A 115,343-nucleotide genomic window follows, 5' to 3' on the forward strand; every position below is an offset into this window, starting at 1 on the left:
GGCGTGAACCGTCGCATGCGGTGTCTCGCCGTGAGCCGCGGTGATACTGCTCAGGGCTGATCGAGTGCGTCGGTAGGGTCCTCGTTGCGCTCGGCGTCGATTTCGAGAATCGTGCGCGCGTTCTCCTCGGGGAAGGCAAATCGCCGCAGTGCCCAGAACCGGAACGCCATCTGAAGAAGATTGCCGATGATGTAGTTCAGGACGAAGTCGATGATGACGACCATCGTCAGGGACTCGCTGGTGTCGCGGATGTCGAAGATGTTGTTCGCGATCCACAGTGGACCGGCAGCGATGAGTACGCCGACGCCACTGATGGCGAAGAAGAGCAAGGCCTCGTGGTGTCGCTCGCGTCCACCGCGGTGTTTGAACGCCCATTCGCGATTGAGGAAATAACTCAGCAGGGTTGCCAGGACACCCGAGATGATTTTGGCGATCACCGGCTTCTGCTCGAGCACGGTCAGGCTCAGGGAGTAGAAGATGACGAGGTCGAAGACCATCGTCGTGCCACCCACGATGGCGAACTTGATCAGCTCGCTGTGCCGGATCGCAAGGTCCCTGATGGGCTTGGGTAGGCGTCGAAGCGCGCTTTCGATCGTCGGCACAACGGTGAAGTCTACGAAACGCACCCCCGATCCGACGAACCGACGCTCTGATCATCAGCGTTTCCACAGGTCCTCCTCGGGTCGGCAGACTCGGGTACGGCTGCCGGTTCGGACCGAAACCGCACGACATGACACCATGGTGAGCCGTGACAGGTACCGAACCTCGCCCCACAGCTGCGCGCCCGTCGTCGACCGGAATGCCCGTGGTCACGATGATCGGCGGCGGTCAGCTCGCACGAATGACCCACCAATCGGCCATCGAGCTGGGGCAGACGCTCCGAGTCCTGGCCGCGGGCTCGGACGAGCCGGCAGCCCAGGTGACTCCCGACGTCGTTTTCGGTCACCACGACGACCTCGACGCGCTCCGCACTGCCGCGACCGGATCTCATGCGCTCACCTTCGACCACGAGCACGTGCCCACCGAGCACCTCGAGACTCTGGTCGCCGAAGGTGTCAACGTGCAGCCGCCACCGAGCGCATTGATCTTCGCGCAGGACAAGCTACGGATGCGTCGCAAGCTCGACGAGCTGGGTGCACCCGGCCCCGCATACGCAGAGGTCTCGTGGGCGCAGGACGCCATCGCGTTCGGAGACGAGCACGGCTGGCCGGTGGTCCTCAAAGCGGTCCGCGGCGGCTACGACGGCCGCGGTGTCTGGATGCCCGAGGACGCCGAGGAAGCCGAGGCGATCGTCGCTGCTCAACTCGACCTGGGTGTACCCCTCATGGTGGAGGAGAAGGTCGCGATGCGCCGCGAGTTGTCGGCCATGGTGGCGCGATCGCCGTTCGGTCAGGGTGCGGCGTGGCCCATCGTGCAGACCGTGCAGCGCAACGGCCAGTGTGCCGTCGTGCTGGCACCGGCTCCGGATCTCGACGAGGACGTGGCTACTTTCGCCGGTCGGCTCGCACTCGACATCGCAGGCGCGCTCGGCGTCGTGGGGGATCTGGCGGTCGAGCTGTTCGAGACCACCTCGGGCAAGCTGCTGGTGAACGAACTCGCCATGAGACCGCACAATTCCGGGCACTGGACCATGGACGGGTGCCGCACCTCGCAGTTCGAGCAGCACTTGCGTGCAGTACTGGACTACCCACTCGGCGACACCGACCCGCTGGCTCCACTGACCGTGATGGCCAACATCCTGGGTGCACCTCAGGCAACGGAGATGACGATGGACGAGCGGCTCCACCACCTGTTCGCTCGCATGCCCGACGCGAAGGTGCACCTGTACGGAAAAGGTGAGCGCAAAGACCGCAAGATCGGCCACGTGAACATCCTGGGTTCGTCGTCCGGTTCGCTCGCAGACCCTGCCTACGTGGCGGACGTGCGCGATCGGGCCGAACGCGCAGCGCACTGGATGTCGCACGCCGAATGGACCGACGGATGGGATCCACACGATGACTGACAACTCCACCAGCGCAGCCGTGGGCCTGATCATGGGTAGCGACTCCGACTGGCCGACCATGCAGGCTGCCGCAGAAGCGTTGGCAGAGTTCGGGATTCGGTTCGAGGTAGGCGTCGTCTCCGCGCACCGCACCCCGCAACGAATGCTCGATTACGCGCGCGATGCCGCCGGCCGGGGCATTCGGGTGATCATCGCCGGTGCCGGGGGAGCGGCGCATCTGCCGGGGATGGTGGCGTCGGCGACGCCATTGCCGGTCATCGGGGTACCGGTGCCCCTGAAGTACCTCGACGGTATGGATTCGCTGCTCTCGATCGCGCAGATGCCTGCAGGCGTTCCCGTGGCCACGGTCTCCATCGGCGGTGCCCGCAACGCGGGACTGCTCGCGGTGCGCATTCTGGGTGCGTCCGACCCCGCGCTGCAAGAACGGATGTCGGCATTCCAGGCGTCGCTCGAGGCCATGGTGTTGGAGAAGGACCGAGCTCTGCGCACCACCCTGTTGGGCTGAGGGCGTCGATGCCACGAGACGAGCAGATTCGCCGAGCCGGACGGGGTCGTCGGCAGTCCATGCTCGTGACGCGGCTGGCGTTGATCTACGCGCGGGTGTGGCGCGGAACCGCGCACTTCGACGACGAGTTCTCGCTCTTCGTCTGTACCGGCCTGCGCGGTGGCTTCGGCCGCGGCGGAACCACTTTCGGCGGTGCTTATCTGACCCGGGGCAACACTGCTCGTCGTGTTCTGCGGCACGAAGCCGTGCATGCGGATCAGTGGGCGCGGTTCGGACTGACGTTCCCTTTCCGATACCTCGCCGAGGAGGCGAGACACCGCGGTGCTGCGAACAGATACGAAATAGAGGCGGGTCTCGAAGACGGGGGCTACCGACTGCCCGGGTGAGCGCCGCGCCTCGAGACCATGGAGCTCAGGTCAGGGTGGCGGTGACCTTCTCGGTCTCGGACCGACGCTCGGCCTTCGCCTCGTCCGGGTTGGCCACCTGTACCAGCGAGGCACCGGAGACGAGCACCGACAGCAGGCCGTCGATCAGTTCGTCGGCCGTGTTCCAGGATGCACTCGACAGCACGCGATCTGCGGCCGTCCACGAACGGGTGTTGGCTCTCTCACGTGCGGCAGCAAGGACCTCGTCCACCGAACGGCCGTTCAGCGCCGCTGCCTGGTCGTCTCCCGCGATCCGGAACTGGTCGCCGTGCACCCGCACCGAGGTTGCGTAATCGGTCATTCCGATCGGCAGGTCGGGAACAGGCTTGCCGAACGCATCGAGTGAGAAGGCCAGCACCTCGTCGACATCCGGTGCCTCGTCGAGACGATCTGCCGAGACCATGGCCACGTCGGCGGAATCGTCGGGCCCCAACACCACTTCGGCACCGGCCCACCACGCCCCTAGCAATACCGCGGCCGTTTGCCAGTGCGCAGGTAACAGCACACTGACCTTTCCGCCGGCCTCGAACGCCAACTCGTCGCGTAACAGGTTTGCGGTCTTGGCAGCCCAATTCGCGAGCGTCACCGTCGAGACCTCCACCCGTTCACCGGTCGCATCGTCGTAGAACGTGATGCGTGGACCGGCGGGATCAGCCGCGAGGATCGGGTCGAGCAGGGTCTGAGTCAAGTTCGAGGCCACATACGAACCCTAGATGACGGCAATCGGTGTCGTTTAACACGCTGCGCGGCACCGCTCAGTTGACACACATCGGGCCGGTGGAGCCGGCGTCGATCGGAGCCGCGGGTGCTTCCGGGATCGCTGTACCGGCTTCCGGTGCAATGGTCTCGGCGGTTGCTGCCTGCCCGGAACCGGGGCCGGCGTAGTCGTCGGCAAGCACCACCCGAACCGTCTCGGACGCCAGCGTGTCGTCGGCGACGATCTGTACGCCACCGAGAGCGGCCGAGACGGCGCGCGCGGCGGCACTGTCGACGTCGGCGGCCTGGATGCGACTCGCCGAAATGGACGTGCCCTCGTAATTTCCGATGTTCCCGCCGACGTACCCCAATGCGGTCAGCGAACCGGCCACACCGTTGGCGAGGCCCTCGATTCCGCTGTCGTTCGCGACGTCCACGGTCACCATCGACGGATCGACCTGCGGGGCGTCCGAATTCTCGGCATTGGTCTCTGCCGAATTGCCGTCACCGAGCAGCCCTGCGACGTATTTCTTCACTGCAGCGGGATCGACCTGGACGATCGATTCGCCGTAGTCCGTCGTGGCATTGATGTCGACGGCGGGGATGGTCTCGAACTTGACCTTGCCGCCGGCGAGATCCTGCAGACGCGTAGCGAATTGCAGTATGTCCCAGTCCGAATCGAGGGTCACCGAGCGCTGCACCGCAGTGCTGAGTTGACCCAGTTTGCTCGGGTTGCTCAGCGTCTTGGCGCTCAGCACACTCCGGACGAGCGAGGCCATGAACACCTGTTGGCGGACGATGCGGTCCAGGTCGCCGCGGGGGAGGTCGTGCCGTTGTCGGACGAAGCTCAGCGCTTGCGAACCGGCCAGGTTCTGCTCGCCGGCGGGAAAATTGGCACCCGAAAGTGGTTCTTGCACAGGGTTGTTCAGGCATACCTCGACGCCACCGACGGCATCGGTCAACAGTACGAAGCCGAGCAATCCCACCTCGGCGTAGTGATCGACAGTGATTCCGGTCAAGTTCGCGACCGACTCGATCAGAGCCTCGCGACCTGCCTCGATGGCCTGCGACTCCGCGTCGGCGTCCGCAGTACCTTGCTCCACCAATTCCAGTCGCTTGTTCTCTTTGGTCGCACCGTACGCGGCGTTGATCTTCGACATTCCGATGCCGGGTACCTCGACGTACGAATCGCGGGGGATGGAAATGGCAGTGGCCGAGGATCCGTCGTTCGGAACGCGGATCAACACGATCGTGTCGGTGTTCGACGCCACTTCTTCACCCGCGTTGAGGGATGCGAGCTCCTCGGGCGACAACGCATTGCCGTGGGCGTCGGTGCGGCTGTCCGTGCCGACCATGAGTATGTCGACTGCGCCGTCCGCTGCTCCGCCGAGGCCGAGACCACCTGCGGTGGCGATGTTCGACCGCAGACTGTCGACGCTGCGCCACGCGAAACCCGTCACGAGAAGAACGAGGATCGACAGGACGGCGATCGCGACGTGCGTCGCGGGCCACCGGCGACCGGCGTGCGCGGTCGGGATTGCGGGCTCGGATTCGGGTTGTCCGAGTGGAGTGCGTGCATCCCCGTGTCTCGGCCGGCGCGATCTCGCGGTCGATTCGCGGGCGCTGCGTTCGCGCGATCGCCTGGGGCCACGCTCTTCTTCACCCGCGTATCGACGTGCGGTTCGCGCGTCGGAATCGTCGGGGCGGTACGCGCCACGTGCGTCGGAACCGTCGGGTCGCCGGGGAGTGCGCCGCCGCGGCGGGGGAGTGCGCTCACCTCCGGGCGTGCCTGAATCTCGTGGCACCGTTCACGACCCTCTCTCGTTTCGGCTGACCTCGGCAGCCGACTGCTTCGTTCTCCCCCCGCCGTTCGAAGGTTACTTGCCGGTGGTCGCTGCCTCGCCCAACCGAACCCGGCGTGCCACACTTGGCAACCGTGAATGCGATCGTGGTGACCGGTGCACACGGCCAGTTGGGCCGCCGAGTGGTGGCCCTGGCGGCGGAGCGAGGTGACGGTGCCGAGGTGCTCGCCTATTCGTCCGCCGACCTGGACATCACCGATCCCGACGCGGTGGCTGCCGCGGTCGGTACGGGGGCCACGGTGATCAACTGCGCTGCCTACACCGCGGTCGACGCTGCCGAGACCGACGAGGCCAGGGCAATGGCCGTCAACGCGGACGGCCCTCGAAATCTCGCGCGCACGTGCGGGCGTGTCGGGGCGCGGCTGATCCACGTCTCCACCGATTATGTGTTCGACGGCACAGCGACCGAACCGTACGAGGTGGACTCGAAGACCGCGCCGCAGTCGGCGTACGGTCGCACCAAGCTGGCCGGCGAGCGCGCGGTGCGAGAGGAACTGCCCGAGGCCGTCGTCGTGCGGACCGCGTGGGTGTACGACAACACCGGCAAGAACTTCGTGACCACGATGCGACGACTCGAAGGTGAGCGGGAGACGCTGTCGGTGGTGAACGACCAGATCGGGTCGCCTACGTTCGCCTTGGATCTGGCGTCGGGCCTGCTCGAGATCGAAGCGGACCCCACCACAGCGGGACGAACCCTGCACTACACCAACGCAGGGCAGGCCAGCTGGTTCGACCTCGCCCGCGCGGTGTTCACGCACATCGGTGCCGATGCCGATCGGGTGCAGCCGTGTTCGAGCGCCGAATACGTCGTCCCGGCCCCCAGGCCGGCCTACTCGGTACTCTCTTCCGCCGCGTGGATCGACGCAGGCTTGACGCCCGCACGCCCGTGGTCGGACGCCCTGACAGCGGCCCTGACGCACTCGACGTGAGGGTTGCACCGGTGCTCCGGCTAGTCTTGCCCGCGTGAGTTCCGAGCTGGCCGTAGTGACGGTGACCTATTCGCCCGGCGAATACCTGGATCAATTCCTGACGTCTCTACGTGAGGCCACGGCCCGGCCCTATCGGGTGATCATGGCTGACAACGGCTCGGTCGACGGCAGTCCCGAAGCGGCCGAGGCAGCATTCGACGAGGCGGAGTTGCTGCGAACCGGTGCGAACATCGGGTACGGAGCAGCTGTGAATCGCGCGGTCGCTGCGGTCGACCCGGCCGTCGAATTCGTCGTCGTCGCAAATCCCGACGTGCGGTGGCATCCCGGTTCACTCGACGGCCTCCTCGATGCTGCAGCTCGGTGGCCGCGTGCGGGCTCCCTCGGTCCGCTCATCCGTGAGCCCGACGGCTCGCGTTACCCGTCGGCGCGGTCGGTGCCCGATCTGACGTCCGGCGCGGGCCACGCGGTGCTGGGAAAGATCTGGCCGACCAACCCGTGGACTCGGCGGTACCGCCAGGAGAACGAGTCGGTCACCGAGCGTCCCGTGGGATGGCTGTCGGGATCGTGCTTGTTGCTGCGCCGCTCGGCGTTCGATTCGATCGACGGATTCGACTCGCGCTACTTCATGTACATGGAGGACGTCGATCTCGGTGACCGGCTCGGCAGAGCGGGCTGGCACAACGTCTACGTTCCCGGTGTCGAAGTGACCCACTCGAAAGGCCATGCAGCAGGACGGCATCCGGAAGTGATGTTGCCCGCTCATCACACCAGTGCCTACCGCTTCCAGGCCGACAGGCACGCGCGGACGTGGCAGGCTCCCTTACGATTGGCTCTGCGCGGCGGTCTCGGTCTTCGCTCGAAGATCGTTGTGACCTCGGCGCTTCGGGCCCGCGCAGTTGACGAACGACTCATGGACGAGAGAACAGAGGCTGGACATGTCGAATAGTTCCCCATCGGTCGCCGCACGTACCGATGCAGTGATTCTGGTCGGCGGCAAGGGAACTCGGCTCAGGCCGCTCACGCTCTCGGCACCCAAGCCGATGCTGCCCACCGCCGGACTGCCGTTTCTGACCCATCTGTTGGCACGGATCAAAGCTGCGGGTATCGAGCACGTCGTCCTCGGCACATCGTTCAAAGCCGAAGTGTTCGAGCAGCATTTCGGAGACGGGTCCGCACTCGGCATCGATCTCGAATACGTCTTCGAGACCGAGCCGCTCGGCACCGGCGGAGGCATCAGGAACGTGCTACCCCGACTGCGCGCCGAGAACGTCATGGTCTTCAACGGCGACGTGCTGGGCGGCACCGATCTGACGGCGGTTCTCGATACGCACCGAACCACCGACGCCGATGTGACGATGCACCTGGTGCGTGTCGGTGACCCGCGTGCATTCGGCTGTGTGCCCACCGACGAATCCGGTCGCGTGACAGCGTTTCTCGAAAAGACACAGGATCCGCCGACCGACCAGATCAATGCCGGTTGCTACGTCTTCAAGCGCGAGATCATCGAGTCCATTCCGGCCGGCCGGCCGGTGTCGGTGGAACGTGAGGTGTTCCCCGCCTTGCTCGCCGAGGACAAGAAGGTCTACGGACACGTCGACAGTGCGTACTGGCGCGACATGGGCACACCCGAGGACTTCGTCAAGGGCTCGGCCGATCTGGTTCGCGGCATCGCACCGTCGCCCGCGCTGCAGGGAGATCGCGGCGAATCCTTGGTTCACCCGAGTGCCGGAGTGGCACCGGGCGCTCTGCTGATCGGCGGAACCGTCGTCGGCCGGGGTGCCGAGATCGGCGCGGGGGCTCGTCTCGACGGTGCCGTCGTGTTCGACGGTGCCGTGGTCGAAGCAGGGGCCGTGGTCGAGCGGTCCATTCTCGGCTTCGGTTCCCGCATCGGGCCGCGGGCCCTGGTGCGCGACGCGGTCATCGGCGACGGTGCCGACATCGGTGCTCGCTGTGAACTGCTTCGCGGAGCGCGGGTGTGGCCGGGAGTCAAGCTGCCCGACGGCGGAGTGCGTTTCTCCACCGACGTCTGACCCCTTCGGCGGGTCACCGATTCTGTGCGGTCGGTTTCAGCGGCGGGCGGCAAGTGCGACGAGGTGGTCGATCGTCTCGTGTTCGGCGGCGTCCGGCAGGGCGTTCACCGGCCACCAACGAAGATCGGTCGACTCCTCGCTGCGCACCGCTCTGGCACCGTCCGGGGCGCGCACCAGAAATCTCAGATCGAGGTGCCTGGTGGCCTTTCCGAGCGAGCACGTGATCGGGTGTGTGTGCGCCGACAACAACTCCGGATCGAGGGTCAGGTCAGCGATCCCCGATTCTTCCCGAGCTTCACGTAAGGCCGCGTCGGTCACCGTGTGGTCCGTCGGTTCGCAATGGCCGCCCAGTTGAATCCATCGGCCGACTTTCGGGTGCAGGGTCAGCAACACATGGGTGCCCGATTCGTTCAGCACCAACGAGGACGCCGTGAAGTGGCCGGCCTCGTTCGCGCGTAGACATGCATCGGGATTGCTGTGCAGAAATGCCAGCATTGTGTGCCGGAGCGATTCGTCGTTGGAATCGGACGGTGACCATCGATCGAGCGTCGCCCCGACCGAGTGCCACAGGGTGGAACGAGACGAGGTGGGCGTCGACACGTCAGAGCTCCAGCAGCGACGAGCCCGGCAGCACCGGGTCGCGCGCCGTCGAGGGCTCGCTGGGGTGCCCGATCGCGATGGCACCCATGGCTTTCCAATCCGCGCGCAGTCCGAGTTCGGCGCGGACGGTATCGGCGGCGAAAATGGTCGAACCGATCCAGCAGCTGCCCAGTTCCCGTACCGCGAGGGCGACGAGCAGGCCTTGGACGGCGGCACCGACCGCCACGGTGAACATCGTCTCCTCCGCGGCTCGACGCCTCTCGTCCGGGTAGGAGTGCGCGCCGTCCGGCACACAGAACGGAATCACGATCTCCGGTGCGTCGAACAGAATATCGCCGCGGCGCAGTCTCGCGGCGATTCGTTCCTCGCTCAGACCGTCCTCGGTCAGGTCGGCGCGCCACTGCTCACGCATCGTCTCGAGCAGCCGACGCCGCAGCGCGGGAGTCCGAACCCATACGAATCGGACGGGGCGAGTGTGGTGCGGGGCGGGTGCGGTGAGGGCATCGGCGACGGACGCCCGAATCAGGTCGGGATCGACCGCGTCGGACGAGAACGAGCGCACCGACCGGCGCAACAGCAGAGCCTCGCGACGGCCACGATCGAGTGCCTCGGCGGTTCCGAGCCAGAACAGGTCGTCCTCGCCGCCGCGCAGCAGTGCCGCCGCCGTGGACCCGTCGTCGACCGGAGTCAAGCCGCGCACCACGGCGATAGGAACACCGCCCAGCTTGCCCTTGACCAGATCGCCTGCGGCAGCGAGCTCGTCGGCGATCGCGACCTCGGTGACGACGAGCTCGTTGCCCTGGCCGTCCTCGGCTCCTGCATAGGCGTGCAGGACCGGTAGCCCCGCAGCGCCGATGGCGGCGTCGGTCTGACCGATCCGCCAGGCGCGTCCCATGGTGTCGGTGACGACCACGGCCACCGTGACCCCCAACAGTTCGCCGAGGGCGGCGCGCAGGGCTGCGGCGCTGGCGTCGGGGTTCTCCGGCAGCAGAGCCAGTTCGCCACCGTCGACGTTGGAACCGTCGATGCCCGACGCGGCCTGCACGATGCCCAGCCGGTTCTCGGTGATCAGAGTTCGGCCCTTGCGTGCGACGATCCGCACCGCTTCCTGCTCCACCAGGACTCTGCGGGCTGCGTCCCGCTCGTCGGCATCGCGAGGTGCCTGCACCAATCGGCCCTCGACCTTGGAGACGATCTTGCTGGTGACGATCAGGATGTCGCCGTCGCGCAACCACGGCGCGTGCTCGGCGATTGCGGAGGCCAAGTTGTCGCCGGGTCTGAATTCCGGGAGGCCGGTGATCGGCAGCATTTCGATCGAGCCACCCGGTGAGTGATCGCCCGGCACGGGTGGGATCGAGTCGGGTTCGCGGATGTCGCTCACAGGTCGAGTCCGGCCGCGCGAAGCGCGGTGCGCGCCATCACCGCGGTGGTCTCGGGGTCGGTCATCAGCAACGGAACCGACTGCACGTCGACTCCGTCGACGACTGCGGTGTCGGTGGTGTGCACCAGCCATGCGTCGAGAATGCCGGTGCCGCTTCGGCTTCCGTAATGACGTCCCACCGCCTGTGCGGTGGTGTCGACGCCGATGACGGACAGGCACTCGTCGGCCATGCCGCGCAACGGCTTACCGTCGACGACGGGGGAGAGGCCGACCACCTTTGCTGCCGACGTACGCAGCGCCCCGCGGATGCCCGGTACCGCGAGAATCGCGCCGACGCTCACCACTGGATTGGACGGTGCCAGAATGACCGCGTCGGCTTCTGCGATCGCGTCCACCACTCCCGGTGCCGGGCTTGCCTGTTCGGCACCGATGTTTGCGAAACTGTGGGTCGGAATCTGTGCGCGGTAGCGAACCCACCACTCCTGGAAGTGAATTGCGCGTTGCTGCTCGCCGCTTGGATCGTCGGGATCGGTCACGACGACGTGGGTTTCCGAGCGATCGTCGGTGACGGGCAGCAACCGGACGCCCGGTTGCCATCGGTTGCAGAGAGCTTCGGTGACGGCCGACAGCGGAAATCCGGTGCGCAACATCCGACTGCGAATCAGGTGCGTGGCGATATCGCGGTCGCCGAGTCCGAACCAGTCGGGATCGGCACCGTAGGCAGCCAGCTCGTCGCGTGCGTTCCAGGTCTCGGCGATCCGGCCCCACCCGCGCTCGGTGTCGATCCCACCGCCGAGGGTGTACATGCAGGTGTCGAGATCTGGGCAGATGCGTAGACCGTGCATCCAGACGTCGTCGCCGACATTGACCACCGCGGTTATCTCGTGTTCGGGGTTGTCGCCGAACAAGGATTTGAGACCCTGGAGAAACCGTGCACCACCGACGCCGCCGACCAGAACAGTAACTTTCACAACACACGAGCGTAGTGGGGTTGCGGCAGTGCGGGGCGAGCGCCCACCCGGATCTGCACCGTACGTGCGGACGGTGAGCAGGCGTGAGAACTGCCGCGACACGCGCAGGACAGGCTCCGATTCGGGGAGAGCACCGATTTCGGGCATGTGATGGTATTGGATTTGTGCGATCGGCTTGACCGCGACACACCTGGGCGTGTCTAATCACAGGTATGTCATTCAGTGTTCGCAGCACGAGTTCGATTGCAGCGAACCTGGTTTCGAACACTCGTTCCCTTCCTGTTCGACCCCGGTCGAACGTCCAGTAGAGGTCGAGAGTTCGAAGAACGCGGGAGCGTTCGGATATGCCAGTTCGATCGAATACCTGCGCGGCGCAACGTATTCGAGTACACAAAGGTCGAAAGTATCTGCGCTACCACAGGTGAGGAGGCGGAAGCGATGTATGACGAGCACGTGACACGTGATCAGCGGGGCGGACCCACTGCACACCTCAGCGCTGTCGACGACGCGCCGCGAACCGAGTCCGACAACGGCGCAGATTCGAGCGTCCCGACAGACGCGGGTGCTGCGTACGTAGCTCGAACGATCGACACCGAGGCGGACATCGACGCGGAGACCGATTCCGACGCCGACCTCATGCCCTTCGTTGCCGAGTCGGTTCCGCCGGCCAAGCCGTTCCTCAGTCTCGTCGCCGGCTTCGACGAGATGTTCGAGGAGATCGAGGATCAGTGGCAGGAGCGCGCACTGTGCGCCCAGACCGATCCCGAGGCCTTCTTCCCGGAAAAGGGCGGCTCGACTCGCGAGGCGAAGCGAATCTGTCTCGGCTGCGAGGTCAAGGACGAGTGCCTCGAGTACGCACTCGCCAACGACGAGCGGTTCGGTATCTGGGGCGGACTGTCCGAGCGGGAACGACGCCGGCTCAAGCGCGGGATCGGCTGAGCGCTCCACCGACCTCCGGTCGAGCTCGGCTCTTCATTTTGCGGCCCGGTCGCTCCGCGGCCCCGCCAATCAGCTGCACCGTCATTCCGGAGCACTATTGGGATCCACCTCGTCCGGGTCGATGCCCAGGTATGTCGCAACCTGCTCCACCAGAACCTCGAACAACAGGTCTTCCAGATCTTCCGGGTGCTTTGCGCGACGCTCCAGCGGTCGTCGGAACAGCACCACTCTGGCGCGTGTCGTTTCTCCGCGCTTGTCTATCCCGGCCGGTACCAGTCTCGACAGTGGCACCGGCCCCTCTGCTACCACCTCGGGCGGCCATGTCACCGACTCGGGATCGAGCGCCCTGATCTTGGGCACCTCGTCGACGGCGATATCCAACTTCGAAAGCTTGTCGTGCCATCGATGGTCGATTCGCGCGAACGCGTCGAGTACCAGCCGATCGAACTTCTCGGCCCGCGAGCGCCTGGCCGGGAGGTCCTCGGGCATCACCGGTCCGCGGATGCCGCGGCCGTGCCGTGCCACGGACCGAGAAGTGATCCTGCGCGCGGAGGAGAATCGAGGCATGGGGGCAGGTTATCGCGCCCGTCCGGTGTGTCGGTCGTTCGGTCGGTTGGACCTACCGGATAGTCTGCATTCGTGAGATCACTGCGTGGCTGCTGCAGGCCTGGTTGCAACCGTTCTGCCGTTGCAACGCTCACATATGTCTACTCCGACTCCACCGCGGTCGTCGGGCCGCTGGCCACTGTCGACGAGCCGCACTCGTGGGATCTGTGCGAGATCCACGCGTCGACCACGACCGCACCGAAGGGCTGGGAGCTCGTCCGGTATGAGGGCGGCTACTCGACGTCGACGCCCGACGAGGACGATCTGACAGCTCTGGCAGAGGCAGTGCGCGAGGCGGGCCGTGGCGATCGCGTCCGCTCCGAGGACCGTGACAGCGATCGCGCCGCTTCCCGCCCGTCCGATGGTGAACGTCGATCCGCCCCGGCCGTCCGAACCGGCCGTCGCGGCCATCTTCGAGTCCTTCCCGATCCCACCTCCTGAGCCGTCGCGCACTGTGGTGGCGTTGCGGGTCGACTGGCCGGTCCGACCGGTGTCTGGCAAGGTTTTCGAGCAGTACCGAAACGATCCGCGCCGCCTCGCCGATACCGGTGTGAGTCGCCCGGCCCACACGCTCGACGATGCCGATGTGCGGCGTCGCAAGAACGATCACCAGGAGAGCCTTCGTGTCCCGTACCGCAGAGTCCGTCAATGCCGTCATCAAGGCCTACGACGTCCGGGGCGTCGTAGGTGAGCAGATCGACGAGGCTTTCGTGCGAGACGTCGGAGCCGCGTTCGCGCGTCTGGTGCGAGACGAGGCGGGCGCTGCGCGGTCGGTCGTGATCGGACACGATATGCGTGATTCGTCGCCGGGTCTGTCTCGTGCCTTCGCCGACGGCGTCACCGCGCAGGGACTCGACGTGGTGCACATCGGTCTGGCGTCCACCGATCAGCTGTACTTCGCTTCGGGTCTGCTCGAATGCCCCGGGGCCATGTTCACTGCCAGTCACAATCCGGCGAAGTACAACGGGATCAAGCTCTGCCGCGCCGGGGCCAAGCCGGTGGGGCAGGACACCGGTCTGGCCACCGTCAAGGCCGAATTGGTCGACGGGGTACCGGAATTCGACGGCCCGGCCGGGTCGGTGACATCGCGTGACGTTCTCGACGAGTATGCGCAGTTCCTGCGGGATCTGGTCGATCTGTCGGGAATCGGTTCCATGAAGGTCGCCGTGGACGCGGGCAACGGAATGGGCGGGCACACCGTGCCTGCGGTGTTCGCACCGCTACCGGTGACGATCGAGCCGTTGTTCTTCGAGCTCGACGGCAGCTTCCCCAACCACGAGGCGAATCCGCTCGATCCGGCGAACCTGGTGGATCTGCAGCGTTTCGTCGTCGAGACCGGTGCCGCGATCGGCCTTGCGTTCGACGGCGATGCCGATCGTTGCTTCGTCGTCGACGAGAAGGGCGACCCGGTTTCGCCCTCTGCGGTGACTTGCCTGGTGGCGCAGCGCGAACTGGCCAAGGAGCCGGGTGCGGTGATCATCCACAATCTCATCACCTCTCGCTCGGTGCCGGAGTTGGTCACCGAGCTCGGCGGCACGCCGGTACGCACGCGCGTCGGTCACTCGTTCATCAAGCAGCAGATGGCCGACACCGGGGCGATCTTCGGCGGAGAGCACTCTGCCCACTACTACTTCCGGGATTTCTGGGGTGCCGACTCCGGCATGCTCGCCGCGTTGCACGTACTTGCTGCGTTCGGGGCACAGGATCGGCCCCTGTCGGAAATGATGGCCGCCTACGAGACCTACAGCGCGTCGGGCGAGATCAACTCGACCGTGGGCGACGCAGCCGAACGCACCGAGGCCGTGCTCGAGGCGTTTGCCGACCGAACCGCAGGCATCGACCGGCTCGACGGCGTGACTGTCGATCTCGCCGACGGCTCCTGGTTCAACCTGAGGGCCTCGAACACCGAACCGCTGCTGCGACTGAACGTGGAAGCGCGAACCGCCGCGGCTGTGGATGCACTTTCGGCCGAGATATTGGGCATCGTTCGCGCCGGACTGGAATAGTGGTTACCAACGGTTCATGAGTGGGTATGAGTCCATTTCCGGTCGGTGACGAAGGGGAGGTGTCGCAGCCATGACGGCAGTGTCGTCTCTGGTCGATCTCGACGATGTCGATGCTCTCATCGCGGCCGATCGCGAGGGTGCGTTGCGCAGCGCTGCGCTGGCGGGCGCGCAGGTTCGCGCCGTCGCCGCGGCTGTGGACGAAGAAGTACTGGCTCGCTTGGCGGATCTGCGCCCCAGAAGTGTGGTGATCGTGACCGGAGACGGCCGCAGTAGTCGGGCGGCGTCACTCCTGGTCGCGGCGCTCGGAGATCGACTCGGGGTCCCGCTGGTTCGCAGCACCGGAACCCCGCCGTGGATCGGCCCGCTCGATGTTGTGGTGGTGGCCGGGGACGACGCCGGAGACCCGCGCCTGGCCGAGTCGGTGGACGCCGCGTCGCGTCGCGGCGCGGAAGTGGTGGTGGTGGCACCCGAGGAGGGGCCGTTGCGTGCCGTCCGAGGGGCCCGGGTCATGTGGTTGCCCCCGCGAATCGCGGTCCGAGACCACAACGCCTTGATGCGTTACCTCGCCGCATTCGTCGCGGTTCTCGGTGCCGTTGCCGGTGGATCGTGGAAGTCGTTGTTACCCAATCTATCTCGACTGGCCGACCTGCTCGACACCGAGGCGGTGCGGAACAGCCCCTCCAACGAGGTGTTCCACAACCCGGCCAAGGCTCTTGCCAGCGGAATGAACGGTCGACGAGTAGTGCTGTCCGGTAGCGGTCCCGCCGCAGTCGAGGTGGCTCGGCACGGCAGTGAAGTGCTGCTCCGGGTTGCGGGGGTGCTCGTCGGTGCGGGAGAGCTCGGCGATGTCATCGCGGCGTCCGTTCGTGCCTCGAGCGTCGAATCTGCCGGAACGGCACAGACATTGGATTCGTTCTTCCACGACGAGCAACTCGACGGTCCGCTACCGGTATTGCCGATGCGCATCATCGTCGTTGCATCGGAGGTCGATCGCGCTCTGACCGAACGACGAGTGGCCGGCGTGCCCGAGTCGGAACTGTTGCTCGCGGAGCCGCACGAGGCACTGTTCGGAAGTTCCAGGCCGGGATCCGAACTCGATGTCGCTGTCGCGTCGGCCGATCCGGCTACACTCTCGGTGCTCGACACCATGTCCGTATTGGCCACGCGGTTGGACACGACCGCCGCGTATCTGCTGTTGATGGGCGGTAGCTAGTGCATCTCTTGCGTGGCGCGGTTCGGTCCTACGCATGGGGGTCGCGAACCGCCCTGGCCCGGATCCAGGGTCGCCCGGTCCCGTCCGATCATCCCGAGGCCGAGATCTGGCTCGGTGCTCACCCGGCCGATTCGGCGCACGTGGTGCACGAGAGTGGCAGTACGCCGCTGCTCACGCTGATCGACGGGGATCCGGCCACGCATCTCGGGGGCTCGGCGCAGCAGTACGAGTCGCGACTGCCCTACTTGCTGAAACTGCTTGCTGCAGAAGAGCCTCTGTCGTTGCAGGCCCACCCCAGTAGTACCCAGGCGCGCGAGGGCTTCGCCCGCGAGAACGCGGCCGGCATCCCCATCGATTCTCCGGTACGGAACTACCGGGACCCCAATCACAAGCCGGAACTGATCGTGGCGCTCAGTGAGTTCGAGGCATTGGCGGGCTTCAGGAGTCCGACGGAGACCGTCGAGTTGCTGGACGCGTTGGCCGTGTCCGCGCTCGGTGGGTACCGCACACTGCTTGCCGCACAGCCCGATGCATCCGGGCTGCGCACGGTATTCACCTCGTGGATCACACTCCCCGGGCAGGCGTTGGACGACATCCTCCCGGCCGTCGCCCAGGGATGTATCGACTATTTGTCCGGTCCGGCGCGTACGGACGGTGGTCGATTCGCAGCGGAGGCCAGAACCCTGCTCGAGCTGGGGGAGTCCTATCCCGGTGACGCCGGAGTGCTGGCGGCTCTGCTCCTCAATCGGGTGACACTGACTCCCGGTCAAGGCCTGTACCTCGACGCGGGCAACCTGCATGCGTACTTACGCGGGACCGGCGTGGAAATCATGGCGAACTCCGACAACGTGCTGCGCGGGGGACTGACTCCCAAGCATGTCGATGTGCCCGAACTGTTGCGTGTACTGGACTTCGAACCGTCCGACATCGCGCCCATCACGCCGGCCGACGGCGATTCCTCGACGTACCTCTACCCCACGCCGGCACCCGAATTCGCTTTGAGCCGAACGGCGTTGGCACCGGGGGAGACAGTCGACATCGACGGGTCCGGTCCCAGGATTCTGCTGTGCACCGACGGGTCCGTCACGGCGAGCACCAGCGGCGGGCAAGCCGGTCTGACAGTGCCGCAGGGCAGTTCGGCCTGGATTCCGGCTGCGGATCGAGCGGTCACCGTGACTGCCGATTCGCGTGGTGCCGAGGTATTCGTGGCCTCGGTCGGACGCTCGTAGATTCCCGCGACCCATTTCCCGCCGGTCTCCGCAGTGCAGAGTCGTTTTCGAATTGCGGAAGTGCGCGAGCAACGGGTCCGAAGGCAATAGTGTTGATGTCACAGTGAACTCTGCGACGGATGTGATCCGTCTGCAGAGGCGAGCACGCACAACGGAGGCCCGATGAGCACAGCAGACCGGCCGGCCAAGGCACCCCGTACGACGGGGTGGTTCCGGACCAAATCGATCGAGCAGTCGATCGAGGACACCGACGAGCCGGACACCAAACTCCGGAAGGAACTCGGCTCCTGGGACCTCACCGTGTTCGGTGTCGCTGTCGCCGTCGGAGCGGGCATCTTCACTCTCACCGCGCGTACCGCTGGAAACGTGGCAGGACCCGCGGTGTCGGTGGCGTTCGTGCTCGCCGCGATCGCCTGTGGTCTGGCCGCTCTGTGTTACGCCGAATTCGCGTCGACGGTTCCCGTCGCGGGCAGCGCATACACGTTCTCGTATGCCGCGTTCGGCGAGTTCATCGCCTGGATCATCGGCTGGGATCTGATCCTCGAATTCGGCCTCGCGGCGGCCGTGGTGGCGAAGGCATGGTCGCTGTATCTGGGAGACCTGCTCGGTACCGCGGCACCGGTACTGCAGATCGGTTCGCTGAACTTCGACTGGGGCGCATTGCTCATCGTCGTGGTTTTGACGGTACTGATCGCGTCGGGCACCAAATTGTCCTCGCGCGTCTCGCTCGTCATCACCGCGATCAAGGTGATCGTCGTTCTGTTCGTCGTCGTGCTCGGTGCCTTCTACATCAAGGTGTCCAACTACGACCCGTACATCCCACCGTCGCAGCCCGGCTCCACGGGCGAGGGACTCCATCAGTCCCTGTTCTCGTTCGTCACTGGCGCGGGCGGTAGCACGTTCGGTTGGTACGGCCTTCTTGCCGCGGCATCCCTGGTGTTCTTCGCATTCATCGGCTTCGACGTTGTCGCGACGACGGCGGAGGAGACGAAGGAGCCGCAGAAGGCGCTGCCGCGCGGCATCCTCGGATCCCTCGCGATCGTGACCGTGCTCTACGTCGCGGTCACCCTGGTGCTGACCGGAATGGTCAAGTACACCGACCTGGCGGGTGACAGTGCCACGCTGGCAACGGCATTCGAGCTGAACGGCCTGACCTGGGCCAAGAACATCATCTCGTTCGGTGCCCTTGCCGGTTTGACGACCGTGGTGATGGTGTTGATGCTGGGTCAGACCCGAGTGCTCTTCGCAATGTCTCGGGACGGGTTGGTGCCGCGTGGATTGGCCCACACCGGCAAGAAGGGCACACCGGTTCGGACGACGATCCTGGTCGGCGTCATCGTCGGACTGCTCGCGGCCTTCGTTCCGCTGGGCACTCTCGAAGAGATGGTGAACATCGGAACGCTGTTCGCATTCGTACTCGTGTCGGCAGGTGTTCTCGTTCTGCGCAAGACTCGACCCGATCTCGAGCGCGGCTTCCGGGTGCCGTGGGTTCCGCTCGTGCCGATCCTCGCAGTACTCGCCTGCCTGTGGTTGATGCTGAACCTGTCGGTCGAGACGTGGCTGCGGTTCCTGGTCTGGATGGCCGCGGGTGTAGTGATCTACGTGCTCTACAGCAGGCGTCATTCGGTCATGGGACTCCGCGAAGCAGGGAAGACCACGACCGAGAAGTAACCGTGCCGTCTTTGTAGCTCGTCCTAGGAAGCACGGCCGAATTCGGTCGAGGTCACATCGAACCGCGAGAATGTTATACCCTCGAAAACAGACTTCAGGGACTCGTACGGTTCGATGAGAGGGTGTTGAAACAGTGAGTGTGGACGGCCGGGTCACTTCCTCGAAGGATTCGGGTGTCGCTGTCGGGGGGCGGGATTCGAAGGCCGACGGACGATCGGTTCGCTGGCACACCAACAAGCGCTATCTGTGGATGCTGGGGCTGTTGGCCCCGGCTTCGGCGCTGTTGCCGTCGCAGTTGGTGCTCTGGACCGGTATGCCGATCTTCTGGTGGAGTGGTGTTCTGGTGTTCTTCGTCATCATCCCGGTGATCGACCTGATCGCCGGTGAGGACGGGCACAACCCGGACGAATCGGCCAGTGAGAAACTGCAGAACGATCGTTACTACCGCTGGTGTACCTATCTTTTCCTTCCCATCCAATTCATCGGGCTGATCATTGCGTGTTGGATGTGGGCGTACGGCAACCTGACGGTGGTGGACAAGATCGGGCTCGCGGTGACGGTGGGCCTGGTGGCAGGCACCGGCATCAACGCCGCTCACGAGTTGGGTCACCGCATCGAGCAGCACGAGCGGTGGCTGGCCAAGATCGCGCTGTCGCAGACGCTCTACGGGCACTTCTTCGTAGAACACAACCGTGGCCATCACGTTCGGGTTGCGACCCCGGACGATCCCGCGAGTGCGCGACTCGGCGAGAGCGTGTGGACGTTCGTGCCGCGCAGCACTGTCCTGGGGTTCGTCTCCGCATGGAAGCTCGAGGCGCAGCGTCTACGTCGCAAGGGCCGCTCGGTCGCGAGCCCCACCAATGCGCTGCTGCACACCTGGCTGCTGAGCGCCGTGCTCTTCGTCGGGTTGATGGCCGTGTTCGGGTGGGGCATCGCGCCGTACCTTCTGCTGCAGGCAGTCGTCGGATTCGTGCTGCTCGAAATGGTGAACTACGTGGAGCACTATGCGCTGCTGCGCGAGACGAACGAACGCGGAAAGTACGTTCGGTGCTCGCCCCGCCACAGTTGGAACAGCGACAGAATCTGCACGAACATTTTTCTCTACCACCTGCAGCGGCACAGTGATCACCACGCAAATCCCGGCAAGCGTTATCAGACGCTGCTCTCGTGCGACGAGGCTCCACAGCTGCCGGCCGGCTACGCGTCGATGGTGATCCTCGCCGCAATCCCGCCGCTGTGGCGTCGAGTGATGGACCCCCGGGTATTGGCGCACTACCGAGGCGACGTCACCCGCGCCAACATCCTTCCCCGCAAGCGTGCCCGAATACTGGCGCGAGCCGGACGAAACGGATAGCGCGGGTACTCGCCGCGGACTTGTCGCACTGGGCAGTCGATACTTCCGCCGCGCGGACCCGATAGCCTGGTGGACGGATACTCAGTCAACAGGAGAGGCAAGATGACGACCTCAGTTACATCAGGATCGGCACTCACCGTGGAGCACCGCGGTGGAATCGACTTCAAGGTCGCAGACCTGTCGCTCGCAGAATTCGGCCGCAAAGAGATCAGGCTGGCCGAGCACGAGATGCCCGGTCTGATCGCGCTGCGTCGCGAATACGCAGACGTTCAGCCGCTCAAGGGAGCGCGCGTGTCGGGATCGCTACACATGACCGTGCAGACCGCCGTATTGATCGAGACCCTGGTGGCCCTCGGTGCGGAGGTTCGTTGGGCGTCGTGCAACATCTTCTCCACCCAGGATCACGCGGCTGCTGCCGTGGTCGTCGGACCGTACGGAACCGTCGAAGAGCCCAAGGGTGTTCCGGTGTTCGCCTGGAAGGGCGAGAGCCTCGAGGAGTACTGGTGGGCGGCCGAGCAGATGCTCACGTGGCCCGAGCAGCCTGCCAACATGATCCTCGACGACGGCGGTGACGCCACGATGCTGGTGCTTCGCGGCGCTCAGTTCGAGAAGGCCGGCGTAGTTCCGCCGACCGACGACGACCACGATTCCGACGAGTACAAGGTGTTTCTCGGCCTTCTGCGCCGTTCGCTCGAGGCGTCGACGACCAAGTGGACCGAGGTTGCAGCGTCCGTCCAGGGCGTCACCGAGGAGACCACCACCGGTGTGTTGCGGCTGTACCAGTTCGCCGCCGCGGGAGAGCTCACGTTCCCTGCCATCAACGTCAACGACTCGGTCACCAAAAGCAAGTTCGACAACAAGTACGGCACCCGCCACTCGTTGATCGACGGCATCAACCGCGGCACCGACGTCCTCATCGGCGGCAAGGCCGTGCTGGTGTGTGGCTACGGCGATGTGGGCAAGGGCTGCGCCGAGGCACTCAAGGGCCAGGGCGCCCGCGTGACCGTCACCGAGGCCGACCCGATCAACGCGTTGCAGGCGCTCATGGACGGTTTCGACGTGCGCACGGTCGAAGAATTCATCGAGCAGGCAGACATCGTGATCACCTCGACGGGCAACCTGTCGATCATCACGTTCGAGCACATGCGCAAGATGAAGCACCAGGCGATTCTGGGCAACATCGGCCACTTCGACAACGAGATCGACATGGCCGGGCTGGAGAAGGCCCCGGACGTCACGCGCATCAACATCAAGCCGCAGGTCGACGAGTACCAGTTCAAGGACGGCCACTCGATCATCGTGCTGTCCGAGGGCCGTTTGCTGAACCTCGGCAACGCCACCGGTCACCCGTCCTTCGTCATGAGCAACAGCTTCTCCAATCAGGTCATCGCTCAGATCGAGCTGTGGACCAAGCCGGACGAGTACGACAACGAGGTCTACCGCCTGCCCAAGCACCTGGACGAGAAGGTCGCGCGCATTCACGTCGAAGCACTCGGCGGCTCGATCACCAAGCTCACCAAGGAGCAGGCCGAGTACATCGGCGTCGACGTCGAGGGCCCGTACAAGCCCGAGCACTACCGCTACTGACCTGTAGTGGGTGTGCTCTTCGTTATCGAAGGAGTCGACGGTGCGGGCAAGAACACGCTCGCCCGTCGGCTCGTTTCGGCGTGGGAACGCGGCGGTCTCGACGTCGCGCGCATCGGGTTTCCGAGGTACGGCCGATCGGTGCATGCCGATCTGGCGGCGGAAGCGCTGCACGGCGAACACGGCGACACCGCAGGCAGTGTGCACGCGATGGCACTGTTGTTCGCGCTCGATCGCAGGGACGCGGCAACCGAAATTCGAGAGTTGTTGTCTCTCAACGACGTAGTGCTCCTGGACCGTTACGTCGCCTCCAATGCGGCCTACACCGCTGCTCGGTTGGAACAGGCCGCGGGCGGTGAGGCTGCCGAGTGGGTCAGGGCGCTCGAATTCGACCGCTTCGACGTGCCGGTTCCGGACGTGCAGATTCTGCTCGACGTGCCTGTCGCGCTCGCCGCGCAGCGGGCTGCGGCCCGCGAAAGTACGGACGTCGCCCGAACTCGTGATGCCTACGAACGCGACGGCTCTCTGCAGAGCAGGACCTCGGCCGTGTACGGCGCTCTCGCGGAGAGGAACTGGGTGTCGCCGTGGCAGGTCGTCACCGCCGACGTAGATCCCGATCGACTCGCCGCCGAGTTGTCCAATCAGCCATCAGGCGAGCCGAAAGTGACACCATAGGACCATGAAGCCTCGGATTCTGGTTGTGGACGACGATTCGGCTCTCGCGGAGATGCTCACCATCGTGCTGCGCGGTGAGGGATTCGAGCCCTTCGTGGTCGGTGACGGCACCCAAGCGTTGGCGGCCGTACGCGAGAACCGACCGGATCTGGTGTTGCTGGATCTGATGCTCCCGGGGATGAACGGCATCGACGTCTGCCGCGTACTGCGAGCGGATTCGGGCGTCCCGATCGTGATGCTGACAGCCAAGACCGACACCGTCGACGTCGTGCTCGGCCTCGAATCCGGTGCGGACGACTACATCATGAAGCCGTTCAAGCCCAAGGAACTCGTCGCCCGCGTACGAGCGCGTCTGCGCAGGACCGAGGACGAACCGGCCGAGCTGCTCTCCATCGCGGACATCGTCATCGACGTGCCCGCGCACAAGGTCAGCCGCGGCGACGAACTGGTGTCGCTGACACCTCTCGAATTCGATCTGTTGGTGGCGTTGGCGCGCAAGCCCCGTCAGGTGTTCACCCGTGAGGTGCTGCTCGAACAGGTCTGGGGCTACCGCCACGCCGCGGATACCCGGCTGGTCAACGTGCACGTGCAGCGTCTCCGTGCCAAGGTCGAGAAGGATCCGGAGAACCCTGAGGTGGTGTTGACCGTGAGGGGTGTCGGCTACAAGGCCGGACCGCCGTGATCGGTTTCTCCCATTCTCGGCGGCGAATCAACGGCAAATTTTCCCCTCTGCTGCGCTGGTTTCGCTCGCTGAGTACGTTGCTGGGCCACGCCTGGCGACGGTCGCTGCAGCTCCGCGTTGTCGTGTCGACGTTGACGCTGTCCCTGGTCGTCATCCTCATCCTCGGTGTGGTCCTGACTTCTCAGATCACCGATCGGCTGCTCGAGGCCAAGTTGTCGGCGGCCACCGAGGAGCTCGACAGGTCGCGAACCACCGTCGAGGGCAACCTCGCCGGGGCCGACGACTCGAGCGGGCTCGCGACGCGTCTCGAACGCGCACGGGCAGCACTGACCAACCAGGACCTGGACGCGGCATCGACCACCGGGTCGGCGGGGTCGTTCGATCCCGTTCTGATCGTCGAAGGTGACGCGACCCGCGCAGAAGCGTCGGTCGGCCCGGTCGACCAGATTCCGGCCAGCCTGCGCGATTTCGTGAAGAAGGGCCTGATCAGCTCGCAGTACGCCACCGTGACCGACAGCGACGGCGGGTATTCCGGATCGGCGCTCATCATGGGATCACCCACCGGATCCGACATCTCGGCGCTACAGCTGTATCTCATCTTCCCGCTCGCCAGCGAAGACCGGACGCTCTCTCTGGTACGCGGCACGCTGTTCATCGGTGCCGTGGTGCTACTGGTACTCCTTGCCGCGATCGCGATGCTCGTCGCGCGCCAGGTGGTTCTTCCCATCCGATCCGCGTCGAGGATCGCGGTGCGCTTCGCCGACGGCAGGCTCAAGGAGCGGATGCCGGTTCGTGGTGAAGATGACATGGCCAGACTCGCGATGTCGTTCAACGAGATGGCCGAAAGTCTCTCGAAGCAGATCACGCAACTCGAGGAATTCGGTAACCTGCAGCGCCGGTTCACCTCCGATGTGAGCCATGAGCTTCGAACCCCACTCACTACCGTGCGCATGGCCGCGGATCTCATCCACGACGCCAGCGACGACCTCGAGCCGGCACTCAAGAGGTCGTCGGAGCTACTGGTCAACGAGCTGGATCGCTTCGAGACACTGCTCGGTGATCTGCTCGAGATCAGTCGCCACGACGCGGGTGTGGCCGAACTGGCCGCCGAACAACTCGACCTTCGGATGTGCGCCCGCGCGGCCGTGTCCACCGTTCGGCACCTGGCGCGTGAAACCGGCACCGAGGTGATCGTGGACATGCCCGATACAGCGGTGATCGCCGAGGTGGACCCGAGGAGAGTGGAGCGGATACTGCGCAACCTGCTCGCCAACGCACTCGATCACGGCGAAGGCAAGCCGGTTCTGCTGCGACTGCGCTCGGATGCCGATGCGGCCGCGTTCGTGGTGCGCGACCAAGGAATCGGCCTGCGCCCCGGCGAGGAGAAGTTGGTGTTCAACCGGTTCTGGCGCTCGGATCCCTCTCGCGTCAGGCGTTCCGGCGGCACCGGACTGGGGCTGGCGATCAGCGTCGAGGACGCCCGACTGCACGACGGTAAGCTCGAGGCGTGGGGTGCTGTGGGGGAGGGCGCGTGCTTCCGGCTCACGCTGCCACTCGTGCGCGGGCACAAGGTGATCGGATCCCCGCTGCCACTCAAGCCCAGCACCAAGAAATACGCACAGGGACAGCCCATTCCGGCCATCACCGCACAGAAGACGTCCGCGCAGAAGTCGTCCGCACAGACGACGTCGGCACCGGAGTCCGTCACGTGATCCGATCGGCTCGTCGGGGTAGTCGGGTACTGGCGATCTGCGCACTCGTGACGGCGCTCGTCGGCGGCTGCGCCAGCCTGCCCGAATCCTCAAGCCCCCAAGCCATCGGAACCCTGACCGCCGGTGCCGTACCCACGAGTGCCCCGGCCCCCGAGCCCGGACGCGAACCGGATCGCTTGTTGGACGACTTCTTCGAGGCCAGCGCAGTATCGGCCAACAGGCATCAGGCCGCTCGGCAGTTCCTCACCGAGGAGGCGTCGGGCACCTGGGACGACGGAGCGCGCACCGTCGTCGCGGACCGGATCGACACGCTGTCCGGACCACGTACCGCCGACTCCGCGCAGTTCACTATCCGGTCGACGACGTCCGGGATGCTGGCCTCGGGCGGGGAGTATCAGGCGGGTTCGGACACCTTCGACGTCGCGATCGAGATGACGCGGGTGGACGGCCAATGGCGCATCTCGAAGCTCCCGCCCGGTGTCGTCATCGATCGATCCGCATTTCTCAACACCTATCAGCAGCGATCGCTCTACTTCGTGGATCCTCTGGGCGGCGTGCTCGTGCCCGATGTGCGCTGGACGAGCGGTTCGCAGGACCAGCTGGCCAATCAACTGGTGCAGCTGCTCATCGACGGCCCCAAGTCGGCGCTGTCCGCAGCGGTGAGCAACGAACTGTCCGACGACGTGAGCATTCGCGGCCCCATCACCAAGGCCGACGGTCAGACCTCTCAGGTGGGGGTGGGGCTCGGCGGCATCAAGATCGACTTCGGCGGCCTCCAGAACAAGGGAGACCGCGACCGCGAACTCCTTGCCGCCCAAGTGATCTGGACGCTCGCTTCGGCCGAGGTCGCCGGCCCGTACGTGCTGCTGGCCGACGGTCAACCCATCGATACGACCAAACCCGACGGGTGGACGACTGCGGGCGTCGACTCCTTCGATCCACTCGGTGGCACCGACGACAGCATCGGTCTGCACGCGCTGGCATCGGGAGGATTACTACGCGTCGACGAGGCGGAGACCACCCCCGCCCCCGGATATTTCGGACAGGCTCGCAACCTGCGCTCGGTGGCGTTGTCCAACGACGGCACCCTCGTGGCGGGAGTCGCGGACACCGGACGGCCGGCACCCGCCCCGTCGAGCACCCTCATGGTGGGCAGCTACGACGGAGGCGCGTTCCCGGTTGCCGAGGGGCAGTCGATCACGCGGCCCACCTGGGGCTCGGACGACAATGCGGCTTGGGCAGTGATCGATGGGACCAACGTCATTCGAGCCGCTCGTGACCCCTCCACCGGTCAGGTGTCCGTGATACCCGTCGACGCCGCCGCCGTCACCACCCTGGGAACCCGAATCACCGAACTGCGATTGGCGCGCGACGGCGTCCGGGCAGCGCTCATCGTCGATGGCGTCGTGTACGTGGCGACGGTGGTGCGTGATCCCTCGGGCGTGTACTCGCTGACCTCGCCTCGCGCGGTGGCCATCGGACTCGGCAGTGACGCCACCAGCTTGGACTGGTCCACCGGAGACACCATCGTCATCGCGAGGGTCGCCACGGACACCCCGGTGGTGCAGGTGACGGTCGACGGATCGAGGATGGACGCCCTTCCCTCGCGCAACCTGACGACGCCGGTCCTGGCGGTCGATGCGTCGCCGGAAACGGAGTACGTAGCCGACGCGCGTGCAGTGTTCGCGCTCAACAACGCCGATCCCGTCGGCGATCGTTACTGGCGCGAGGTCACCGGTCTGGCCGGTGTGAAGGCGACGCCGATACTGCCCGGCTGACGCAGGCACCTCTCGTGTCGGTGGTTGCGGGCAGACTCCGCGCTCATGCGAACACTCCTCGATCTGGTTCTCCCGCTCGAATGTGCTGGTTGTGGGATGCCGGGGGAGGACTGGTGCCGAGTGTGTCGAGAGGCGCTGTCGGTACCGCCCGTTCTCGTTCGTCCCCGGGTGGATCCCGGTATGCCGTGTTGGGCTCTCGGCACGTACAGCGGACCGCGTCGCGGTGCAGTCATCGCCGTGAAGGAACGGGGTCGCCGGTCGGTGGCCCGGCCATTGGGACATGCGTTGGCGGCGGCCGTCGGACATCTACGTGAGGCCGGTGAGATCGATCCCCCGGAGCTCGGGTCGCTGATTCTGGTCTGCGCCCCTTCTCGCGCCCGCGCGGCCCGGGCACGCGGGGGTGATCCCGTCCTGCGATGCGCTCGGATCGCGGCCGAAGAATTGGCGCCGGAGCGAGTGCTCGTGCCCGAGTTGCTGCGAATGTCCGGTGGGGCCAGAGATTCGGTCGGGTTGTCGGCCGGACAACGTCAGCACAACGTGGCGGGACGGATCGAAGCTGTCGGGGTCCGTCGTTCACGACTTCACGCAGGTGCATCCCAAGCTGCGGCTTTCACGGTTCTGCTGATCGACGACGTCGTGACCACCGGTGCCACGCTGGCCGAGTCGGCAAGAGTGCTAGGCGATTTCGGAGTACCCATTGCCGGTGCACTCGTCGTGGCGAGTGCCTGAGCATCATCGACGGAGACACGCCCACAACCAATTCGGGGTGAACGGTGGCACACGAGTCGATGACCGACTAACGTCGCGGACACGCACCCACTGGACAAGATGCGAGGTGATGCCCCGGACTCTGATGCCGGAAGGTTCCCCATTCGGCATGCACACTTGCCACGTCCAACAGTGGGCGCGGCCGATATCGGGAGGTACGCGTGACGACCCCTTCACAAGCCTCGGTTTTCTTCGACGAGAAGCCTTCGGAAGAACCCGCCAAGAGCAATGCGGACGTTGTGGTCAAGGGCCGCAACGTCGAGATACCGGACCATTTCCGGATATACGTCTCCGAAAAACTGGCTCGCCTGGAGCGCTTCGACCCCTCCATCTACTTGTTCGATGTCGAACTGCAGCACGAACGAAATCGCCGTCAGGCCAAAGCATGTCAACGCGTGGAGATCACCGCGAAGGGCAAAGGCCCGGTGGTTCGTGCCGAAGCGTGCGCAGACAGTTTCTATGCCGCACTCGAGGCGGTGACGTCCAAACTGGAGAGCAGACTCAGGCGCACGAAGGACCGGCGCAAGGTTCACTACGGAGAGAAGAGACCCGTCTCCGTCGCCGAGGCCACTGCCGAGCTCGCCGAAGACGAGACTCTGGCACTCGACCCCGATACCAAGCTCGATTCCTTCGAGGACGATCAGAGCGGACCGGGGCACATCGTGCGCACCAAGGTGCACTCGGCCGCTCCCATGAGTGTCGACGACGCACTGTACGAGATGGAGCTCGTCGGCCACGACTTCTTCCTGTTCCACGACAGTGCCACCGACCGACCGTCGGTGGTATATCGACGGCACGCCTTCGATTACGGCTTGATCAGACTCACCTGACCCGCCCGTTCGCGGCGACAGAATTCGTTCGCCGTCCGTGAAATCACGTCATCGCTGCAGGCTCGATGTCGGAGGACTCGATCCCCACGTCGAGCCTGCAGTGCTGTGTCGGTGCCGTGTCGATTGCGGTGTCGGTGTTGTCCGGATGGCGCACCCGAGATCCCTCGCGACCGACACTCGGTATGCCGCGTCCGCAGCGGCACCGCTTACCATGGACGCGTTCGGGTCACCCGCCGCGCAGATGCCGTGGTGATGAACCCGCACGCTCGTACAGTGATGCTGTGTAGTCAGCACTGCACTGTTGTTCGTGATGCTGTTGTTCGTGATGCAGTTGTTCGTGTCAGTACCCGTGAACCGAGGATCGAGGACGAGAAAGCCCGTGCCGTCGCTGTCGTTTTCCAAGCTGCTCCGTGTTGGTGAAGGTCGCATGGTCAAGCGCCTCAAGAACATCGCTGACCACGTCTCGACCCTGTCTCCCGACGTCGAGAGCCTTTCCGACGACGAACTGCGCGGCAAGACCGCGGAGTTCAGGGAGAGGTACTCCGCAGGGGAGAGCCTGGACCAGCTGTTGCCCGAGGCCTTCTCGGTTGCGCGTGAGGCTTCGTGGCGAGTTCTCTCGCAGAAACACTTCGATGTTCAGGTCATGGGCGGTGCCGCTCTGCACTTCGGCAACATCGCCGAGATGAAGACCGGTGAGGGCAAGACACTGACCTGTGTTCTGCCCGCGTACCTCAACGCCATCTCGGGAGACGGCGTTCACGTGGTGACGGTCAACGATTACCTCGCCAAGCGTGACTCGGAGTGGATGGGGCGCGTGCACCGCTTCCTCGGTCTGTCGGTCGATGTGATCCTGTCCGGGATGACGCCGGTGGAACGCCGCGCAGCGTATGCCGCCGACATCACCTACGGCACCAACAACGAGTTCGGGTTCGACTACCTGCGCGACAACATGACGCACTCGCTCGACGACCTGGTGCAGCGGGGGCACAACTTCGCCGTGGTCGACGAGGTCGACTCCATCCTGATCGACGAAGCTCGTACTCCTCTGATCATCTCGGGCCCGGCCGACGCGTCGAGCAAGTGGTACGGAGAATTCGCCCGAATCGCTCCGATGTTGAAGCCGGACACCCACTACGAGGTCGACATTCGTAAGCGGACCATCGGTGTGCACGAAGCAGGCGTCGAGCTGGTCGAAGATCAGCTGGGCATCGACAACCTCTACGAGGCCGCCAATTCGCCACTGGTGAACTACCTCAACAACGCGATCAAGGCCAAGGAGCTCTACACCAAGGACAAGGACTACATCGTCCGCGACGGCGAGGTCATCATCGTCGACGAGTTCACCGGTCGCATCCTGGTGGGACGCCGCTACAACGAAGGCATGCACCAGGCCATCGAGGCCAAGGAGAAGGTGGAGATCAAGGCCGAGAATCAGACTCTGGCCACCATCACCCTGCAGAACTACTTCCGCCTGTACGACAAGCTCTCGGGAATGACCGGTACGGCCGAGACCGAGGCCGCTGAGCTGCATCAGATCTACGGATTGGGCGTCATTCCGATCCCGACGAACCGCCCGATGGTGCGCGTCGACAACGGCGACCTGATCTACAAGACGGAAGAAGCCAAGTTCGATGCCGTGGTCGACGACGTCGTCGAGCGGCACGAGAAGGGCCAGCCGGTTCTCATCGGCACCACGAGCGTGGAACGTTCGGAATATCTGTCGAAGCAGTTCACCAAGCGCGGCGTCGCCCACAACGTGCTGAACGCGAAGTTCCACGAGCAGGAGGCGACGATCATCGCCGAGGCCGGTCGTCAGGGCGCGGTCACGGTGGCAACCAACATGGCCGGCCGTGGCACCGACGTCGTGCTCGGCGGTAACCCCGACATCCTCGCCGACCTGAAGCTGCGTAAGCAGGGCTTGGATCCGGTGGAGACCCCCGAGGAGTACGAGGCCGCGTGGGAGCCTGCTCTGGAAGAGGTCAAGGCTCAGGTCAAGGCCGACGCGGACACCGTGCGCGAGGCGGGCGGCCTGTACGTCCTCGGTACCGAGCGGCACGACTCGCGCCGAATCGACAACCAGCTTCGCGGTCGTTCCGGCCGTCAGGGTGATCCGGGTGAGTCACGGTTCTACCTCTCGCTCGGCGACGAGCTGATGCGTCGATTCAACGGCGGCGCACTCGAATCGATCATGACTCGGCTCAACCTCCCCGACGACGTCCCGATCGAAGCCAAGATGGTGTCCAAAGCCATCAAGAGTGCTCAGACGCAGGTCGAGCAGCAGAACTTCGAGATCCGCAAGAACGTCCTCAAGTACGACGAGGTGATGAACCAGCAGCGCACCGTCATCTACGAGGAGCGTCGGCGCATCCTCGAAGGTGCCGACATGGAGGGCCAGGTCGAGGGCATGATCACCGACGTGATCACCGCCTACGTCGACGGTGCGACGAGCGAGGGGTACGTCGAGGACTGGGATCTGGAGCAGCTGTGGACTGCGCTCAAAACCCTGTACCCGGTCGGGATCGACCACAAGGATCTCTCGGGCGAGAACGAAGACGGCGAGAAGGGTGACCTGAGCCGGGACGAACTGCGCGAGGCGCTGCTCGAGGACGCTCGCTCGGCCTATGCCGCCCGCGAGGCCGAGATCGACGGCATCGCAGGCGAGAACGGCATGCGCGAACTCGAGCGACGAGTGCTGCTGTCCGTCTTGGACCGTAAGTGGCGCGAGCACCTCTACGAGATGGATTACCTCAAGGAGGGCATCGGGCTGCGCGCGATGGCTCAGCGTGATCCGCTGGTCGAGTACCAGCGCGAGGGCTACGACATGTTCCAGGGCATGCTCGACGGACTCAAAGAGGAGTCGGTCGGCTTCCTGTTCAATCTGCAGGTCGAGGCAACGCCGGCACCCACGGGCCCTGCCGCGTCGGCCGGTCTGTCCGTCGCTCCCGGCCTCGCGTCCCCGGTGTCGTCCGGGCGTCCGGCCGCGGCATCGGCTGCGACCCCGACTCCGACAGCGACGAGTTCGCGACCGGCGGCGCCGGCAGATCCGGCACCGGCGGCTCCGGCCGTGCCGTCGGCGCTGCGTGCGAAGGGCCTCGAGGACGAGGAAGAGCGGCGACTGACGTTCTCCGGTCCGGCCGAGGGCGGTGGCACCGACGTGCGCCGATCGGGTGCGTCGGTCGGCGGCAACGAATCCGCCGCCGATGGCACACGCCGTGAGCGTCGCGAAGCGGCCAGGGCGCAGAGCAAGGCCCCGAAGAAGGCAGCCCGCTCGAAGCGCAAGAAGTAGGGCACGTCGAGGTCACTTCGCTGCGAGACGGGCTCACCCTACTCGCAACGACGTGACCGTCCAGCCGGGTCGACGCGGATCGACTGCCAGCTCGATCCGGCCCGCGAAAGCGAACATGCGCGGGCCACGGGTGTACGAGCCGAATACTTCCGCGGAGTGTTCGGACTGGTACACCACGTGCACCCGGTGCACGGCGGCGAAACCGAGCCGTCGGCCCGGTGGCGGATTGCGGACGATGGTCCGCACCAGATCGATCATCGGAGTGCTGAACAACATCGAGAGTTGATCGGCACTTCGGCGGCGGTCGATCACTTCGATGAGGATGCGCATCGCGCGGTCGGCCGACGACCGCGCGTCGGCGGGAACGACCGGCCGGGCGTCGGCGGCCATGACCGGGCGTGCAGCCGGCTCGGCTCGTCGCCGAGAACGGTTGCTGCGCACCGATGTTCGGTGCACAGCCGGTCTCGGTTCCGTGGCCTGTGCTCGATCCCTCGGGTGGACGGTGGTGGACGAGAGCGGGGGCTCGAACGGAGCGACCCGCGAGAGGAAGCAATGATGCTCGGCGTGTAACGGCGAGCTCGGCCCGGAAGTACTCGGGCCGGACGGCGGTTCGTTCGATTCCATGACGCTCACACCGACATTGACGGTTGGTGGCGTGAATCGGTTCCCCCGACCGATCCGGTCCGCTCCTGCGACACGAGTCCTCGAACGACCCCGCGACCGGCGGTGAGCGGCCACGTACTCTAGGTTCGAGCCACACCGCGCGCCCGACCCACTCGAGCGGGTGCGACCTCCACGCAAGGACGGAGACTGGAACACGCGATGGCGACCAGGCTGACAGCGCAGGATGCGTCGTTCTACTTTCTCGAGGCCAGTAGCAGTCCTATGCACCTCGGCTCGCTCGCGATCTTCCGAACCCCGCGCAGCGGTTTCAGTTACGAGCGGCTGCTGTCGTTGGTCGAGCAGCGATTGGCGCTGGTTCCCCGATACCGGCAGAAGGTTCGCGAAGTCGCCTTCGGGTTGGCCAGGCCGGTATGGGTCGACGACGCAGAGTTCGACATCACCTACCACATCCGGCGATCGGCACTTCCGAAGCCGGGCTCGGATGATCAACTGCACGATTTGATCGCGCGGTTGACCTCGCGACCCCTCGACCGCACTCGGCCGCTGTGGGAGATGTATCTGGTCGAGGGACTGTCGAAGAATCGTTTTGCCATCTTCACCAAGTCCCACTCCGCACTCGTCGACGGTGAGCACGCACTCGACATCGGGCAGGTCATTCTCGACGCCAGCAAGAATCCGCCGCCCGCGGTCGAGGAACTGTGGATGCCCGCGCGCGAGCCCAAGGATGCTGCCCTGGTCATCGACGCGCTCACCGAGTTGGTGGTGCGGCCGGGGGAGAGTCTCGACGCCTTGCGTGGCGCAATGAACGGCGTTGCGGGCGTCGCGGGTGACGCGGTGCGTGCTGCGGGAAAGGTTGCGGCCCTGCTCCGCACCGCGACCCAGACCGCTCCGTCGAGTCCGCTCAACGCCCCGATTTCTCGGAACCGCAGATTTGCGGTTGCCAAGACAGAGCTGTCGGACTACCGCAAAATTCACAACCGCTTCGGTTGCTCGATCAACGACGTGGTGCTCGCGGTCGTCACCGGGGCATTGCGCAACTGGTTGCTCTCGCGCGGCGAACCCGTGACGGCCTCCTCGACGGTCCGAGCCATGGTGCCGATGTCGGTGTACGTGTCCGCCGATCGTGTCGGCTTCGGGGACGTGGGGGATCGTCAGGTCGAGCCGAACGAGGACGATCGCAGTGAGATCGCGTCGTTCCTCGTCGACCTGCCTGTCGGGGAATCGAATGCGGTGGTACGGCTTTCGCACATCGCACACGCCACCGATGCACATGCCAACCAGAGTCGTGGTGTCACCGCGCAGACGTTGATGCGCATCACCGGCTTTGCGCCGGCCAGTCTGCATGCCATGGGCGCGCGGGCAGGCAGCCGACTGTCTCAGCGGGTGTTCAATCTGATCGTGACCAACGCTCCCGGACCGCAATTTCCCCTCTACGTCGGCGGCGCGCGCATGCTCGAGATGTATCCGGTCTCGCCGTTGTTCGAGAACCAGGCGATGAGTATCGGGCTGACGTCCTACGACGGTTTCGTCTTCTTCGGACTCAATGCCGATCGGGGTGCCATGCCCGACGTGGACGTGGTGACGGCATTGCTGCACGAGGCACTGGAAGAGTTGGTCGACGCGAGTAACGAATCGAGAGTGTGAGGTCTTCTGCAATGCGTGTCTACGTTCCGGCGACTCTGGAATTCTTGAAAGTGTTGTCGGCGGAGGGTGAATTCAGCCCGATTTCGCGGACGGCGTTCGCGGTGACGCCGACGCTGCGCGAGGCCTATTCCTCCGGCGACGACGAGGAGTTGGCCGAGGTGGCGATGGGGGAGGCCGCACGGGCTTCGCTGCGCTTGATCGCGGCGGCCGTCGACGACGAAGCCGATACCGGGACGGTCGCCGAGGGCGTGGTCTATCGGCGGGCGGTGATCGCGGCGGATGTGGACGACCCCACCTTGCGACCCGATCTCGACGATGCCGTCGTGCGGTTGAAGGAGCCCCTTCGGATGGATCAGGTGGCGTCGGTCCACGTCGATCTCGAGGGAGCCGAATCGGCAGTCGAGAAGGCTGCGGCGGCCGTAGATGCGGCCGACATGGGCGACGCCGACGCGGAATTCGTGCTCGGAGACGCCGAGGACCACACGTTGGCGTGGTACGCACCACAGGAGTTGTCGTTTCTCCTCGAACTCCTGTGATTACGCTGTGATGGTCCCCGCACCCTTGCCACGACGGTGACCACGACCCGAACCTACGGTAGCGTAACCTCGATGGCCGGATGCGGCTCAGTGTCTCGCTCGAGGGGATGGAATACCCGATGGATCTGAAGAAGTGGCTGGAAGCTCCGGCGGCCGGCGTCTCGGCACCCAAGCGCCCCAGGCTCAACATGGTGCGCGGTGCCTTCACCCGCATCACCACTCCCTTGCTTCCGGACGACTACCTGCACCTGGCGAACCCGTTGTGGTCGGCACGCGAGCTGCGGGGTCGGATCGTGCGAGTGGAGCAGGAAACTGCGACCGCGGTGACCTTGGTGATCAGGCCCGGTTGGGGCTTCAACTTCGACTATCAGCCGGGTCAGTACATCGGAATCGGCCTGCATCTCGGCGGCCGATGGCACTGGCGTTCGTACTCGTTGACGTCGCCGCCGAACTGGGAAGACAAGCTGATTTCCATCACGGTCAAGGCGATGCCCGAGGGCTTCCTGTCCTCGCATCTCGTCGGCGGTGTGCCGCAGGGAACGATCGTTCGCCTGGCCGCTCCGAAGGGGAACTTCGCGTTGCCGGTCCCGCCGCCGAACAAGATCCTGTTCGTGACGGCCGGTAGCGGCATCACTCCGATCATCTCGATGCTGCGGGCACTGGATCGACACGGGGACATGCCGGACACGGTGCACATCCATTCGGCTCCCACCGAGGACGAGGTCATGTTCGCCGCCGAGCTCTCGGCGTTGGAGAAGTCTCATCCCAACTTCACCTCGCATGTCCAGCTGACGCGATCCGACGGAAAGTTCGCGCTCGCCTCGCTCGACGAGCTGTACCCCGATTGGCGCACGCGCGACACCTGGGCGTGTGGTCCTGCCGCTCTTCTGGAAGAGATCGAGAAGACCTGGAAGCGCGAGGGCATCGACGACAGGTTGCACCTCGAGAGGTTCGAGATCTCCCGCGCCGACACCTCCGGTGCCGGCGGCACCGTGACGTTCTCCAAATCGGACAAGAAGGTCACTGCCGACGGGGCCACGAGCCTGCTCGAGGCCGGTGAGAGTCTCGGTGTTCAGATGCCGTTCGGATGCCGGATGGGTATCTGCCAGACCTGTGTGGTCCCGTTGACCGCAGGGCACGTGATCGACCTTCGTTCCGGTAAGGAGCACAGCGAGGGAGATCGTGTGCAGACCTGCATTTCCGCTGCTGCAGGCGACTGCACATTAGAACTGTAGGTCTGTTTTTCCCACACTGCCTTCTCAGTTTGTTGGGTTACGCTCACGTAGGTTGCCCACAGACGAACCATGATATTTCGGGCACTGCACTCAACTGTTGGAGGACCCGGTGGCCATCACCGATATCAAAGAATTCGCGCACCTGAGCGAAGAAGACATGGAAGCCTTCGGGCGTGAACTCGACGCGATCCGCCGCGACGTCGAGGACAGTCGTGGCGAACGCGATGCCGCCTACATCCGGCGAACGATCAGACTGCAGCGACTACTCGAACTCGGTGGGCGCGCAGTGCTGCTCGGCAGCAAGTATCGGCCGGCATGGCTTGCCGGGACGGCGATGCTCAGCGTCGCGAAGATCATCGAGAACATGGAACTCGGCCACAACGTCATGCACGGCCAATGGGACTGGATGAACGACCCGGAAATACATTCCGTGTCGTGGGAATGGGACCAGACCGGCCCGTCCGAGCAGTGGAAACGAGCGCACAACTACTCGCACCACACGTACACCAACATCGTCGGCATGGACGACGACATCGGCTTCGGAATTCTGCGCATGACGCGGGACGAGCCGTGGAAGCCGATCAACCTCGTGCAGCCGATCGCCAACATCGTGCTGGCGACGACGTTCGAGTGGGGCATCGCGCTGCACGATCTCGATGCGCAGAAGGAGCTGGACGGCCCGAACGAAAAGACGTTCTGGAAGTCTCCGGCCAACCGAGCGTTCGCGCGCAAGATCGCCAAGCAGGTCGGCAAGGACTTCGTTCTGTTCCCGGCATTGACCGGTCCGGCATGGAAGTCCACGTTGACGGCCAATGCCACCGCCAACCTGATTCGTAATCTGTGGGCGTACGCCGTCATTTTCTGCGGTCACTTTCCCGACGGTGCCGAGAAGTTCACCATCGGGCAGTTCGACACCGAGACGCGCCCCGAGTGGTACCTGCGCCAGATGCTGGGCAGCGCCAACTTCGAGGCGGGCCCGGTGATGGCCTTCATGAGCGGCAACCTGTGCTACCAGATCGAGCACCACATGTTCCCGGACCTGCCGAGCAATCGGTATTCCGAAATCGCCGAGAAGGTGCACGCACTGTGCGAGAAGTACGACCTGCCGTACACGACAGGATCGCTCGGTAAGCAGTATCTGTTGGCACTGCGGACCATCCACAAGCTGTCGCTGCCCGACAAGTGGTTGCGCGCGACCTCCGACAACGCCCCCGAGACCTCGTCCGAACGGCGATGGCGAGTCGGGGAGTCGCCTGCGGTACACGCTCTCCGGATCGACCCGCTGACCGGCCAACGTCGAGGCCTGCGTTCGGCCATGCAGGAGGCGCGAGTCGCCCTGCGCAACGCCAAGAAGGAGGCCAAGCGTCAAGCGAAGGCCCTCGGGCGATCGGATGCACGCAGTCATTTGTGAGTAGTCACACAGATTCATGGCCGCAACCTACGCGACCGTAAGTTACGGTACGGTAGGCGAAGAAATTGCACATGGCTCATCAATGCGTGCTGTGTGTTCACGACTGCCAGGAGGTTGTTTCCCATGGCGATTACGGACGTCAAAGAGTACGCGCACCTGACCGACGCTGACATCGAAGCGCTGGGCAACGAGCTCGACGCGATTCGGCGAGACATCGAGGCGTCCCGCGGCGAACGCGACGCCCGGTACGTCAAGAACGCGATCCGCTTGCAGCGTTCCCTCGACATCGGCGGTAGAGCTGTGTTGTTCGCCAGCCGCCGCCGTCCGGCGTGGTTGGCCGGTACTGCCATGCTCGGGGTCGCCAAGATCATCGAGAACATGGAACTCGGCCACAATGTGATGCACGGCCAGTGGGACTGGATGAACGATCCGGAGATCCACTCCACGTCGTGGGAGTGGGACAACACGGGTCCGTCGGCGCACTGGAAGCAGACGCACAACTACATTCACCACAAGTACACCAACGTGCTGGGCATGGACGACGACGTGGGCTACGGCCTGCTGCGGGTCACCCGAGACCAGCGCTGGAAGCCGTTCAACCTCGGCAATCCGGTGTACAACCTGCTGTTGCAGCTGTTCTTCGAGTACGGCGTGGCTCTGCAGCACCTCGAACTGGGCAAGGTTGCCAAGGGCCGCGTGCCGCGCGAGGAGTTCGAGCAGAAGCGTCGGGAGGTGCTCGAGAAGGTCGGCAAGCAGGTGGGCAAGGACTACGTCCTGCACCCGCTCCTCACCGGCCCGGCATGGAAGTCCACGCTGACGGCGAACATCGTTGCCAACATGATCCGCAACGTGTGGACGAACACGGTGATCTTCTGTGGTCACTTCCCGGACGGTGCGGAGAAGTTCACCAAGTCCGACATGGAAGGCGAGACGCAGGGGCAGTGGTACCTGCGTCAGATGCTCGGCAGCGCGAACTTCAACGCCGGACCGGTCATGGAATTCATGAGCGGAAACCTGTGCTACCAGATCGAGCACCATCTGTTCCCCGACCTCCCCAGTAATCGACTGCGTGAGATCAAGGTTCGGGTTCTCGAGCTCGCCGAGAAGTACGACCTGCCGTACACGACCGGTTCCATCGTGCACCAGTACTTCCTGTCCTGGCGCACCATCGCGAAGCTGTCGCTGCCCAACAAGTACTTGAAGGCAACGAGCGACGACGCCCCCGAGACCGCGTCGGAGCGCAAGTGGGCCGACGCTCCCGCCGGCCTGTTCACCGTCGATCCCGACACGGGCAAGCGTCGCGGTCTGCGCACCGCAATTGCAGAAACCAAGAAACGCAAGGGGATTCGCAAACTGGTCGGTTCCGCCGCCTAGCCACCTTCGTTCACGAGCAAGCCTGGTCGCAGTCGACTCCGTCAGAGAGCCGAGTGCTACCAGGCTTCGTTCGTTCGAACGGCTTCGAGAAGGAGGCGCACGGCCGCGACGCGTCGAGCTGCGTCTCCGGTGAGTGAGTCGAGCGCACACTCGGGGTCGGCCGGAGGACCGAGGTGGGTGCACCCACGGGGGCAGTCTTCGATCGTGTCGGCCAGATCGGAAAACGCGGCAACGACGTTCTCGGGGGAGATGTGCGCCAGTCCGAACGACCGAATACCCGGTGTGTCCACTACCCAGCCGCCGCCCGGCAGCGGTAGTGCCACCGACTGCGTGGACGTGTGACGGCCCTTTCCGACGCCCGAGACCACCCCGGTGGCGCGATAGGCGTCGGGCACCAATCTGTTGACGAGCGTGGACTTTCCGACGCCCGAATGTCCGATGAGGGCGGTCACGTCGTTGGCCAGCATCGCGGTCAACTCGGTGAGGTCCTCGGACTGGCCTGCCAGCACCACAGGGACATCGAGATCGGCGAATGCGGCGGTGAATTCTTCGGGGGCGGCCAAGTCGCTCTTGGTCAGGCACAGCACGGGTTCGAGGCCACCGACGTACGCGGCAACCAGCGCCCGTTCGACGAATCCGGTGCGTGGCGGCGGGTCTGCGAGCGCGGCAACGATGAGCAATCTGTCCGCATTGGCCACCACCACTCGCTCGAACGGGTCGGTGTCGTCCGCAGTGCGCCGCAGTACCGTACGACGTTCGGCCACGCGCACGATGCGAGCCAGGGTGTCGACCTTGCCCGACAGGTCGCCCACGATGTCGACCTCGTCTCCGACCACGATGGGGGTTCGGCCCAGTTCGCGGGCCCGCATCGTCACCACCGGTCGATTCGGGTCGCCGCCCAGTACGCACCCCCACCGGCCGCGGTCTACCGAGACGACCATTCCTGCTTCGGCGTCGTTGTGTTCGGGTCGAGTCTTGGTGCGCGGACGAGAACTCTTGCCCGGTCGAATACGGACGTCGGATTCGTCGTAACGACGGGCGGTCAGGAGCCGACCTCGCTCGGTGTGGTGGTGGCCAGCATTGCGGCCCACAGCTTTTCGAAGTCCGGAAGGGTCTTGGCGGTGGTTCCGATGTCGTCGACCTCGACGCCGGGTACGCGTAATCCGACGATGGCGCCGGCCGTGGCCATTCGGTGGTCGGCGTAGGCGCGCCAGCTGCCGCCGTGCAGCGGTGCCGGGTCGATTCTGATGCCGTCGTCGGTTTCCACTGCACGCCCACCGAGCCGGACTATCTCGGTGGTGAGCGCCGCGAGTCGGTCGGTCTCGTGGCCACGCAGGTGGGCGATACCTCGGAGAATGGACGGTCCCTCCGCGAGGGCTGCAAGGGCCGCGACCGTCGGTGTCAGCTCGCCGACGTCGTGGAGATCGAAATCTATGCCGCGCAACGTGTCCGGGCCCTCCACCGTCAGGGTGGCGCCGGTCAGATCGACCCGAGCGCCCATCAGTGCGAGGATCTCGCGGATCGCGTCACCGGGCTGGGTGGTCGACTGCGGCCAATTCGGAACGCGCACTACGCCTTTCGTGACTGCCGCAGCAGCCAGGAACGGGGTGGCATTGGACAGATCCGGCTCGATGACCCACTCGATCGGTGTGATCGGACCCGGATGCACTCGCCAGGTGTTCGCGTCGCCGCCGGTTTCGGGAGTGTCCACGCGCACTCCGGCTCGCCTCAACATCTCCACGGTCATGTCGATGTGCGGCATGGACGGAACGGGCTTACCGGTGTGATGGATCTCGATGCCCTCGTCGAAAGCCGCAGCCGAGAGCATCAGCCCGGACACGAACTGCGAGGATCCCGAGGCGTCTATCTCGACGGTTCCGCCGCGCAGCGCCCCCGTGCCACGCATCGTGAACGGAAGCGCGCTGCCCGTGATCTCGGCACCGACGGCGCGCAGGGCATCGAGGATCGTGTCGAGTGGGCGGATGCGTGCTTGCTCGTCGCCGTCGAACGACACTTCGCCATCGGCGAGGGCAGCGAGAGGCGGCACGAAGCGCATGACGGTACCTGCCAGCCCACACTCCACCGATCCACCGTGTAGCGGTGCCGGGGTGACTCGCAATCTGGTCCCGTCGTCGGCGGCGGCCGTGATCTCGATGCCCAGAGTCCTCAGAGCGTCGATCATGAGGTCGGTGTCACGGCTGCGAAGGGCACCGACGATCGTCGACGGGCCGGATGCGAGGGAGGCGATGATCAGTGCGCGATTGGTGATGGATTTCGATCCGGGCAGGGTGACTGTCGCATCGACGGGTGCGGCTGCGGCGGGTGCTGTCCAATTGCTCACGCGTCCATCTTCGCTCATTCGTGATCAGCGCGCGGCGATGGGAGCGGTTGTGGCGCGGGTGAGCCGAACGAGGTCGGCTGGGGCGAGTTCGATTTCCAGGCCACGGCGGCCTGCGCTGCACAGAATCGTCTCGAACGTCAGAGCAGAGTCGTCGATGGCGGTGGGAAGAGCTTTGCGTTGGCCGAGAGGCGAAATTCCACCGAAGACGTAGCCCGAGGAACGTTCCGCCGCAGCCCTGTCGGCCAGTGCAATCCTTCTGGTGGACAGAGCGGTCGCCGCGGCCTTGAGCGAGAGCATCGTCGTGACGGGAACCACGGCGACGGCCAGCGACCTGTCGGCGCGTTCGACGATCAGGGTCTTGAACACTCGCTCGGGTGTTATCCCCAGACGGTCGACGAGTATCCGGGCCGCCTCCTCGCCGTACGACTGTGTGTGGGGGTCGTGCTCGTACGAGTGCACCTCGTACGTCACCTTCCGGGCGTCGAGCAGGGCAATACCGGGGGTGGACGCAGCCATCCACGGGACTCTAGCGACCGGTCGGGAACAGGGTGAGGGTGAGCCGTGTTGAGTAGTTCCAGATACGAACGCAGGCGGAAGGAATGACGAATGGCAGTGCTGACCGCAGGCCACCCCTTGGCCGTCAGGGAGGTGATCTCCTCGCAGAAGTCGATGTCGCACGCGGTAGCCTGGGCTGAAGCCACCGAAGGGATCAGCGTGACAGAAGCCAGGACTCCCGCCGCAGCGGCAACTGCAGACGAGGACGAGAAGGCGATCGCGGAGCAGAGGGCAGCCGAGACCCCGGATCGGTTGACCGAGCGTTTCGAGCGCGATGCATTGCCGATGCTCGACCAGCTCTACGGTGCCGCACTACGAATGACGCGTAACCCCGCCGATGCCGAGGATTTGGTTCAGGAGACGTACGTCAAGGCCTACTCGGCCTTCCGCTCCTTCCGAGAGGGCACCAATCTCAAGGCGTGGCTGTACCGCATTCTGACCAACACCTACATCAACTCCTACCGTAAGAAGCAGCGTCAGCCTGCGCAGTACCCCACGGACGAGATCAGCGACTGGCAGCTCGCCGCAACGGCCGAGCACACGTCGACAGGATTGCGTTCCGCCGAGGTGGAAGCTCTGGACGCGTTGCCGGACGACGACATCAAGGCCGCGTTGCAATCGCTTCCCGAAGAGTTTCGGATGGCCGTGTACTACGCCGACGTCGAGGGTTTTCCGTACAAGGAGATCGCCGAGATCATGGGAACTCCCATCGGAACGGTGATGTCGCGTCTGCATCGAGGACGCAAACAGCTTCGCGGTTTGCTCGCCGACGTGGCACGGGAGCGCGGATTCAACCGGGACGGCGCAGTCGACCGGCACGAGCAGGAGGTAGTCCAGTGACGGGCACCGGCAGCACAGACGGAGACGAGCAGTTCGAGCGACTCGACTGCTCGGCGGTCATAGCGGACGTATGGATCATGCTCGACAACGAGTGCGACGAGGCCAGCCGCACGCGCCTGCAGAAGCACATCGACGAGTGCGGGTCGTGCTTCGAGGCCTACGGGATCGAGGAGAAGGTCAAACGACTCATCTCCCGCAAGTGTGGCGGGGATCAGGCACCGGCCGGCCTTCGTGAACGGCTCAGTGTCGAGATCCGCCGCACGGTGCTCACCAGGCAGGTCGACTCCGAGTAGTCGACCACCCGACAACGACGACCCACATACGACGAGGGGCCGAGAAGCATGCGCTTCTCGGCCCCTCGTGGCTTGTGGCAAACCGTCAGCTGTTCGGACGTTTGCCGTGGTTGGCCTTGTTGCCCTTACGAGCACGCTTCTTACGTCCACGCTTTCCCATGGTGGGCTCCTCTCGTTTGTTCAGTACAGTCTCCCACGTGTGATTGGCTTACTGTGACGGGCCTGGTCTCCGGTGGATGTCCAGCGCAGTTCGTGGTGACGTGAGAGAGGGGTTCGCCGATGTCCGAGGATGTTCGCGCGGAGATGGTGTCCACGGTGTTTCAGGTGGTCGTGAACCGAGGCGACGCGGTCGAAGTGGGCGACACCCTGGTGATCCTGGAGTCGATGAAGATGGAAATCCCGGTGTTGGCCGAGACGGCCGGCACAGTCACGTCCGTCGATGTGGCCGTCGGCGACGTGATTCAACAGGGCGACCTCATCGCCGTCGTTTCCTGACTCGCGGCCGGGTGAGTTCTCGTGTCGACCCTCAGTGACCTGCTGGCCGAACACACCGACCTTCCCGGCAGTGCGGTGGACCATCTGCAACGGGTCGTAGGGGAATGGCAGTTGTTGGCCGACCTGTCCTTCGCGGATGTGCTGCTGTGGGTCGGTACGGACGACGTGTCCAGCGGAACGGCGGACGTGCTGTGCGTGGCGCAGTGCCGGCCGACCACAGCGCCGACGGTGTTCACACACGACATCGTGGGCACCGTGATCTCGGAGTCCGAGCATCCGGATGTGATGACCGCACTGCAGCAGCAGACGATCGTGCGGGGCGGTGTTCCGACGCGTACCGAGAGCATCCCGGTGCGCTGCGGTGAACACGTGATCGCGGTACTGACACGCGACACCAACCCGGCTCAGCTTCGACCGCCCAGTGCGCTCGAGGTGGCCTACCGGGAATGCGCAGATGATCTGTGTCTGATGATCAGCGAGGGAACGTTTCCCACACCGGAGGAGCGCACCGACGTGAACTCGTCTCCTCGGGCGGGTGACGGGTTCATCCGCGTGGACACCGAAGGCCGCGTCGACTACGCGAGCCCCAACGCACTGTCGGCCTACCACCGGATGGGCTTGACGACGGAATTGTCCGGTCGCGACCTTGCGTCGGTCACTCGGTCGCTGGTGACCGACCCGTTCGACTCGCAAGAGGTTGCCGACCACATCCGGTCGTCGCTCAGCGGCAACGTGGGCCATCGTATGGAGGTCGACGCTCGTGGAGCCACCGTCCTCGTGCGCACTCTTGCGCTTCAGCCTCGTGGTCGCTCGGCAGGTGCCGCGGTGCTCGTCCGCGATGTGACCGAGGTGAAACGACGTGATCGCGCCCTGCTCAGCAAGGATGCGACCATTCGCGAGATCCATCATCGAGTGAAGAACAATCTGCAGACCGTCGCAGCCCTACTCCGGCTGCAGTCTCGCCGAGTGGAGAACGAAGAAGCACGCACTGCGCTGGCGGAATCGGTCCGTCGGGTGACGTCGATCGCTGTGGTGCACGAGATGTTGTCGATGTCGGTGGACGAGGAGGTCGACCTCGACGAGATCGTGGACCGCCTGGTGCCGATCATGCTCGACATCGCAACGGTCAATCCTCGGGTCCGGGTGGCACGTGAAGGAAAACTCGGTGTCTTCTCGGCAGAGCGAGCCACCCCACTGGTGATGGTGTTGACCGAACTGGTGCAGAACGCGATGGAGCACGGTTTCGAGGCCGGCTCCGCCGGGATCGTGCGCATCAGCGCCGACCGCTCTGCGAAATGGCTGGACGTGGTGATCCACGACGACGGCCGCGGACTGCCGAGCGGGTTCTCGCTGGAGCGATCGGACGGGCTCGGACTGCAGATCGTTCGCACTCTGGTTTCGGTGGAGTTGAACGGGTCGCTCGGCCTTCATCCCGCGGCGGGCGGGGGTACGGACGCGATGCTCAGGGTTCCGCTGGGACGGCGCGTGCCGAGACCCTGAGGGATGTTCGATGAACAGCTCGTTACGTTTGTCGACCGCCACCGAACACGAAAAAGCCCGGCGACCGCTCGTGCGATCACCGGGCTTCCTACGTTGTAGTGCAGTGCGTCCTAGACGGAGCTGCGTGCGCGCGTACGTGCGTTGCGTCGCTTGAGTGCACGACGCTCGTCTTCACTCATTGCGCCCCATACTCCTGCGTCCTGGCCGGATTCGAGTGCCCAGGACAGGCATTCAGCGGTGACGGGGCACCGAGTACAGACGACTTTGGCATCGGCGATCTGCGCGAGCGCCGGACCACTGTTTCCCACCGGGAAAAATAGTTCCGGATCTTCATCGCGACAAATTGCCTTGTGGCGCCAGTCCATCCTCTGCTCCTTACCGGGCGCCGAAGCGCCGTTTCGTTTCTCTTCTGTTCACGAGTGGGTAACCAATGTTTCCGCACTGTTGCTTGTGAATGCTTTCACGAACTCAGGTGAAGTCAAGGGATACGCGCGTGACCGTGGTCAAGCTCACTCTGTTAGGCTCGCTTTAGCCTTCTGTGCTCCTTTGTACCCCGACTCGGCAGCTTTCGCTCGTGATTACGCAGGAAAGTGTGCCTTCGGTATCAGCGCGTGCAGGTCACGGCATGTCTCACGTGATCGGCGCGACAACTTCCAGTGCATCGGGAGTCGAGAAGAACTCCGCTTCCGTACGTTCACCCAGATAGTCCCCATCCATCTGGAGCCCCATCGGTTCGCTGGACGAGATTCGAACGCTCGGAACATCGTCGACCCGAATCAACTTGCGAGACTTCGGTTCGGCACCTTTGGCCAGCAATTGACGAGACACCCGCAGCGTGGGGAACAACGCCGTCGAGCGCATCGCGAACACGCCGAGACCCGAATCGAACCCGGTCCCCGGATTGGTATGCACCGGGCGATCGTTCAAGAACGTCCACGGACTCGAGTTCGACACGAACGCATAGTGCACATCCTCGTACGGATCGCGCCCAGGGACCTCCACCGTCAACCGGGCCGGACGACGCTTGTGCTTGAAGAACTCCTGTACCGAGAATCGGAGATACCGCGTGGCCGATACCGGTGTTCCATCTTTGCGGCTCGCGTCGATCGCCCGGCACACCTCGGCGTCCAACCCCATCCCCGCATTGAATGTGAACCACCGATTGTCGCAATGACCCAGGCCGACGGTCCGCCGCGCCCGCGCATCCAACAGACCGATCAACTGATTGGTCGCCGCAACCGGGTCCGACTCGATTCCGAGAGAACGCGCGAACACATTCGCACTGCCACCGGGAACCACAGCGATCGGCGGGATGGCACCGATCGTCACCGCCTGCATCGAGGTCGGCAACGGCACCCCGAGCAAGCCGTTGATCACCTCGTTGACCGTGCCGTCACCCCCGTGCACGATCACCAGGCCCATACCGTCCTCACGGGCGCTGCGTGCGAGTTCCGACGCATGGTCGCGATGAGTGGTCTGCGCGACGGTCACCCGAACCCGACTCGACAACGCGTGGGCCAGCAAATCCCGAGCCGCAGCCGTCGTGGAAGTCGCATTGGGGTTCACGATCAGCAGCGCACGCACGAGAAGCCACACTATCGGGGCCGTTCCGCAGGCTCCACTCGCCGTGGAGGGTAGGTCATTCCGCAGGCTCCACTGGCTACAGGAGTAGGTCGTTCCGCAGGCTCCACTCCCGGATTGCCTAGGCTGGGCCCGTGCCCACCTCCTCACCCGAGAACATCACTCCGCCGGCCACCTTTCGATCTGCCGGGGTCCTCGTCGCGGCCCAGGGCGCAGTGTCGTTGATCGCCGCATTCGTCCTGCTCGTCCGGGCGTTCTCCGGCGAGGGCGACAGTACGGTCGCCAACGGCTACGGAACCGCTGGATGGTTCGGCGTCTTGGGGGTCGGAGTCGGAACTGCGGGCGTTGCGCTCGCGATCGGCAAACGGTGGGGTAGAGCCATCGCCACCGTCGTGCAGTTGTTGTTGCTGCCGGTCGTCTGGTCGCTGTTGACCGGATCGCACCAGACCGTCTACGGCATCGTGCTCGGCATCGTGGTGATCGCTGTCCTCGCGCTGCTGTTCAGCCCGCCGTCGTCGCGCTGGATGGCAGCCGAATACAGCGACGTCGACGACGATCTCGGCTGAACCGGCTTCGTCACCGGGCCGTTGCGGCCAATTCGGCCAGTGCAGCGTCGGTCAACCGGAACGTGGTCCATTCGTCCTGTGCCTGCGCGCCCAACGATCGGTAGAAGCCGATCGACGGGGTGTTCCAGTCCAGAACCGACCAGGTCAACCGCGTGTATCCGTGGGTCACGCACTCGGCCGCCAACGCGGCGAGCAACGCTGTACCGAGGCCTCCACCGCGGGCGGTGGGCCGGACGTAGAAATCCTCCAGATAGATCCCGTTGACGCCGTCCCACGTGGAGAAGTTCAGGAACCACAGCGCGCACCCCACCACCACCCCGTCCTGTTCGGCGACGTGAGCGAACACCGACGGATGGGTACCGAACAGAGCAGAACGAAGATGCTCGTCTCGAACGGTGCACAGTGACGACGACTTCTCGTATGCAGCCAGTTCGTGAACCAGGCTGGTGATGGCCGGTACATCGGCCTCGGTGGCGCGCCGGATCATCGACTGCCCTTCCTGGGAGTGGACGCTGCGGTCAGGATCGAGGGATGGACGTTGTGCGCGACGAGCTGGCGGAACGAATGCTCGAACCCGAGTAGTGAGTACGCGGCCGGCGAGAGGGCGAACCGCTTGCCCTCGGAGATCGGTGCCTCGGTCCAGCCGGCGACGAGTGCGCGGGAGAAATGCCCGTGACCCACCAGTACGACGTCACGGTCGGCCAGCAACGGGAGGACGACCGAGAGTACGAGTTCCACCCGCACCGTGATGTCACCGATCGATTCGCCGCCCGGGCACGGATGCGTCCACACGGTCCAATGCGGAACCGTCTCGTGGATCTGTGTCGACGTGATCCCCTCGTAGTCTCCGTAGTCCCACTCCGCCAACGCATCCCACGTTCGGTCGACGTGCAGGCCTGCCAGTTCGGCGGTTCTGCGGGCACGCTCCCGAGGACTCGAGATCACCAGTGGATCGCGCAACTTCAGCAGCTGCAGCAGCGAGCCGGTGTCGACCGCCTGTTGTTCGCCGACTTCCGTGAGAGGGACGTCGGTCCGTCCGGTGTGCTTGCCGGCCAGGGCCCATTCGGTCTCCCCATGCCGGAGCAGGACGACTCTGCCTGCCTCGATGCCGCCGTGTGTGGTCATGGAACGATCATGCCTGCAGCCGTGATGTGGCCTTTGTCATAGGTGCCCTGGATATGTGTCCGAAAATTCCATTGAGCACAGGCATACCGGGCGGTTAACCTCACTTGACTGTTCACCCGCCGCGCGCACCACCGCTGCGAATCCCTGCTCGCGGCCTCGATGGGCCTCGTGGCTTTCGATCACCGATCTGGAGAACAATGACCGACCTGAGCAAGCCCGCGGCGACCGATGCACCGCAGAAGCTCGACGGAGCGCTGCTGAAGATCGCCGGTGTCGTGGTCCTCGGCGCGATCATGTCCATCCTCGATGTCACCGTCGTCAGTGTCGCGCTCCGGACATTCACCGACGTGTTCGACACCACGTATGCCAATGCTGCGTGGACAATGACCGGCTACACGCTCGCGCTCGCAACCGTCATCCCTCTGACCGGGTGGGCTGCCGATCGATTCGGAACCAAGCGCCTCTACATCACCGCGCTCGTGCTGTTCGTGCTCGGTTCGGTGCTGTGCAGCTTCGCGTGGGACATCACCTCGCTGATCGTGTTCCGAGTGCTGCAGGGCCTCGGCGGCGGCATGCTGATGCCGTTGGGAATGACGATCATGACGCGCGCTGCAGGTCCCGAACGTATCGGTCGGGTGATGGCCGTACTGGGTGTCCCGATGCTCATCGGTCCCATCGCCGGCCCCATCCTCGGCGGCTGGCTGATCGAGGCGGCGAGCTGGCACTGGATCTTCCTCATCAACCTGCCGATCGGCGTCCTTGCTCTGGTTGCCGCCGTGGCCATCTTCCCCAAGGACAACCCGACGCCGTCCGAATCCTTCGACTTCCGGGGCATGCTGATGCTTTCGCCCGGATTGGCGCTGTTTCTCTACGGCGCATCGTCGGTCGTCGAAACCGAGACCGTGCTTGCCGTGAAGGTCTTGGCTCCGGTTCTCGTCGGCCTGGTGTTGATCGTCCTGTTCGTCTTCCACGCACTCCGGGTGGAACACCCGCTGATCGATTTGCGACTGTTCCAGAACCGATCGTTGTCCGTAGCCGTGATCACCACCACGCTGTTCATGGTGGCCTTCATGGGCGCAGGCCTGTTGTTCCCGAGCTACTTCCTGCTGCGCGGCGAATCGACTCTGTCGGCCGGGCTTCTGCTCGCTCCTCAGGGCATCGGCGCGATGATCGCGATGCCGATCGCGGGCGTGATCGCCGACAAGACCGGTCCGGGCAGAATCGTGCTCGCGGGAATGGTGCTCATCACCGCCGGTATGGCGGTGTTCACTCAGGTGGGCACCAGCACGTCCTACATGTTGTTGATCGGTGCGTTGTTCGTGATGGGTCTCGGCCTCGGTTCGACCATGATGCCGATCATGACGGCCGCTCTGCAGACGTTGACCAACGAAACCGTCGCTCGCGGCTCCACCTTGATGAACATCGTCCAGCAAGCCGCCGGCTCGATCGGTACGGCTCTGATGTCGGTGGTGCTGACAGCCCAGCAAAAGCCCGCACTGACCGCGACAAACCAGGCCGAGGCGTTCGACATCTCGGCCAGGGCCTTCGGAACCACGTTCATGGTTGCTCTGGTTCTCATCGTCGCGACGTTCGTTCCGGCGTTCTTCCTGCCCCGTACCAAGCATGTGAGCGAGGGCGCGGCGACACCGGTCGTTCTGCACTGACGCGGCCGAGAGGTGCCGAACTCTCGCTCATCGGCAAAATGTAAGCAAGGATCAATGCCGTGACGACAATTCTCGCGGTAGCGAATCAGAAGGGCGGCGTCGCCAAGACCACCACGGTGGCCTCTCTCGCCGCGGCGCTGCACGCGCTCGACCGACGCGTCCTCGTGGTCGACCTCGACCCGCAGGGCTGCCTGACGTTCTCCTTGGGGCACAACCCCGACAAGCTGGACTCCTCGGTGCACGAGGTCTTGACCGGGGACGCCACGGTGGAGGACGTCCTGATCGAAACGGCGGAGGGAATCGTCCTGCTGCCGGCGACGATCGATCTCGCCGGTGCCGAAGCATTGCTGCTGATGCGCGCGGGTCGCGAATTCGCACTCAAGCGCGCGCTCGCTCCCATACTCGACGACTTCGATGTCGTCGTCATCGATTGTCCGCCGTCACTGGGAGTGTTGACTCTCAACGGGCTCACGGCCGCACAGTCGGTGTTGGTGCCTCTTCAGTGCGAAACCCTCGCCCATCGGGGAGTGGGGCAGCTGTTGCGAACAGTGTCCGAGGTCCAGCAGATCACCAACCCCGACCTGACGCTGCTCGGTGCCCTCCCCACTCTGTTCGATGCTCGAACCACTCACAGCAGGGATGTGCTCGGGGACGTCTCCGACCGGTACTCGCTCCCGGTGCTCGCACCGCCGATCCCGCGGACCGTGCGCTTCGCCGAGGCCAGCGCGTCGGGAGCGACGGTGTTGTCCGGGCGAAAGAACAAGGGCGCGCAGGCGTATCGAGAACTCGCCGAGAATCTACTGGCGCACTGGAACGACGGAGCCGAGCTGAAGACGTACGATCCGGCCGTGTAACGCCTGCTTCGTACGACGGCTCGCTCAGCCCAGAGCGACGACGTTCTCGCCTCGTTGCTCCACGATCACATCGCCGATCACCGACATCTGCACCGGACCGTCGTAATCGCCCCGGTCGACGGGTATTTCGCTGTTCGACATCCCGGTGGCAAGATCGACCACCGCGATACCGTCGGGCACGGGAACGAGCAGTCGGCCGGCCATGACGGCTCCGCTGCCGAGTGCGCCGGGGATGGACCACACCGGAGACAAGCCGGTTGAGTCGAGCGCCTGCAACCCGGCGCCGGTGAACCAGGTGAACACCGAGCCTGCTTTGACCGCAGGCGAATTCGGTGATTCCGGCCCAAGGGAGAGGGTGGAAGCCAGGTCGAATTCGGAGATCCGTGACGCTGTGTCGTCGTAGAGTCCGATGCGGTCGGGCGAGCCGTTCACGGCTGGAAGATACAGTGCGACAACGCTTCCGGTGACGGCAACAATGCGTCCGGCGGTGTCGGAGTCGGGCCCGGAGACGAGTTCGGGAACCACTGTCGACCCGTACTCCTCGGGTTCACTCGCGTCCTTGGGAGCAGAGTTCATCAGAGATAAGCGGGCAGCCGGTTCGCCCGGGCACTGCTCCAGCACGGCCGTCCGCGAGTTCGACGAGGCCGAGGACAACAGGGAACACCCCGTTCTCGGCTGACTACCCGGGTTGACGGGGGCGTCCACCCGCCCGTACTCGAGCGTGCGCACCATGTCCGATCGCCACAACTCCATGCGGGCGTCGCCCCGCGACGTCACGTAGGTGCCGTCGGACGACAGACGAACTGCGTCATCGGCGTCGGAGCTGCGTTGCGCCGTGCGCTGCCCGGTGGATCCGTCGAGTTCGGTTACCTGGGAGCAACCGCGATCGTCGCGGTATACCGCGACCGCGGTGTTCCATGCCGAGACCACCGAGCACAGCGGGAGATCGCGAGTGTACGACCAGGATTGCTCACCCGAGCGCGGATCGCGCCCGAGGACGGCACCACCGTCGGCGGTCACCACGGTGGATCCGGCGACGACGGGAGCAGTGGTGCGCGTCGAATCCGTTGCCGAGCTCGGCGCGCGCCACAATTCGGTGAGAGTTGTGGGCACCGACGCTGCCGGCTCGGGCGCAGGCAATGGCTCGGCCGCCTGGATCGACGTGGTGCCGCGGGCATCGCCGGTCAACCAGGCGATGCTCGCGGCCACGACCACCACCACTGCGATGACGGCGGCAACGACGAGGTCGGTTCTCGTCCGACGTTCGGGAGCCAACACGAAGGAAGACTACTCCGACGCGCTCGCAGTCGACGGTCCGGAATCGGCCGAGGATCCGCTGGAGCGGCGACGCCTGCGGCGGCGTGGAGCCGTCTTGGTGGCCGTGTCGGCCGACGCCGTATCGGACGTGTCCGCCTGTCCGGCAACCGAAGTCGTATCGGCGGCGGAATCGCCGGCCGTCGTGGTGGAGCTCGCGGCCTTGTCGCCGTCCTGCCCCGCACGTGTGCGACGGCGACTGCGTGAGCGACGCGGCTTGGTCGGCGTCGACGACGCGTCGGCCGAAGAAGACGCTGCCGCGTCCGTCTCGCCGTCTTGCTCTGTCTTCTCCGGGGCGCGCGACGGTGCTTTTCGCACAGTGCCAGTGGCGTCGGCGGCGATACCGAGGTCGGTGAACAGGTGCGGCGAGCTCGAGTAGGTCTCGACCGGATCCGGCATTCCGAGATCGAGTGCCTTGTCGATCAGCTGCCAGCGGGGGATGTCGTCCCAGTCGACCAGAGTGACTGCGATGCCGGTGCGTCCGGCACGGCCGGTACGACCGATGCGGTGCACGTAGGTCTTCTCGTCCTCGGGGCACTGGTAGTTGATGACGTGGGTGACGTCGTCGATATCGATTCCGCGTGCTGCGACATCGGTGGCGACGAGGACGTCGATCTTGCCGGTGCGGAACGCCTTGAGAGCCTTCTCGCGCTGGACCTGACCGAGGTCACCGTGCACGGCACCGACCGAGTAGCCGCGCTCGGCAAGCTCGTCGGCGACCTTCTGGGCGGTGCGCTTGGTGCGAGTGAACACCATCGTCGCGCCGCGACCCTCGGCCTTGAGTACCTTGGCGACCATCTCGACCTTGTCGAGTGCGTGCGCTCGGTAGACGTGCTGGGCGGTGCGGTCGTGGACGGCGGACGATTCCGCTTCCTCGGCCCGGATGTGCGTCGGCTGCGTCAGGAACGTGCGAGCGAGGGTGATGATCGGGCCGGGCATCGTGGCGGAGAACAGCATCGTCTGACGCTTGTCGGGGACCATGCCCAGGATGCGTTCGATGTCGGGCAGGAACCCGAGGTCGAGCATCTCGTCGGCTTCGTCGAGAACCAGCACGCCGACCTTGCCGAGGATCAGGTGATTCTGCTTGGCGAGATCGAGCAGTCGACCGGGAGTTCCGACGACGACGTCGACCCCGCTCTGCAGTGCGCTGATCTGAGCCTCGTACGGGCGTCCGCCGTAGATGGAGAGCACCTTGACGGGACCGTTGGCACCGCTGAGGTACTTCGAGGCGTTCTCGAGGTCGGAGCTGACCTGGACGCACAATTCGCGGGTCGGCACGATGATCAGGGCACGGGGCGTGCCGTCGAGCGGCGTGGTGCCGGAGTTCTCCGTGGCTAGCCGGTGCAGCAGTGGGACACCGAAGCCGAAGGTCTTGCCCATGCCGGTCCGCGCCTGACCGATGAGGTCGTCGCCCGCGATGGCGAGCGGCAGCGTCAACTCCTGGATGGCGAACGTGCGCTCGATTCCCATTTCCGAGAGAGCGCGAACGATTGCCGCATCGACGTTCAGTTCCGCGAACGTCGGGGGTACGTGCGTGTCGTCCAACTGCGCCGACAACGTGGTGTCACCGGTCTCGGATTCTTGGTCTACGACTATCTTGCTCAGGGGACTGGCCTTCCTCGTATTCGAACGCGCGCACAAGGAAGGGCACAGGCCTATTGCCGGCCGAAGTCGATGCCCTCAATCCGATGTGATGTCGCCGTCAGCCTCAGCGCGGCCACGGACTGCGATGTCCGCTGCGGCGAAGCTGTCGAGGCGACCCGGATCAGGTGCGCACACATTATCGATGACCATCGCGTGTTCTTCGGTCCGTTCCATCGGTCCGCGAGCGACGATCGAGCACCATGGTAGCTTGCCGAACCGAATTCTCCATCGTCGGCCGGTCACGACGGCTACGCCGCACGCCGCGGCGAGGCGTCGCGCGCGGGACTACGATTGCCACCCATGGGAGCCCACTCGCCGGAGCCGTCGTCGTCCGTAGTTGCATCCACCACGCTCGCGGAGTCGGCCGAACCGGCCATCGCGCACGATCACCCCGGGGTTCCGGATCTGTTCGCGGTCCTCGCCTACGGCGAGATCTCGGCGTTCTATCGGTTGGCCGAGGATGCCCGGATGGCCCCGTCGATGGAGGGACGCGTCGCGTTGGCCAGCATGGCGGCAGCGGAGATGAGTCATTTCGAGACGCTCGAGCGCGCACTGTCGGACCGCGGTCTCGACGTCTACGCCTCGATGTCCCCGTTCGTGCGCGCGCTGGACGAGTACCACGCCTCGACCACCCCGTCGACGTGGTTGGAGTCCCTGGTCAAGGCCTACGTGGGCGACGGCATCGCCGCAGATTTCTACCGGCAGATCGCGCACAGCCTGGACCCTGTGGTCGCAGACATCGTGCGTGACGTACTGGCCGAGACAGGGCACTCGGAGTTCGTGGTGCACGAAGTGTCGGAGCGCGTCCGGGCGAGTGCGCAGGACAAGGCGAGACTGATGTTGTGGGGTCGCCGCCTGCTCGGGGAAGCCATCACTCAGGCTCAGTTCGTGCTCGCGCAACGCGAGTCGTTGACCGATCTCGTCATCACCGCCTCGGGTGACCTCAACGGAGTCGTCGCACTGTTCGATCGCATGCAGGAACAGCACTCGGAACGAATGTCCTCCCTCGGCCTGGATTGACCGCTCGCCGGACGTGTTCGCCGACAGCACAGGGCTGTGTTCGCTGACAGCACAGGGCGTCGGGCGGCTGGGCCCACCCCGCTGCACTAGCCTGGCGTGAGCAGAGTTGTCGAGAGTTCGGAGGTTGACCGTGGAGGTCAAGATCGGTGTTTCGGAGAGTTCCCGTGAACTCGTCGTGAACAGCACGCAGTCCCCGGCCGAGGTCGAAGCGCTCGTGTCGACCGCGTTCGCCGGTAAGGACGGCGTGCTGTCGTTGGAAGACGAGAAGGGACGCAAGTTCTTGATCCAGGCCGCCAAGGTGTCGTACGTCGAGATCGGTCCGTCCGATTCTCGTAAGGTCGGATTCGCGACGACCTAGCCGGTCTGCGAACGCAGCACACGCCCCTCACTCGATCCGAGTGAGGGGCGTGTGGCGTTCGAGGAGCAGTGGACGCTACGGGGCCTGCAGCGGAACGTGAGACAGACCGCCCCACGCCAGCGACACCGTGGTGTCCACGGCATCTTCCTTGGATATCGGCCGGTCGGCCTCGAGCCAGTAACGGGCGGTGAACTGGCTCGCTCCGACCAGGCCGACGGCAAGCACACGGGCGCGGTAGGGATCGAGTCCGGAGTCGTGCGCCACGAGGTCGAACACGGCGTCGACGCATGCCTCGGTGGCCTGTTCGACGCGGGAGTTGACCTGCGGATCACCCATCAGATCCGATTCGAACACCAGGCGGAAGCCCTGAGTGTCGGTGTCGACGAAGTCGTAGAACGCGAGAACTGCCGCACGTACGCGTTGCCGGTTGTCCGTGGTGGAGCGGAGGGCCTGACGGACACCTGCGATCAACGTGTCGACGTAGCTCTGCAGCACCGCCAGATACAGCTCGAGTTTTCCGGGAAAGTGCTGGTAGAGGACCGGCTTGCTGACACCAGCACATTCGGCGATCTCGTCCATTCCGGACGCGTGATATCCGCGGGTCACGAATATCTCGCTCGCAGCGGCGAGCAACTGCGCCCGACGGGCATCGCGCGGAAGCCGCGCGCTGCGTCGATTGCCGGTGGTGGCCGGCCGGTCCGAGGACCTTCGGTCGTCGAGATCTGTCATCTGGTCCGTTCCCATCCGCGTCGACAACTGCGCTCGTCTTGGTTCGACAGCGAGTGGTCCGTCTCGAACTTCCGGCGGGTGGCCATCGGCTCGGATCACTCGTAGCGCAGATCACGGGCAACGATACGCGTGGGCTCCGGCACCGTTGGGATCCTGGGGGACAGGCAGAGAAATGCGTCGAAGCCGGATCACGTCGGGCGGTTTGTTTGTACGATGTTTCCGTACCGAGAACCCGATAGTTCCGATCTCGTTGTCGGCGTGCCGAGCAGCGGGTGGTGAGGATTGTGAGATCGTGATCGAGTGACTGACCGAGGCGGGCCGCGTATCCGCGGTGGTGTGCAGTCGGGCGGCGTCGACGAAGAGTACGACGATCGGTCGGACGATTACCCACGCACCGTGGGCAGTCGCGGTTCACATCAACCGCTACGGGCGCAGTGGGATCCGACGCAACGTGAAGTCAAGCAACGTAACCGTCGACCCGAACGCGACGTCCGTAAGCAGAGCAAGATCGGAAAGTTCGCCTCGACGTACGGCTGGCGGGCGTACGCCGTGCCGATCCTGATCGTGGTCACTGCGCTGGTCGTGTTCGACGCCGTGCGCACCGGCGACCCGGTCACCGGCACTGCCGCGCAGTCCACCACAGCAGATCCCGGGTTCGGCACGTTGAGCACCGACACCACGTCGGGTACCGGCGTCATCGGTGTGCCGCCGCAGGCGGACGGGAACTTCGCGTCGTCCATCTCCTCGGGGGAACTGCCGGACGGCGGTCCTTTCGCGGTTCAGGGTGCTGGAACGTGGCACACGGTGGCAGGCTCCACCGAACAGGTGGGCCAAGGGACCGAGCGGGTGTTCACGTACACGGTCGAGGTCGAGGACGGCGTCGATACCGTCGGATTCGGCGGCGACGAGTCGTTCGGTCGACTGGTGGACCAGACCCTCGCAAATCCCAAGAGCTGGACGAACGACCCGCGGTTCGCATTTCGGCGCATCGATCAGGGCGATCCCGACTTCAGAATCTCGCTGACGTCGCAGATGTCGATCCGGCAGGCGTGCGGTTACGACATCCAACTCGAGGTCTCGTGCTACAACCCGGGCATCGAGCGTGTCGTCCTGAACGAGCCGCGTTGGGTTCGCGGGGCGATCTCTTTCCAAGGCGACATCGGCTCGTACCGTCAGTACCAGATCAACCACGAGGTGGGCCACGCGATCGGCTACCAGCAGCACCAGCCGTGCGAGGCCGACGGGGGTCTGGCACCGGTGATGATGCAACAGACGTTCGGCACATCCAACGACGACATCGCGCGGCTGGATCCCGAGGGCGTCGTTCCCATGGACGGGAAGACCTGTCGCTTCAATCCCTGGCCCTACCCGCGGGCGTGACCGGCTGGGCCACGGTCGGGCCCTGCGATTAGATTCGAAGGTGGCGACCGGATTCACCGTCGCCGTGCCGAGTCGAGGAGCGTCGCTGCGTCGTGGTCCATCTACCTCCGCTGGTCGAACCCGCGGGCGAGCTGACGCCCGAGGACGTCGCGCGGTACAGCCGTCATCTGATCATCCCGAGCGTGGGCACCGACGGACAGAAGCGCTTGCGTAATGCACGTGTCCTCGTCGTGGGTGCCGGGGGATTGGGCTCACCGGCACTGCTCTACCTCGCGGCCGCGGGCATCGGAACCCTGGGAATCGTGGAATTCGACGACGTCGAACTGTCCAATCTGCAACGCCAGATCATCCACGGTCGGTCCGATGTGGGCCGTCCCAAAGCCGAGAGTGCCAGGGATTCGATTCTCGAACTCAACGACGGCGTCGAGGTGCGGTTGCACCGGGTTCGGCTGGATTCCTCGAACGCGCTCGGGTTGTTTTCTCACTACGATCTCGTTCTCGACGGCACCGACAACTTCGCCACCCGCTACCTCGTCAACGATGCGGCCGCCCTCGTCGGCATTCCGTACGTGTGGGGTTCGATCTACCGATTCGAGGGCCAGGTATCGGTGTTCTGGGATGGCGCACCGGGGGGAGTGGGCATCAACTATCGGGACCTCTACCCCGAGGCTCCGCCGCCGGGCATGGTGCCGTCCTGTGCCGAAGGCGGCGTGCTGGGAGTGCTGTGTGCATCGATCGGTTCGGTCATGGTGACCGAGGCCATCAAGTTGATCACCGGAATCGGCGAGACGCTATTGGGTCGATTGATGATCTACGACGCACTGGCGATGAGCTATCGAACCGTGCGATTGACCCGCGATCCCCATCGGACGCCGATCACGGAGCTGATCGACTACGAGGAGTTCTGTGGAGTTGTCCCGGCTGTCGAATCTGCCGGCGAAGAAATTACCCCGGTACAGCTGCGCGCAATGCTGGAGTCCGGGCGCGAGGTCGCTCTGATCGACGTACGTGAACCGGTCGAGTGGGACATCGTTCGGATCGACGGCGCGCGCTTGATTCCGAAGGATCGAATTCTCTCCGGGGCAGCCATGGCCGAGTTGCCGCAGCACGTACCGATCGTGCTCTACTGCAAAACCGGCATCAGGTCCGCGGAAGTCCTCGATGCTGTGGTCGGTGCCGGTTTCACCGGTGCGTCCCATCTGCAAGGCGGAATAGTGGAGTGGGCCAAGCAGATCGAGCCCGGTTTGCCCATCTACTGACGCGGTGCGTGTGCGCGCCGTCCGCGGGGGTGCACCGATCGGCGGTAGCGTGGCCTCCGTGAGCTCTGTCGAACCCCCTCAGCACGTGATCTCTACGTTCGGGCTGCGCGATGTGGAGCCGGCACCGCTCGGCGCGGACTGGGACGGAGGGTGGCGTCTGGGCGACGTCGTACTCTCGCCGGTAGCGGATCACGCCCGCGCGGCGTGGTCGGCGAAGGTGCGCGAGACATTGACGGTGGACGGGGTTCGGCTCGCTCGCCCGGTGCGTTCCACCGACGGTCGGTACGTCGTGTCGGGCTGGCGCGCAGACACGTTCGTCGCCGGCGAACCCGAGCCCCGACACGACGAGGTGGTGTCGTTGTCGCTACGTCTGCACTCGGCGACGGCGCAGCTCGAGCGCCCACGGTTCCTGGTTCAGCCGCCCGTGGCACCGTGGGCGGATGTGGACGTGTTCGTCGCGGCCGACAGGGCGGCGTGGGAGGCCGTGCCACTGCGTTCGGCGCGTGGCGCAGGTGCACCCGAGCCGTCGTCCAGTGACGGCAAGAGCAGCCTCGAGTTGGTCAAACAGCTTGCGACACTGCGTAAGCCTGTCGAGTCGCCGGATCAGCTGGTGCACGGAGATCTGTTCGGGACGGTGTTGTTCTCGGGCAGCGATGCGCCCGGAATCAGCGACATCACCCCGTACTGGCGTCCCGCGCCATGGGCCGCCGGGGTGGCGGTGGTGGATGCGCTGTCCTGGGGCGACGCCGATGACGGATTGGTGGGTCGCTGGGACGATCTACCCGAGTGGCCGCAGATGTTGTTGCGCGCGTTGATGTTTCGACTTGCCGTTCACGCACTTCATCCGAGGTCGACGTCGGAAGCGTTTCCCGGTTTGGCTCGAACCGCAGATCTGGTGCGCCTCATTCTGTGATTCACGTGGCGCGAGCCGCTGTTTCCGCTGCACGAGTATCGGTTTCGGACAGCTCGTGGAACAGCGATCGGGCGGCATCCGCCGCGCGAGCTGCATCGCCGTCGATGACGGCGTCGACCAGAGCGGTGTGCTCAACGACGTAATCGTCGTCGTGATCGAGGAAATGGTCTCTCATGGCCTCGTGGATGACCGGAAGCAGCGAGTCGTAGAACTCGAGATAGATCGCGTTGTGACTGGCCGCGACGATGGCGCGATGCAGGCGTGCGTCGATCCGAACGGCATCGACCACGGGAGTCTCGTCGGTCCATGCCACGTTGCGATCCTCGAGCGCGCCCAGCATGACCCGGATGTCCTCGTCGTCGCGACGGTCCGCGGCGAGCGCGGCCGCAGTGACCTCGAGGGTCTCGCGGAGCTCGGTGACGTCTCGGTGCCGGGCGTCGGAGAAGTACTTGCCCAGGGTTCCGCCGAGATCCGAGCAGGTCATGACGAACGTCCCCGAGCCCTGTCTGCGTTCCACCATGCCGGCGTGGACAAGTGCTTGGACCGCCTCGCGAACCGTATTACGCCCGGTGCCGGTGATCTCACACAGTTCCGGCTCGGTGGGTATACGAGTGCCCACCGGCCATCGTTGCGACGTGATCTCGTCGCGTAATTGAGCTGTGACCTGGGTGATCAGGCTCGATCGCTGGACCTGCCGCACGTGCGCTCCTCGGGCTGAGAACGATACGGATGTCGATGATAGTGCTTTGCGCCCGATGATCCGGTCATCCTATGATTGCGCGGTGAGTGCGCCTTCCGTCCCCGATACCCGCCTCGTCGGTAGCTCGCTCGTGCGCGGTCGAGTTCTCGTCTTCTCCGCGATCGTGCTGTCCGCGTTGACGCTCCGTGCCGCGGTGACCTCGATCAGTCCACTCTTCGGCAGGATCGGCACCGATCTCCAGTTCGGCACCACGGTCATCGGCATCGTCGGTATGTTGCCGCCGGCGATGTTCGCCGTGTTCGGACTGGCCACTCCGTTTCTCGCCAAGCGCACCGGCCTCGAGCGAGCTGCGCTACTCGCCATGGCGCTCACCACCATCGGTATGGCTACTCGGGCGTTCGCGCCGAACACCGTCTCGCTGCTCGCACTGTCCGCGATAGCCCTTGCGGGCATGGGTATCGGGAACGTCGTCATCCCGCCGTTGGTCAAGCGGTACTTCTCCGATCGCCTGGCCGTGGTCAGCACCGTCTATATCTGCGTCATGCAGGTCAGCACCATGGTTCCGCCCCTGCTGGCCGTGCCGCTGGCCGACGCGCACGGTTGGCGCGTGTCCATCGGCGTCTGGGCTGTCGTCGGACTGGCCGCGGCGTTGCCGTGGCTCGGAGTGGTGGTGGCCCGACGCGGCCGCGACGAGGACGATGTGTCGGCAGAGGCCGGATCGGCGGCGGTCCACGTGGAGCCTGCCGGCCGAATCCACCGGTCCTCGCTGGCGTGGGGGATGGTGATGATGTTCGCGATGACGTCGCTCATCACCTACTCGATGCTCACCTGGTTGCCGACACTGCTGATCGACTCGGGTATCAGCGAAGGGTTGGCCGGTGCCTCGGTCGCCGCGTTCGGCGCGATGGGCTTGGTCACGTCACTGGCCACTCCGACGCTCTGTGCCAAATTGCGCAATCCGTTCGGCCTCGTCGTCGTCGCCGCGGTGTGCTACTTCGGCGGCTTCTCCGGCCTGCACTGGTCCCCGACCGCCGGGACGGTGCTGTGGGTGTGCTTGATCGGGCTCGGCACGATGACCTTTCCCATGTCTCTGACGCTGATCAACCTCAGAACCCGTTCTGCTGTGGGGTCGTCATCGCTGTCGGGGTTCACCCAGGGGCTGGGATATGTGGTGTCCTCGTCCGGACCGATTCTGTTCGGCGTTGTGCACACCGCGTCCGGTGGATGGGGTCTGCCGTTGGCTCTACTGACCGGATGCGTGGGCGTTCTGCTGGTCGGTGGGTACTTGTGTTGTCGACCGAGAATGCTCGAAGACACCTGGTGATCCACCGCGACCGTTGACCGGTCATCTCACGTTCGTCCGCAACCGCGCGTGAGACCAAGTTAATCAGCGAGTCACCGCAGGCAGCGCCGCGGCAACATGGCTTTCCTAAGTTCGGTTCACACACCGATCAGGAGGCCACACGTGACCAGCCTTTCTCGTAGCGCGTCGGCAGATGCCGGCTCAGCGACCACCGCGTCCGTTCCCCCCGGAACCGTTCCGGTATCCGTCGACCACCACATTGCGCACTGGAACTCCGAGGACGTCGAGGCCTGGGAAGCAGGCGGCAAGCAGATCGCCAAGCGCAACCTCATCTGGTCGGTCGTCGCCGAGCACGTCGGCTTCTCGATCTGGTCGATCTGGTCGGTGATGGTGCTGTTCATGCCGTTGTCGGTCTACGGCATCGATGCGGCGGGCAAATTCTTCCTCGTGGCCGTCCCTACTCTGGTCGGTGCCGTGCTGCGGATTCCGTACACGTTCGCCACCGCCAAATTCGGTGGACGAAACTGGACTATCTTCAGCGCTCTGGTGCTGCTGATTCCGACCGTGCTGACGATGTATTTCATGATGAACCCGGCGTCGTACACCACCTACATCATCGTGGCGGCGTTCGCGGGCCTCGGCGGTGGCAACTTCGCATCTTCCATGACGAACATCAATGCGTTCTATCCCCAGCGCGAAAAGGGGTGGGCGCTCGGTCTGAATGCAGGCGGCGGCAACATCGGCGTGCCGGTCATCCAGCTCATCGGGTTGCTCGTCATCGCCACCATCGGCAACACCGCGCCCGAGATCGTCTGCGCTGTGTATCTCGTGTTCATTGCGATCGCTGCCGTCGGTGCTGCGCTGTACATGGACAATCTCGACAACCAGAAGACCAACGGCCGCTCCATGATCGACGTGCTGAAGTTCTCCGACGCGTGGTGGATCGCCTTCCTCTACATCGGTACCTTCGGCTCGTTCATCGGGTTCAGTTTTGCGTTCGGCCAGGTACTGCAGATCAACTTTCTCGCCGGCCTCACCGACGGGGCTCCGGCAACCCCCGCGCTGCAGGCGCAGGCTTCGCTACACGCTGCTCAGATCGCGTTCCTCGGTCCTCTGCTGGGATCTCTGTCGCGGCCGTTCGGCGGCAAGCTCGCAGACAAGATCGGCGGCGGCAAGATCACGCTGTACACATTCGTGGCCATGATTTTCTCGACCGGCATTCTGGTCGCGGCCAGCACCTGGGACGACTCGACCCCCGGAGCGGCCAGCGGCACGGTCATGATGCTCTTCGTCATCGGATTCATCGCGCTGTTCTTGCTGTCGGGCCTGGGCAACGGATCGGTCTACAAGATGATCCCTGCCATCTTTGCCGCCAAATCGACTGCGCTACAGGGAATGACGGTCGACGAGCAGCAACACTGGTCGCGCAAGATGTCCGGTGCCCTCATCGGTATCGCCGGTGCGATCGGCGCGCTGGGCGGCGTCGGAATCAATCTGGTTCTGAGAGCGTCGTACTCGGGCACCGCAAAGTCCGCGACCACCGCATTCTGGGTCTTCCTCGGCTTCTACATCGTGTGCGCGATCGTCACCTGGGCGGTCTATCTGCGCAAGGCCGGCTCTGTCGACGCACCGGTCACCGTCTGACGCGCGCCGGTCGATCGATCGAAACATTCTGCACTGCACTGAAAATTCGGAAGGACCCGCAATGAAGAACGCGGTAGTGGTAGGTCATGGAATGGTCGGGCACCGGTTCGTCGAAGCGCTGCGTGCGCGCGACGAGGCTGCCGAGTGGAAGGTCACGGTCCTCTGCGAGGAAGCGTTGCCGGCGTACGACCGGGTGGGCCTGTCGTCCTACGTCGGTGCCTGGGACCACAAGGAGTTGGCGCTGGCGGGCAACGACTACCCCGGAGACACACTGGTGGAGATGCGCACCGGAGTGCGTGCCGATCGCATCGATCGTGACCACCGGACCGTCGAGACCTCTGCGGGCGACACGGTCGAATACGACGCGCTCGTGCTCGCCACCGGGTCTTACCCGTTCGTGCCGCCGATTTCCGGACACGATCTTCCTGCCTGCTTCGTCTACCGGACGCTGAACGACCTCGACGATATCCGTGCCCGGGCGGACGCCGCGGGTCCCGGCGCCGAAGGGGTCGTCGTCGGCGGAGGTCTACTGGGTCTCGAAGCTGCGAACGCGTTGAAGAAGATGGGTATGACCCCGCACGTCATCGAGTTCGCGCCTCGGTTGATGCCGCTGCAGGTCGACGAGGGCGGGGGAGCACTGTTGGCTCGTCTCGTCACCGAATTGGGATTGAACGTTCATGTGGGAGTGGGCACATCGTCGATCTCCGAGAACGACAGTGCCGGCTTGACCGTGGAGTTGAGCGACGGTAGCACCATCGACGCCGCTCTCCTGGTGTTCTCCGCCGGTGTGCGTCCCCAGGATCGGCTGGCCCGCGAGAGCGGTCTCGAGGTCGGCGAACGCGGCGGCATCATGGTCGACATCGGTTGCAGTACCTCCGATCCCGCGGTGTACGCGATCGGCGAGTGTGCGGCAGTCGAGGGCCGATGCTACGGACTCGTCGCCCCCGGGTATTCGACGGCGGAGGTGGTGGCGGACCGATTGCTCGGTGGCGCAGCGCAATTCCCGGGTGCAGACATGTCCACCAAGCTCAAGCTCATGGGCGTCGATGTCGCGAGCTTCGGCGACGCGATGGCGGCAACTCCGGGTGCACTCGAGGTGGTGTTCAGCGACGCGCCCAAGGGCACGTACGCCAAGCTCGTCGTGACCGACGACGCGAAGACCCTGCTCGGGGGCATCCTCGTCGGCGATGCGTCCGCGTACTCGCTGTTGCGTCCGCTCGTCGGACGAGAGTTGCCCGGCGACCCGGGGGCGCTGATCTCCCCGGCGGCCGAGCAGGTGGGCATCGGGGCGCTTCCCGACGACGCCGAGATCTGCTCCTGCAACGGTGTGAGCAAGGGAGCGATCTGCTCGGCGATCGCCGACGGTGCCTGTGATCTGGCCGCAGTGAAGAGTTGCACCACGGCGGGGACCACCTGTGGCGGGTGCCTGCCGTCGATCAAATCACTGTTGGCGGCATCGGGGGTGGTGCTCTCGAAGTCGTTGTGCGAGCACTTCTCTCAATCGAGAGCCGAGCTGTTCGAGATCGTGCGGGCCACGAACACCCGCACCTTCTCGTCGTTGATCGCCAAGTACGGCGCAGGAACCGGCTGCGACATCTGCAAGCCGGTCGTCGCGTCGATCCTCGCGTCGACGTCGTCGGATCACATTCTCGACGGCGAGCAGGCCTCACTGCAGGATACCAACGATCACTTTCTCGCCAACATCCAGAAGAACGGGACCTATTCGGTGGTGCCGCGGATGCCGGGCGGCGAATGCACGCCCGATCAGCTGATCGTCATCGGCGAGGTAGCACGCGATTTCGGGTTGTACACCAAGGTGACCGGCGGGCAACGCATCGACATGTTCGGTGCCCGCGTCGAACAGCTGCCTGCGATCTGGAAGCGTCTGGTGGACGCGGGCATGGAATCGGGTCAGGCATACGGGAAGTCGCTACGCACCGTCAAGAGCTGCGTCGGGTCGAGTTGGTGCCGCTACGGTGTTCAGGATTCGGTGGGGATGGCCGTCGACCTCGAGAACCGGTACCGCGGCCTGAGGTCCCCGCACAAGATCAAGTTCGGCGTATCGGGCTGTGCGCGCGAATGCGCGGAAGCCCGCGGCAAGGACGTGGGCATCATCGCCACCGAAGGCGGCTGGAATCTGTACGTCGGCGGTAACGGTGGCCAGTCGCCCAAGCACGCTCAGTTGCTCGCCTCCAACCTCGACGACGCCACACTCGTCAGCTACATCGATCGCTATCTGATGTTCTACGTCCGGACCGCAGATCGGCTACAACGGACCGCGCCGTGGCTGGAGTCGCTCGACGGAGGGCTCGATCACCTCAAAGCAGTCGTGTGCGACGACAGCTTGGGTATCGGCGCGGAGCTCGAAGCCGACATGGAGCGCCATGTCGCCGGCTACAAGGACGAGTGGGCAGGAGTGCTCGAGGACGAGGAGAAGCTCAGCCGCTTCGTGTCCTTCGTCAACGCCCCCGCCGAGGCCGATCCGACGATCGCCTTCGACGATTCCGGGGCGCGCAAGATTCCCGTGCTGATGGGAATGCCGCGAGTCGGGGTGTAGGCGGACGAGGTTCCTCACAACCGTCAGGTCACGAAACCGATCGCATGTGCACAGGTGGGTAATCGCCGCTTAACGGCCTAGAAACACGAGCAGCGTCAAATAGCTGACCAGGAGGTACACCATGACTGTCATCGATTCCCTTACCTCGGTACCGAACGATCTTTCGCGAGACTGGACCCCGGCCTGCACACTCGACTCGCTGATTCCCGGACGCGGAGTAGCGGTGCTGATGCGCGGTGGCACTCAGGCGGCGCTGTTCCTGCTGGACGACGGTCGGATGTTCGCGGTGGGCAACATCGATCCATTCGGCCGTGCCGCAGTGATGTCTCGCGGATTGGTGGGAGACAGGGGCGGCGAACCTACCGTCGCATCGCCGTTACTGAAGCAGGTCTTCTCGCTGGTCGACGGGCGGTGCCTCGACGACCCGGACGTCGGTCTCGGATGCTTCGAGGTCTCCTGCACCGAGGGCGTCGTGTTCCTGCGCGGTGGTTCTACGTGAGCGAGAGTGCCGGGGCCGGAACACCTCTGGCCGGATTCACCGTAGGAATCACGGCGTCGCGTCGAGCGGAGGAGTTCGCGACGCTGCTCGAGCGGCGGGGAGCGGCCGTGATGCATGCACCCGCGATCCGCATCATCCCGCTCGCCGACGACGCCGAGCTCGAACGCGTCACCGCCGAGATAATCTCCGACCCTCCCGAAATAACCGTTGCCACAACGGGGATCGGCTTCCGCGGCTGGATCGAGGCAGCAGACGGATGGGGTCAGGCAGAAGATCTGGGCCGAGCACTGGGTGCCTCTCGGTTGCTGGCCCGCGGACCCAAGGCGAAAGGGGCCATTCGAGCAGCCGACCTTCGCGAGGAATGGTCGCCCGCATCGGAGTCTTCCGCCGAAGTACTCGAACACCTGCTTGCCGAAGGAGTCGAGGGCAAGCGCATCGCCGTACAACTGCACGGAGCGACCACCGAATGGGAACCGGTCCCGGATTTCTGTGAGGTGTTGCGGTGCGCCGGAGCCGAGGTGGTTCCGGTGCCGGTGTATCGCTGGACGGCCCCCGACGACCAGAGTCCGATGGACCGCATGATCGAGGCCACCGTCGTCGGCGATCTGGACGCACTGAGCTTCACCTCCGCACCGGCGGTGGCGTCGATGCTGATTCGTGCCGATGAGAACGGAGTGCTCGAACCTCTCCTGCAGTCGATGCGCAGCCGAGTACTTCCGGTGTGCGTCGGGCCGGTGACGGCGGCACCCCTCGAACAATTGAACGTGGCCACCACGCAGCCGGCGCGTGCACGCTTGGGCGCGCTGGCGCGGCACATCGCCGAGGAACTACCGAGGCGGACCGGTCGTCTGCATGCGGGCGGACACCTGGTAAGTGTGCGTGGCCGGTGCGTCGTGGTCGACGGTGAAGTACGTCCGGTCTCGCCGGCCGGAATGGCATTGATGAAGACGCTCGCTCGCAATCCTGGACGCGTCGTTTCCCGGGAGGACCTGCTCGCGTCCTTGCCCGGCGGCGGTGGTGACACCCACGCGGTGGAAACAGCTATGACCAGGCTCCGGTCCTCCCTCGGTGCTCCGAAAGCGATCCAAACCGTGGTCAAGCGTGGCTATCGCATCGCACTCGATCACATCGAATCGGAACCGGACTGCGCGTCCGAGGAGCCCGCCGCGCACGCACGCGTGGCCGTCGTCGAAGGAGGGAAGTACTGATGACTGCGACTTTGGTGTTGGTTGCCCACGGCACCCGAAACCCTCGCGGTGTCGAGATGGTCGCCGCATTGGCCGACGCCGTCTCCGCCGAGATCGGCACCACGCGGGTGGCCTTCGTCGACGTACTCGGGCCGTCCCCCGCCGAGGTGCTGCGCGATACCCCTGGATCCGCGGTGGTGGTGCCGGCATTCCTGGCCTCGGGTTACCACGTCCACACGGACGTACCGCGAGAAGTCGCGGACAGCGCTCATACTTCGGTCGCAGTCACCGAGGCTCTGGGACCGGACCCCGTACTGGCAGAGGTCATGCTCGATCGCCTACGCGACGCCGGTTGGCAGACGGGCGATTCAATCGTTCTCGCTGCTGCCGGGTCGTCCGACCCTCGCGCACTGGAGCAGCACCGGCGGGCGGCGGCAATGCTGGTCGATGCCGCTCGGGTTCCGGTGCGCATCGGTTACGTCGCCACCGCTGTCCCCACAGTGGCCGAGGCGGTGTCGGCTCTGCGGGACGAGGGCCACACTCGGGTCTTCGTCGCGTCGTACCTGTTGGCACGCGGACTCTTTCACAACCGGTTGGCGGACGCAGGTGCAGACGGCGTCGCTGAGCCGTTGGGGGTCCATCCGGCGATCGTCGATCTGGTGGTCGCCCGCTACGTCGAGGGCGTTCGATCGCTCACCGCGGCAGCGGAAGAATGGTCACCGGCTCGTCGTCACTGACGTCGGCCGGAACCAGGGCGAGCGCATCCCGACCGACCAGGTGAGCGAGATGGGCAGTGCGGACGGCGGTATCTGCCCGCCAGCGTGTGCGGTCCGCGGTGACGGGAACGAGGCGTGGGACCGTGGAGCGAACGTCGGCGGCATTGGACAACACACCCATTCGTGGTGGACGCACCGTTCTTCCGGTCAACGCGTCGACGATCGCCGGTGCCGTCAGCAGTGCCGTACTCACCGCCGCCAGTGGGTTTCCGGGTAGACCGAGCACCACCGTGCCGTCGGGCAGTGCTGCGGTTATCTGGGAACCGCCGGGTCGGACACGCATCCGGCCGACGATGGATGTCGCGTCCAGTGTTGCCAGTGTCGAGCGCAGCTGATCGGCGGCACCACCGCCGGTAGCTCCGACCACGATGACGACGTCCAGGTTCTGCGTGCGAGTGAGGACGTCTCGGAATTGTGTCGCCGAGTCGTCGAGGAGCGTCACCTCGACGACCGTGATGCCACAGTGCGCCAAATACTCCGGCAACACGGAACCGAGAACGTCCCGGGTCTCGCCGGGGGCGAGTGGGCCTTCGGATCGAATCTCGTTGCCGCTGATGACGATGCGACCACGAACCGGGCCGCGCACTACCATATCGAAAACGTCCGCACTGGCGGCCAAAGACCGAACCGCCGCATCGATCGGGGTTCCGGCGGCCACCAGTTCGATGCCCGGCAGCCAGTCCTCGCCGCGTCGCCGCGTGTCGTCGGACCGGTCCGAGGCCGACAGTCGACGCACCGACTCGTCCGGATTGTGGGTCACGTGCTCGTCGCGCACCACCGACGTCGCTCCGGGCGGAAGCGCAGCACCGGTCGCGATGCGCACCGCTGTTCCGTCGGCGAGTTCGGCGATGTCGACACGTCCGGCGTAGGCGATCTCGGGCCGCAGTGTCCACGGTTCGTCGCCGCACACGGCGTAGCCGTCCATCGCGGAGATGTCTACTGCCGGTAGCGCGGTCCGGGACACGAGGGGCTCCGCGAGAACGGTTCCGATGCTGTCCTGCAACGAAACTCGATGGACAGGCAGGGGTGCGAGTCCGGCTCGAATGCGGTCCAATGCGTGGGCGACCTCGAAAGTCTCCGACGGCTGCGCGGCAAGGCGAGCGGCCAGTAGATCGGCGGGGGTGTCGCAGTCCTCGATACCGGGTAGCGCGATCACGAGATGATCGACCGGGACGATGCGGCGCATCGATGCACCGTCTACCGAATCCAACTGTGCCACAGTGGATCGCAGTGTTGCCTGCTGCCACACTCCCAGCAGGAACTGCGTTCGGCCCGCGTTGTCGCGAGCGAACACCGCACCTGCTCCGGACTGTGAGATGGAATCGATCAGGGACCCGAGCGCGGCGGCACCGAGACGCGGAATGTCCGCCGCGACGACGGCCACCAGATCTGCCTGCTGCTCCGAATGCCGACTGTCGTCGAGGGATCGGAGTCCTGCAGCGAGGGCCGCAACGGGCCCACCGCCGGCAGGGGACTCGCGGGTCTGGACCACGTCGTCCGGTACTCCGTCCCGAAGTGGACCCACCAGAATAGTTCTGCGACAGTTGGATACGGCGTCGAGAGCGATGTCGACCATGCGACGGCCGCCGACGGTCAAGGCAGGCTTGTCGACCTCCTGCTGCGACGTCGGATGCTGGGGATCGGCCATCCTCGAGCCGCGACCACCGGCGAGGACGATCGCATCGCACACCGGCGTCATGGTGCGGGAGCTGTCATGTCGGAAGTGGCACGTTCTGGAGCCGAACCTGGCCGCGTGCGATGGTCTTGCCGCTGTCCGAGGCGGTGATCGTGACCAGCCACAATTGTTGAACGCGGCCCTGCTGCAACGGTTCTGCGAGAACGTCGACCCGGCCGCCCTTGCTGGCACGCAAGAAGTCGGTGCCGTTGTGTACGCCGACCGCGAACTCACCACGATCCTTGACGGCCTCGCTGGCCCCGATGCTGGCGGCACTCTCGACGGCGGTCGTGTAGACCCCGCCGTGCACGACGCCCCACGGTGTGAAGTGCTCGTCCGTCAAGTCGATGTGCCCAGCCACTCTGGTGCCCGAGACCTCGTCCACGACAAGTCCGGCCGCTGCGACGAAGGGGCTCGCCTTCGACAGGGCGAACTTCGCCGTGGGGCGTGGATCGAATTGTCCGAGCCCATCTCTGATGTTCATCCTCCGAGGTTAGTGGTCGACCTCAGCGGCGGTGGGAGTGCCCCGAAGTCGAATCGAACGGACTTCAGCGGCACTCGGCCGTCGTGGACCGCCACCCCTTCGCTGCGCAGCGTCTCGAGTTGCCGGGTGGCCAGGTGTGGGGCGGGCTTGCCACTGGCTCCGAGGACCCGGTGCCACGGGAGGTCGGCGGAGTCGGTGCGCATGATCCATCCCACGATGCGCGGACTCGACAGGTCGGCGGCGGCCGCGATGTCTCCGTACGTGGCGACGTGTCCCGGAGGGATGGACGCAACCAATGCGCGCACCCGCTCGACCTGGTCTTCGGTGATCGGGGCCATCTAGAGCACGGATCGCACCAGTTCGGCCACCTCGACCGGCTTGGCCTGGCCGACCATGTGGTCACAGTCCAGTTCGACGGTCCGCAGGTTCTCGCCGAGCTTGTCTCGCAGTGCAGCGAGGAATTCGTCGGTGACGTAAGGAGGTTCGACGCGCATGGCCCGCACCACGATGGTCGGGACGCTCTCGGCGGGGACCACGATCGGACGCGCGAGCTCACCCCACGTCGCCACGATTGCCGGAATCGACATTCGCCACGCCACCTTTCCGCCGTCGACGGGAACCAGATGGTCGGCGACCTCACGGTCGAGCAATTCGGCGGGCACGTCCGCCCACGCCCCGTGGATCTTCTCCGATCGTGCCTCGTCGGCGTCGGTGTAATCGGGGGACTTCGCAGTGGCCTCGGCCACCTCGAGCAGCTCGTCCGGCGGTAGAGCAATTGCGGGATCGAGCAGAACGAGCGCTCGCACGGCCTCCGGGAACCTCTGTGCGAGATGGACGGCCAACGCGCCGCCGTACGAATGTCCGAGTACCACGACCGGACCCCGCGCGTGGGCGTCCAGCACGGCTTTGAGTGCCGTGACCTGCGCGTCAATATCCCAGGGCGGCGTAGCAGGGGAATGGCCGTGACCGATGAGATCCGGAGCCAGTATTCGAGCCTCGGGCAGGTGATTCTCGGCGAGATCCCACCAGCGGGCACCGTGGCCGGTCACACCGTGAACGGCGAGAATTTCGGGACCGTCTGCGGGTCCGAACGTATGCAAATTCAACTCGGGCACGTCGACCACTATGCCGTATCTGCTCAGGACCAGCGAAACACCCGGATTGCACACGCGGTTCCGAGGATCAGGGTGGCACCCAGTCCGATCGGTCCGGCGACGTCGACCGGGGTTCCCGCCCAGGCAGCTCCCAAAGCCGTGACGGTGGCACCGAAGGGAAGTACCTCACCGACGGCCGCAACAGGCTCCGGTAGATCCGCGACCGGTCCGAAGAGTCCGCCGGTGGCACCGAGAACCAGGAACAGGGTCAGGCCGATCGCGACAGCCGAGTTCGCTGTCGGTGCGACGGCAGCGACCACGAGTCCCAGCGAGTACATCGCCGCGGCACCGAGCACCAGAATGGCCGCAACGATCACCGGGTTGTGTGGGGGCGTGATTCCGAAGAGCAAGGCACCAGTGGACAGAGCGATACCGATTCCAAGTGTTGCTTGGACGGCGCTGGTAATCACCTGCGCCGCCAGCACCTGCGCCGGTCGGATCGGCGTCGTCGACAGGCGCTTCAGCACGCCGGACTTGCGATAGAGGGCAAGAAAGCTCGGCATGTTCACGATGCCGATGACCGCGACGATCATTGTCAGGGCAAGCGGCAGTACGAACCGATCGAATGCTGTGATTGCGCCCGGCCCGACGATTTCCGCCGAGGTGCCCGAGCCATTCATCACCAGTACGAGAACCGGGAGCGCGATTGGGACGATCAGGCCGGCCGTGTCCCGGGTGACCATGCGCATTTCGGCCCCGACGAGTGCGCCGGTGGCGCGCAGGCCCAGACGAGGCGCAGCGTGGATGTCGTATGCGGTCACGCCGAGCTCCGTTCGGTCAGCGTCAGGAATGCGTCCTCGAGGGTGGCCCGGTGGTCGCCGCCGAGGCAGGCATCGGCGATCAGAGACTCCGGTGTGCCGGTGGCCACGACGGCCCCTCGATCTAGGACGGTGATGCGATCGCACAGGCGGTGTACTTCGTCCATGTGATGGCTGACCAGCAGGATGGTGACACCGTCTGCGCGGAGGTCCTGGATCAGTCGCCACACGGTGCGTCGCGCATCCGGGTCGAGTCCGGTGGTGAGCTCGTCGAGCATGACAACCCGCGGGGAGCCGATCAGTGCAAGGACCACCGACAACCGTTGTTGCTGGCCTCCGGACAACCGTTCGTACCGCACCCGGCGGTGCTCGTGGAGGCCCACCGCACGGACGAGAGCGTCTCGATCGGCAGTTCGACGGTAAAAGGAGGCGAACAGATCGACCAGTTCGGTAACGGTGAGCGCGGTGTGAAGGTCGTTGGACTGCAGCTGCACTCCCAGAACCGCGCGTACTCGATTGCGTTCGGCGAAGGGGTCGAGTCCCAGAACTCGCACGGCACCGGAGCTCGGCCTACGAAGGCCCGCAATGGTTTCGACCAGGGTTGTCTTACCGGCACCGTTGCGCCCGAGCAGACCGTGCGTCTCGCCTTCGACGACCGAGAGGCTGACGCCTGCCACGGCGGTGCGCTCTCGATACCGCTGGGTGATGTCTCGAACGTCTATCGCTGCCATCCGATGTTCCCTTCTCGATTGTGTCGATCTCGACGCTAGATCCGCCGTGGCCTGCGCACAGGTGCCGATCGTCACCGAAGGTGATCGTTACTTTCGGCAGGGGTGTGCGGGTGGAGCGGGCGATAGGGTCGACAGAATGAGACGCCTCGGACCCGACGTTCTGGCCGGCGCGTTCGTGTCCGCGCTCGCGGTCGCGATGGGCGCTCTCGTCGTCCTCGATCGGTCGATCGCCGACAGTATCTTGGTTCCGCGTTGGGTCTGGGCCACGCTGTTCGTGGCCTTCCTGCTCGTGCAGACCGCGGGCATGTGGTGGGAAGACCGGCTGCCGAAGCGTATTGTCCGCGCGAGCTTCGCCGCGCAGGTGATGCTGGTACCGGTTCTCGTGCTGACTGCCCCGACTGCAGGTTGGTTGCCCATTCTGCTGGTCTTCACCTCGACGTTCGCCGTGTATCGGGTGGCCGGCTCGTCGGTGGCGGTCATCGTTGCGGTCTACACCTGCTGTGTTGGGGTGTCGGTTGCGATCCGGGATGGACGGATCTTCGAAATCGCGCTGATCATGTCTATTTACGGTGCCCTGCAGGTAGCCAGTGCGTTGTCGGTGACCGCACAGCTGCGACAGGCTCGGTTGCGCCGGGAGCTTGCGGTCGCGCACGCCGAACTGCGCACCGCCAGTGCGTTGTTGGACGATTCATCCCGGGCCGACGAGCGATTGCGAATCGCGCGCGAGTTGCACGATGTGCTCGGTCACCAGCTCACCGCCCTGAGCCTCGAGCTCGAAGTTGCGTCCCATCAGGTCTCCGAGCCTGGGCGCGAGCATGTCGTTCGGGCCCGATCCATTGCACGTGACCTGCTCGGCGACGTTCGGTCGGCCGTCGGCGAGGTGCGCAGCAGGACTCCGGTGCTGGGGGAGTCGCTCGATCGTCTGGTTGCGCAGCTGCCCGAACCGATCGTGCATCTTGCGGTCGACCCCGAACTACGCGTCGACGAAGCTCGCACGGTGGCAGTAGTCCGCTGCATACAGGAGATGATCACCAATACAATTCGCCATGCGAACGCCGGTGAGATGTGGATAGAGGTACGTGCGGATTCGACCGGTGCGCTGTCGGTCTCGGTGCGCGACGACGGCCGGGCGTCGGGCGATTTCGAGCAGGGTCACGGGCTGCAAGGAATCCGAGAGCGCATCGAAGGACTGGGTGGAACGGTGAACTTTTCGGTCGATCGAGGGTTCGCGGTCCATGCGACGGTGCCCGCACCGTGATCACGGTCCTGATCGTCGACGACCACACTCTGGTTCGGCAGGGTATTCGCAGCCTGCTCGAGTTGGACCCGGACATCGAGGTGACCGGTGAGGCGGACGACGGCGCTGCTGCGGTCGAATCGATCGAGCTCGAGCGTCCCGATGTGGTGTTGCTCGATCTACGTATGCCGCGGTTCGACGGTCTGTGGACTCTTCGGGCACTGCAGGACAGAGGGATTCGGGTTCCTGTCTTGGTTCTGACGACGTTCGACGACGACGAGTTGGTGCTCGGTGCGCTGCAGGCAGGCGCGAAGGGCTACCTGCTCAAAGACGTGACCTTCGAGCGGCTCGGCGGTGCTGTACGTGAACTCGCGGCCGGGCGCACCTTGGCGCAACCAGCCATCACCGAGAGGCTGCTGAACGCTCTCCGGACCGGGAAGCACGGCGCGAGCAACGCCAGAGTCGTCGAAGCACTCACTCCACGAGAGACCGACGTTCTACGGCTCGTCGCAAGCGGGTACACCAACAGATCGATCGCCGATGCGTTGCATCTCGCCGAAGGAACGGTCAAAAATCACATGTCCTCGGCCATTCTCAAACTCGGTGCGAACGACCGGACCAGCGCAGTTTTGCGTGCCCTGCGGGACGGGCTGCTCGACTGACCGGCTTTGGGCTTCATCCGGGCGGCGGCCGATCTGTCGGTGGTCCGTGATTGCATCTGTACTCATGAGCACGGACGGCAGACACGGCGCGACGGTCACCCTCGTCCGGGCACCTCAGGTCGCTCGGCCGGCCCGCGTGTGGTCGGGTGAGGCCGCTCGGCTCCTGTCCTCACGACCGGATTCGGCGGCCGAGGCGGCGCTGGGCGCACCCCGGTGGAATCCGTGGCAGATCCTCGGCGGCCCAGGCACGGGCAAGACGTCGCTCGTCGCCGATTACGCGGTCTCACGCATCGTCACCGGCGACCCGGAATCGGTTCTCGTGCTCACGCAGTCCAAACGGGCGGCAACCGCGGTGCGCGAGGTGATCACCTCTGGCCTCTTCAGTGGAGACCACGCGCTGAGAGCAACACGTGAACCTTTGGTACGTACGGTGCACTCCTATGCCTTCGCGGTGCTGCGGCTGCAGGCATCGCTCTACGGAAACCCACCCCCGCGGCTGTTGACCGGTGCCGAGCAGGACGCCGTGGTGCGCGAGATGCTGCGCGGCGACCTTGAAGACGGTGCCGCCGAGTGGCCGGATCGCTTGCGCCCCGCGCTCGGTACCGCAGGCTTCGTGACCGCGGTGCGAGACATGATGCTCAGGTCGGCCGAACGCGGAATCGGACCGGAAGACCTGATCAAACTCGGTCGCAAGCACGGCAAGCCCGAGTGGGTTGCCGTCGGACGGTTCGCCGCCCGGTACGAGCAAGCCATGTTGCTGCGCGGGGCAGTGGGCGTCGAAGCTGCGGGGGCCACGGCACCCGGTCTGGATGCTGCCGAGCTCATCGGTGCCGCGCTGATGGCGTTCGCCACCGATCCGGAGCTTTTACGCAGTGAACGCGCCCGCATCCGGCACCTCGTCGTCGACGATGCCCAGCATCTCGATCCGCAAGCGGCGCAGTTGGTTCGGCTGATCGGCACCGATACCGAATCGACTGTTGTGGCAGGCGATCCCGATCAAGCCGTGTTCACTTTTCGTGGTGCCGATCCCGGCTTCGTCGCAGACCTGGTCGAGGTGGACTCGCCACGCCGAGTGGTGCTGACGCGCAATCACCGGTCCGTGCCCGAGGTGGCCGAGTTGACCGACATCGTGGCAAGACGGTTGCCCGGGCTCGGTCGGCACCGGTGTCCCGAGCCGGTGGCCGTTGCCCGATTCGGCGATCCCGCGGCGCACGTGCATGTTGCGTCCTCGCCGGCCAAGGAAGCCGCGATCATCGCCGACGCGATGCGTCGGGCTCATCTGATCGACGGTATGCCGTGGTCCGAGATGGCCATCGTGGTGCGGTCGGTGCCGAGAACCGTTGCACCGTTGCGGCGGGCACTGCACGCGGCAGGTGTTCCGATGGTCACGCCCACCTCGGAGCTCCCGTTGCATCGCCAACACGGGGCGGTGGGTCTACTGCTGGTGTTGCGCGCCGTGTCCGACCCGGCCTTCGACGGCGAAGACGCACTGGCCTTGTTGTCCGGTCCGATCGGTGGAGCGGATCCGGTGGCTCTGCGTCGACTGCGTAGGGGAGTGCGAAGATTCGAGCTCGCATCCGGTGGCGAACGCGACTCGGCCGAACTTCTCCGAGGTGTTCTCACCGAGGATTCGCGCGGAAAGACCGGATGGATCGGTGGACTGTCGGACGTGGAGTCCGCGCCACTGCGCAAAGCCCTCGGCGTGATCAGAAAGGCACGGGCCGTCGCCCGGACCGGCCGCGGTGTCGAGGACGTGTTGTGGGCAGCCTGGCAGGCGTCGGGTCTCGAACGTCGGTGGGCCGGCGCGTCCGCGTGGGGTGGCTCGGCCGGTGCCCAGGCAGACCGTGACCTCGATGCAGTGGTTGCGTTGTTCGACGCGGCGGCGGCCTACGTCGACAGACTGCCGCGGGCGCAGATCGGCGGATTTCTGGATTATATTGCGCAGCAGGAGATTCCCGCTCTGAACTCGCAGCGCGCCACGGTTCGAGCCGACGCCGTCACCCTGCTCAGTGCGCACTCCGCTGCGGGTCGGGAATGGGAGCTCGTTGCGGTGGCGGGGGTTCAGGAGGGACTGTGGCCGGGCCTTCGAGCGCGCGGAAGCCTTCTCGGAACCGACACGCTGGTGGACCTCGTGTCCGGCTCGTTCGACGCCGGAGCCGCACTCGACGGGCGTCTGTCCACATCGGCACCCCTTCTCGCCGCGGAGCGCACACTCTTTCTGGTCGCGTGCAGTCGTGCTCGATCCGCCCTTCTCGTCACCGCCGTCGACTCGAGCACCGGAGATGCAGACCTCGTTCGCTCTCGCTTCGTCGACGAACTGCGCGGGGTGGACGCCGATGGCGAGTCGCCCCTTCCGCTCGACGCGCCCGAAGCTCCACATCGGGTGTTGGCGCTGCCGATGCTGGTTGCCGAGCTGCGCAGTGTCGTGTGCGATCCGGTCGTTGCCGAACAGGATCCGGACAAGCGAGACCGAGCTGCTCGACATCTGGCAACTCTTGCCGACGCCGGTGTTCGAGGCGCGCACCCGGACGAGTGGTTCGGCGTGGCGGGGCTCAGCACAGCCGCACCGTTGTGGCAGCTGGGCGACGGCCCGGTTCCGCTGTCGCCGTCGACCGTGGAACAACTCACCACCTGTCCGCTGCGGTGGATGCTCGAACGTCACGGTGGCAACGACGGCACCAACACCCATGCGGTCACCGGCACCCTCGTGCACACTCTCGTTCAAGCCGTCGCCGGCCGAATGCCACCGGAGCAACTTCGTCGTGCACTCGAGACTGCCTGGGATGCAGTCGATCTCGGATCACAGTGGTATTCGCGACACGAGCTGGATCGAACCGGGGCCATGTTGGAGACATTCGAGAGTTGGCTGCACGGCACTCGAGGCGAGCTCACCGAGGCAGGAGTCGAGGTGCGCGTCGACGGAGTACTCGAGGCGCGGTCGGACGACGAGCCGGCGGTCGCGTTGCGTGGTCGCATCGACCGACTCGAACACGACCCGGACGGTCGACCGGTGATCATCGATGTGAAGACTGCAAAGACGGTCATGTCGAAGGAGGACGCACGTAACCATCACCAGCTGGCCACCTACCAGGTTGCTGCTGCGGCCGGTGCGATCGAGGGTGAGCCTGCGGGCGAACCCGGCGGCGCTCGACTGGTGTTCGTTGCCAAACCGCACAACAAGGACGGGGCGACGCAGCGCGTCCAGGAAGTGCCGACACCGGAGAAACTCGAGGAGTGGCGAGACACCGTGCATCAGGCTGCATCGGCTACGCAGGGGCCGATCTTCGAGGCGCGCGTGAACGATGGCTGCAGGCACTGCCCGGTCAAGTCGAGTTGCCCGGCGCACGAGACGGGACGGCAGGTGACCGAGCAATGACGGCATCGACGCGGGCGCGTGTCGGCGCTACGCAGGTGACACCGGTAGAACTCGCGCGCGCCCTGGGCCAGAAGCATCCGCCGACCGACGAGCAGGCTGCCGTGATCGCAGCCCCACCCGGTCCGATGCTCGTGGTGGCGGGAGCGGGGGCGGGCAAGACCGAGACGATGGCGGCCCGGGTGGTGTGGATGGTGGCCAACGGCTTCGTCGAACCCGACCAGATACTCGGGCTGACGTTCACCCGAAAGGCCGCGCAGCAGTTGACGTCTCGGATCCGCGCGCGGCTGGCGCGGTTGGCCGGATCCGATCTGGTGCGCGCACTCGATCCCAGCCTGGCACTGCGTGAACGGATTCTCGGTGCCGAGCCCGAAGTGAGTACGTATCACTCCTATGCCGGCCGACTGCTCACCGAGCACGGCCTGCTGCTGCCGATCGAACCGTCCGCGACCCTGCTCTCGGAAACCGAATTGTGGCAGCTGGCACACCGCGTCGTCAGCACCTGGGACGGAGACCTGGACACGGACAGAAATCCCACGTCGGTGACCGAGGCTGTACTGGCGCTCTCGGGTCAGCTGGCGGAGCATCTCGTCGATCCCGACGAGCTGCGCCAGGCACACGTGGAGTTGGAGAAACTGGTGCACACTCTGGGTCCCGGCCCGCGGCAACGCGGCGGCCCTACCAAGGAGCTGCTGAACATCCTCGACGCGCAACATCAACGAGTCGGGTTGTTGCCGTTGGTGGAACGGCTGGCTCAGACTCTGCGGCGCGAGGGTGCATTGGATTTCGGCTCGCAGATGTCGATGGCGGCACGGGTTGCGGCCGAGCATGCCGAGGTCGGCATTGCCGAACGGCAGCGCTTTCGACTGGTACTTCTCGACGAATACCAGGACACCGGGCATGCTCAACGTGTCCTGCTGTCGTCACTGTTCGGATCCGGTGGCGACCCCACGTTGGCGTTGACTGCCGTCGGCGATCCGATGCAATCGATCTACGGCTGGCGCGGTGCCTCGGCAGCGAACCTGCCCCGGTTCGCCACCGACTTTCCGCAGGCAGACGGTGGCCCCGCCCCTCGACTGGAACTGCTGACCAGCTGGCGCAATCCGCCCGAAGCGCTGACGCTGGCGAACCTCATCACCGACCCGCTGCGTCGCGTCGGTATCCCGGTGCCCACTCTGCGGGCTCGTCCGGGGGCTGTTCCCGGAGACGTCCGCATTGCCGTCACCGATACCGTTGTCGAGGAACGCGAGTGGATTGCCGACCGGATTGCGGGGGAGTACCGCTCGGCTTTCGAGCAGGAGCGCACGCCGCCCACCGCGGCAGTTCTGGTGCGCCGCAACGCCGATGCCGAGCCGATCGCCGAGGTGTTGCGCAGCCGTGGTTTGCCGGTGGAAGTCGTTGGGCTCGGCGGCTTGCTGCACGTTCCCGAGGTGGCAGACATCATCGCCATGCTGCGACTGGTCGCCGACCCGACGGCCGGCAGTTCCGCGATGCGCATCCTCACCGGTTCTCGCTGGCAGATCGGGCCGACTGACCTGCGGGCACTGTCCCAGCGCGCCCGAGAACTCGAGATACGCAGCGGGTACGGCACCGCGGGCCGGGTCGACGATCCCGAGGCATTGGACGCAGCACTCAGCAGTGCACTGCCGGGCGAGCAATCCGAGCAAGCGGGCCTGGCCGACGCCGTAGCTGATCCCGGTCCGGCCGAGCGGTACTCGGAGGTCGGATACCGCCGAATCGTCGCCCTCGCGGGTGAATTGCAGCTGCTGCGCGAGCGAATCGGCCAACCGTTGACGGAATTGGTCGGCGATATCGAGCGGATCATGAACATCGGCGTCGAAGCACAGGCCAGAACGCCGATCAGCACAGACGGGGCAGTCGGCCGCGAGCACCTGGATGCCTTCGCTCATGTGGTGGCCGATTACTCGGACAACCCCTCCGCGACGGTCACCGGATTCCTGTCGTTCCTCGCCGCCGCGGAGACGGTCGAGGACGGCCTCGCGCCGGGCGAGGTCGACGTCGCCCCACATCGAGTGCAGGTGCTCACCGTCCACTCCGCCAAGGGCCTCGAATGGGAGGTCGTGGCCGTGCCGCACGTGGCGAAGGGAGTGTTTCCGTCCTCGAACGCGTCCTCGACCTGGCTCGGAGCCATGGCCGAGCTGCCGCCGTCGTTGCGCGGCGATCGCGCACTCGAAGGCGAGGGCTCAGAAGGTGTTCCGGTTCTCGAACTCGACCAGCTGTACAACCGCAAAGACCTCGAAGATGCCGTCAAGAACCACAAGGATGCGCTGGCTCGGCGTCGCCTCGCCGAGGACCGGAGGCTGTTCTACGTGGCGTTGACCCGAACCGAGCGGGTGCTGTTGGTCTCCGCACATCACTGGGACCAGAGCTCGACCAAGCCGCGTGGGCCATCGGAGTTTCTCGACGAACTGCACAGGCAGGTCATTGAATCCGCCGACGCCGTAGCGGTGATCGAGCAGTGGGCTCCGGCTCCGGAGGACGGGGCGCAGAACCCACTCGGGGCGGTGCCGCACACTGCGTCCTGGCCGCGAGACCCCCTCGGGCCCAGGCGTGGTGCGATCGAGAGCGGTGCGCGGGAGGTGCTACGTGCACTGGCAGATGGTGTTGCGACGCAACATGATTCGAGTGAGAATGCCGAGGATTCGACCCTGGCCGATCCGGAGAATTGGGCAGCCGACGTCGAGACACTGCTGGCGGAGCGGGCCGCGAGATCGGCCGAGGGAGTCGACGTGGCCTTACCGGGCAACCTGTCGGTGAGTCAGCTGGTGGATTTGGCGGCGGATCCCGATGGCCTGGCATCGCGACTGCGCAGGCCGTTGCCGTTTCCTCCGAACCCGTTGGCACGCAGAGGAACTGCATTTCATGCCTGGGTCGAGCGGCGGTTCGGGGCAACTCGGTTGCTCGACCTCGACGAGCTGCCCGGCTCGGCCGATACCGGCGCGTCGGCCGACGTCGACCTGGAAACGTTGCAGCATGCTTTTCTGGACTCGGAGTGGTCGTTGCGCAGTCCCGTCGAGGTGGAGGTCCCGTTCGAGACATCGGTGGCAGGCACGGTGCTGCGCGGTCGAATCGACGCGGTGTTCTCGGACCCCGACGGCGGCTGGACCGTCGTCGACTGGAAAACCGGTGCAGAGCCGACGGCGTCGGAACAACAGGCAGTCGCGATGCAACTCGCGGCCTACCGATTGGCGTGGGCCGAACTGATGTCCATCGGGCGAGGCGAACCGGTTCCACTGGACCGAGTGCGCGCGGCGTTCCACTACGTCCGCAGCGGCCGTACCATCTCGCCCGAAAATCTGCCGGACGCAACAGTATTGGCGGAACTGATCGAGGGTCCGGCCGCGTCGACGCCGAGCGACTCTACTGCGCGTTCCGGCGAGCCTTCAGGGCCTCGGTGATCAATGGGATCTGCAGCGGCAGCCGGGCGAGCATGGCTGCCTTGAGCGCCGGTGACGTATTCGAGCTCTGTACGTATTTCGATGCGAGGTTGATGTTGGCCGGGAAGACCGCAACGAACAGAGCTGCCGCCAACGCCCCGCCGAGTTTCCGAGTACCGGGGTTGGCAAGTGTTGCGGCCACCGCGAGCTCGGCGACTCCCGATACCTGGGTGTAGGTGCGAGCCGAGCCCGGCAGTGCCGTCGGAACCTGCGCGTCGAAGAACGTCGGGGTGACGAAGTGGAGAATGCCGGCTCCGGTGAGCAGTCCGGCGAGGCGCAGTGCGGCTGCCTGACTTGATCGCTGTGTCATGCACTCACCGTGCCACATCCCGAGTCGTCGGCACAGATCAGTTGCATAGGGTTACGCTGCGTGCCGTGAATGATCTCGACTTCTGTGCACACGTCGGCGGGCCACGTGGCAAGTAGGTTGCGCGCGCGCCTGAGCGACAGTGGCGCGTTGACCGACAAGCCCGACTTCGCGCTCGTCGGAGTGCTCCGAGTTCCGGAGTTGGAATCGAGTCCGTGGAGCGCAATCTACAAACGAGTGCTGATGGCGCTCGGCATCCTGTTTCTCGCAGCGTTCGTCGTGTACCTCGACCGTGACGGTTACAGCGACAACCAGAACGGCGAACTGTCTTTCCTCGACGCGTTCTACTATGCGACGGTATCGCTGTCGACGACGGGCTACGGTGACATCGCGCCGATGAGTCCGTCGGCGCGGCTGGTCAACATCCTTGTCATCACACCACTTCGGGTCCTGTTCCTCATTCTGCTGGTCGGAACGACGCTGTCGGTTCTCACCGAGCGTTCCAGGCAGGCATTCAAAATTCAGCGATGGAGACGCAGCGTGCGCAATCACACCGTGGTCATCGGTTTCGGCACCAAGGGCCGAACCGCAGTCGACGCGATGCTGGGAGACGGCGTTTCGGCGTCCGACATCGTCGTGGTCGATACCGATCAGACGGTGCTCGATGCCGCATCGGCCCTGGGCTTGGTCACTGTCCACGGCTCGGCGACCAAGTCCGACGTGCTCAGACTGACCGGGGCCCAGCATGCGTCGGCCATCATCGTCGCGACCAATCGAGACGACACCGCTGTGCTGGTCACCCTGACCGCCCGCGAGATCGCCCCGAAGGCCAAGATCGTCGCGGCCATCCGGGAGGCCGAGAACACCCACCTGCTTCGGCAGTCCGGTGCCGATTCGGTGGTCGTGTCCTCGGAGACCGCGGGCCGGTTGCTCGGCATCGCCACGTCCACACCGTCCGTGGTGGAAATGATCGAGGACCTGTTGACGCCGGAAGCAGGTTTCGCGATCGCCGAGCGCGAAGTCGAGCGCGACGAGGTGGGCGGTTCTCCGCGCCACCTCACCGACATCGTGCTCGGTGTGGTGCGGGGCGGCAAACTGTTCCGGGTCGGCACGCCGGAAGTCGATGCGGTCGAGGCGTCGGATCGCCTGCTGTACATCCGTCGTGTGGGCGACTAACGAAGTCCGAGTAGGGTTTGCGAGCGTGCCGAAATTCCGCCTCGCTCACCCACCTCGCCTCTCCCGGTCGCCGCTGAACCGGGCAGAGGAATTGCGCCGAGATACCGCAGCACTCGCAGCGGGCTGGTCGACCGGCCGACTGTTGAACGTGGACGGCAGAGGGCGATTCGGCGTCGACGAGGACGGTCTGATCCTGACCCCCGCGGTCGATGTTGCCCCGGAGCCCACGGCCGACGCGGTGTTTCTCGGAATCCATGAGGACCGATACCTGTGGGCCCGGCGGGTAGAAGTCCTGGCGGGAACGCTCGGCGACCTACGGACCGACGGTGATCGCCTGGACGGCACGGCGTTGTCCATCGTGACCAGCGCGCTGGCCATCCTCAACTGGCATGCGAGCGCGCAATTCAGCTCGCTCGACGGGTCCGCGTCGGTTTCATCGAACGCGGGATGGTCTCGCACCAGTACGTCCACCGGCCACGAAGAATTCCCCCGTAGCGATCCCGCCGTCATCTGCCTGGTTCACGACGGCGGAGACCGAGTGCTCTTGGCGCGCGCGCCGGCCTGGCCCGAGCGGCGATTTTCGGTGCTGGCGGGTTTCGTGGAGGCCGGCGAGTCCTTGGAAAGCTGCGTCTCGCGCGAGATCAAGGAAGAAGTGGGCCTCGACGTCTCCGACATCGACTACTTGGGCAGCCAGCCGTGGCCGTTTCCGCGTTCGGTGATGATCGGATTTTCGGCCGTCGCCGACCCGGAGCAGCCGTTGCTGTTCCAGGACGGCGAGATCGCCGAAGCCCACTGGTTCGATCGAGCCGAGGTCGTTGCGGCGTTGGAACTGGGCGACTGGGGCTCGGAGTCGACGTCCCGATTGCTGCTCCCCGGTTCCATCTCCATCGCGCGCGGAATGCTCGAATCGTGGGCGGCCGCGGTCTGACGCTCGATCAGAGCGAGAGCGCGCGCTTGACCTCGGCCAGACCGGGATTGGTGGCCGTCGAGCCGTCGGCGAAGAGAACGGTCGGTACTACGTGGTTTCCGTTGTTGACGCTTCCGACGAAGTCGGCCGCCTCCGGGTTCTCCTCGATGTCGATTTCGGCATAGGTGATTCCCGCCTCGTCGAGCTGTGTCTTGAGTCGACGGCAGTAACCGCACCACGTGGTGGAGTAAACGGTGAGTGCGGCCGGGGTCTGCGGAGTGTTCTCGGTAGTGGTCACGACAAGAGTCAACAGGAGCAGCGACGCCGTTGTTCCGGCAGGCTCGGGCCCGGGCAGAACTGTCGGTGCGCACTGACACAATGGTCCCCATGGCTGACGACGCGATGACCACCGGACTCGATCCGGAGCAATCCGCGGCGGTGTTGGCTCCTCGTGGCCCGGTGTGCGTTCTCGCCGGTGCCGGTACGGGCAAGACGCGCACGATCACCCGACGCATCGCGCACCTCGTCTCGGCTGGTCACGTGTCTTCCGGTCAGGTGCTGGCGGTGACGTTCACCGCCCGCGCGGCGGGGGAGATGCGGGGCCGTCTGCGTGAGCTCGGCGTCGGCGGAGACGGTCCCCCGGTGCAGGCACGCACGTTTCACGCTGCGGCGATGCGGCAGCTCAAATACTTCTGGCCGCAGGTCGTCGGAGACACCGGCTGGCAGTTGCTGGATCGCAAGTTCACCGTGGTGTCCCAGGCCGCGAACCGGGCCGGTGTGTCGACCTCGACCGACTCGATCCGCGATCTCGCGGGGGAGATCGAGTGGGCCAAGGGTTCGTTGATCGCGCCCGAGGACTACCCGCGTGTCGCGGCGAGCAATCGCCGCGACGTCCCGATGGATGCCGCCAAGGTCGCTGCCGTGTACGCCGGCTACGAGGAGCTCAAGTCTCGGGGCGGTGACGGCATGTTGCTCGATTTCGATGACCTCCTCCTGCACACGGCCGCGGCTCTGGAAGAGCATTCGTCGGTGGCCGACGAGTTCCGGGAGCGCTACCGCTGCTTCGTCGTCGACGAATATCAGGACGTGACACCGCTCCAACAGCGGGTGCTCGACGCCTGGGTCGGCGAGCGCGACGACCTCACCGTCGTCGGAGATGCCAATCAGACGATCTACTCGTTCACCGGCGCGTCCCCTCGGTATCTGCTCGATTTCTCTCGTAAGTACCCCGAAGCCACCGTGGTTCGGCTCGAACGCGACTACCGGTCCACCCCGGAGGTGGTCTCGTTGGCCAACCGCGTCATCGGAGCGGCCCGCGGCCGTATCGCCGGCACCCGCCTGCAACTGATCGGTCAGCGTCAGCCCGGGCCCGAGCCGGAATTCTTCGAGTACGACGACGAGCCGGCGGAGGCAGACGGTGTGGCGCGGGCGGTCAAGAGACTGATCGCCAAGGGTGTCGAGCCGGCGGAGATCGCGATTCTTTATCGCATCAATGCGCAATCCGAGGCGCACGAGCAGGCGCTGACCGAGATGAAAATCCCGTACCAAGTGCGCGGTGGGGAGGGCTTCTTCACCAGACCCGAGGTACGGCAGGGAGTCAACGCGCTACGGCAGGCGGCCGGTCGTGACGATCTGCCCGACGGCGCGCAGTCCGGTGACGGCCTGACGGCTCTGGTGCGGGCCGTGCTCGCGCCGCTGGGGCTGACGGCGACCGAGCCGACCGGTGCGCAGGCCCGTGAGAAGTGGGCGTCGTTGGGCGGTCTGGTGCAACTCACCGAAGAACTTCTCGTGCACGAGCCGGACCTCACCCTCGAGAAGTTGTTGGGGGAGCTCGCTGCGCGTGCCGAGGCGCGGCATCCTCCGACGGTGCAAGGTGTGACGTTGGCCTCCTTGCATGCGGCGAAGGGGCTGGAGTGGGATGCGGTGTTCATCGTCGGCCTCGCTGATGGAACTCTGCCCATCTCGCACGCGATCGGAAACGACCCGAGCGCACACAACGAGGCCGCCATCGAGGAGGAGCGCCGGCTGCTCTACGTCGGTGTCACGCGCGCTCGCGTCCATCTGCATCTGTCCTGGGCGCTCGCCCGCAACGAGGGTGGACGCAAGTCGCGTCGACGGTCCAGGTTTCTCATCGGTCTGGTACCCGAGGATTCGCCCGCCTCTCGTATCGCGGCCCCCGCGGCCAAGAAATCCGGACCCAAGTGCCGGTTGTGCGGAAAGCCGTTGATCGGGACGTCCGCGACCATGCTCGGTCGATGCGACAGCTGTCCGTCGAATGTCGACATCGCCCTGCTGGACGCTCTCAAATCATGGCGATTGGACAAGTCCCGTGAGTTGAAGGTGCCGGCATATGTGGTGTTCAGCGACAACACGCTCACTGCCATCGCCGAGCAGCAGCCGCAGGACGAGCGAGGCCTCGTCGCCATCCCTGGAATCGGAGCCAAGAAACTGGAGCGGTTCGGTGAGGACGTACTCGCAGTCGTGCGCGACACCGACAGCTGACCGGGCAGGGTATGAATCACCGAGAAACTGCTGGTCAAAAATAACTTGTGCAGATATCGGCGGGGGGCTTAGTCTGTTTCACGTGTCGCGGGAGACCGCACACTGCCCCGTCCGCCTTCGAGACCAGAACAGGAGCTGACCTAGAAATGATCAACATTTTCGACGCCGCCGTTGCCGATGCAACCGTCGCACTCAGCCCTGTCCTCGGTCATGCGCCCGTCGGTACTCCCGTTGCAGGCGTAGCCGCAGGCTCGGTTGCCCAGACGTGGATCAGCTCCGTCGCTTTCGGTCCGATGCACAAGTCCGCCTCGGCGGCCTACGGGTCGAATTCCGCCCACGACGCCGTGGCTCCGGGAGCGAAAGTTGTTCCGGCAGCCCGACGTCACCGCGCACCAGGCGCGTCCGTGCTCGACAGCAGACACCGACTTCACTGTAGGTAGACGCTTCGACAAGCCCACCAGGCCACGGACCCGCACCACGCGGACCGTGGCCTTTCTCGTTCAGGTAGTTCCTTTACCCGACGTGAGGCCGACATGGTTCGCATCACCCCTCGAACCGACACCGCCGCCGCACGAAAAGTAGAGGAGACCGACGTGTCAACCGCCACGATCCGGACGACATGCCGACCAGAGTCCGAAAGTGCCTACGACGCACAGTATTCCACCGAGTTGGGCTCGATCGAACTGGCCGAGCTCGAGCTGTCCGTACCCTGCCGAGCGGCGAACCCCGACATGTGGTTCGCCGACACCCCTGCCGAACTGGAGCAGGCAAAGGCGCTGTGCGCTCAGTGCCCCATCAGGCGTACCTGCCTGGACGCGGCACTGGACCGTGCCGAGCCCTGGGGGGTCTGGGGCGGGGAGATCCTCGACCAAGGAGTGGTCATCGCCCGCAAGCGTCCCCGCGGACGGCCACGCAAGAACGCAGCATGATGTCCGGGACGGGTTCCCGGCTTCACCGAATCGTTCAGTCGGTGAAGCCGGGCATCCACTCGGTGAGTATTGCCATGTACGGCGCGTAGGCGTCGAGCTGGGCGCAGATGCCCACCAAGCCACCGAGAACTCGGAAGATCATCACGTATTCGGCGGGCATGTTCAGTGCTCGTACGGTGCGGAACTGAGCACTGTTGAAATCTGCAGCGGTACCCGCGGCCTTCTGCAACCACGCGCGCGTGAAGTGGAACGACTCGGTGTGGATCGGGTCGGTGAACGGACGCAGGTAATCCGCGATTTCCTTCTCTGTCACCGTCCGGCCCGGCACCACGAAGCCGCTTTCGGTGAACAACACCACGAGTTCGTCGAATTTCTCGTCACGCGCGAGCGACACCATCCGGCCGAGAACGGGCGGAAGACCGTCGGGCATCGGGGCGCACGCACCGAAATCGATGACACCCATGCGGCCGTCGTCGAGCATCATGAAGTTGCCCGGATGCGGGTCGGCATGAAGCAACTTGGCCCGAGCGGGGGACGCGAACGCGAACAGGGCAAGTAGCTCGCCCGCCCGGTTACGTTCCTCGGCCGTACCGTTGGCGATGACATCGGCCAACGGCCGACCCGTCATCCATTCGCTGACAACGACTTTGGGTGCACTGGCGACAATTTTCGGAATCGCGAACTGCGGATCGCCCGCGAACTCCTTGCTGAACGCTCGCTGATTCGCTGCCTCGATACGGTAGTCGAGCTCGTCCTCGGTGCGGGCGGTGAGCTCCTCGAGCACCGGCTTGACGTCGGTGCCCGCGAGCACGGTGCTGAACAGGTTCGCGAAACGCGACAGAGTCTTGAGGTCGGAGCGCAGCGCATCGTCCGCTCCCGGGTACTGGATCTTGACTGCGACGTCCCGGCCGTCCGACCACGTGGCCCGGTGCACCTGGCCGATACTCGCCGAGGCGATCGCAGTGTCGTCGAAATCGAGAAAGCGCGTTCGCCACGCCGTTCCGAGTTGCTGATCCAGAACCCGGTGGACCGTCTTCGCCGGCATGGGCGGACCTTGTGCCTGGAGCTTGGTCAGCGCTTCTCGGTACGGCTCGGAGTACTCCTCGGGAACCGCAGCCTCCATCACCGAGAGCATCTGCCCCAGTTTCATGGCACCGCCCTTGAGTTCTCCGAGGACGGAGAAGAGTTGTTCCGCCGCTTTTGCGGCCATGTCCGCATCGATCTCGTCGCGGTTTCCGCCGGCCAGCTTCTTGCCGAAGCCCATGGCAGCACGTCCCGCCATTCCCAGTGGAATGCTGGCCAGTTTTGCGGTGCGGGTCGATCCACGGCGCGGTATGTCAGACACAGCTCCATCATGGCCGAAGCTGCCGACAATTGCTCGGACCGGTCTGTTCTGCCTGCATCGGTCGAGGTGAGCGCGTGGCGATCAATGCCAGCAATCACAGTGCGGGTGCTTGGACCACAATCTCTTGTGCACCGTGCTCCTGTGCGCCGCCGTCGCGCGCGCTGCGAGATCCAGCTCCATCGTGCAGTCGGCGGTTTCGGGCATCGACCCGTCGGAACGGCCGACGAGGGGTTCGAGCTGGGCCAAGGCGAACGCTGCCGTGGCCAGCACCGTCGCGCTGGTGGCCTGGCCGACGGTGCCCAGTAGTTGAGCAGACAGGTGGGGCCACTCGGGATCGAGGTCGCATCGAGTCAGGTCTGCGCACCGTAGGCAGCTCGTCCGACCGGGAAGTACGAAGGGGCCGATGACACCCTTCCCGTCCCGCAGTCGCACCTGCAGATGTGGAATGCGCATGCGCACCAGATCCGTCACCAATCGAGGTTCGACCACCAGATCGTCCGCCAGTACGACGATGTCGTAATCCCACGAGTTCACCGCCGACTGGGGGTAGCGCGTGGGCGTCAGGCTCGACCGGCTCACCGTCGCGTTGATTCGGCTCAGACCCGACGCCATCGCGTCCGACAGCGGACCCCGCCCCACGATGTGGACGGTCCGCACCGTGCCCGGTCCGTCCTGCGCGTGCTGCGATACGCCGGCCCCGGCGGACCCGCTGGTGCCGTGCATCAGCAATCCGGACTCTTCCAACTCACCGAGCATGGCCGAGGTCCGATTCGCGGAGAGCCCCAATGTCATTGCGTGACAGACGATGTGAGGTCTCGAACGCCCCGCGGCGAGGAGTCGGAGTAGTTCGAGTATCGAACCCGGCTCGGCGCCGGGAGGAGGAGTGACGACAACGCTGGTCTCGGGACTCCAGCCCAGCTGGATGGTGCCGTCCCGCCGAGGCAGTATCGCCACCGCAGGATCGAGTCGAACGGTCGGTGTGATCATGGAACACACTCTGACAGCGGACATCTACCGGAACGCCCGCCCGAAGCCCGTTATCCACAGGGTGGCCGGGCCTCGAGCAGGGCGTTCGGCAGAAAAGTGGAACTGGTACGAAATGTACCGAGTCAGCTCGAGGATGAACCCTTGTCGGGGTCGCCGTCGGTGCCCTCGTCGTCCTTGCCTGCAGCGTCCGCGCTGTCGGTAGCGGCTCGCTCGGCTTCCGCGCGTTCCTTGGCCTCCATCGCTTCGAGCTGTGCGATCGGGTCGTCGAAGTTCGATGTTCCGCCGCCGACGACACGGTCGATGAAGGCTGCAGGGTTGTCCAGGTCCGACGAGTCCGGCAACAGGTCCGGGTGAGCCCACACTCCGTCGCGTCCCTCGATGTCGGCGGCGGCGAGGAGCTGACGCCACAGGTCTGCGGCTTCGCGGACCTTGCGGGGGCGCAATTCGAGGCCGACCAACGTGGCGAAGGTCTGCTCCGCCGGGCCACCGGACGCCCGGCGTCGGCGAATGGTCTCACCGAGTGCCACGGAACCGGGCAGGCGATCGCCCAGGGCCGCCGACACGACGGTCTCGACCCATCCCTCGACCAGAGCCAGCAGCGTCTCCAGTCGTTCCAGAGCATGCTTTTGCTCCGGCGTCGTCTGTGGCTCGAAGGCACCCTGCTGAAGGATCGCTTCGATTTTCGACGGGTCGGTCAACGCGGAGGGGTCCAGACCCGCCGCGGCCTCCTCGATCGCCGAGAAATCCATCTTGATTCCGCGCGCATATTCCTCGACCGTCGCCAGAACCCGTTGCCGCAACCACGGAATGTGGCTGTAGAGCCGTTGATGCGCGGCCTCCCGCGCCGCGAGAAACACCAACACCTCACGCTCGGGCTGCTCGAGACCTTCACTGAACGACGCGATGGCCGACGGCAGCAACGCCGCCGTGCCCGACGGTCCGAGCGGTAGGCCGATGTCGGTGGAGGTGAGCACCTCCTTCGAAAGCTGACCGAGTGCCTGACCGAGCTGCGAACCGAAGGCCATTCCGCCCATCTGGGTCAACATGCCCATCATCGGCCCCGCCATCTGCTGAGCCTCGGCCGGAAGTCCGGATGTCCACATGCCGGAAATCTGCTCTGCGACGGGGTCGCAGAGCCGCTTCCAGGTGCCGATCGTGTTGTCGAGCCAGTCGACCGGCGTCCACGCCACGGTCTTCGTGGCACCGGCAGGCAGCGTCGTTGCCCCGTCCAACCAGAGCTCCGCCAGGTGTGCGGCGTCGGTGATGGCCTCTCGCTCGCCGGCCGATACCGGACTGAAGTCGCCCATCTGTTGACGAGCCAGCTGCTTGGCCAAGTCGTAGTTCACAGGTCCGGAACCTGTTCCACCGGCACCGGCAGCGCCCATGCCACTGAGCATCTGACCGAACTGAGTGAGCATCTGGCCCAGCTGTGCGGGGTCGAAGCCCTCGGCACCGAAGCCGAAACCGGCTGGGTTGCCCGACCCGTCCGGATCCTTCTTCTTGTCCGGGTCGTCGTCGGAGGCACCGAAACCAAAATTGCTCATGTCTCAACGGTACAAGCCCGGTGTACGCAGAGCGCGGAAGATCGTCACGCTGACGGCGAACATCACGAGCTCGCCGGTGTGTGCACCGGGCTCCGGCAGGGGCGGTATCCACGGCACCGCGCGTTCGGATCTAGTGTCTACCGAGTGAACCGAAGGATCGCCACACTTGTCGCTGCGCTGGTACCGGTGGTGGTGCTGGGCGTCACCGGATCGGTTGTCACCGTTCCGTTCGCCGCCCTCGGCCCCGGCCCCACGTACAACACGCTCGGCGACGTCGACGGCGTGCCGGTGGTGCAAATCGACGGAACCGACGTCGATCCCACGACAGGCCATCTCAACATGACGACCGTGGCCGTACGTGATCAGCTCAATCTGTTCGAGGCGATCGGTTTCTGGGCGAGCGGCCGTCAGGGTCTCGTTCCGCGCGAAGAGGTGTATCCGCCGGACAAGTCGAAGGAAGAAGTGCAGGAGGGTAATCAGGCGGATTTCGAGGAGTCGGAGTCCAGCGCCGAACTCGCCGCCCTGCACCACCTCGACCTGCCGGTGTCGCTGGCCGTGTCCAGCGTGGCCGAGGACGGACCGGCCGCAGGCATTCTGAACGTGGGGGACACGCTCGTCTCGGTCGGGGGCATCCCGGTCGCCACCGCGACTGCGGTCCGTGAGGCGGTCAGCGGGCGCGCACCCGGAGATTCCCTCGACATCGAGTACGTGCGAGACGGGGCAACCCGGACCAGTGCGGTGGTGCTGGGGGCGCGGCCCGACGATGCATCCAAGGGATACCTCGGCGTCACTCCCGAAGAGCAGCCCGACGTTCCGTTCGAGGTGAAGTTCAACCTCGCCGACGTCGGTGGGCCGTCGGCCGGGCTGATGTTCAGCCTTGCAGTGGTGGACAAACTCAGTCCCGGTGAGTTGAGCAACGGAGAGTTCGTCGCCGGCACCGGAACCATCGACGCGAACGGCACTGTCGGCCCGATCGGCGGCATTCCGTACAAGCTGATCGCCGCTCGTGAAGCGGGAGCCACCACGTTCCTGGTGCCGGACGCCAACTGCGGTGAGGCGGTGCAGAACGTCCCCGACGGACTGCGCTTGGTGCGCGTCGAATCGTTGGACACCGCCGTCCAGTCGTTGCAGGCCATCGGCTCCGGGGGCGACGCGCCGTCCTGTAGCTGACGCGTCCCGAGTCCTGGCCGCGTCGTCTCGGCTGGTCAGTCGTCGTCGACGGTGTCGAAGGTTGCGTAGAGACCGTGGACCACGTTAGGGGCCAGATCCTCCGCGACGCGAAGGTCGATCGGCGCGAAGGGGTCCGCGTCCTCGTCCGGGTGCAACTGCAGCAGCGTGAGGGACGGACCGTCCGCGAGGACTGCGACGATCAACCGGGCATCGCGTTTCTCGGGGTGGTTCTCTGCGGCGGATCGAGCGGCTCGGTCGGCCGCGTCGGGATCGGCGAGCAACGGCATCAGGGCGTCGTCGAGTGTGGATTCGGCGGCCGGCGGTAGGACGACGATCTCCTGCACCAGTGCGCACCCGACGACACCCTCGGGCCACGTCGAGGTGGCGAGGAATTCGTCCAGTGCGGGGGATCCGCCGGTGATGTCCTCCGGAAGCGCATGCTGCTGAATGGGAGTCAGAGCGGCACCGTCGGCCAGATCGTCCAGTAGGCCGGGTTCGGCAGCCGCAAGTGTCGCGGTGGGAACCAGGGCGAACATCTGAGGGGCCTGATGCCAGCCGCCTGCGTCGACGAAATCGGCCACTTCCCGCGCACAACGGGCCAGAGCCTGCATCGCATCCTGTCCGCCCGACTCGGGGTCGAACTCGTCACCGAAATCGTCTCGATCGGGCAGACCGTCACTGTCGTTGCTCACCGCACTATCCTCGCATCCAGACAGTGTGCCGGATGCCGACGCTCCTGACCTGCGGCCGACGTGGGCCGCAGCACGGGCGTCACAGCCGTAGGATCAACGTACGTACAGTAGGGCGAAACGGACATGCGGTGCACGGAACGTGCACCGCCCAAGTCATCTGCGGCGCCGTCGGCGTCGCCCGAAGTTGGAGTGTGGCTAGTGGGCATGAGGCCCCCCACCGGTATGCCGTCCTTGTCGCGGCGCAGCCGGATCTTGCTCGTATTGGCCTTGGTAGCAGCAGGTTTGCTACTGATCGGTCCCCGTCTGATCGACATCTACACGAACTGGCTGTGGTTCGGCGAAGTCGATTTCCGAGGCGTGTACACCACCACTCTGCTGACGCGCTTCGTGATCTTCGTCGTCGTCGCTCTGGTTGTCGGACTGATCATGTTCGCGGCGCTGGCAGTGGCGTACCGCAACCGTCCGGTGTTCGTTCCGGTCGCCGGACCCAACGATCCGATCGCGCGGTATCGCACCACGGTGATGAGCCGGTTGCGTCTGTTCGGCATCGGGATTCCGGTGGTCCTGGGGTTCTTGTCCGGAATGATCGCCCAGTCCAATTGGGTGACGGTGCAGCTGTTCCTGCACGGCGGAGACTTCGGTATCACCGATCCGCAGTTCGGCCTCGACGTCGGGTTCTACTCGTTCGACCTGCCGTTCTTCAGGTTCATCCTCAATTGGCTCTTCGTTGCCATCGTGCTCGCGTTCCTCGCGAACCTGGTGACGCAGTACGTGTTCGGCGGAATCCGTCTTGCCGGACGCGAGGGTGCTCTCACCCGTGCGGCGCGCATCCAACTGGCAGTCATCGCCGGCAGCTTCGTTCTGCTCAAAGCGATTGCGTACTGGTTGGACAGGTACACGTTGCTCTCGAGCAGCCGTAAGGAACCGACGTTCAGCGGTGCCAGCTTCACCGATGTCAACGCCGTGCTGCCTGCCAAACTGATCCTGCTCGCGATTGCCGTGATCTGTGCGATCGCCTTCTTCGCGGCAATCTTTCTTCGTGATCTCCGCATTCCGGCCCTGGCTACGGCATTGCTCGTACTCTCGTCCATTCTGATCGGCGCTGTCTGGCCACTGGTGATGGAGCAGTTCTCGGTCCGACCCAATGCTGCCGAGAAGGAAAGCGCGTACATCCAGCGCAACATCACGGCGACGAGGGACGCGTACGGCATCGGCGACGACGTCGTCGAGTATCAGGACTATTCGGGCGAGAGCTCGCAGGATCCGCGCGCGAGTGAGGCGGACAGGACCACCATCGCCAACACTCGTCTACTGGACCCGAACGTGTTGTCGCGCACCTTCACCCAACAGCAGCAGTTGAAGAACTTCTTCGGCTTCCCCGACACACTCGACATCGACAGGTACGAGATCGACGGGCAGTTGCAGGACTACATCGTCGCTGCTCGCGAACTCTCACCGCAGTCCTTGACCGGCAACCAGACGGACTGGATCAACCGGCACACCGTGTACACGCACGGAAACGGCTTCGTCGCAGCTCCTGCCAACAGGGTCAACGCAGCCGTTCAGGATCCGACGGCCGAGGGTGCCAACAGCAACAGTGGCTACCCGATCTACACGGTCAGCGATATTGCGTCCCAGGGATCTCAGCAGGTCATCCCGGTCGATCAGCCCCGTATCTACTACGGCGAAGTCATCGCCGCAGCTGATCCGGACTACGCGATCGTGGGAGCTACCGGTAGCGGCGATCGCGAGTACGACACCGACGAGTCCAACTACACGTACAGCGGTGCAGGTGGCGTCTCGGTGGGCAATTGGTTCAATCGTTTGGCATTCGCTGCGAAATACGCAGAGCGAAACATTCTGTTCTCCGGAGCTATCGGAGACGACTCCAAGATTCTGTTCGACCGCGACCCACGTGACCGAGTGCAGAAGGTTGCGCCGTGGTTGACCACCGATACGGACTCGTACCCGGCGGTCGTGGACGGGAAGATCGTCTGGATCGTTGACGGCTACACCACGCTGAAGGACTACCCCTACGCGCAGCGGGCTTCGCTGGACGGTTTGACCGTGGACAGCGTCGAGTCGACGACAGGTCGGCCGCTTCCGCGCGACGAGGTCTCGTACATCCGCAACTCCGTCAAGGCGACGGTCGACGCGTACGACGGAACGGTGACCCTGTACCAGGTGGACGACAAGGACCCCGTCTTGAAGGCGTGGATGGGAGTGTTCCCGGGATCGGTTCAACCCGAGTCCGCGATCACCGATGAGCTCCGGTCGCACTTCCGATACCCGGAAGATCTGTTCAAGGTTCAGCGAGAAATGTTGGCGAAGTACCACGTGGACAACCCCAACGAGTTCTTCACCAACAACGCGTTCTGGTCCGTACCGAGCGACCCGACCAGCAACAGCGGGGCTGGAAGTGAATTGAATCAGCCCCCGTACTACGTCCTGGTCGGCGATCCGGACACCGGTCAGCCGTCGTTCCGCTTGACCAGCGCCATGGTCGGGTTCAATCGTGAGTTGCTGGCCTCGTACATCTCGGTACGCTCCGATCCTGAGAACTACGGCAAGTTCACGATTCTGCAACTGCCGACGCAGACGCAGACGCAGGGCCCGCAGCAGGCCCAGAACTCGATGACCTCGGATGCGCGGGTGGCATCGGACAGAACGCTGCTCGAGCAATCCAACGAGCTGCAGTACGGCAACTTGCTGACGCTCCCCATCGCCGACGGCGGAATTCTGTACGTGGAACCGCTGTACACCTCTCGGAAGAATGCGTCGACGTCGACGTTCCCCCAGCTGAGCAAGGTTCTGGTGAGCTATCGGGAGCCGGGAGCGGAAGGTGGTGTGCGAGTCGGGTACGCCGCACGGTTGTCCGAGGCGCTCGATCAGGTGTTCGGAGCAGGAACAGGCTCGGCTGCCACGGCCCCGGGCGGCGCTCCGGAGGATCCACAGCCGGCGGAGTCGGGAGGCACGTCGGAGGCCGAGACGACGACACCTGATTCTCAGAGTCCGGCACCGACCACCGGCGGCTCGGCAACACGAGACGCAGCGGTCACCGGATTGAATTCGGCTCTGTCCGCAGTGCGCACTGCCCAGCAGAGTGGGAACCTGGCGGACCTCGGCACTGCACTCGAGAATTTGCAGACTGCTGTCGACGCCTACAACCGGGCCGGTAGCTGATCTGCACGATCACGATCACGATCCGCTGAGATGAGCGAAAGAGCCGCTTCACCGTCGAGGTGAAGCGGCTCTTTCGCTTTATGAAGCTGCAGTTCGGTGAACTACCCGGGATCAGCGTCCGATGGGCGCGAGCACGGGGGAGTTCGCTGCAACGAGGTGCTCGAACTGAGCGCTCAGGCCGTACTGGTCGGCCAGCTTGGATGCGGCGTCGAATGCGCCCTGTGCAGCCTGGGTAGCGGCTGCAGCCTCCGGGGCAACCGCGGGTGCGGGTGCCGGAGCCGGCGCCGGTGCTGCCTGCGGTGCCGGTGCGGCCTTCGGCTCGGGTGCGGAGGTGCCGGTGGTCAGCTGCTGACCGCATACGGGCCATGCGCCCGGTCCCTGGCTCTGCAGGGTGTTCTCCGCGACGCGAATCTGCTCTGCCTTGGAGGCGTTGGCCGGGGATCCGGTTCCGCCGTTGGCCGTCCAGGTGCTCTGCGAGAACTGCAGGCCACCGTAGTAGCCGTTTCCGGTGTTGATGCTCCAGTTGCCACCGCTCTCGCACTGTGCGACGCCGTCCCAGTTGTGGGTGGCTGCGTTGGCGGTTCCGGCAGACAGGCCGAGGGGAATTGCTACGGCGGCACCTGCGATGGCGGCCAAACCGAGTGCACGCTTGCCGAAATTGTTCTGTGTGGTCATGCGGGGTGAATCCTCTCCGCGCTCGACTGGCGCGACTGGCCTGCAATCGTCTCGCCGGTGTGATGGCGATAATGACCAGGCACTTCGTATCGTCGCGGCTCTGCCCCCGTACGTCTCGGGGACCACACCCGCGGGGCAGAGCGAAGGGAGCGGCGGGGTGGTGCAGGCCCAGCGGTTTAGGGCCGTCCGTGAAGGTAGTCGAGGATTCACTTATCGTCACGGAGCGCTTATGGGAACAGGTGCGTCCACATGTTGAGAAGAAGGGGGGTGTTTCACCAGCTCAGATAGGCTCGTGGCGTGAAAGTGTCCCCATCGTGACCGGAACGTTATGTGACTCGAAACACGCATAAAAAGAGACTCAGAGCACTCTTTGCTACCGCGTGCGACGTGATATTGCGCCCGTCCGACGTGCAACCACAGTGTTCGGTGGTGGTAGCCACTCGAATGTCACCTGATTTGCATTGAGCGTATGCGCGGGAGTAACTTCGTAGATGCAACGCGGGGTGGAGCAGCTCGGTAGCTCGCTGGGCTCATAACCCAGAGGTCGCAGGTTCAAATCCTGTCCCCGCTACCAATAGAAAAGCCCGAGGCCACACGGTCTCGGGCTTTTTCGTGCTCTCATGGCTGCTGTGAGTACCTATCCAGCAGTGAACTGCGCCGATGCGGAATGCACCGATGAAGAGGTTGGCCGGACATGATCCTGCCCGCTGTCCGCGACCCACGCCTCGTTACTGTCCGGCGTGGTGGGCTGTTGTCCGACGACGATCATCGCGCCCTGGCAGTCTGGGCAGCGGCGTGCGCCGAACACGTGCTACCCCTGTTCGAGAACGCGGTCCGTTCGGACTCCAGACCACGACATGCCATCGACGGGATAGGCGCGTGGGTGCGCGGTGAACTCCCGATGATGAAGACCCGCGCCCTCGGTGGACACGCCATGGGAGCAGCGCGTCCACTTCACGGAGCTGCCCGATTCGCGGCCTACGCCGCTGGTCAGGCTGCCTGCGTGGCGCATGTGGCCGAGCATGACCTGGGAGCGGCCGCCTACGCCATCAAGGCGGTGTGCGCCGCGGCACCGACGACAGGCCGAGCCGCTGCTGCACACGCCGAAAATCTATGGCAGCGTGAGCAATTGCCGGACGGAGTGCGCAACCTGGTGCTCGAGGACCAGCGCAGGAGAAACAGCATCTGTTGGCACGTCTTCGAGCAGACTGCCGAACTGTGACGGTGAAGAAGCCGCGGACGTCAGTCCGAGACCTGCTCGCGCGCGTCGTCGGTGGTGACCGTCTCGGCGTCGTCGGAGTCGCCTGTGTCATCGGCGGTGAGGTCGACCGTGTCTGCACCCTCGAGAGCCGTCAGTTCCTGCTCGGCCTCGGCGATGAGGCCCTTGGCGTTCTCTTCGACCTTCTTGATCCACTCGGCCATGACAGTCACCCTTCGCTCGATCGTGTACCACCGGTCTACCAGACCCGGGCACTCTAGGATCACTCGTGTGCGACTGCGGACCCGACGACTCGATCTCGATGAGCCGGCGGGCGAAGATCTCGAGACGTTGTACGAGATCTGCAGTGACCCGCGGTCGTGGACGCACTTTCCGACACTGCGGCACACCGATATCGGTACCACCGAACGCATGGTGCAGAGCTGGATGGCGCAATGGCGTCGAGACACTCTGAGCACGTGGGTCATTCGTGAACGAGACAGCGACGTCATCAGCGGTTACGGCGGGTGTTCCATCCGCCGCGATACTTTCTGGAATCTGGGCTATCGTCTCCATCCCGACGCGCAAGGAAAGGGCTACGCCGCAGAGATGTGCCGAACCGCACTCGAATGCGCACAGCGAACTCGGCCCGAATTGCCCGTTGTGGCATACCTTCTCGAGCACAACGCCGCATCTGCCCGAGTGGCAGAACGCGTCGGCCTGGAGTTGGTCACCCGTGGACCCGATGTCGGAAATCCCGATCCCGAGGCGATTCGCCTGGTGTATGCAGATCGACCGCTGACGGCCGGTCAGGTGGATGCCGTGCTGTCTGCCTGAGTGCAAGCATCGACCAGTCGTCGTCTCAGCAGACGCTTCTCCGGTGCCGTCCGCGCACAATCCAACGCACGACGATAGTGCTGGGCGGCCTCGTCGAACCGCCCGAGTCGGTGCAACAGATCGGCTTTCGCCATCGCGAACGGGTGGTAGCGGCGCAGGGCCGGGTGATCGGCGATGGCGTTCAACAATTCCAGGCCGGATTCGGGCCCCTCGGTCATGGCGACGGCCACGGCCCGATTGAGAGCTACGACCGGTGACGGAGTGAGTGTCATCAGCACGTCGTACAGAGCGACGATCTGCGGCCAGTCCGTGCTCGCGGCGTCAGCAGCCTCGTCGTGCAGTGCGGCGATAGCAGCCTGAACGCAGTACGGACCGGCGGGTCCGCCCTCCAGGGCCTCGACCACGAACTGAGTGCCTTCGGCGATGAACGCGGCATTCCATAATGTGCGGTCCTGATCGGCCAACAGGACGATTTCTCCCTGTGCGTCGATTCGAGCGCGGCGTCTGGCGTCGGTCAGCAACATCAGGGCCAACAGACCCGTCACTTCCGACATGAGAGGCAGAGCCGCGTGGAGAACTCTGCCCATACCGATTGCTTCGTCCGTGAGATCGACTCGTCCGACTCCGTCACCGGACGTCGCCGAATACCCTTCCGTGAAGATGGAGTAGACGACCTCGAGCACCATCGGCACTCTGTCCGCCAGCTCATCGGGTTCTGGAACTCGAAAAGGAATGCGTGCCGTTCGAATCTTGTTCTTGGCCCGCACGATTCGCTGTGCTGCCGTGGCAGGAGGTATGAGCAGCGCCCGTGCCACCTCTGCGGTGGACAGTCCGGCCAGACACCTCAGCGTCAACGCGAGTCGGTCACTGGCAGCGAGAGCAGGATGAGAGCACGTGAAAAAAAGCTGAAGACGATCGTCGGGCACCCGATCGTCGAGTGCAGTCGAGTGGGGCGATTCGGCGCGGTCCGAATCGATTTGCAGCACAGCCAGTTTCGCAGCGAGAGTCTCGTCGCGTCGGAGACGGTCGACTGCCTTGCGTCTGGCCGTGGTGAGCAACCAGGCCCCGGGTTTCGCCGGTATGCCATCGATCGGCCAATGCCTCAGCGCCGCCTCGATGGCATCCGACGCCACCTCCTCGGCGAGATCGAGATCTCGGTAGCGCTGCACCAACGATGCGAGCAGCATCGAGCGTTCGGCACGGAAGACCGTGTCGAGCGCCCGATCGACCTCGAACTCGCTCACGAAACGATGTTGGTGGTCAGAATTGGGCGAGCGGTCGCACGACGACGGTGCCGCCGTCCTTGGAGCCGGGGCAGCGGGCCGCCCATTCGAGCGCGGCATCGAGATCCGGAACATCGATGACGTCGTAGCCCCCGAGCACCTCGTGCGACTCGGCATAGGGGCCGTCCGTGACGGTCCGTTCGCCCGTGCTCGGATCGACGCGTACCGCGGTAGCGGTGGTCAGGTCGGCCAGGGCATGCCCGGCAACGTAGACCCCGGCCTCCTTCAGTTCCTTCTCGTAGGTCATCCAGTCCTCCACGCTGCTGCAGCCGGGTGCAGCACCGGGGGAGGTGTCGGCGTTGATCAACAGGATGTACTTCATGGTGCGCTCCCTGGCTCGGTACCTCGGTGTCGCGGCGCGATTCGCCGTACACGATGACGACGATCGAGACATCACGATATCGACACCGACCCTCGAAATTTCTCCGAAGCGCACGAAAGCGGCACCGGACGTGAGGTCCGGTGCCGCTTGTCGATCACGTGCAGACTCGATGCCGAGCCAGGGTTACTTCAGTTCAGCCGACGACTTTCCGAGTACGCGACGAGCGACGATCAGCTGCTGAATCTGCTGCGTGCCCTCGAAGATGTCGAGAATCTTGGAGTCGCGGCTCCACTTCTCGAGCAGCGGCCGTTCGGAGTAGCCGAAGGTGCCGGCCAATTCGACTGCCTTCAGAGTGATGTCGACTGCCGAGCGTCCGGCCTTGGCCTTCGACATCGACGCCTGCAGGGAGTTCGGCTCCTTGTTGTCTGCCATCCATGCCGCGCGCAGAGCCAGAAGGTGCGCGGCCTCCCAGTCGGCTTCGAGGCGTAGGAACTCCGCGGCGGCCGCGTGCTGGTTGTAGGCGGGAGTCTCGTACGAGATGTCGACTCCGGCGTCGACCAGGATCGACCGCAACTCTTCGAGTGCTGCACGGGCGACACCGATGGCCATACCCGCGACGAGAGGGCGAGTGTTGTCGAACGTCTGCATGACGCCCGCAAAGCCCTTTTCGACGTTGACCTCTGCGGTGCCGAGCAGGTTGTCCTTCGGAATGCGGCAGTCTTCGAGAAGCAGCGCTGCCGTATCGGAAGCCTTGATCCCCAGCTTGTGCTCGAGGCGGGCGACGGACAGACCCGGCGCGTCACGAGGGACGACGAACGACTTGATGGCCGCACGGCCGAGGGACTTGTCGACCGTTGCCCAGACGACGATATGGGTCGACCGCTCGCCGGCGGTCACGTAGATCTTCTCGCCGTTGAGTACCCACTCGTCTCCGTCGAGCACGGCGGTCGTGGTGACGGCAGCAGAGTCCGAGCCGAAGCCGGGTTCGGTGATGGCCATCGAAGCCCACACCTTGCCGAAACGCTCGAGCTGCTCGTCGGTGGACACCGCGGCGATCGCCGAGTTGCCGAGTCCCTGGTAGGGGATCGAGAGGGTCAGGCCCACGTCGCCCCAGCAGGTTTCGATCACGTTCACCAGCGCAGACATGTTGCCGCCGTTGGAGTTCGCGGTCTTGCTGGGCTTGGGCGCGGACTCGCTGTCCTTCTCGCGGCCACCGGCTGCACCGCCGATTTCGCCACCGGCGTCGGACATGCCTTCGACCATCGACGCCATCGTGTCGAGTTCCACCGGGTACTCGTGCTCGGCGAGATCGTATTTGCGGGAAATCGGGCGGAAGATCTCGGCAGCGACCTGGTGAGCCTGATTCGCCTGCGCCCGAAGCTTCTTGGGAAGTTCAAGATTGATCATCGTGTATGTCCTTGGGTGAGTGCCATGGATATTCGGGGCGGCGAGCTAGATGAGAACGATGCCCTCGGCGACGCCGACGGACCGCAGATCGCGGTACCAGCGCTCGACCGGGTGCTCCTTGGTGAAGCCGTGTCCGCCGAGCAACTGCACGCCGTCGGAACCGATCTGCATGCCCTTCTCGGAGGCGAGTCGACGTGCGAGCGCAGACTCACGCGTGAACGAGAGTCCCTGCTCGGCGCGAGATGCACCACGGAGCGTGACCAACCGCATGCCGTCGAGCTCGATGGCGATGTTGGCGACCATGAAGGCCACGGCCTGACGGTTGCTGATCGGCTCACCGAAGGCGACACGATCGTTGACATAGGGAACGACGTAGTCGAGTACGGCCTGGCTGGTACCGACGGCCAGTGATGCCCAGCCGAGTCGCGCGAGGCCGATCGCGGCGCTGTACTCGGCGGCACGCTGATCTGCGTCACCGTCGCCGAGAAGGGCCGACTCGGGCACAGCGACGTCGGTCAGGATCAGGCGACCCAGTCCGGCGGCACGCAGGCCCATGCTCGGATCGGCCTCGACGACGAGGCCCTTGGAGTCGGACTCGACGATGAAGAACGACGGACGGCCTTCGAGTTCGGCTGCGATGACGAACAGCTCGGAGCTTCCTGCGGCGGGCACGAGGCTCTTGACGCCGTTGAGCTTGTAGCCGCTGGGGGAGCGGACAGCCTTGGTTTGCAGCGCGTACGGATCGAACAGCGCGCGGGGCTCATTGACGACTACTGCGGCATTGGGGACCTTCTCGCCGACGAAAGCCGGCAGGTACGTCTTCTGCTGCGCGTCCGTACCCCACTGAGTGAGGGCGACGGCAACGCCGCTGGGAGCCAGAATCGGCAGAGCCAGGCCCATGTCGCCGTGTGCAAGGGCTTCGGCGACGAGCGAGTTCGTGACGGCTCCGCGCTCGGTGGCGGCACCGTCGAGTTCCTCGGGAACGTTGATGAGCGTGATGCCGAGCTCGGCGGATCGACGAACCAGGTCCTCCGGCGAGGAGGCGTTGTGATCGGCGTCGAACGCTGCAGGCCGAAGGATTTCCTCGGCGAACTCCTTGACCGTCTCGACGATCATGCGCTGCTCGTCGTCGGGAGTGAGGTCGAAGTAGCTCAGGTTCTTGGTGGCACCGTCGTCGAGTCGCTTGGGCTTTCCGCCGCCGGTGACCTTGGCGAACGTGCGATTGGCCGCGCCGAGTGTCTTGAACCCGGTCTTGGTGCTCTCGTACGTCACTCGGTCGATCGTCTGACGGAGGTTGTACTTCTCCGCCAGTTCCGATCCGGTGATGGCGGTCAGAACGCGCATCGCGGTTCCGATCGCATCTCTCTTGAACGGGTTGAGGCCAACCGCAGAAGTATCGCGGGGCACCTTGGGGCGCTTCGCGTCGACCACACTGTCTTGCTTGCTCATGATCACCAGTTCCTCGGCGTCGGTCACGGACTTCACAGATCTTACTCCCGAGTAAGTTAGCTGTCTACTGTCGAGTAAGGACAGGTGTCGCACGACACCCGATCGAGTAGTTCGTATCCTGCGTCGTATCGGTGTGGCAGGCTGCTTTCGTGCACTTGACAGCCCAAATCTTCGCCGCCCTCGCTGCGGCCCTCCACGTCGCCATCTTCGTCATGGAGAGTGTGCTCTGGTCCAGACCGGCCGTCTGGGCGAAGTTCGGTGTCGCGAGTCAGAACGACGCCGACATCACCAAACCGATGGCCTTCAACCAGGGGTTCTACAACCTGTTCCTCGCCATCGGCATCGTGGTCGGCCTCATCGTGGGCGGCTCGGCAGGCGACGCCATCGTCTACTTCGCGTGCGCCAGCATCGTCGGTGCCGCACTGGTGCTCGCCACCGGCGGAGCGAAATACTTCCGGCCCGCATTCGTGCAGGGAATCACTCCGCTCATAGCCCTGGTGCTGGCTGCGGTTCTCTGAGCCGGTTTCAGGTGCTCGGAGACAGGGTGCCGAGAACCTCGCTGTGCAGCAGTCCGTTGGTGGCCACCGCACTGCCCCCGTGGGGGCCCGAGGTGCCGTCGAGGGCGCTGAAATGGCCGCCGGCCTCGCGAACGAGGACGTCGAGTGCGGCCAAGTCCCACAGCGATACCTCGGGTTCGACGGCGATATCGACGGCACCCTCGGCAACCAGGCAGTAGGAGAAGAAGTCGCCGTATGCGCGTACCCGCCAGACGGCGTCGGTGAGTTCGAAGAACCTGTCGCGGATCCCGAGATCCGACCAGCCGCTCAGGCTGGAGAAGCTCAGGCTCGACGACGCCAACGAATCGACCTTCGAGACGGTGATGCTGCGCGGAGCACTTCCGTCCGAGGCTGTCCACGCCCCCTGTTCGTGCGCGGCCCACCAGCGCCTGTTCAACGCAGGAGCGCTGACGACTCCGACTCGCGGTACGCCGTCGTCCAGCAGTGCGATCAACGTTGCCCATACGGGCACGCCGCGCACGAAGTTCTTGGTGCCGTCGATGGGATCGACGACCCACTGACGGCCACTGAAGGTGGCGGTGCCGCCGAATTCCTCACCGAGCAATGCATCGCCGGAACGCTGCGAGCCGAGCTCGGCTCGAATCATGGTCTCCACGGCCAGATCCGCGTCGCTCACCGGCGTGAGGTCCGGCTTGGAGTCCACCGAGAGGTCCAATGCGAGAAATCGTCGACGGGTGATGGCGTCGGCCTCGTCGGCGAGGCTCAGAGCGAGTGAAAGATCGGCGGAGTAGTCGGTCACCGGAGAAGACTATCGCCGCGCCGTCTCTGCTCGTACGCGGCGATGGCCGGGCCTACGCTGCGACTGCGTTCATGACTCCACCCGTATTGCGGATGGCGTGGGCTTGGCCCTCGGCCAGGCGGATATTTCGATATTCGTCGAGTCGATCCGCCGGGAGCTACCAGCCGGCATCACCGCTGACGAGAGTTGAAATCAGCACGGTTCGAACCCTCGACGGACTCGCTGTCGGCCCAGCACCGTGCACCGGGTTCCGGGGGCGGTCGGAGGTGTCCTCAGGTGCCGGTAACCTTGACTCTCGTGCATCCCGACGTTTCTGCAGACCTGGCCGAGCTCGATACCACTCTGTCCACTGTCGAGTCGGTGCTCGACGTCGAAGAACTGCGCAGGCGCATCGACGAGCTGGAACATCAGGCAGCATCACCGGACCTGTGGAACGACCAGGAGCATGCCCAGCAGGTGACGAGTCAGCTCTCCCATGCGCAGGCAGAACTGCGCCGTGTGGAAGAACTGCGGCAACGCCTCGAGGACATGCCGGTCCTGTACGAGTTGGCCGAAGGCGAGGAGGGCGACGACGCCGCCTCCGCCACCGCCGATGCCGACGCCGAACGGGCATCGCTACGGGAGGACATCGCAGCCATGGAGGTGCGAACTCTGCTGTCCGGGGAGTACGACGCCCGTGACGCTCTGGTCAACATCCGTTCCGGTGCCGGCGGAATCGATGCCGCCGACTGGGCCGAGATGCTGATGCGCATGTACATCCGCTGGGCCGAGAAGCACGGCTACGGCGTCGAGGTCTACGACACGTCCTACGCCGAGGAAGCCGGTATCAAGAGCGCGACCTTCGCGGTCAAGGCTCCCTACACGTACGGCACGTTGTCGGTCGAGCAAGGCACGCATCGCCTGGTCCGCATCAGCCCGTTCGACAACCAGGGCCGGCGACAGACCTCGTTCGCCGAGGTCGAGGTGCTGCCGGTCGTCGAGACCACCGACCACATCGAAATTCCCGAAAACGACATTCGCGTCGACGTCTACCGCTCCTCCGGTCCCGGCGGTCAGTCGGTCAACACCACCGACTCCGCCGTCCGGTTGACGCATATCCCGACGGGAATCGTGGTGACATGTCAGAACGAGAAGTCGCAGCTGCAGAACAAGGTCTCGGCCATGCGAGTGCTGCAGGCCAAGCTGCTCGAGGTCAAGCGCAAGGAAGAGCGCGCCGAGATGGACGCCCTCAAGGGTGACGGCGGTAGCTCCTGGGGCAACCAGATGCGGTCGTACGTGCTGCACCCGTACCAGATGGTGAAAGATTTACGTACCGAGTACGAGGTGAACAACCCGTCTACTGTTCTCGACGGAGACATCGACGGATTCCTGGAATCGGGCATCCGCTGGCGAATGCGTGGGGAGCAGTAACCGATGACGTCCTGGCTCCACCCGACGCTCGACTTCGAGCTCAACGCGCTCGGAATCGTGCTGTACATCCTCGGTGGATTGCTGGCCGCGCGTTTCGTCACCTGGACCGGCTCTCGCATCACTGCTCGCATCGACCAGAACTACCAGCACAGCGATGCGCTTGTGCGCTCCGAAGCGGCCAAGCATCGCCATGCTCTGGCGCAGGTCATCACCTGGGTTGCCGTCACCCTCATCTACATCCTGGTGACCATCGAGGTGCTCCGCCGGTTCGGATTCGGGGTCGGCGGGCTGGTGGCACCCGCCACGGTCATCGGTGCTGCCCTCGGTTTCGGTGCGCAGCGCGTGGTGCAGGACATCCTGGCCGGATTCTTCATCATCACCGAACGGCAGTACGGCTTCGGTGACGTCGTACAGATCGCCGTGAACGGCTCCGCCGAGGACGCCGAGGGCACCGTCGAGGACGTCACCCTCCGAGTGACCCGCGTTCGTAGCGTCGACGGCGAGGTAATCACCGTCCCGAACGGCCAGATCGTCAAGGCGATCAACCTGTCGAAGGATTGGGCGCGGGCCGTCGTCGACGTACCGGTCCCCAGTACGGCCGACCTCACTCAGGTCAACGGGTTGCTCCGAGCGGTCGGGCGAGATGCATTCGCTGACGTGCGCTTACGTCCCCTGCTGCTCGACGAGCCGACGGTGATGGGTGTGGAGAGCATCGAGGTGGGTCAGGTCAACGTGCGCCTGGTTGCGCGCACGCTACCGGGTAAACAGTTCCAAGTGGGACGAGAACTTCGCGTGAGAGTGGCCGCCGCACTGCAACCCGAGGGCATCAATGTGGCTCCCGACGTCAGTACGGCCGGGGTCGCCCCCGAGGCGTCGGGACGAGAGCGGACGGAGGATCTGTGAGTACGCCCGATACCGGAACCGAGAGCCCGCGCCGGAACTGGCGGCAGTGGCGTATTCCGGCCAAGATCAACGGCCGCGTCCGAACCTCCACCGTGGCATTCGGAATCTGCTTCGTGCTCACCGGTCTGCTGTACGGCCAGGTCAGCGACGACATCAGGAAGAGGGACGAGGAAGCGGTTCAAGGACCGGTCGCGGTCGATCCGTCCGAGCTCACCCCCACCACTCAACCGCAGCCTCGGACCGGCAACTCGGTTACCTCGACGACGATCCCCACGCCCACCGGTACCACCGACGCGGACCCGACGGGAAGCGTCGAGCAGTCAGGTGAGCAGGCGTCGACCACGACAGCGCCGTCGACCACGACCACCGCGCCGTTCGGTGTCCCGATTCCGCCCGCAATCCAGTCGCTGATACCTACCCAACCTGCGCCGACGTCCTCGCGCTGAGGCCGTCTTTACCGTCTCTCGGGACTCGCCGCGGTGCCCGCACGGGTCCGACGGTTACCGACGGGTAAGGACTACACTGGCGACCCGTGATCAGCACCTCGAATGTGTCCAAGTCCTACAAGACCTCCACCAGGCCCGCCCTGGACAAGGTGACGGTCTCCATCGACAAAGGCGAGTTCGTGTTTCTGATCGGCGCGTCCGGCTCGGGCAAGTCGACGTTCATGCGGCTTCTTCTCAAGGAGGAGACGCCCACCTCCGGTGACATCCACGTCGCCGACTTTCATGTGAACCGGCTGGCGGCCCGACGCGTTCCACGACTGCGGCAGAGCATGGGCTGCGTCTTCCAGGACTTCCGTCTTCTGCAGCAGAAGACAGTGGTGGAGAACGTGGCATTCGCACTCGAGGTGATCGGCAAGCCGCGCTCGATGATCAAGCGCACGGTTCCCGAGGTTCTGGATCTGGTGGGACTCGGGGGCAAGTCCGATCGTCTGCCGAACGAGCTGTCCGGTGGCGAGCAGCAGCGGGTGGCGATCGCGCGGGCGTTCGTCAATCGCCCGCTGGTCCTCCTCGCCGACGAGCCGACCGGAAACCTGGACCCGGACACCAGTCAGGACATCATGCTGTTGCTCGAGCGCATCAACCGCACCGGAACCACGGTTCTGATGGCGACCCACGACAACCACATCGTCGATTCGATGCGTCGCCGCGTCGTCGAACTGGACAACGGACGAGTCGTTCGTGACGAGGCCCGCGGGGTCTACGGCGTCGGGCGCTGACCCCGCCCACCGGACAGGACCGCTCAGACTTCTCGACCGAACGAATCGAAGGGCTCGGATTCCGCGATGCGCGCAAGTTTCATCCTCAGTGAGGTCCTCACCGGACTCCGCCGCAACATCACCATGACGATCGCCATGATCTTGACGACCGCGATCTCGCTCGGTCTGTTCGGGGGCGGACTGCTCGTGGTGCAGATGGCCGGAAAAACCCAACAGATCTTCCTGGACCGAGTGGAAGTGCAGATCTTCCTCACCGACGACATCTCCGCTACGGATTCGGACTGCGCACAGGACACCTGCGCGACCCTGCGATCGGATCTGGAGAGCACACCGTCGGTGGTCTCGGTGCAGTACCTCAACCGTGAGGATGCGGTGAAGGACGCAACCGAGCGAGTGTTCAAGGACCAGCCCGAACTGGCCGAGCTGGTCAGCGCCGATAGCTTCCCGGCTTCGTTCAAGGTCCGCCTCAGTGATCCGGAACGGTTCGGGGTGATCAACGACAACTTCCAGAACCGTCCGGGAGTGCAGAGCGTGCTCAATCAACGCGATCTGGTCGAGCGGTTGTTCAGCGTGCTCAACGGTGTCCGAAACGCTGCTTTCGCGATCGCCACGGTGCAGGCCGTCGCCGCAATTCTTCTGATAGCCAACATGGTTCAGATTGCTGCGTTCACCAGGCGAACCGAGGTCGGCATCATGCGGTTGGTCGGTGCCACTCGCTGGTACACCCAGCTGCCGTTCCTGCTCGAAGCGGTGGTCGCAGCGTTGATCGGGTCTGCCCTCGCCATTGCCGGTCTGTTCACAGCGAAGAACATGTTCATCGACGATGTGCTCTCCGATGTGTACCAAGCCAACATTCTGGCCCGGATATCGAACAGTGACGTTCTCCTCGTCTCGCCGTTTCTCGCGCTGGTAGGAGTGGGCATGGCAGCGGTGACGGCGTACATCACGCTCCGCCTGTACGTGCGCGAATAAATTCACTTGCCGTTCGGTTCTATGCTGGAGCGGTTGCCCACGGAACCAGTCCATGCGGCGAATGCTCGAGAAAGGGCCCTGCAGTGAGAGAGAAGGGCCGCAAGGCCATCGCGACCAATCGCAAGGCGCGGCACAACTACTCCATCCTCGATGTCGTCGAGGCCGGGGTCGCCCTCGTGGGAACCGAGGTCAAGAGCCTGCGTGACGGCAAGGCCTCCTTGGTCGACGCCTTCGCCACCGTCGACGACGGAGAAATCTGGCTGCGAGGGCTGCACATCGCGGAGTACACGCTCGGAAGCTGGACCAACCACGCGCCGCGTCGGAACCGCAAACTTCTTCTTCATCGTCGTGAGATCGACCGCCTGGCCGGAAAGGTCAAGGAGGGCAACCTCACGCTGGTCCCGCTGTCGATGTACTTTTCCGACGGCAAAGTCAAGGTCGAGCTGGCCTTGGCCAAGGGCAAGCAGGACTACGACAAGAGGCAGTCGTTGGCCAAACGCACAGCCGAACGCGAGGTGACGCGTGAGCTGGGGCGTCGAGTGAAGGGCATGCGCTGACCGCTGTTCTGCTCGCTCTGGTAGCTGCGGTGGGTTACGGGGTGAGCGATTTCGTCGGTGGTGTCGCATCCCGTCGGGTAGCGGCACTGCGGGTGGTCATCGTGTCGTATCCACTCTCGTTGGTGGTCGTTCTGCTCGTGGCTCCGTTCGTCGGCGGCACGATCGAACTCTCGGCAATGCTGTGGGGACTGGCGTCGGGTGTGGCCGGCGGCGTCGCAGTGTGGTGGTTCTATCTCGCGCTCGCGGCCGGGCCGATGGCAGTGGTGTCCCCGGTGACGGCCGTGTTGGTGGCCGGGATTCCCGTTCTCGTCGGGTTGTCGATGGGGGAGCGTCCGGGTGTCGTCGCGTTCGTCGGCATTGCGGTGGCACTGGTGGCAGTGGTCCTGGTCAGCAAGGAGTCGCCCGACGAAGTGGCCGGTGAAGTAGCCGGCGGTCGGGAGATGAAGTTCACCCGGACCGTGGCGTGGTTGACGGTCGGTTCGGGCGTGACGTTCGCTTTCGCGTTCATTTTCCTGCATCAGATCGGCGATGGCAGTGGACTGTGGCCGCTTGCGGCGTCGCGTGCGTCGGCTACCGCAGTGGTCTGGGTGGTAGCCCTGGCCTCCGGGCACTTCGCGCCTCCGCACGGTAGCGTGCTGAAGCTCGCAGCGTTCGTCAGTGTGCTCGACGTGATTGCAAACGCAGCAATGATCTACGCCTACCAAGGGGGACTGCTCTCGCTGGTGAGCGTCATCGCGTCGCTGTATCCCGCAGCCACGGTGTTGCTGGCGATGGTGATGCTCGGCGAGCGCGTCGGCTCACTACAGAAAGTCGGAATGGCGTTGGCGCTCGGTGCCATCGCCATGATCGCGCTCGCGGGTTGAACTTGCTCGCCCGCGGGTACTGACCCCGTTTATGACTGCTTCCGATTCTGCTTCCGATCTTCCCACGTCCGAGAATGCGTCATCTCGGCCGCGCGTCTTGGTCACCGGAGCCACCGGATATCTGGGCGGTCGTCTGGCACCGCGTCTGCTCGACGAGGGATACCGGGTACGAGTGCTGGCCCGCACCCCCAGCAAGCTCGACAACGTTCCGTGGGCGGCGGACGTGGAGATCGTCAAGGGCGATCTGAGCGATCGGGACTCACTGAAGGAAGCACTCAGCGGCGTCGATGTCATGTACTACCTGGTGCACTCCATGGGCACTGCGGGTCATTCGGACTTCGCCGACACCGAACGCGACAGCGCTGAGAACGTGGCCACCGTCGCCGCGGACTGCGGAGTCGGTCGCATCGTGTACCTCGGCGGCCTGCACCCGCCCACCGGCGAGCTCTCGCCGCACCTGAAATCACGCGCCGAGGTCGGTCGCATTCTCATCGAGTCGGGTGTTCCGACGATCGTGCTGCAGGCGGGTGTGGTCATCGGATCCGGCTCGGCCTCGTTCGAGATGATCCGCCACCTGACCAACCGGCTGCCGGTGATGACAACGCCGCGGTGGGTGCACAACCGAATCCAACCCATCGCCGTACGCGACGTGCTGCACTATCTGATCGGTGCTGCAAGTGCTCCGATGAGCGAATCGCGTACGTACGACATCGGTGGGCCGGACGTGATGCAGTACGGCGAGATGATGAACATCTACGCCGACGTCGCGGGCCTGCGGCAGCGACGGATCGTCGTACTGCCGGTGCTGACTCCCCGTCTTGCCGGTCATTGGATCGGACTGGTGACGCCTATCCCTCGCGGGTTGGCGATGCCGCTCATCGAGTCGCTGCAGTACGACGCCGTCGGCCACGAAATGGACATCGACGCCGTCGTGCCGCGTCCGGAAGACGGACTGACGGGGTACCGCGACTCGGTTCGATTGGCACTGCGCAAGATCGACGACGGTGAAGTCGAGACGAGATGGACCGACGCCACCGGTACTGCGGCACCGTCGGATCCGCTTCCCTCGGACCCGGATTGGGCCGGGGAAGTGGTGTACACCGACACTCGGGTCGCCAGAAGTACAGCGAAGTCGAGTGCGATCAGGCCGGCACTGGAACGGTTGGCCGACGCCGACGTGCTCACCGGCTGGCATCGTGACGTCACCGGACCCGACGCCTCCGCGTCCGGTACAGAACACACCACCCGGCTCAAGTCCTCGACTCGGCTGCCGGGCGAGGCGTGGCTGGACCTCACGGTCGGTGGAACCGCGAAGCAGCCGACGATCGAGCAGCGTCTGGTGTTCTTCCCGCGTGGACTGGCCGGTCGCGCAGTCTGGTACGCCTCTTTGCCTGCGCGCTTGGTCGTTGCGCGCCGAATGTTGCGCACAGTGGTGCAGCGGGTGGAAGCCGACGCCGCAGCGCACCCGGTGGATCGCCGCGCCGAGAATTAACGGGATGAAAGTGGCCATGCGAGGCGTTACACTGAACAGCCCGGGCACGGTGTCCGGGAACATACGGGGCTGAACGGTTTCGACTTTGTATGTTGAGTCAGGGGAAGCGTGTCGGTGCAGGCGAGAGACCACCGTAAGCGTCATCGCAACCTTATAAGCGCCGATTCCAATCAGCGCGACTACGCACTCGCTGCCTAAGTAGCTACTGCGTGTCTGTCAGTCCGGGCTTGCCCTCGGCCCGGGTACTGGCATCAGCTAGAGGGCTCACCGATTCATCCGGCCGCGGGATGATGAGGAACATCAAACAGTGGCTGGGATCGTCATCCTGACTTGTTCGCGAGATCGGGAGATCCAAGTAGAGACATAGCGGACTGCACACGGAGAAGCCCTGGCAATGCAGCAGAGGACCCGGGTTCGATTCCCGGCAGCTCCACCGCAGAAGACCGGGCCGAGAGACACACTCTCGGCCCGGTCTTCTTCTTTGTGTCGGACAGCTCACAATCTCTCGATTCGAATCGATCCCACCCTTAGGGGCCTCGGTGCCGAATAGTCGTCATGAGCAACGAGCCGACCCCAGTGCTGCGGACCGGCAAGCGGGTGTCCAACCCGTCTCTCGTCGTAATGGTCCTCGGCGGCGGTAAGGACGTCAGCCGGGCGCGGAGTAGACCGTGGCACCTGGCCGGTCTTCGAATGTGGCCCTTCACCTGGATGCTTCGGCGTGTGGGACGCGCACACGACATTTCGGTGCAGCAGTTGCAGTACCGGTTCCGCGGCTGGAACGCCCCCGAACGGTCTCCGGTCGAGGACGCCCGGTGGGCGTTGAACCGAATCCGCGCCGAGCATCCTGAGGTTCACGTGGTGGTCGTCGGCCATTCGATGGGTGGCCGCACCGCAGCTGCCCTGATCGACGACCCTTCTATCGTGGGTGTCGTCGCTTTGGCCCCGTGGTGGCCGGAGGGGGCGGAGGCCGATGCGTCCGGACCGGGTAAAAAGCTGCTCGTGATGCACGGAACTGCAGACAAGTGGACCGATCCGAGAACCTCGCGCCGGGCGACCGAACGTGCGGCGGAGCGCGGGGCGTCCGCTCGCTACCTTTCCGTTCCGGGTGGGCATTTCATGCTCCGCAATCCGCGGCTGTGGTCGAGGGCGACGCGTGACTTCGTTCTCGGTATCGCCGCCGATGTGCAGGTCGACTGCATGGGCACACAGTCGTGACGCGCCGTCGGGTTGCGGTTGTCGGAAGCGGTGTCGCCGGCCTGACGGCCGCATACGCCCTGTCGAAGAATTCGTCGGTGACGTTGTACGAGGCGGACTCCCGCCTCGGAGGCCACGCGGACACGCATTACGTGGACGGCCCGGACGGTCCGGTAGGAGTCGACACCGGGTTCATCGTGCACAACGACCGCACGTATCCGACGCTGCTTCGACTGTTCGACGAGCTCGATGTGCCTACTCAGGATTCGGACATGAGCATGTCCGTGCGCTGCGACGGGTGCGGGCTCGAGTATTCGGGTGGCCAGGGAATGCGCGGAATCCTCGCGCAACGTACGGCGGTGTTCAAGCCACGATTCGTGTCGATGTTGCTCGATGTCAAGCGGTTTCACCGGCTGGCGACCGAATTGCTCGACCGGGACGACTCCACGGATTCCGACATCACCCTCGGACGTTTTCTCGCCCTGCACTCGTTCTCGGCATATTTCGAATCCCACTTCATGACGCCGTTGGTGTCGGCGGTGTGGTCGTGTGATCCGGACACTGCTCTTGCTTACCCAGCTCGCTATCTGTTCGCCTTTCTTCAGCATCACGGAATGCTCACCGTCACAGGGTCTCCCACCTGGCGTACGGTCACGGGCGGGTCGATCGAATACGTTCGGCGGGTGTCGTCGCATATCGACGAGGTGCTGGTCGATACCCCGGTGCGCGCGGTCTACAGGTCGCACGACTCCGTGCAGATCCGGGACGGTCACGACGATCTGCGCACGTTCGACGCCGCCGTCGTCGCGGTTCATCCCGGTGCAGCGCTGAAGATGCTCGCAGAACCGACTGCGCTCGAACACAGCGTTCTCGGAGCGATGCCGTACTCGACCAATCACACTCAATTGCACACCGACTCATCGGTGCTACCACGAAACGTCAGGGCTCGGGCCTCGTGGAACTACCACCTCCCGTCCTGTGCCGCCAGGCCCGACCGAGTTCTGGTGAGCTACGACCTGACGAGGTTGCAGCGATTGGACGACACGCATCGAAGAATGTTGGTCACCCTCGGTGGCGAGGATCGCATCGACCCGAACACGGTGCTCGACGACATGACCTACGAGCACCCGCAGTACACCCCCGAATCCGTGGCAGCGCAGCGACGGCTTCCCGAATTGGACACCGATACGGTGGCGTTCGCCGGGGCGTACCACGGCTGGGGATTTCACGAGGACGGTGCGTTGTCCGGAGCACTCGCTGCACGACGGGTCGGTGCCACGTGGCTCTGACGTCCGTTCTGCCGGCCACTCGCGCACACGGAGCCGCCCTCTATGTCACGCGGATCGATCACGTGCGGCGCGCGCCTATTCGAAACACGTTCTCGTACAAGAGTTACAGCTGGTTCGTCGACCTCGACGCATTGCCCGAACTGCCGCGGATACTGCGGCCGCTGGCGTCATTCGATCCCCGTGATCACCTCGGAGACCCCGACTCGACCATCCGCCGGAACGTCGACGCGTTCCTGGCGGAGAACGGTATCGATCTGGGCGGTGGACAGATCATGATGCTGGCCAGCGCCCGAGTTTTCGGGCACACGTTCAACCCGTTGAGTGTGTTCTGGTGCCACGGCCGGGGTGGGGACCTCCTCTGTGTTGTGGCCGAGGTCCACAACACGTACAGCGAGCGACACCGGTATCTGCTGCACACCGATCGCCGTGGCGCGGCTCGGGCGAACAAAGAGTTCTATGTCTCCCCGTTCAACGACGTCGACGGTGAATACACCATGCGGCTGCCCGAGCCTGACACGGTACTTCGGCTCTCGATCGTCCTCGAACGTCCGGGGCAGCCTCCATTCGTAGCAACCGTCGACGGTCGTCGACGCGAGGTGACGACGCGGTCGATTCTCCGGACCGCTGTCGAGATCCCTATCGCGCCGCTGCGGGTGGTGGTGCAGATCCGTTGGCAGGGCATTCGGCTCTGGTTGCGAGGTCTGAAGATCGTGCAGAAGCCTGCCCCTCCCGGGGCCCGAGAATTCCAGAAGGAAGGGGCCCAGAGATGACCACTGTGTCGAGATCCGAGTCTGTGTCGAACCCGTACGGTGATGCCGCTGCCGGCCCGCGCCCGCAGGTCGACGCGCAGGCCTGGCCTCAGATCGCCCACGTTCCCGGCGGCATGAAAGTCGCTGCAGCCGCGCCCGTCGCCAATTTCCTGTTCCGTCGTGCGGTCGCGGGACTACAGGTCCGGGTCGCGATGCCCGACGGCGAAGTGATCGGAGCCGGGTCGGACGACGCACCGTTGATGACCGTCTATAGG

General features: G+C 64.9%; 110 protein-coding genes, 1 tRNA gene and 1 other RNA gene (2 of these 112 running past the window's edge). 73 read left to right on the plus strand and 39 right to left on the minus strand.

Annotated features, from left to right (window positions below; genetic code table 11):
• Window positions 1–44, plus strand: partial view of a sensor histidine kinase gene (locus ACFI9K_RS05780; RefSeq protein WP_462662631.1) — the 3' end only. It extends 1,276 nt beyond the left edge of the window; 44 of the gene's 1,320 nt are visible here — the last part of the coding sequence; its start codon lies beyond the left edge, outside the window; its stop codon occupies window positions 42–44.
• Between the two features lie 6 nt (window positions 45–50).
• Here ACFI9K_RS05780 and ACFI9K_RS05785 read toward each other — a convergent pair whose 3' ends face one another.
• Entirely contained in the window at window positions 51–602 is a 552-nt protein-coding gene (locus tag ACFI9K_RS05785) for a GtrA family protein (protein ID WP_462662632.1), read from the minus strand.
• Window positions 603–799: 197 nt separating this feature from the next.
• Between ACFI9K_RS05785 and ACFI9K_RS05790 the strand changes: the two genes are divergently transcribed.
• The 3 genes from ACFI9K_RS05790 to ACFI9K_RS05800 are packed head-to-tail and all read left to right on the plus strand — an operon-like array spanning window position 800 to window position 2,893.
• Window positions 800–2,002 carry a 5-(carboxyamino)imidazole ribonucleotide synthase gene (locus tag ACFI9K_RS05790; protein ID WP_462662743.1) on the plus strand — a complete coding sequence of 401 codons (1,203 nt, stop codon included), beginning with the start codon at window positions 800–802 and terminating at the stop codon, window positions 2,000–2,002.
• Window positions 1,995–2,507: a 5-(carboxyamino)imidazole ribonucleotide mutase gene (gene purE / locus ACFI9K_RS05795; RefSeq protein ID WP_462662633.1), complete on the plus strand. Its 513-nt coding sequence runs from the start codon at window positions 1,995–1,997 to the stop codon at window positions 2,505–2,507. Before ACFI9K_RS05790 ends, purE begins: the two co-directional genes overlap by 8 nt.
• Window positions 2,508–2,515: 8 nt before the next feature.
• Complete coding sequence (locus tag ACFI9K_RS05800) at window positions 2,516–2,893, plus strand: hypothetical protein (protein WP_462662634.1); 378 nt, start codon at window positions 2,516–2,518, stop codon at window positions 2,891–2,893.
• Window positions 2,894–2,918: 25 nt separating this feature from the next.
• Here the strand turns inward: ACFI9K_RS05800 and ACFI9K_RS05805 are convergent, their stop codons facing one another.
• Entirely contained in the window at window positions 2,919–3,632 is a 714-nt protein-coding gene (locus ACFI9K_RS05805) for a TIGR03089 family protein (protein WP_462662635.1), read from the minus strand.
• Between the two features lie 55 nt (window positions 3,633–3,687).
• A complete protein-coding gene (locus ACFI9K_RS05810) occupies window positions 3,688–5,166 on the minus strand; it encodes an LCP family protein (RefSeq protein WP_462662744.1) in 1,479 nt (492 codons plus the stop codon).
• A 398-nt stretch (window positions 5,167–5,564) separates the two neighbouring features.
• On the opposite strand from ACFI9K_RS05810, the gene rfbD reads away from it, so the two are divergent.
• The 3 genes from rfbD to manB are packed head-to-tail and all read left to right on the plus strand — an operon-like array spanning window position 5,565 to window position 8,449.
• Window positions 5,565–6,419 carry a dTDP-4-dehydrorhamnose reductase gene (gene rfbD, locus ACFI9K_RS05815; protein WP_462662636.1) on the plus strand — a complete coding sequence of 285 codons (855 nt, stop codon included), beginning with the start codon at window positions 5,565–5,567 and terminating at the stop codon, window positions 6,417–6,419.
• A 34-nt stretch (window positions 6,420–6,453) separates the two neighbouring features.
• Window positions 6,454–7,365 carry a glycosyltransferase family 2 protein gene (locus ACFI9K_RS05820; protein WP_462662637.1) on the plus strand — a complete coding sequence of 304 codons (912 nt, stop codon included), beginning with the start codon at window positions 6,454–6,456 and terminating at the stop codon, window positions 7,363–7,365.
• Complete coding sequence (gene manB, locus ACFI9K_RS05825; protein ID WP_462662638.1) at window positions 7,355–8,449, plus strand: mannose-1-phosphate guanylyltransferase; 1,095 nt, start codon at window positions 7,355–7,357, stop codon at window positions 8,447–8,449. Before ACFI9K_RS05820 ends, manB begins: the two co-directional genes overlap by 11 nt.
• Before the next feature lie 36 nt (window positions 8,450–8,485).
• On the opposite strand, the gene ACFI9K_RS05830 is transcribed toward manB, so the two are convergent.
• The 3 genes from ACFI9K_RS05830 to cofD all read right to left on the minus strand — a co-directional run bounded on the left by ACFI9K_RS05830 (window position 8,486) and on the right by cofD (window position 11,401).
• Window positions 8,486–8,944 (minus strand): NUDIX hydrolase, encoded by a 459-nt coding sequence (locus tag ACFI9K_RS05830; protein WP_462662745.1) that lies wholly within the window; start codon window positions 8,942–8,944, stop codon window positions 8,486–8,488.
• A 106-nt stretch (window positions 8,945–9,050) separates the two neighbouring features.
• Entirely contained in the window at window positions 9,051–10,430 is a 1,380-nt protein-coding gene (locus tag ACFI9K_RS05835; RefSeq protein WP_462662639.1) for a coenzyme F420-0:L-glutamate ligase, read from the minus strand.
• Window positions 10,427–11,401, minus strand: coding sequence for a 2-phospho-L-lactate transferase (cofD, locus tag ACFI9K_RS05840; RefSeq protein WP_462662640.1), 975 nt, complete (start codon window positions 11,399–11,401; stop codon window positions 10,427–10,429). The genes ACFI9K_RS05835 and cofD overlap by 4 nt, the downstream gene beginning before the upstream one ends.
• 705 nt (window positions 11,402–12,106) lie before the next feature.
• On the opposite strand from cofD, the gene ACFI9K_RS05845 reads away from it, so the two are divergent.
• The gene (locus ACFI9K_RS05845) at window positions 12,107–12,340 is read left to right on the plus strand and encodes a WhiB family transcriptional regulator (RefSeq protein ID WP_027496498.1); all 234 of its coding nucleotides are present in this window, start codon (window positions 12,107–12,109) and stop codon (window positions 12,338–12,340) included.
• A gap of 81 nt (window positions 12,341–12,421) precedes the next feature.
• On the opposite strand, the gene ACFI9K_RS05850 is transcribed toward ACFI9K_RS05845, so the two are convergent.
• The gene (locus ACFI9K_RS05850) at window positions 12,422–12,907 is read right to left on the minus strand and encodes a metallopeptidase family protein (RefSeq protein WP_462662641.1); all 486 of its coding nucleotides are present in this window, start codon (window positions 12,905–12,907) and stop codon (window positions 12,422–12,424) included.
• A gap of 72 nt (window positions 12,908–12,979) precedes the next feature.
• On the opposite strand from ACFI9K_RS05850, the gene ACFI9K_RS05855 reads away from it, so the two are divergent.
• The 14 genes from ACFI9K_RS05855 to secA all read left to right on the plus strand — a co-directional run bounded on the left by ACFI9K_RS05855 (window position 12,980) and on the right by secA (window position 31,734).
• Window positions 12,980–13,387, plus strand: a complete 408-nt coding sequence (locus ACFI9K_RS05855; RefSeq protein ID WP_462662642.1) for a DUF3499 domain-containing protein — start codon at window positions 12,980–12,982, stop codon at window positions 13,385–13,387.
• Between the two features lie 182 nt (window positions 13,388–13,569).
• Window positions 13,570–14,952 (plus strand): phosphomannomutase/phosphoglucomutase, encoded by a 1,383-nt coding sequence (locus ACFI9K_RS05860; protein ID WP_462662643.1) that lies wholly within the window; start codon window positions 13,570–13,572, stop codon window positions 14,950–14,952.
• A 70-nt stretch (window positions 14,953–15,022) separates the two neighbouring features.
• On the plus strand, window positions 15,023–16,165 hold the full coding sequence (locus tag ACFI9K_RS05865; protein ID WP_462662644.1) for a tobH protein: 1,143 nt from the start codon (window positions 15,023–15,025) through the stop codon (window positions 16,163–16,165).
• Window positions 16,165–17,394 (plus strand): mannose-6-phosphate isomerase, class I, encoded by a 1,230-nt coding sequence (gene manA, locus ACFI9K_RS05870; protein ID WP_462662645.1) that lies wholly within the window; start codon window positions 16,165–16,167, stop codon window positions 17,392–17,394. The genes ACFI9K_RS05865 and manA overlap by 1 nt, the downstream gene beginning before the upstream one ends.
• Window positions 17,395–17,556: 162 nt before the next feature.
• On the plus strand, window positions 17,557–19,065 hold the full coding sequence (locus tag ACFI9K_RS05875) for an amino acid permease (RefSeq protein WP_462662646.1): 1,509 nt from the start codon (window positions 17,557–17,559) through the stop codon (window positions 19,063–19,065).
• 133 nt (window positions 19,066–19,198) lie between these two features.
• Window positions 19,199–20,419, plus strand: coding sequence for an alkane 1-monooxygenase (locus ACFI9K_RS05880; RefSeq protein ID WP_462662647.1), 1,221 nt, complete (start codon window positions 19,199–19,201; stop codon window positions 20,417–20,419).
• 102 nt (window positions 20,420–20,521) lie between these two features.
• Complete coding sequence (ahcY, locus tag ACFI9K_RS05885; protein ID WP_222092996.1) at window positions 20,522–22,006, plus strand: adenosylhomocysteinase; 1,485 nt, start codon at window positions 20,522–20,524, stop codon at window positions 22,004–22,006.
• 6 nt (window positions 22,007–22,012) lie between these two features.
• Window positions 22,013–22,678 (plus strand): dTMP kinase, encoded by a 666-nt coding sequence (locus ACFI9K_RS05890; RefSeq protein ID WP_462662648.1) that lies wholly within the window; start codon window positions 22,013–22,015, stop codon window positions 22,676–22,678.
• Window positions 22,679–22,682: 4 nt separating this feature from the next.
• Entirely contained in the window at window positions 22,683–23,360 is a 678-nt protein-coding gene (gene mtrA / locus ACFI9K_RS05895) for an MtrAB system response regulator MtrA (protein ID WP_027496508.1), read from the plus strand.
• Window positions 23,357–25,072 (plus strand): MtrAB system histidine kinase MtrB, encoded by a 1,716-nt coding sequence (gene mtrB / locus ACFI9K_RS05900; RefSeq protein WP_462662649.1) that lies wholly within the window; start codon window positions 23,357–23,359, stop codon window positions 25,070–25,072. The genes mtrA and mtrB overlap by 4 nt, the downstream gene beginning before the upstream one ends.
• Window positions 25,069–26,850, plus strand: a complete 1,782-nt coding sequence (lpqB, locus tag ACFI9K_RS05905) for an MtrAB system accessory lipoprotein LpqB (protein WP_462662650.1) — start codon at window positions 25,069–25,071, stop codon at window positions 26,848–26,850. Before mtrB ends, lpqB begins: the two co-directional genes overlap by 4 nt.
• A 45-nt stretch (window positions 26,851–26,895) precedes the next feature.
• Window positions 26,896–27,579 carry a ComF family protein gene (locus ACFI9K_RS05910; protein WP_462662651.1) on the plus strand — a complete coding sequence of 228 codons (684 nt, stop codon included), beginning with the start codon at window positions 26,896–26,898 and terminating at the stop codon, window positions 27,577–27,579.
• A 200-nt stretch (window positions 27,580–27,779) separates the two neighbouring features.
• On the plus strand, window positions 27,780–28,448 hold the full coding sequence (hpf, locus tag ACFI9K_RS05915) for a ribosome hibernation-promoting factor, HPF/YfiA family (protein ID WP_462662652.1): 669 nt from the start codon (window positions 27,780–27,782) through the stop codon (window positions 28,446–28,448).
• A gap of 379 nt (window positions 28,449–28,827) precedes the next feature.
• Window positions 28,828–31,734 carry a preprotein translocase subunit SecA gene (gene secA, locus ACFI9K_RS05920; RefSeq protein ID WP_462662653.1) on the plus strand — a complete coding sequence of 969 codons (2,907 nt, stop codon included), beginning with the start codon at window positions 28,828–28,830 and terminating at the stop codon, window positions 31,732–31,734.
• Window positions 31,735–31,767: 33 nt separating this feature from the next.
• Here secA and ACFI9K_RS05925 read toward each other — a convergent pair whose 3' ends face one another.
• Window positions 31,768–32,175 carry an Rv3235 family protein gene (locus ACFI9K_RS05925; RefSeq protein ID WP_462662654.1) on the minus strand — a complete coding sequence of 136 codons (408 nt, stop codon included), beginning with the start codon at window positions 32,173–32,175 and terminating at the stop codon, window positions 31,768–31,770.
• 381 nt (window positions 32,176–32,556) lie between these two features.
• Here ACFI9K_RS05925 and ACFI9K_RS05930 point away from each other — a divergent pair, with 381 nt between their 5' ends.
• From ACFI9K_RS05930 to ACFI9K_RS05950, 5 genes are all read left to right on the plus strand, one after another.
• Window positions 32,557–34,002 (plus strand): WS/DGAT/MGAT family O-acyltransferase, encoded by a 1,446-nt coding sequence (locus tag ACFI9K_RS05930; protein WP_462662655.1) that lies wholly within the window; start codon window positions 32,557–32,559, stop codon window positions 34,000–34,002.
• 11 nt (window positions 34,003–34,013) lie between these two features.
• The gene (locus ACFI9K_RS05935) at window positions 34,014–34,538 is read left to right on the plus strand and encodes a DUF6912 family protein (protein WP_462662656.1); all 525 of its coding nucleotides are present in this window, start codon (window positions 34,014–34,016) and stop codon (window positions 34,536–34,538) included.
• Window positions 34,539–34,657: 119 nt separating this feature from the next.
• The gene (locus tag ACFI9K_RS05940; RefSeq protein WP_462662657.1) at window positions 34,658–35,773 is read left to right on the plus strand and encodes a ferredoxin reductase; all 1,116 of its coding nucleotides are present in this window, start codon (window positions 34,658–34,660) and stop codon (window positions 35,771–35,773) included.
• A gap of 109 nt (window positions 35,774–35,882) precedes the next feature.
• On the plus strand, window positions 35,883–37,184 hold the full coding sequence (locus tag ACFI9K_RS05945; protein ID WP_462662658.1) for a fatty acid desaturase family protein: 1,302 nt from the start codon (window positions 35,883–35,885) through the stop codon (window positions 37,182–37,184).
• A 123-nt stretch (window positions 37,185–37,307) separates the two neighbouring features.
• Window positions 37,308–38,558 (plus strand): fatty acid desaturase family protein, encoded by a 1,251-nt coding sequence (locus ACFI9K_RS05950; RefSeq protein WP_462662659.1) that lies wholly within the window; start codon window positions 37,308–37,310, stop codon window positions 38,556–38,558.
• A 56-nt stretch (window positions 38,559–38,614) separates the two neighbouring features.
• Here the strand turns inward: ACFI9K_RS05950 and rsgA are convergent, their stop codons facing one another.
• Genes rsgA through ybaK form a run of 3 tightly spaced genes read right to left on the minus strand, consistent with a single transcriptional unit; the run spans window position 38,615 to window position 41,415 of the window.
• Window positions 38,615–39,649, minus strand: coding sequence for a ribosome small subunit-dependent GTPase A (gene rsgA, locus ACFI9K_RS05955; protein WP_462662660.1), 1,035 nt, complete (start codon window positions 39,647–39,649; stop codon window positions 38,615–38,617).
• Window positions 39,601–40,917, minus strand: a complete 1,317-nt coding sequence (gene aroA, locus ACFI9K_RS05960) for a 3-phosphoshikimate 1-carboxyvinyltransferase (protein WP_462662661.1) — start codon at window positions 40,915–40,917, stop codon at window positions 39,601–39,603. The genes rsgA and aroA overlap by 49 nt, the downstream gene beginning before the upstream one ends.
• A 6-nt stretch (window positions 40,918–40,923) precedes the next feature.
• Window positions 40,924–41,415: a Cys-tRNA(Pro) deacylase gene (gene ybaK, locus ACFI9K_RS05965; protein ID WP_462662662.1), complete on the minus strand. Its 492-nt coding sequence runs from the start codon at window positions 41,413–41,415 to the stop codon at window positions 40,924–40,926.
• A gap of 153 nt (window positions 41,416–41,568) precedes the next feature.
• Here ybaK and ACFI9K_RS05970 point away from each other — a divergent pair, with 153 nt between their 5' ends.
• Window positions 41,569–42,294 (plus strand): sigma-70 family RNA polymerase sigma factor, encoded by a 726-nt coding sequence (locus tag ACFI9K_RS05970; protein ID WP_462662746.1) that lies wholly within the window; start codon window positions 41,569–41,571, stop codon window positions 42,292–42,294.
• Window positions 42,291–42,587, plus strand: a complete 297-nt coding sequence (gene rsrA / locus ACFI9K_RS05975) for a mycothiol system anti-sigma-R factor (protein WP_462662663.1) — start codon at window positions 42,291–42,293, stop codon at window positions 42,585–42,587. Before ACFI9K_RS05970 ends, rsrA begins: the two co-directional genes overlap by 4 nt.
• Window positions 42,588–42,672: 85 nt before the next feature.
• On the opposite strand, the gene ACFI9K_RS05980 is transcribed toward rsrA, so the two are convergent.
• Window positions 42,673–42,747, minus strand: a complete 75-nt coding sequence (locus ACFI9K_RS05980; protein WP_370878772.1) for a 50S ribosomal protein bL37 — start codon at window positions 42,745–42,747, stop codon at window positions 42,673–42,675.
• Between the two features lie 119 nt (window positions 42,748–42,866).
• Here ACFI9K_RS05980 and ACFI9K_RS05985 point away from each other — a divergent pair, with 119 nt between their 5' ends.
• Window positions 42,867–43,082: a biotin/lipoyl-binding carrier protein gene (locus tag ACFI9K_RS05985; protein ID WP_222093012.1), complete on the plus strand. Its 216-nt coding sequence runs from the start codon at window positions 42,867–42,869 to the stop codon at window positions 43,080–43,082.
• Between the two features lie 21 nt (window positions 43,083–43,103).
• A complete protein-coding gene (locus ACFI9K_RS05990) occupies window positions 43,104–44,582 on the plus strand; it encodes a sensor histidine kinase (protein WP_462662664.1) in 1,479 nt (492 codons plus the stop codon).
• 110 nt (window positions 44,583–44,692) lie between these two features.
• On the opposite strand, the gene ACFI9K_RS05995 is transcribed toward ACFI9K_RS05990, so the two are convergent.
• Window positions 44,693–44,947: a WhiB family transcriptional regulator gene (locus ACFI9K_RS05995; RefSeq protein WP_032366305.1), complete on the minus strand. Its 255-nt coding sequence runs from the start codon at window positions 44,945–44,947 to the stop codon at window positions 44,693–44,695.
• A 265-nt stretch (window positions 44,948–45,212) separates the two neighbouring features.
• Entirely contained in the window at window positions 45,213–46,166 is a 954-nt protein-coding gene (locus ACFI9K_RS06000; protein WP_462662665.1) for a diacylglycerol/lipid kinase family protein, read from the minus strand.
• Between the two features lie 131 nt (window positions 46,167–46,297).
• On the opposite strand from ACFI9K_RS06000, the gene ACFI9K_RS06005 reads away from it, so the two are divergent.
• A complete protein-coding gene (locus tag ACFI9K_RS06005) occupies window positions 46,298–46,729 on the plus strand; it encodes a hypothetical protein (protein WP_462662666.1) in 432 nt (143 codons plus the stop codon).
• 10 nt (window positions 46,730–46,739) lie between these two features.
• Here ACFI9K_RS06005 and ACFI9K_RS06010 read toward each other — a convergent pair whose 3' ends face one another.
• Together ACFI9K_RS06010 and ACFI9K_RS06015 are read right to left on the minus strand one after the other, a co-directional pair.
• Window positions 46,740–47,216 (minus strand): N-acetyltransferase family protein, encoded by a 477-nt coding sequence (locus tag ACFI9K_RS06010; RefSeq protein ID WP_462662667.1) that lies wholly within the window; start codon window positions 47,214–47,216, stop codon window positions 46,740–46,742.
• Window positions 47,213–47,854 (minus strand): acid phosphatase, encoded by a 642-nt coding sequence (locus ACFI9K_RS06015; RefSeq protein WP_462662668.1) that lies wholly within the window; start codon window positions 47,852–47,854, stop codon window positions 47,213–47,215. Before ACFI9K_RS06015 ends, ACFI9K_RS06010 begins: the two co-directional genes overlap by 4 nt.
• A gap of 197 nt (window positions 47,855–48,051) precedes the next feature.
• On the opposite strand from ACFI9K_RS06015, the gene ACFI9K_RS06020 reads away from it, so the two are divergent.
• Window positions 48,052–49,518 carry a DHA2 family efflux MFS transporter permease subunit gene (locus ACFI9K_RS06020; RefSeq protein ID WP_462662669.1) on the plus strand — a complete coding sequence of 489 codons (1,467 nt, stop codon included), beginning with the start codon at window positions 48,052–48,054 and terminating at the stop codon, window positions 49,516–49,518.
• 59 nt (window positions 49,519–49,577) lie between these two features.
• Window positions 49,578–50,372, plus strand: a complete 795-nt coding sequence (locus ACFI9K_RS06025) for an AAA family ATPase (RefSeq protein ID WP_222093019.1) — start codon at window positions 49,578–49,580, stop codon at window positions 50,370–50,372.
• A gap of 24 nt (window positions 50,373–50,396) precedes the next feature.
• Here ACFI9K_RS06025 and ACFI9K_RS06030 read toward each other — a convergent pair whose 3' ends face one another.
• Window positions 50,397–51,650, minus strand: a complete 1,254-nt coding sequence (locus ACFI9K_RS06030; protein WP_462662670.1) for an Rv3212 family protein — start codon at window positions 51,648–51,650, stop codon at window positions 50,397–50,399.
• 9 nt (window positions 51,651–51,659) lie between these two features.
• Window positions 51,660–53,327: a DEAD/DEAH box helicase gene (locus tag ACFI9K_RS06035; protein ID WP_462662671.1), complete on the minus strand. Its 1,668-nt coding sequence runs from the start codon at window positions 53,325–53,327 to the stop codon at window positions 51,660–51,662.
• Window positions 53,328–53,630: 303 nt separating this feature from the next.
• Between ACFI9K_RS06035 and ACFI9K_RS06040 the strand changes: the two genes are divergently transcribed.
• Window positions 53,631–54,350: a ferritin-like fold-containing protein gene (locus tag ACFI9K_RS06040; RefSeq protein ID WP_462662672.1), complete on the plus strand. Its 720-nt coding sequence runs from the start codon at window positions 53,631–53,633 to the stop codon at window positions 54,348–54,350.
• Between the two features lie 130 nt (window positions 54,351–54,480).
• Window positions 54,481–54,708 (plus strand): DUF3107 domain-containing protein, encoded by a 228-nt coding sequence (locus ACFI9K_RS06045; RefSeq protein WP_222093023.1) that lies wholly within the window; start codon window positions 54,481–54,483, stop codon window positions 54,706–54,708.
• A 75-nt stretch (window positions 54,709–54,783) separates the two neighbouring features.
• Here ACFI9K_RS06045 and ACFI9K_RS06050 read toward each other — a convergent pair whose 3' ends face one another.
• Complete coding sequence (locus ACFI9K_RS06050; RefSeq protein ID WP_032378141.1) at window positions 54,784–55,437, minus strand: TetR/AcrR family transcriptional regulator; 654 nt, start codon at window positions 55,435–55,437, stop codon at window positions 54,784–54,786.
• A gap of 300 nt (window positions 55,438–55,737) precedes the next feature.
• Here ACFI9K_RS06050 and ACFI9K_RS06055 point away from each other — a divergent pair, with 300 nt between their 5' ends.
• The 3 genes from ACFI9K_RS06055 (at window position 55,738) to ACFI9K_RS06065 (ending at window position 58,989) form a co-directional block, all read left to right on the plus strand.
• Window positions 55,738–56,817, plus strand: coding sequence for a DUF3152 domain-containing protein (locus ACFI9K_RS06055; RefSeq protein WP_462662673.1), 1,080 nt, complete (start codon window positions 55,738–55,740; stop codon window positions 56,815–56,817).
• Between the two features lie 92 nt (window positions 56,818–56,909).
• Window positions 56,910–58,076 (plus strand): adenylyltransferase/sulfurtransferase MoeZ, encoded by a 1,167-nt coding sequence (gene moeZ / locus ACFI9K_RS06060; protein ID WP_462662674.1) that lies wholly within the window; start codon window positions 56,910–56,912, stop codon window positions 58,074–58,076.
• Between the two features lie 58 nt (window positions 58,077–58,134).
• Window positions 58,135–58,989, plus strand: coding sequence for a TIGR02569 family protein (locus tag ACFI9K_RS06065; protein WP_032403554.1), 855 nt, complete (start codon window positions 58,135–58,137; stop codon window positions 58,987–58,989).
• Between the two features lies 1 nt (window position 58,990).
• Here the strand turns inward: ACFI9K_RS06065 and ACFI9K_RS06070 are convergent, their stop codons facing one another.
• Window positions 58,991–59,689 carry a FadR/GntR family transcriptional regulator gene (locus ACFI9K_RS06070; protein WP_462662675.1) on the minus strand — a complete coding sequence of 233 codons (699 nt, stop codon included), beginning with the start codon at window positions 59,687–59,689 and terminating at the stop codon, window positions 58,991–58,993.
• Window positions 59,690–59,771: 82 nt separating this feature from the next.
• On the opposite strand from ACFI9K_RS06070, the gene ACFI9K_RS06075 reads away from it, so the two are divergent.
• The 6 genes from ACFI9K_RS06075 (at window position 59,772) to ACFI9K_RS06100 (ending at window position 67,616) form a co-directional block, all read left to right on the plus strand.
• Complete coding sequence (locus tag ACFI9K_RS06075; protein WP_462662676.1) at window positions 59,772–61,013, plus strand: MFS transporter; 1,242 nt, start codon at window positions 59,772–59,774, stop codon at window positions 61,011–61,013.
• A gap of 237 nt (window positions 61,014–61,250) precedes the next feature.
• Entirely contained in the window at window positions 61,251–62,636 is a 1,386-nt protein-coding gene (locus ACFI9K_RS06080) for a nitrate/nitrite transporter (protein ID WP_462662747.1), read from the plus strand.
• 61 nt (window positions 62,637–62,697) lie between these two features.
• A complete protein-coding gene (nirB, locus tag ACFI9K_RS06085; protein ID WP_462662677.1) occupies window positions 62,698–65,193 on the plus strand; it encodes a nitrite reductase large subunit NirB in 2,496 nt (831 codons plus the stop codon).
• Between the two features lie 121 nt (window positions 65,194–65,314).
• Window positions 65,315–65,692: a nitrite reductase small subunit NirD gene (nirD, locus tag ACFI9K_RS06090; protein WP_462662678.1), complete on the plus strand. Its 378-nt coding sequence runs from the start codon at window positions 65,315–65,317 to the stop codon at window positions 65,690–65,692.
• On the plus strand, window positions 65,689–66,900 hold the full coding sequence (locus ACFI9K_RS06095; RefSeq protein WP_462662679.1) for a uroporphyrinogen-III synthase: 1,212 nt from the start codon (window positions 65,689–65,691) through the stop codon (window positions 66,898–66,900). The genes nirD and ACFI9K_RS06095 overlap by 4 nt, the downstream gene beginning before the upstream one ends.
• Entirely contained in the window at window positions 66,900–67,616 is a 717-nt protein-coding gene (locus ACFI9K_RS06100; RefSeq protein WP_462662680.1) for a sirohydrochlorin chelatase, read from the plus strand. Before ACFI9K_RS06095 ends, ACFI9K_RS06100 begins: the two co-directional genes overlap by 1 nt.
• Here the strand turns inward: ACFI9K_RS06100 and ACFI9K_RS06105 are convergent.
• The 6 genes from ACFI9K_RS06105 to ACFI9K_RS06130 are packed head-to-tail and all read right to left on the minus strand — an operon-like array spanning window position 67,573 to window position 72,457.
• The gene (locus tag ACFI9K_RS06105) at window positions 67,573–69,345 is read right to left on the minus strand and encodes an NTP transferase domain-containing protein (RefSeq protein ID WP_462662681.1); all 1,773 of its coding nucleotides are present in this window, start codon (window positions 69,343–69,345) and stop codon (window positions 67,573–67,575) included. The two genes, ACFI9K_RS06100 and ACFI9K_RS06105, sit on opposite strands and share 44 nt — an antisense overlap.
• 22 nt (window positions 69,346–69,367) lie before the next feature.
• Window positions 69,368–69,814, minus strand: coding sequence for a PaaI family thioesterase (locus ACFI9K_RS06110; RefSeq protein WP_462662682.1), 447 nt, complete (start codon window positions 69,812–69,814; stop codon window positions 69,368–69,370).
• Window positions 69,811–70,152, minus strand: coding sequence for an MGMT family protein (locus ACFI9K_RS06115; protein WP_462662683.1), 342 nt, complete (start codon window positions 70,150–70,152; stop codon window positions 69,811–69,813). Before ACFI9K_RS06115 ends, ACFI9K_RS06110 begins: the two co-directional genes overlap by 4 nt.
• A complete protein-coding gene (locus ACFI9K_RS06120; RefSeq protein WP_462662684.1) occupies window positions 70,153–70,929 on the minus strand; it encodes an alpha/beta hydrolase in 777 nt (258 codons plus the stop codon). It abuts the gene before it with no gap.
• 23 nt (window positions 70,930–70,952) lie between these two features.
• Entirely contained in the window at window positions 70,953–71,729 is a 777-nt protein-coding gene (locus ACFI9K_RS06125; protein ID WP_462662685.1) for an ABC transporter permease, read from the minus strand.
• The gene (locus ACFI9K_RS06130) at window positions 71,726–72,457 is read right to left on the minus strand and encodes an ABC transporter ATP-binding protein (protein ID WP_462662686.1); all 732 of its coding nucleotides are present in this window, start codon (window positions 72,455–72,457) and stop codon (window positions 71,726–71,728) included. The genes ACFI9K_RS06125 and ACFI9K_RS06130 overlap by 4 nt, the downstream gene beginning before the upstream one ends.
• Window positions 72,458–72,593: 136 nt before the next feature.
• Between ACFI9K_RS06130 and ACFI9K_RS06135 the strand changes: the two genes are divergently transcribed.
• The 4 genes from ACFI9K_RS06135 (at window position 72,594) to ACFI9K_RS06150 (ending at window position 81,148) form a co-directional block, all read left to right on the plus strand.
• Window positions 72,594–73,715, plus strand: a complete 1,122-nt coding sequence (locus ACFI9K_RS06135) for a sensor histidine kinase (protein WP_462662687.1) — start codon at window positions 72,594–72,596, stop codon at window positions 73,713–73,715.
• Entirely contained in the window at window positions 73,712–74,356 is a 645-nt protein-coding gene (locus tag ACFI9K_RS06140; protein ID WP_462662688.1) for a response regulator, read from the plus strand. Before ACFI9K_RS06135 ends, ACFI9K_RS06140 begins: the two co-directional genes overlap by 4 nt.
• A gap of 64 nt (window positions 74,357–74,420) precedes the next feature.
• The gene (locus ACFI9K_RS06145) at window positions 74,421–77,732 is read left to right on the plus strand and encodes an ATP-dependent helicase (protein WP_462662689.1); all 3,312 of its coding nucleotides are present in this window, start codon (window positions 74,421–74,423) and stop codon (window positions 77,730–77,732) included.
• Complete coding sequence (locus ACFI9K_RS06150; RefSeq protein ID WP_462662690.1) at window positions 77,729–81,148, plus strand: ATP-dependent helicase; 3,420 nt, start codon at window positions 77,729–77,731, stop codon at window positions 81,146–81,148. The genes ACFI9K_RS06145 and ACFI9K_RS06150 overlap by 4 nt, the downstream gene beginning before the upstream one ends.
• Here ACFI9K_RS06150 and ACFI9K_RS06155 read toward each other — a convergent pair.
• Window positions 81,111–81,497, minus strand: coding sequence for a DoxX family protein (locus ACFI9K_RS06155; RefSeq protein WP_462662691.1), 387 nt, complete (start codon window positions 81,495–81,497; stop codon window positions 81,111–81,113). The genes ACFI9K_RS06150 and ACFI9K_RS06155 overlap by 38 nt on opposite strands.
• 105 nt (window positions 81,498–81,602) lie before the next feature.
• On the opposite strand from ACFI9K_RS06155, the gene ACFI9K_RS06160 reads away from it, so the two are divergent.
• Both ACFI9K_RS06160 and nudC read left to right on the plus strand, forming a co-directional pair.
• Complete coding sequence (locus tag ACFI9K_RS06160) at window positions 81,603–82,670, plus strand: potassium channel family protein (RefSeq protein WP_222093494.1); 1,068 nt, start codon at window positions 81,603–81,605, stop codon at window positions 82,668–82,670.
• Window positions 82,671–82,695: 25 nt separating this feature from the next.
• Window positions 82,696–83,598 (plus strand): NAD(+) diphosphatase, encoded by a 903-nt coding sequence (gene nudC / locus ACFI9K_RS06165; RefSeq protein WP_462662692.1) that lies wholly within the window; start codon window positions 82,696–82,698, stop codon window positions 83,596–83,598.
• Window positions 83,599–83,605: 7 nt separating this feature from the next.
• Here the strand turns inward: nudC and ACFI9K_RS06170 are convergent, their stop codons facing one another.
• Window positions 83,606–83,875, minus strand: a complete 270-nt coding sequence (locus tag ACFI9K_RS06170) for a mycoredoxin (RefSeq protein ID WP_222093039.1) — start codon at window positions 83,873–83,875, stop codon at window positions 83,606–83,608.
• Between the two features lie 80 nt (window positions 83,876–83,955).
• Between ACFI9K_RS06170 and ACFI9K_RS06175 the strand changes: the two genes are divergently transcribed.
• The 3 genes from ACFI9K_RS06175 to ACFI9K_RS06185 all read left to right on the plus strand — a co-directional run bounded on the left by ACFI9K_RS06175 (window position 83,956) and on the right by ACFI9K_RS06185 (window position 87,008).
• Window positions 83,956–86,079: an ATP-dependent DNA helicase UvrD2 gene (locus tag ACFI9K_RS06175; protein ID WP_462662693.1), complete on the plus strand. Its 2,124-nt coding sequence runs from the start codon at window positions 83,956–83,958 to the stop codon at window positions 86,077–86,079.
• A gap of 146 nt (window positions 86,080–86,225) precedes the next feature.
• Window positions 86,226–86,519, plus strand: a complete 294-nt coding sequence (locus ACFI9K_RS06180; protein ID WP_462662694.1) for a hypothetical protein — start codon at window positions 86,226–86,228, stop codon at window positions 86,517–86,519.
• 153 nt (window positions 86,520–86,672) lie between these two features.
• Window positions 86,673–87,008 carry a WhiB family transcriptional regulator gene (locus ACFI9K_RS06185; protein ID WP_462662695.1) on the plus strand — a complete coding sequence of 112 codons (336 nt, stop codon included), beginning with the start codon at window positions 86,673–86,675 and terminating at the stop codon, window positions 87,006–87,008.
• Window positions 87,009–87,042: 34 nt separating this feature from the next.
• On the opposite strand, the gene ACFI9K_RS06190 is transcribed toward ACFI9K_RS06185, so the two are convergent.
• From ACFI9K_RS06190 to ACFI9K_RS06200, 3 genes are all read right to left on the minus strand, one after another.
• On the minus strand, window positions 87,043–88,353 hold the full coding sequence (locus ACFI9K_RS06190) for an ABC1 kinase family protein (protein ID WP_462662696.1): 1,311 nt from the start codon (window positions 88,351–88,353) through the stop codon (window positions 87,043–87,045).
• An 81-nt stretch (window positions 88,354–88,434) separates the two neighbouring features.
• The gene (locus ACFI9K_RS06195; protein ID WP_462662697.1) at window positions 88,435–89,340 is read right to left on the minus strand and encodes a hypothetical protein; all 906 of its coding nucleotides are present in this window, start codon (window positions 89,338–89,340) and stop codon (window positions 88,435–88,437) included.
• A gap of 122 nt (window positions 89,341–89,462) precedes the next feature.
• Window positions 89,463–90,884 (minus strand): zinc-dependent metalloprotease, encoded by a 1,422-nt coding sequence (locus ACFI9K_RS06200; protein ID WP_462662698.1) that lies wholly within the window; start codon window positions 90,882–90,884, stop codon window positions 89,463–89,465.
• Window positions 90,885–91,028: 144 nt separating this feature from the next.
• Here ACFI9K_RS06200 and ACFI9K_RS06205 point away from each other — a divergent pair, with 144 nt between their 5' ends.
• A complete protein-coding gene (locus ACFI9K_RS06205; RefSeq protein WP_462662699.1) occupies window positions 91,029–92,054 on the plus strand; it encodes a YlbL family protein in 1,026 nt (341 codons plus the stop codon).
• A 35-nt stretch (window positions 92,055–92,089) separates the two neighbouring features.
• Here ACFI9K_RS06205 and ACFI9K_RS06210 read toward each other — a convergent pair whose 3' ends face one another.
• Window positions 92,090–92,665, minus strand: a complete 576-nt coding sequence (locus ACFI9K_RS06210) for a PPA1309 family protein (protein WP_462662748.1) — start codon at window positions 92,663–92,665, stop codon at window positions 92,090–92,092.
• 279 nt (window positions 92,666–92,944) lie between these two features.
• Here ACFI9K_RS06210 and ACFI9K_RS06215 point away from each other — a divergent pair, with 279 nt between their 5' ends.
• Window positions 92,945–95,929 carry a UPF0182 family protein gene (locus ACFI9K_RS06215; protein ID WP_462662700.1) on the plus strand — a complete coding sequence of 995 codons (2,985 nt, stop codon included), beginning with the start codon at window positions 92,945–92,947 and terminating at the stop codon, window positions 95,927–95,929.
• 111 nt (window positions 95,930–96,040) lie between these two features.
• On the opposite strand, the gene ACFI9K_RS06220 is transcribed toward ACFI9K_RS06215, so the two are convergent.
• Complete coding sequence (locus tag ACFI9K_RS06220; RefSeq protein WP_462662701.1) at window positions 96,041–96,604, minus strand: transglycosylase family protein; 564 nt, start codon at window positions 96,602–96,604, stop codon at window positions 96,041–96,043.
• Between the two features lie 497 nt (window positions 96,605–97,101).
• On the opposite strand from ACFI9K_RS06220, the gene ACFI9K_RS06225 reads away from it, so the two are divergent.
• Window positions 97,102–97,178 (plus strand) — tRNA-Met (locus tag ACFI9K_RS06225).
• A gap of 120 nt (window positions 97,179–97,298) precedes the next feature.
• Window positions 97,299–97,826, plus strand: coding sequence for a putative immunity protein (locus ACFI9K_RS06230; protein WP_462662702.1), 528 nt, complete (start codon window positions 97,299–97,301; stop codon window positions 97,824–97,826).
• A 20-nt stretch (window positions 97,827–97,846) separates the two neighbouring features.
• Here ACFI9K_RS06230 and ACFI9K_RS06235 read toward each other — a convergent pair whose 3' ends face one another.
• The gene (locus ACFI9K_RS06235) at window positions 97,847–98,026 is read right to left on the minus strand and encodes a hypothetical protein (protein ID WP_462662703.1); all 180 of its coding nucleotides are present in this window, start codon (window positions 98,024–98,026) and stop codon (window positions 97,847–97,849) included.
• A 67-nt stretch (window positions 98,027–98,093) separates the two neighbouring features.
• Between ACFI9K_RS06235 and ACFI9K_RS06240 the strand changes: the two genes are divergently transcribed.
• Window positions 98,094–98,639 (plus strand): GNAT family N-acetyltransferase, encoded by a 546-nt coding sequence (locus ACFI9K_RS06240; RefSeq protein ID WP_462662704.1) that lies wholly within the window; start codon window positions 98,094–98,096, stop codon window positions 98,637–98,639.
• Here ACFI9K_RS06240 and ACFI9K_RS06245 read toward each other — a convergent pair.
• The 4 genes from ACFI9K_RS06245 to ACFI9K_RS06260 all read right to left on the minus strand — a co-directional run bounded on the left by ACFI9K_RS06245 (window position 98,612) and on the right by ACFI9K_RS06260 (window position 103,106).
• Window positions 98,612–99,883: an RNA polymerase sigma factor gene (locus tag ACFI9K_RS06245; RefSeq protein WP_462662705.1), complete on the minus strand. Its 1,272-nt coding sequence runs from the start codon at window positions 99,881–99,883 to the stop codon at window positions 98,612–98,614. The two genes, ACFI9K_RS06240 and ACFI9K_RS06245, sit on opposite strands and share 28 nt — an antisense overlap.
• A 16-nt stretch (window positions 99,884–99,899) precedes the next feature.
• Window positions 99,900–100,244, minus strand: a complete 345-nt coding sequence (locus ACFI9K_RS06250) for a YciI family protein (protein ID WP_462662706.1) — start codon at window positions 100,242–100,244, stop codon at window positions 99,900–99,902.
• 183 nt (window positions 100,245–100,427) lie between these two features.
• Window positions 100,428–101,651: an acyl-CoA dehydrogenase family protein gene (locus ACFI9K_RS06255; protein ID WP_462662707.1), complete on the minus strand. Its 1,224-nt coding sequence runs from the start codon at window positions 101,649–101,651 to the stop codon at window positions 100,428–100,430.
• A gap of 45 nt (window positions 101,652–101,696) precedes the next feature.
• The gene (locus ACFI9K_RS06260; RefSeq protein ID WP_462662749.1) at window positions 101,697–103,106 is read right to left on the minus strand and encodes an acyl-CoA dehydrogenase family protein; all 1,410 of its coding nucleotides are present in this window, start codon (window positions 103,104–103,106) and stop codon (window positions 101,697–101,699) included.
• A gap of 143 nt (window positions 103,107–103,249) precedes the next feature.
• Here ACFI9K_RS06260 and ACFI9K_RS06265 point away from each other — a divergent pair, with 143 nt between their 5' ends.
• Complete coding sequence (locus ACFI9K_RS06265; RefSeq protein WP_462662708.1) at window positions 103,250–103,618, plus strand: DUF1304 domain-containing protein; 369 nt, start codon at window positions 103,250–103,252, stop codon at window positions 103,616–103,618.
• Between the two features lie 7 nt (window positions 103,619–103,625).
• Here ACFI9K_RS06265 and ACFI9K_RS06270 read toward each other — a convergent pair whose 3' ends face one another.
• On the minus strand, window positions 103,626–104,417 hold the full coding sequence (locus ACFI9K_RS06270; protein WP_462662709.1) for an inositol monophosphatase family protein: 792 nt from the start codon (window positions 104,415–104,417) through the stop codon (window positions 103,626–103,628).
• Between the two features lie 297 nt (window positions 104,418–104,714).
• Between ACFI9K_RS06270 and prfB the strand changes: the two genes are divergently transcribed.
• From prfB to ACFI9K_RS06335, 13 genes are all read left to right on the plus strand, one after another.
• The gene (prfB, locus tag ACFI9K_RS06275) at window positions 104,715–105,827 is read left to right on the plus strand and encodes a peptide chain release factor 2 (protein WP_068045939.1); all 1,113 of its coding nucleotides are present in this window, start codon (window positions 104,715–104,717) and stop codon (window positions 105,825–105,827) included.
• A gap of 3 nt (window positions 105,828–105,830) precedes the next feature.
• Entirely contained in the window at window positions 105,831–106,730 is a 900-nt protein-coding gene (locus ACFI9K_RS06280) for a mechanosensitive ion channel family protein (protein ID WP_462662710.1), read from the plus strand.
• Entirely contained in the window at window positions 106,727–107,176 is a 450-nt protein-coding gene (locus ACFI9K_RS06285) for a hypothetical protein (protein ID WP_462662711.1), read from the plus strand. Before ACFI9K_RS06280 ends, ACFI9K_RS06285 begins: the two co-directional genes overlap by 4 nt.
• 86 nt (window positions 107,177–107,262) lie before the next feature.
• Window positions 107,263–107,952 carry a cell division ATP-binding protein FtsE gene (ftsE, locus tag ACFI9K_RS06290; RefSeq protein ID WP_008717614.1) on the plus strand — a complete coding sequence of 230 codons (690 nt, stop codon included), beginning with the start codon at window positions 107,263–107,265 and terminating at the stop codon, window positions 107,950–107,952.
• 66 nt (window positions 107,953–108,018) lie between these two features.
• The gene (ftsX, locus tag ACFI9K_RS06295) at window positions 108,019–108,924 is read left to right on the plus strand and encodes a permease-like cell division protein FtsX (RefSeq protein WP_462662712.1); all 906 of its coding nucleotides are present in this window, start codon (window positions 108,019–108,021) and stop codon (window positions 108,922–108,924) included.
• A gap of 83 nt (window positions 108,925–109,007) precedes the next feature.
• Entirely contained in the window at window positions 109,008–109,481 is a 474-nt protein-coding gene (smpB, locus tag ACFI9K_RS06300; protein WP_027496576.1) for an SsrA-binding protein SmpB, read from the plus strand.
• An 8-nt stretch (window positions 109,482–109,489) separates the two neighbouring features.
• Window positions 109,490–110,344, plus strand: coding sequence for an EamA family transporter (locus ACFI9K_RS06305; RefSeq protein WP_462662750.1), 855 nt, complete (start codon window positions 109,490–109,492; stop codon window positions 110,342–110,344).
• Window positions 110,345–110,375: 31 nt separating this feature from the next.
• Window positions 110,376–111,836, plus strand: coding sequence for an SDR family NAD(P)-dependent oxidoreductase (locus tag ACFI9K_RS06310; protein ID WP_462662713.1), 1,461 nt, complete (start codon window positions 110,376–110,378; stop codon window positions 111,834–111,836).
• Window positions 111,837–111,901: 65 nt separating this feature from the next.
• Window positions 111,902–112,272, plus strand: a transfer-messenger RNA (tmRNA) gene (ssrA, locus tag ACFI9K_RS06315).
• A gap of 119 nt (window positions 112,273–112,391) precedes the next feature.
• On the plus strand, window positions 112,392–113,051 hold the full coding sequence (locus ACFI9K_RS06320) for an alpha/beta fold hydrolase (RefSeq protein WP_462662714.1): 660 nt from the start codon (window positions 112,392–112,394) through the stop codon (window positions 113,049–113,051).
• On the plus strand, window positions 113,048–114,319 hold the full coding sequence (locus ACFI9K_RS06325; protein ID WP_462662715.1) for an NAD(P)/FAD-dependent oxidoreductase: 1,272 nt from the start codon (window positions 113,048–113,050) through the stop codon (window positions 114,317–114,319). The genes ACFI9K_RS06320 and ACFI9K_RS06325 overlap by 4 nt, the downstream gene beginning before the upstream one ends.
• Window positions 114,310–115,089: a DUF1365 domain-containing protein gene (locus tag ACFI9K_RS06330; protein ID WP_462662716.1), complete on the plus strand. Its 780-nt coding sequence runs from the start codon at window positions 114,310–114,312 to the stop codon at window positions 115,087–115,089. Before ACFI9K_RS06325 ends, ACFI9K_RS06330 begins: the two co-directional genes overlap by 10 nt.
• Window positions 115,086–115,343 carry the start of a class I SAM-dependent methyltransferase gene (locus ACFI9K_RS06335; RefSeq protein WP_462662717.1) on the plus strand. Its footprint extends 1,056 nt past the window's final position, so only the first 258 of its 1,314 coding nucleotides appear in the window; it begins with the start codon at window positions 115,086–115,088; its stop codon lies beyond the right edge, outside the window. The genes ACFI9K_RS06330 and ACFI9K_RS06335 overlap by 4 nt, the downstream gene beginning before the upstream one ends.

The sequence above is a fragment of the Rhodococcus sp. PSi06 genome (assembly GCF_054960675.1).

Bases quoted from the DNA above. Each gene is read 5' to 3' on its own strand.
- ACFI9K_RS05790 (WP_462662743.1), top strand. From the start codon at position 800: ATGCCCGTGGTCACGATGATCGGCGGCGGTCAGCTCGCACGAATGACC.
- purE (WP_462662633.1), top strand. From the start codon at position 1,995: ATGACTGACAACTCCACCAGCGCAGCCGTGGGCCTGATCATGGGTAGC.
- ACFI9K_RS05800 (WP_462662634.1), top strand. From the start codon at position 2,516: ATGCCACGAGACGAGCAGATTCGCCGAGCCGGACGGGGTCGTCGGCAG.
- manB (WP_462662638.1), top strand. From the start codon at position 7,355: ATGTCGAATAGTTCCCCATCGGTCGCCGCACGTACCGATGCAGTGATT.
- ACFI9K_RS05830 (WP_462662745.1), bottom strand. From the start codon at position 8,944: ATGCTGGCATTTCTGCACAGCAATCCCGATGCATGTCTACGCGCGAAC.
- ACFI9K_RS05845 (WP_027496498.1), top strand. From the start codon at position 12,107: ATGTTCGAGGAGATCGAGGATCAGTGGCAGGAGCGCGCACTGTGCGCC.
- ACFI9K_RS05850 (WP_462662641.1), bottom strand. From the start codon at position 12,907: ATGCCTCGATTCTCCTCCGCGCGCAGGATCACTTCTCGGTCCGTGGCA.
- ACFI9K_RS05865 (WP_462662644.1), top strand. From the start codon at position 15,023: ATGACGGCAGTGTCGTCTCTGGTCGATCTCGACGATGTCGATGCTCTC.
- ACFI9K_RS05875 (WP_462662646.1), top strand. From the start codon at position 17,557: ATGAGCACAGCAGACCGGCCGGCCAAGGCACCCCGTACGACGGGGTGG.
- ahcY (WP_222092996.1), top strand. From the start codon at position 20,522: ATGACGACCTCAGTTACATCAGGATCGGCACTCACCGTGGAGCACCGC.
- mtrA (WP_027496508.1), top strand. From the start codon at position 22,683: ATGAAGCCTCGGATTCTGGTTGTGGACGACGATTCGGCTCTCGCGGAG.
- ACFI9K_RS05910 (WP_462662651.1), top strand. From the start codon at position 26,896: ATGCGAACACTCCTCGATCTGGTTCTCCCGCTCGAATGTGCTGGTTGT.
- ACFI9K_RS05930 (WP_462662655.1), top strand. From the start codon at position 32,557: ATGGCGACCAGGCTGACAGCGCAGGATGCGTCGTTCTACTTTCTCGAG.
- ACFI9K_RS05935 (WP_462662656.1), top strand. From the start codon at position 34,014: ATGCGTGTCTACGTTCCGGCGACTCTGGAATTCTTGAAAGTGTTGTCG.
- ACFI9K_RS05940 (WP_462662657.1), top strand. From the start codon at position 34,658: ATGGATCTGAAGAAGTGGCTGGAAGCTCCGGCGGCCGGCGTCTCGGCA.
- ACFI9K_RS05950 (WP_462662659.1), top strand. From the start codon at position 37,308: ATGGCGATTACGGACGTCAAAGAGTACGCGCACCTGACCGACGCTGAC.
- aroA (WP_462662661.1), bottom strand. From the start codon at position 40,917: ATGAGCGAAGATGGACGCGTGAGCAATTGGACAGCACCCGCCGCAGCC.
- ybaK (WP_462662662.1), bottom strand. From the start codon at position 41,415: ATGGCTGCGTCCACCCCCGGTATTGCCCTGCTCGACGCCCGGAAGGTG.
- ACFI9K_RS05970 (WP_462662746.1), top strand. From the start codon at position 41,569: ATGTCGCACGCGGTAGCCTGGGCTGAAGCCACCGAAGGGATCAGCGTG.
- ACFI9K_RS05985 (WP_222093012.1), top strand. From the start codon at position 42,867: ATGTCCGAGGATGTTCGCGCGGAGATGGTGTCCACGGTGTTTCAGGTG.
- ACFI9K_RS05995 (WP_032366305.1), bottom strand. From the start codon at position 44,947: ATGGACTGGCGCCACAAGGCAATTTGTCGCGATGAAGATCCGGAACTA.
- ACFI9K_RS06010 (WP_462662667.1), bottom strand. From the start codon at position 47,216: ATGATCCGGCGCGCCACCGAGGCCGATGTACCGGCCATCACCAGCCTG.
- ACFI9K_RS06015 (WP_462662668.1), bottom strand. From the start codon at position 47,854: ATGACCACACACGGCGGCATCGAGGCAGGCAGAGTCGTCCTGCTCCGG.
- ACFI9K_RS06020 (WP_462662669.1), top strand. From the start codon at position 48,052: ATGACCGACCTGAGCAAGCCCGCGGCGACCGATGCACCGCAGAAGCTC.
- ACFI9K_RS06040 (WP_462662672.1), top strand. From the start codon at position 53,631: ATGGGAGCCCACTCGCCGGAGCCGTCGTCGTCCGTAGTTGCATCCACC.
- ACFI9K_RS06050 (WP_032378141.1), bottom strand. From the start codon at position 55,437: ATGACAGATCTCGACGACCGAAGGTCCTCGGACCGGCCGGCCACCACC.
- nirB (WP_462662677.1), top strand. From the start codon at position 62,698: ATGAAGAACGCGGTAGTGGTAGGTCATGGAATGGTCGGGCACCGGTTC.
- nirD (WP_462662678.1), top strand. From the start codon at position 65,315: ATGACTGTCATCGATTCCCTTACCTCGGTACCGAACGATCTTTCGCGA.
- ACFI9K_RS06100 (WP_462662680.1), top strand. From the start codon at position 66,900: ATGACTGCGACTTTGGTGTTGGTTGCCCACGGCACCCGAAACCCTCGC.
- ACFI9K_RS06110 (WP_462662682.1), bottom strand. From the start codon at position 69,814: ATGAACATCAGAGATGGGCTCGGACAATTCGATCCACGCCCCACGGCG.
- ACFI9K_RS06115 (WP_462662683.1), bottom strand. From the start codon at position 70,152: ATGGCCCCGATCACCGAAGACCAGGTCGAGCGGGTGCGCGCATTGGTT.
- ACFI9K_RS06130 (WP_462662686.1), bottom strand. From the start codon at position 72,457: ATGGCAGCGATAGACGTTCGAGACATCACCCAGCGGTATCGAGAGCGC.
- ACFI9K_RS06135 (WP_462662687.1), top strand. From the start codon at position 72,594: ATGAGACGCCTCGGACCCGACGTTCTGGCCGGCGCGTTCGTGTCCGCG.
- ACFI9K_RS06145 (WP_462662689.1), top strand. From the start codon at position 74,421: ATGAGCACGGACGGCAGACACGGCGCGACGGTCACCCTCGTCCGGGCA.
- ACFI9K_RS06150 (WP_462662690.1), top strand. From the start codon at position 77,729: ATGACGGCATCGACGCGGGCGCGTGTCGGCGCTACGCAGGTGACACCG.
- ACFI9K_RS06155 (WP_462662691.1), bottom strand. From the start codon at position 81,497: ATGACACAGCGATCAAGTCAGGCAGCCGCACTGCGCCTCGCCGGACTG.
- ACFI9K_RS06175 (WP_462662693.1), top strand. From the start codon at position 83,956: ATGGTCCCCATGGCTGACGACGCGATGACCACCGGACTCGATCCGGAG.
- ACFI9K_RS06180 (WP_462662694.1), top strand. From the start codon at position 86,226: ATGATCAACATTTTCGACGCCGCCGTTGCCGATGCAACCGTCGCACTC.
- ACFI9K_RS06195 (WP_462662697.1), bottom strand. From the start codon at position 89,340: ATGATCACACCGACCGTTCGACTCGATCCTGCGGTGGCGATACTGCCT.
- ACFI9K_RS06200 (WP_462662698.1), bottom strand. From the start codon at position 90,884: ATGAGCAATTTTGGTTTCGGTGCCTCCGACGACGACCCGGACAAGAAG.
- ACFI9K_RS06210 (WP_462662748.1), bottom strand. From the start codon at position 92,665: ATGCAGGCTCTGGCCCGTTGTGCGCGGGAAGTGGCCGATTTCGTCGAC.
- ACFI9K_RS06220 (WP_462662701.1), bottom strand. From the start codon at position 96,604: ATGACCACACAGAACAATTTCGGCAAGCGTGCACTCGGTTTGGCCGCC.
- ACFI9K_RS06230 (WP_462662702.1), top strand. From the start codon at position 97,299: ATGATCCTGCCCGCTGTCCGCGACCCACGCCTCGTTACTGTCCGGCGT.
- ACFI9K_RS06235 (WP_462662703.1), bottom strand. From the start codon at position 98,026: ATGGCCGAGTGGATCAAGAAGGTCGAAGAGAACGCCAAGGGCCTCATC.
- ACFI9K_RS06250 (WP_462662706.1), bottom strand. From the start codon at position 100,244: ATGAAGTACATCCTGTTGATCAACGCCGACACCTCCCCCGGTGCTGCA.
- ACFI9K_RS06255 (WP_462662707.1), bottom strand. From the start codon at position 101,651: ATGATCAATCTTGAACTTCCCAAGAAGCTTCGGGCGCAGGCGAATCAG.
- ACFI9K_RS06280 (WP_462662710.1), top strand. From the start codon at position 105,831: ATGACGTCCTGGCTCCACCCGACGCTCGACTTCGAGCTCAACGCGCTC.
- ftsX (WP_462662712.1), top strand. From the start codon at position 108,019: ATGCGCGCAAGTTTCATCCTCAGTGAGGTCCTCACCGGACTCCGCCGC.
- ACFI9K_RS06310 (WP_462662713.1), top strand. From the start codon at position 110,376: ATGACTGCTTCCGATTCTGCTTCCGATCTTCCCACGTCCGAGAATGCG.
- ACFI9K_RS06320 (WP_462662714.1), top strand. From the start codon at position 112,392: ATGAGCAACGAGCCGACCCCAGTGCTGCGGACCGGCAAGCGGGTGTCC.